This is a genomic window from Cognatundibacterium crateris, from assembly GCF_010078235.1.
GTDB classification, from domain to species: domain Bacteria; phylum Pseudomonadota; class Gammaproteobacteria; order Burkholderiales; family Burkholderiaceae_D; genus Undibacterium; species Undibacterium crateris.
Genome location: NZ_JAABOS010000009.1, coordinates 1 through 115,343 on the forward strand (window position 1 = coordinate 1; position 115,343 = coordinate 115,343).

Annotated in this window: 100 protein-coding genes, 1 other RNA gene, 1 pseudogene and 1 riboswitch; of the genes and pseudogenes, 43 read left to right on the top strand and 59 right to left on the bottom strand. The window is 52.0% G+C overall.

What is annotated here, in order from left to right; genetic code table 11:
- Positions 1-883: 883 nt before the first annotated feature.
- Positions 884-1,597: a DUF6445 family protein gene (locus EYB48_RS15510; RefSeq protein WP_202927806.1), complete on the top strand. Its 714-nt coding sequence runs from the start codon at positions 884-886 to the stop codon at positions 1,595-1,597.
- A gap of 95 nt (positions 1,598-1,692) precedes the next feature.
- On the opposite strand, the gene EYB48_RS15515 is transcribed toward EYB48_RS15510, so the two are convergent.
- Positions 1,693-4,320 carry a TonB-dependent receptor gene (locus EYB48_RS15515; RefSeq protein ID WP_162021293.1) on the bottom strand — a complete coding sequence of 876 codons (2,628 nt, stop codon included), beginning with the start codon at positions 4,318-4,320 and terminating at the stop codon, positions 1,693-1,695.
- Positions 4,321-5,348: 1,028 nt separating this feature from the next.
- On the opposite strand from EYB48_RS15515, the gene EYB48_RS15520 reads away from it, so the two are divergent.
- Positions 5,349-6,095, top strand: a complete 747-nt coding sequence (locus tag EYB48_RS15520; RefSeq protein WP_162021294.1) for a YoaK family protein — start codon at positions 5,349-5,351, stop codon at positions 6,093-6,095.
- Positions 6,096-6,140: 45 nt separating this feature from the next.
- Here the strand turns inward: EYB48_RS15520 and EYB48_RS15525 are convergent, their stop codons facing one another.
- Positions 6,141-7,805 (bottom strand): peptide chain release factor 3, encoded by a 1,665-nt coding sequence (locus tag EYB48_RS15525; RefSeq protein ID WP_162021295.1) that lies wholly within the window; start codon positions 7,803-7,805, stop codon positions 6,141-6,143.
- A gap of 423 nt (positions 7,806-8,228) precedes the next feature.
- On the opposite strand from EYB48_RS15525, the gene EYB48_RS15530 reads away from it, so the two are divergent.
- The 3 genes from EYB48_RS15530 (at position 8,229) to sppA (ending at position 11,971) form a co-directional block, all read left to right on the top strand.
- The gene (locus tag EYB48_RS15530) at positions 8,229-8,975 is read left to right on the top strand and encodes a hypothetical protein (RefSeq protein WP_162021296.1); all 747 of its coding nucleotides are present in this window, start codon (positions 8,229-8,231) and stop codon (positions 8,973-8,975) included.
- 111 nt (positions 8,976-9,086) lie between these two features.
- Positions 9,087-10,100, top strand: a complete 1,014-nt coding sequence (locus tag EYB48_RS15535; RefSeq protein ID WP_162021297.1) for a S1/P1 nuclease — start codon at positions 9,087-9,089, stop codon at positions 10,098-10,100.
- Between the two features lie 14 nt (positions 10,101-10,114).
- Complete coding sequence (sppA, locus tag EYB48_RS15540) at positions 10,115-11,971, top strand: signal peptide peptidase SppA (RefSeq protein WP_162021298.1); 1,857 nt, start codon at positions 10,115-10,117, stop codon at positions 11,969-11,971.
- Positions 11,972-12,037: 66 nt separating this feature from the next.
- Here the strand turns inward: sppA and EYB48_RS15545 are convergent, their stop codons facing one another.
- The 3 genes from EYB48_RS15545 to EYB48_RS15555 all read right to left on the bottom strand — a co-directional run bounded on the left by EYB48_RS15545 (position 12,038) and on the right by EYB48_RS15555 (position 15,612).
- Positions 12,038-13,174, bottom strand: coding sequence for an ATP-grasp domain-containing protein (locus EYB48_RS15545; RefSeq protein WP_162021299.1), 1,137 nt, complete (start codon positions 13,172-13,174; stop codon positions 12,038-12,040).
- A gap of 367 nt (positions 13,175-13,541) precedes the next feature.
- Positions 13,542-14,774: an acyl-CoA dehydrogenase gene (locus EYB48_RS15550; RefSeq protein ID WP_162021300.1), complete on the bottom strand. Its 1,233-nt coding sequence runs from the start codon at positions 14,772-14,774 to the stop codon at positions 13,542-13,544.
- 106 nt (positions 14,775-14,880) lie between these two features.
- Positions 14,881-15,612 (bottom strand): histidine phosphatase family protein, encoded by a 732-nt coding sequence (locus EYB48_RS15555; protein ID WP_162021301.1) that lies wholly within the window; start codon positions 15,610-15,612, stop codon positions 14,881-14,883.
- Positions 15,613-15,813: 201 nt separating this feature from the next.
- Between EYB48_RS15555 and EYB48_RS15560 the strand changes: the two genes are divergently transcribed.
- A complete protein-coding gene (locus EYB48_RS15560) occupies positions 15,814-16,749 on the top strand; it encodes a LysR family transcriptional regulator (protein WP_162021302.1) in 936 nt (311 codons plus the stop codon).
- 93 nt (positions 16,750-16,842) lie between these two features.
- Here the strand turns inward: EYB48_RS15560 and EYB48_RS15565 are convergent, their stop codons facing one another.
- From EYB48_RS15565 to rpsP, 7 genes are all read right to left on the bottom strand, one after another.
- Positions 16,843-17,181: a DUF3579 domain-containing protein gene (locus EYB48_RS15565; protein ID WP_162021303.1), complete on the bottom strand. Its 339-nt coding sequence runs from the start codon at positions 17,179-17,181 to the stop codon at positions 16,843-16,845.
- Positions 17,182-17,566: 385 nt separating this feature from the next.
- A complete protein-coding gene (locus EYB48_RS15570; RefSeq protein WP_162021304.1) occupies positions 17,567-18,517 on the bottom strand; it encodes a CobD/CbiB family protein in 951 nt (316 codons plus the stop codon).
- 261 nt (positions 18,518-18,778) lie between these two features.
- Positions 18,779-19,444, bottom strand: coding sequence for a CoA pyrophosphatase (locus EYB48_RS15575; RefSeq protein ID WP_328823451.1), 666 nt, complete (start codon positions 19,442-19,444; stop codon positions 18,779-18,781).
- Between the two features lie 154 nt (positions 19,445-19,598).
- Positions 19,599-19,982 (bottom strand): 50S ribosomal protein L19, encoded by a 384-nt coding sequence (rplS, locus tag EYB48_RS15580; RefSeq protein WP_162021305.1) that lies wholly within the window; start codon positions 19,980-19,982, stop codon positions 19,599-19,601.
- A 134-nt stretch (positions 19,983-20,116) separates the two neighbouring features.
- On the bottom strand, positions 20,117-20,863 hold the full coding sequence (gene trmD / locus EYB48_RS15585; RefSeq protein ID WP_162021461.1) for a tRNA (guanosine(37)-N1)-methyltransferase TrmD: 747 nt from the start codon (positions 20,861-20,863) through the stop codon (positions 20,117-20,119).
- Positions 20,864-20,888: 25 nt separating this feature from the next.
- Positions 20,889-21,431 carry a ribosome maturation factor RimM gene (gene rimM, locus EYB48_RS15590; RefSeq protein ID WP_162021306.1) on the bottom strand — a complete coding sequence of 181 codons (543 nt, stop codon included), beginning with the start codon at positions 21,429-21,431 and terminating at the stop codon, positions 20,889-20,891.
- Between the two features lie 13 nt (positions 21,432-21,444).
- Positions 21,445-21,696 carry a 30S ribosomal protein S16 gene (gene rpsP, locus EYB48_RS15595; protein WP_162021307.1) on the bottom strand — a complete coding sequence of 84 codons (252 nt, stop codon included), beginning with the start codon at positions 21,694-21,696 and terminating at the stop codon, positions 21,445-21,447.
- Positions 21,697-21,863: 167 nt separating this feature from the next.
- Between rpsP and EYB48_RS15600 the strand changes: the two genes are divergently transcribed.
- Entirely contained in the window at positions 21,864-22,280 is a 417-nt protein-coding gene (locus EYB48_RS15600; RefSeq protein ID WP_162021308.1) for an NINE protein, read from the top strand.
- Between the two features lie 108 nt (positions 22,281-22,388).
- Here EYB48_RS15600 and EYB48_RS15605 read toward each other — a convergent pair whose 3' ends face one another.
- The 9 genes from EYB48_RS15605 to ugpQ all read right to left on the bottom strand — a co-directional run bounded on the left by EYB48_RS15605 (position 22,389) and on the right by ugpQ (position 32,543).
- Positions 22,389-24,179, bottom strand: coding sequence for an acyl-CoA dehydrogenase (locus EYB48_RS15605; RefSeq protein WP_162021309.1), 1,791 nt, complete (start codon positions 24,177-24,179; stop codon positions 22,389-22,391).
- A 226-nt stretch (positions 24,180-24,405) separates the two neighbouring features.
- On the bottom strand, positions 24,406-25,338 hold the full coding sequence (locus tag EYB48_RS15610) for an electron transfer flavoprotein subunit alpha/FixB family protein (RefSeq protein WP_162021310.1): 933 nt from the start codon (positions 25,336-25,338) through the stop codon (positions 24,406-24,408).
- An 89-nt stretch (positions 25,339-25,427) separates the two neighbouring features.
- Positions 25,428-26,180 (bottom strand): electron transfer flavoprotein subunit beta/FixA family protein, encoded by a 753-nt coding sequence (locus EYB48_RS15615; RefSeq protein ID WP_162021311.1) that lies wholly within the window; start codon positions 26,178-26,180, stop codon positions 25,428-25,430.
- 618 nt (positions 26,181-26,798) lie between these two features.
- Entirely contained in the window at positions 26,799-27,026 is a 228-nt protein-coding gene (locus tag EYB48_RS15620) for a sulfurtransferase TusA family protein (RefSeq protein ID WP_162021312.1), read from the bottom strand.
- Between the two features lie 230 nt (positions 27,027-27,256).
- The gene (locus EYB48_RS15625; protein ID WP_408058324.1) at positions 27,257-27,766 is read right to left on the bottom strand and encodes an NUDIX domain-containing protein; all 510 of its coding nucleotides are present in this window, start codon (positions 27,764-27,766) and stop codon (positions 27,257-27,259) included.
- Positions 27,766-28,284, bottom strand: a complete 519-nt coding sequence (locus tag EYB48_RS15630; RefSeq protein ID WP_162021313.1) for a GNAT family N-acetyltransferase — start codon at positions 28,282-28,284, stop codon at positions 27,766-27,768. The genes EYB48_RS15625 and EYB48_RS15630 overlap by 1 nt, the downstream gene beginning before the upstream one ends.
- Positions 28,281-30,893, bottom strand: coding sequence for an alanine--tRNA ligase (gene alaS, locus EYB48_RS15635; RefSeq protein ID WP_162021314.1), 2,613 nt, complete (start codon positions 30,891-30,893; stop codon positions 28,281-28,283). Before alaS ends, EYB48_RS15630 begins: the two co-directional genes overlap by 4 nt.
- Positions 30,894-31,211: 318 nt before the next feature.
- Positions 31,212-31,538 (bottom strand): hypothetical protein, encoded by a 327-nt coding sequence (locus EYB48_RS15640; protein ID WP_202927807.1) that lies wholly within the window; start codon positions 31,536-31,538, stop codon positions 31,212-31,214.
- A gap of 258 nt (positions 31,539-31,796) precedes the next feature.
- Positions 31,797-32,543 (bottom strand): glycerophosphodiester phosphodiesterase, encoded by a 747-nt coding sequence (gene ugpQ / locus EYB48_RS15645; RefSeq protein WP_162021315.1) that lies wholly within the window; start codon positions 32,541-32,543, stop codon positions 31,797-31,799.
- A gap of 208 nt (positions 32,544-32,751) precedes the next feature.
- Here ugpQ and EYB48_RS15650 point away from each other — a divergent pair, with 208 nt between their 5' ends.
- The 5 genes from EYB48_RS15650 to EYB48_RS15670 all read left to right on the top strand — a co-directional run bounded on the left by EYB48_RS15650 (position 32,752) and on the right by EYB48_RS15670 (position 37,718).
- The gene (locus tag EYB48_RS15650) at positions 32,752-34,002 is read left to right on the top strand and encodes a CaiB/BaiF CoA transferase family protein (protein ID WP_162021316.1); all 1,251 of its coding nucleotides are present in this window, start codon (positions 32,752-32,754) and stop codon (positions 34,000-34,002) included.
- 79 nt (positions 34,003-34,081) lie between these two features.
- Entirely contained in the window at positions 34,082-35,299 is a 1,218-nt protein-coding gene (locus EYB48_RS15655) for a sensor histidine kinase (RefSeq protein WP_162021317.1), read from the top strand.
- A gap of 2 nt (positions 35,300-35,301) precedes the next feature.
- Entirely contained in the window at positions 35,302-36,174 is an 873-nt protein-coding gene (locus EYB48_RS15660; protein ID WP_162021318.1) for a LytR/AlgR family response regulator transcription factor, read from the top strand.
- 38 nt (positions 36,175-36,212) lie between these two features.
- Positions 36,213-36,701, top strand: a complete 489-nt coding sequence (locus EYB48_RS15665; RefSeq protein ID WP_162021319.1) for a GNAT family N-acetyltransferase — start codon at positions 36,213-36,215, stop codon at positions 36,699-36,701.
- A 132-nt stretch (positions 36,702-36,833) separates the two neighbouring features.
- Positions 36,834-37,718 carry a sulfurtransferase gene (locus tag EYB48_RS15670; protein ID WP_162021320.1) on the top strand — a complete coding sequence of 295 codons (885 nt, stop codon included), beginning with the start codon at positions 36,834-36,836 and terminating at the stop codon, positions 37,716-37,718.
- 95 nt (positions 37,719-37,813) lie between these two features.
- Here EYB48_RS15670 and EYB48_RS15675 read toward each other — a convergent pair whose 3' ends face one another.
- The gene (locus EYB48_RS15675; RefSeq protein WP_235935196.1) at positions 37,814-38,005 is read right to left on the bottom strand and encodes a hypothetical protein; all 192 of its coding nucleotides are present in this window, start codon (positions 38,003-38,005) and stop codon (positions 37,814-37,816) included.
- 22 nt (positions 38,006-38,027) lie between these two features.
- On the opposite strand from EYB48_RS15675, the gene EYB48_RS15680 reads away from it, so the two are divergent.
- The 3 genes from EYB48_RS15680 (at position 38,028) to EYB48_RS15690 (ending at position 41,620) form a co-directional block, all read left to right on the top strand.
- Positions 38,028-40,118, top strand: coding sequence for a M13 family metallopeptidase (locus tag EYB48_RS15680; RefSeq protein ID WP_162021321.1), 2,091 nt, complete (start codon positions 38,028-38,030; stop codon positions 40,116-40,118).
- A 184-nt stretch (positions 40,119-40,302) separates the two neighbouring features.
- The gene (locus EYB48_RS15685) at positions 40,303-40,758 is read left to right on the top strand and encodes a hypothetical protein (RefSeq protein ID WP_162021322.1); all 456 of its coding nucleotides are present in this window, start codon (positions 40,303-40,305) and stop codon (positions 40,756-40,758) included.
- Between the two features lie 13 nt (positions 40,759-40,771).
- Complete coding sequence (locus EYB48_RS15690; RefSeq protein WP_162021323.1) at positions 40,772-41,620, top strand: DUF2145 domain-containing protein; 849 nt, start codon at positions 40,772-40,774, stop codon at positions 41,618-41,620.
- Positions 41,621-41,666: 46 nt separating this feature from the next.
- Here EYB48_RS15690 and EYB48_RS15695 read toward each other — a convergent pair whose 3' ends face one another.
- Positions 41,667-42,239 (bottom strand): flavodoxin family protein, encoded by a 573-nt coding sequence (locus EYB48_RS15695; protein ID WP_162021324.1) that lies wholly within the window; start codon positions 42,237-42,239, stop codon positions 41,667-41,669.
- 50 nt (positions 42,240-42,289) lie between these two features.
- Positions 42,290-42,991 carry a pirin family protein gene (locus EYB48_RS15700; protein ID WP_162021325.1) on the bottom strand — a complete coding sequence of 234 codons (702 nt, stop codon included), beginning with the start codon at positions 42,989-42,991 and terminating at the stop codon, positions 42,290-42,292.
- Between the two features lie 108 nt (positions 42,992-43,099).
- Here EYB48_RS15700 and EYB48_RS15705 point away from each other — a divergent pair, with 108 nt between their 5' ends.
- Genes EYB48_RS15705 through EYB48_RS15715 form a run of 3 tightly spaced genes read left to right on the top strand, consistent with a single transcriptional unit; the run spans position 43,100 to position 45,463 of the window.
- Complete coding sequence (locus EYB48_RS15705; protein ID WP_162021326.1) at positions 43,100-44,026, top strand: LysR family transcriptional regulator; 927 nt, start codon at positions 43,100-43,102, stop codon at positions 44,024-44,026.
- Positions 44,027-44,039: 13 nt separating this feature from the next.
- Positions 44,040-45,023 (top strand): tRNA glutamyl-Q(34) synthetase GluQRS, encoded by a 984-nt coding sequence (gene gluQRS, locus EYB48_RS15710; protein WP_162021327.1) that lies wholly within the window; start codon positions 44,040-44,042, stop codon positions 45,021-45,023.
- A 5-nt stretch (positions 45,024-45,028) separates the two neighbouring features.
- Entirely contained in the window at positions 45,029-45,463 is a 435-nt protein-coding gene (locus tag EYB48_RS15715) for a hypothetical protein (protein ID WP_162021328.1), read from the top strand.
- A 59-nt stretch (positions 45,464-45,522) separates the two neighbouring features.
- Here EYB48_RS15715 and EYB48_RS15720 read toward each other — a convergent pair whose 3' ends face one another.
- The 5 genes from EYB48_RS15720 to EYB48_RS15740 all read right to left on the bottom strand — a co-directional run bounded on the left by EYB48_RS15720 (position 45,523) and on the right by EYB48_RS15740 (position 51,523).
- On the bottom strand, positions 45,523-46,956 hold the full coding sequence (locus EYB48_RS15720) for a multicopper oxidase family protein (protein ID WP_162021329.1): 1,434 nt from the start codon (positions 46,954-46,956) through the stop codon (positions 45,523-45,525).
- 149 nt (positions 46,957-47,105) lie between these two features.
- On the bottom strand, positions 47,106-48,536 hold the full coding sequence (locus EYB48_RS15725) for a TolC family protein (RefSeq protein ID WP_162021330.1): 1,431 nt from the start codon (positions 48,534-48,536) through the stop codon (positions 47,106-47,108).
- A 135-nt stretch (positions 48,537-48,671) separates the two neighbouring features.
- Complete coding sequence (locus EYB48_RS15730; protein ID WP_162021331.1) at positions 48,672-49,085, bottom strand: hypothetical protein; 414 nt, start codon at positions 49,083-49,085, stop codon at positions 48,672-48,674.
- 63 nt (positions 49,086-49,148) lie between these two features.
- Complete coding sequence (locus EYB48_RS15735; protein ID WP_162021332.1) at positions 49,149-50,402, bottom strand: GGDEF domain-containing protein; 1,254 nt, start codon at positions 50,400-50,402, stop codon at positions 49,149-49,151.
- Positions 50,399-51,523: an ABC transporter substrate-binding protein gene (locus tag EYB48_RS15740; protein WP_162021333.1), complete on the bottom strand. Its 1,125-nt coding sequence runs from the start codon at positions 51,521-51,523 to the stop codon at positions 50,399-50,401. Before EYB48_RS15740 ends, EYB48_RS15735 begins: the two co-directional genes overlap by 4 nt.
- Positions 51,524-52,324: 801 nt before the next feature.
- Between EYB48_RS15740 and katG the strand changes: the two genes are divergently transcribed.
- Positions 52,325-54,517, top strand: coding sequence for a catalase/peroxidase HPI (gene katG, locus EYB48_RS15745; protein ID WP_162021334.1), 2,193 nt, complete (start codon positions 52,325-52,327; stop codon positions 54,515-54,517).
- Between the two features lie 141 nt (positions 54,518-54,658).
- On the opposite strand, the gene EYB48_RS15750 is transcribed toward katG, so the two are convergent.
- The 8 genes from EYB48_RS15750 to EYB48_RS15785 form a co-directional block, all read right to left on the bottom strand.
- On the bottom strand, positions 54,659-55,021 hold the full coding sequence (locus EYB48_RS15750; protein ID WP_162021335.1) for a DUF6404 family protein: 363 nt from the start codon (positions 55,019-55,021) through the stop codon (positions 54,659-54,661).
- A 137-nt stretch (positions 55,022-55,158) separates the two neighbouring features.
- Entirely contained in the window at positions 55,159-55,563 is a 405-nt protein-coding gene (locus EYB48_RS15755; protein WP_162021336.1) for a cupin domain-containing protein, read from the bottom strand.
- A gap of 51 nt (positions 55,564-55,614) precedes the next feature.
- Positions 55,615-56,010: a GFA family protein gene (locus EYB48_RS15760; protein WP_162021337.1), complete on the bottom strand. Its 396-nt coding sequence runs from the start codon at positions 56,008-56,010 to the stop codon at positions 55,615-55,617.
- A gap of 193 nt (positions 56,011-56,203) precedes the next feature.
- Positions 56,204-56,542 (bottom strand): low molecular weight protein tyrosine phosphatase family protein, encoded by a 339-nt coding sequence (locus tag EYB48_RS15765; RefSeq protein WP_202927808.1) that lies wholly within the window; start codon positions 56,540-56,542, stop codon positions 56,204-56,206.
- Between the two features lie 173 nt (positions 56,543-56,715).
- Entirely contained in the window at positions 56,716-57,351 is a 636-nt protein-coding gene (locus EYB48_RS19460; protein WP_328823454.1) for a DUF4377 domain-containing protein, read from the bottom strand.
- A complete protein-coding gene (locus EYB48_RS15775; RefSeq protein WP_162021338.1) occupies positions 57,314-57,898 on the bottom strand; it encodes a class I SAM-dependent methyltransferase in 585 nt (194 codons plus the stop codon). Before EYB48_RS15775 ends, EYB48_RS19460 begins: the two co-directional genes overlap by 38 nt.
- A gap of 195 nt (positions 57,899-58,093) precedes the next feature.
- The gene (locus EYB48_RS15780) at positions 58,094-58,870 is read right to left on the bottom strand and encodes a PhzF family phenazine biosynthesis protein (RefSeq protein WP_162021339.1); all 777 of its coding nucleotides are present in this window, start codon (positions 58,868-58,870) and stop codon (positions 58,094-58,096) included.
- A gap of 159 nt (positions 58,871-59,029) precedes the next feature.
- The gene (locus EYB48_RS15785) at positions 59,030-59,608 is read right to left on the bottom strand and encodes a hypothetical protein (protein WP_162021340.1); all 579 of its coding nucleotides are present in this window, start codon (positions 59,606-59,608) and stop codon (positions 59,030-59,032) included.
- A 792-nt stretch (positions 59,609-60,400) separates the two neighbouring features.
- Here EYB48_RS15785 and groES point away from each other — a divergent pair.
- The 3 genes from groES to EYB48_RS15800 all read left to right on the top strand — a co-directional run bounded on the left by groES (position 60,401) and on the right by EYB48_RS15800 (position 64,787).
- Complete coding sequence (groES, locus tag EYB48_RS15790; protein ID WP_162021341.1) at positions 60,401-60,691, top strand: co-chaperone GroES; 291 nt, start codon at positions 60,401-60,403, stop codon at positions 60,689-60,691.
- A 48-nt stretch (positions 60,692-60,739) separates the two neighbouring features.
- Positions 60,740-62,389 (top strand): chaperonin GroEL, encoded by a 1,650-nt coding sequence (gene groL, locus EYB48_RS15795; RefSeq protein WP_162021342.1) that lies wholly within the window; start codon positions 60,740-60,742, stop codon positions 62,387-62,389.
- A gap of 415 nt (positions 62,390-62,804) precedes the next feature.
- Positions 62,805-64,787 (top strand): OPT family oligopeptide transporter, encoded by a 1,983-nt coding sequence (locus EYB48_RS15800; protein ID WP_162021343.1) that lies wholly within the window; start codon positions 62,805-62,807, stop codon positions 64,785-64,787.
- 82 nt (positions 64,788-64,869) lie between these two features.
- Here the strand turns inward: EYB48_RS15800 and EYB48_RS15805 are convergent, their stop codons facing one another.
- Positions 64,870-65,517, bottom strand: coding sequence for a tRNA-uridine aminocarboxypropyltransferase (locus EYB48_RS15805; protein WP_162021344.1), 648 nt, complete (start codon positions 65,515-65,517; stop codon positions 64,870-64,872).
- Between the two features lie 153 nt (positions 65,518-65,670).
- Between EYB48_RS15805 and EYB48_RS15810 the strand changes: the two genes are divergently transcribed.
- Positions 65,671-66,849 carry a hypothetical protein gene (locus EYB48_RS15810; protein ID WP_235935197.1) on the top strand — a complete coding sequence of 393 codons (1,179 nt, stop codon included), beginning with the start codon at positions 65,671-65,673 and terminating at the stop codon, positions 66,847-66,849.
- Positions 66,850-66,879: 30 nt separating this feature from the next.
- Here the strand turns inward: EYB48_RS15810 and EYB48_RS15815 are convergent, their stop codons facing one another.
- Positions 66,880-67,785 carry a TIGR01777 family oxidoreductase gene (locus tag EYB48_RS15815; protein ID WP_162021345.1) on the bottom strand — a complete coding sequence of 302 codons (906 nt, stop codon included), beginning with the start codon at positions 67,783-67,785 and terminating at the stop codon, positions 66,880-66,882.
- Between the two features lie 63 nt (positions 67,786-67,848).
- On the bottom strand, positions 67,849-69,804 hold the full coding sequence (locus EYB48_RS15820; protein ID WP_162021346.1) for a TonB family protein: 1,956 nt from the start codon (positions 69,802-69,804) through the stop codon (positions 67,849-67,851).
- Here EYB48_RS15820 and EYB48_RS15825 point away from each other — a divergent pair.
- Both EYB48_RS15825 and EYB48_RS15830 read left to right on the top strand, forming a co-directional pair.
- Positions 69,803-69,970, top strand: coding sequence for a hypothetical protein (locus tag EYB48_RS15825; RefSeq protein WP_162021347.1), 168 nt, complete (start codon positions 69,803-69,805; stop codon positions 69,968-69,970). The genes EYB48_RS15820 and EYB48_RS15825 overlap by 2 nt on opposite strands.
- Positions 69,971-70,072: 102 nt before the next feature.
- Entirely contained in the window at positions 70,073-71,017 is a 945-nt protein-coding gene (locus EYB48_RS15830; RefSeq protein WP_162021348.1) for a 4-hydroxyproline epimerase, read from the top strand.
- Between the two features lie 29 nt (positions 71,018-71,046).
- Here the strand turns inward: EYB48_RS15830 and EYB48_RS15835 are convergent, their stop codons facing one another.
- Complete coding sequence (locus EYB48_RS15835) at positions 71,047-71,823, bottom strand: AraC family transcriptional regulator (protein ID WP_162021349.1); 777 nt, start codon at positions 71,821-71,823, stop codon at positions 71,047-71,049.
- Between the two features lie 332 nt (positions 71,824-72,155).
- Here EYB48_RS15835 and EYB48_RS15840 point away from each other — a divergent pair, with 332 nt between their 5' ends.
- Entirely contained in the window at positions 72,156-72,830 is a 675-nt protein-coding gene (locus EYB48_RS15840) for a GntR family transcriptional regulator (RefSeq protein WP_162021350.1), read from the top strand.
- A gap of 74 nt (positions 72,831-72,904) precedes the next feature.
- Here EYB48_RS15840 and ylqF read toward each other — a convergent pair whose 3' ends face one another.
- A complete protein-coding gene (gene ylqF / locus EYB48_RS15845) occupies positions 72,905-73,837 on the bottom strand; it encodes a ribosome biogenesis GTPase YlqF (RefSeq protein WP_162021351.1) in 933 nt (310 codons plus the stop codon).
- A gap of 660 nt (positions 73,838-74,497) precedes the next feature.
- Between ylqF and EYB48_RS15850 the strand changes: the two genes are divergently transcribed.
- From EYB48_RS15850 to EYB48_RS15875, 7 genes and pseudogenes are all read left to right on the top strand, one after another.
- Positions 74,498-76,828, top strand: coding sequence for a DUF6531 domain-containing protein (locus tag EYB48_RS15850; protein WP_162021352.1), 2,331 nt, complete (start codon positions 74,498-74,500; stop codon positions 76,826-76,828).
- Positions 76,825-78,252, top strand: a complete 1,428-nt coding sequence (locus EYB48_RS15855) for an RHS repeat protein (protein WP_162021353.1) — start codon at positions 76,825-76,827, stop codon at positions 78,250-78,252. Before EYB48_RS15850 ends, EYB48_RS15855 begins: the two co-directional genes overlap by 4 nt.
- A gap of 69 nt (positions 78,253-78,321) precedes the next feature.
- Positions 78,322-80,709, top strand: coding sequence for an RHS repeat-associated core domain-containing protein (locus EYB48_RS15860; RefSeq protein WP_162021354.1), 2,388 nt, complete (start codon positions 78,322-78,324; stop codon positions 80,707-80,709).
- A gap of 6 nt (positions 80,710-80,715) precedes the next feature.
- On the top strand, positions 80,716-81,273 hold the full coding sequence (locus EYB48_RS15865) for a hypothetical protein (protein WP_162021355.1): 558 nt from the start codon (positions 80,716-80,718) through the stop codon (positions 81,271-81,273).
- Positions 81,274-81,460: 187 nt separating this feature from the next.
- Positions 81,461-81,556: pseudogene (locus EYB48_RS19545) on the top strand (RHS repeat-associated core domain-containing protein); the annotation flags it as partial.
- Positions 81,557-81,654: 98 nt separating this feature from the next.
- Positions 81,655-82,869, top strand: a complete 1,215-nt coding sequence (locus EYB48_RS15870; protein ID WP_162021356.1) for a pyridoxal phosphate-dependent decarboxylase family protein — start codon at positions 81,655-81,657, stop codon at positions 82,867-82,869.
- Between the two features lie 261 nt (positions 82,870-83,130).
- A complete protein-coding gene (locus tag EYB48_RS15875) occupies positions 83,131-83,463 on the top strand; it encodes a hypothetical protein (RefSeq protein ID WP_162021357.1) in 333 nt (110 codons plus the stop codon).
- 98 nt (positions 83,464-83,561) lie between these two features.
- On the opposite strand, the gene EYB48_RS15880 is transcribed toward EYB48_RS15875, so the two are convergent.
- The gene (locus EYB48_RS15880; RefSeq protein WP_162021358.1) at positions 83,562-86,210 is read right to left on the bottom strand and encodes a S53 family peptidase; all 2,649 of its coding nucleotides are present in this window, start codon (positions 86,208-86,210) and stop codon (positions 83,562-83,564) included.
- A 64-nt stretch (positions 86,211-86,274) separates the two neighbouring features.
- Positions 86,275-86,361, bottom strand: a riboswitch (cyclic di-GMP riboswitch).
- 273 nt (positions 86,362-86,634) lie between these two features.
- On the opposite strand from EYB48_RS15880, the gene EYB48_RS15885 reads away from it, so the two are divergent.
- Positions 86,635-87,159, top strand: a complete 525-nt coding sequence (locus EYB48_RS15885) for a GNAT family N-acetyltransferase (protein WP_162021359.1) — start codon at positions 86,635-86,637, stop codon at positions 87,157-87,159.
- A 23-nt stretch (positions 87,160-87,182) separates the two neighbouring features.
- Here EYB48_RS15885 and EYB48_RS15890 read toward each other — a convergent pair whose 3' ends face one another.
- Together EYB48_RS15890 and EYB48_RS15895 are read right to left on the bottom strand one after the other, a co-directional pair.
- Positions 87,183-87,746 carry a nuclear transport factor 2 family protein gene (locus EYB48_RS15890; protein WP_162021360.1) on the bottom strand — a complete coding sequence of 188 codons (564 nt, stop codon included), beginning with the start codon at positions 87,744-87,746 and terminating at the stop codon, positions 87,183-87,185.
- A 9-nt stretch (positions 87,747-87,755) separates the two neighbouring features.
- Entirely contained in the window at positions 87,756-88,694 is a 939-nt protein-coding gene (locus EYB48_RS15895; protein WP_162021361.1) for a histone deacetylase family protein, read from the bottom strand.
- A gap of 168 nt (positions 88,695-88,862) precedes the next feature.
- Between EYB48_RS15895 and EYB48_RS15900 the strand changes: the two genes are divergently transcribed.
- The 5 genes from EYB48_RS15900 to EYB48_RS15920 all read left to right on the top strand — a co-directional run bounded on the left by EYB48_RS15900 (position 88,863) and on the right by EYB48_RS15920 (position 94,678).
- Positions 88,863-89,783 carry an AAA family ATPase gene (locus tag EYB48_RS15900; protein ID WP_162021362.1) on the top strand — a complete coding sequence of 307 codons (921 nt, stop codon included), beginning with the start codon at positions 88,863-88,865 and terminating at the stop codon, positions 89,781-89,783.
- A gap of 17 nt (positions 89,784-89,800) precedes the next feature.
- A complete protein-coding gene (locus EYB48_RS15905; RefSeq protein ID WP_162021363.1) occupies positions 89,801-90,787 on the top strand; it encodes a DUF58 domain-containing protein in 987 nt (328 codons plus the stop codon).
- On the top strand, positions 90,784-92,778 hold the full coding sequence (locus EYB48_RS15910) for a transglutaminase TgpA family protein (protein WP_162021364.1): 1,995 nt from the start codon (positions 90,784-90,786) through the stop codon (positions 92,776-92,778). The genes EYB48_RS15905 and EYB48_RS15910 overlap by 4 nt, the downstream gene beginning before the upstream one ends.
- A gap of 10 nt (positions 92,779-92,788) precedes the next feature.
- Positions 92,789-93,895, top strand: a complete 1,107-nt coding sequence (mltB, locus tag EYB48_RS15915; protein ID WP_162021365.1) for a lytic murein transglycosylase B — start codon at positions 92,789-92,791, stop codon at positions 93,893-93,895.
- 483 nt (positions 93,896-94,378) lie between these two features.
- Complete coding sequence (locus EYB48_RS15920) at positions 94,379-94,678, top strand: hypothetical protein (protein ID WP_110257001.1); 300 nt, start codon at positions 94,379-94,381, stop codon at positions 94,676-94,678.
- 193 nt (positions 94,679-94,871) lie between these two features.
- Here EYB48_RS15920 and cysM read toward each other — a convergent pair whose 3' ends face one another.
- The 14 genes from cysM to gyrA form a co-directional block, all read right to left on the bottom strand.
- Positions 94,872-95,774 carry a cysteine synthase CysM gene (cysM, locus tag EYB48_RS15925; protein WP_162021366.1) on the bottom strand — a complete coding sequence of 301 codons (903 nt, stop codon included), beginning with the start codon at positions 95,772-95,774 and terminating at the stop codon, positions 94,872-94,874.
- A gap of 243 nt (positions 95,775-96,017) precedes the next feature.
- On the bottom strand, positions 96,018-96,542 hold the full coding sequence (locus tag EYB48_RS15930) for a ComEA family DNA-binding protein (RefSeq protein WP_162021367.1): 525 nt from the start codon (positions 96,540-96,542) through the stop codon (positions 96,018-96,020).
- Between the two features lie 143 nt (positions 96,543-96,685).
- Positions 96,686-97,603, bottom strand: coding sequence for a D-glycero-beta-D-manno-heptose-7-phosphate kinase (gene rfaE1, locus EYB48_RS15935; protein WP_162021368.1), 918 nt, complete (start codon positions 97,601-97,603; stop codon positions 96,686-96,688).
- 9 nt (positions 97,604-97,612) lie between these two features.
- Positions 97,613-98,986 carry a UDP-glucose dehydrogenase family protein gene (locus tag EYB48_RS15940; RefSeq protein ID WP_162021369.1) on the bottom strand — a complete coding sequence of 458 codons (1,374 nt, stop codon included), beginning with the start codon at positions 98,984-98,986 and terminating at the stop codon, positions 97,613-97,615.
- Between the two features lie 89 nt (positions 98,987-99,075).
- A complete protein-coding gene (lapB, locus tag EYB48_RS15945) occupies positions 99,076-100,251 on the bottom strand; it encodes a lipopolysaccharide assembly protein LapB (protein ID WP_162021370.1) in 1,176 nt (391 codons plus the stop codon).
- Between the two features lie 57 nt (positions 100,252-100,308).
- Positions 100,309-100,623 carry a LapA family protein gene (locus EYB48_RS15950; protein ID WP_162021371.1) on the bottom strand — a complete coding sequence of 105 codons (315 nt, stop codon included), beginning with the start codon at positions 100,621-100,623 and terminating at the stop codon, positions 100,309-100,311.
- A gap of 207 nt (positions 100,624-100,830) precedes the next feature.
- Positions 100,831-101,136, bottom strand: coding sequence for an integration host factor subunit beta (locus tag EYB48_RS15955; RefSeq protein WP_110256992.1), 306 nt, complete (start codon positions 101,134-101,136; stop codon positions 100,831-100,833).
- A 31-nt stretch (positions 101,137-101,167) separates the two neighbouring features.
- Positions 101,168-102,868 (bottom strand): 30S ribosomal protein S1, encoded by a 1,701-nt coding sequence (gene rpsA, locus EYB48_RS15960; protein ID WP_162021372.1) that lies wholly within the window; start codon positions 102,866-102,868, stop codon positions 101,168-101,170.
- 126 nt (positions 102,869-102,994) lie between these two features.
- A complete protein-coding gene (cmk, locus tag EYB48_RS15965) occupies positions 102,995-103,666 on the bottom strand; it encodes a (d)CMP kinase (RefSeq protein ID WP_162021373.1) in 672 nt (223 codons plus the stop codon).
- A gap of 45 nt (positions 103,667-103,711) precedes the next feature.
- Complete coding sequence (aroA, locus tag EYB48_RS15970; RefSeq protein ID WP_162021467.1) at positions 103,712-105,037, bottom strand: 3-phosphoshikimate 1-carboxyvinyltransferase; 1,326 nt, start codon at positions 105,035-105,037, stop codon at positions 103,712-103,714.
- 67 nt (positions 105,038-105,104) lie between these two features.
- Positions 105,105-106,022 carry a prephenate dehydrogenase gene (locus tag EYB48_RS15975; protein ID WP_162021374.1) on the bottom strand — a complete coding sequence of 306 codons (918 nt, stop codon included), beginning with the start codon at positions 106,020-106,022 and terminating at the stop codon, positions 105,105-105,107.
- Positions 106,023-106,029: 7 nt separating this feature from the next.
- Positions 106,030-107,103, bottom strand: a complete 1,074-nt coding sequence (gene pheA / locus EYB48_RS15980) for a prephenate dehydratase (RefSeq protein WP_162021375.1) — start codon at positions 107,101-107,103, stop codon at positions 106,030-106,032.
- Between the two features lie 365 nt (positions 107,104-107,468).
- Complete coding sequence (serC, locus tag EYB48_RS15985) at positions 107,469-108,569, bottom strand: 3-phosphoserine/phosphohydroxythreonine transaminase (RefSeq protein WP_162021376.1); 1,101 nt, start codon at positions 108,567-108,569, stop codon at positions 107,469-107,471.
- Between the two features lie 3 nt (positions 108,570-108,572).
- Positions 108,573-111,224: a DNA gyrase subunit A gene (gene gyrA, locus EYB48_RS15990; RefSeq protein WP_162021377.1), complete on the bottom strand. Its 2,652-nt coding sequence runs from the start codon at positions 111,222-111,224 to the stop codon at positions 108,573-108,575.
- 842 nt (positions 111,225-112,066) lie between these two features.
- Here gyrA and ompA point away from each other — a divergent pair.
- From ompA to ssrA, 4 genes are all read left to right on the top strand, one after another.
- The gene (gene ompA / locus EYB48_RS15995) at positions 112,067-112,729 is read left to right on the top strand and encodes an outer membrane protein OmpA (RefSeq protein ID WP_162021378.1); all 663 of its coding nucleotides are present in this window, start codon (positions 112,067-112,069) and stop codon (positions 112,727-112,729) included.
- A gap of 332 nt (positions 112,730-113,061) precedes the next feature.
- Positions 113,062-113,766 carry a bifunctional 2-polyprenyl-6-hydroxyphenol methylase/3-demethylubiquinol 3-O-methyltransferase UbiG gene (ubiG, locus tag EYB48_RS16000; RefSeq protein ID WP_162021379.1) on the top strand — a complete coding sequence of 235 codons (705 nt, stop codon included), beginning with the start codon at positions 113,062-113,064 and terminating at the stop codon, positions 113,764-113,766.
- A gap of 81 nt (positions 113,767-113,847) precedes the next feature.
- A complete protein-coding gene (locus EYB48_RS16005) occupies positions 113,848-114,525 on the top strand; it encodes an HAD family hydrolase (RefSeq protein WP_162021380.1) in 678 nt (225 codons plus the stop codon).
- 47 nt (positions 114,526-114,572) lie between these two features.
- Positions 114,573-114,932: a transfer-messenger RNA gene (gene ssrA, locus EYB48_RS16010) on the top strand.
- Positions 114,933-115,343: the final 411 nt, after the last annotated feature.

Genomic DNA, 115,343 nt, shown 5'->3' on the forward strand with positions numbered 1-115,343 from the left:
TTGCCTGGCTCTTGCTGGCGATCTGAAAAATCCATACCTCTCCTCTTAGACAAAATAACTGATCGATACCCGTGCCTTTGAACTCCTGCACTTAACCATCGAAAATTTGAGATGCTTCACATCTTTAAACATTTAAACCTTAAAACCTTTAAACACAGAGACACTGAGAAAGGCTTAAGAAAAGGGCGAAGTGCGTAAGCATCAGACTACTTTTCCTCGCTTCGCTTTCCTTTGATTTTCTTTGCTTTTCTCTGCTTTTCCTCTGTGTCTCTGTGTCAAACGATTTTCAGGTTTTAAACATTTAAACCTTAAAACCTTTAAACACAGAGACACAGAGACACGGAGAAAGGCTTAAGAAAAGGGCGAAGTACGTAAGCATCAGACTACTTTTCCTCGCTTCGCTTTTCTTTGATTTTCTCTGCTTTTCCTCTGCGTCTCTGTGTCAAACGATTTTCAGGTTTTAAACCTTTAAACCTTTAAACACAGAGACACAGAGACACGGAGAAAGGCTTAAGAAAAGGGCGAAGTGCGTAAGCATCAGACTACTTTTCCTCGCTTTGCTTTTCTCTGTGAACTCTGTGCCCCCTCCGTGTCTCTGTGTTAAACGATTCTTAGGTGTTAAACGATTCTTAGGTTTTAAGCGCTTTTCAGGTTTTAAGCGCTGGCAGACTAAGACCACTTTTCCAGGCAATCATTTATATGCCATCAAAATCGTGAGGAAAATCAACTAAATCATTGCACTGTAGTTTTGCTGAAACTGGATGTCAAGCGGTATCTATGTGGTATTACAAATTCACACGCACATACGACAAATCCATCCTGAAAATGCTATCCTTGAACAGACCTAAAAAACGCAAAACAGTTACGATTTCACATCTACATCATGTCCATAAAATCCCGCTTCACACTCCGTCAACCGGTCGATATTCAATGCGTAGATATCGCAGGTCATCAGGCTCTGATCATCGATGACTTTCTGGAGCAACCTGACGTCTTACTGCAAATCGCAGCACAAAGCCAATTTGAAGCTTACCCTGGCGTCGCTCAACAAAAAGGCTATCCAGGCATACGCGCACAAGCGCCCGATGATTACTCGCAGGTTCTGACTGAATTTCTGGAGCCCGTGATGAAGCAGTTTTTTGCAATTCCTGAAGACAGCGGTTTACGTAAAAGTATCTGCGCATTTTCACTCACCACCACGCCCGCTGCAGAACTGGGCCCACTACAAAGAACGCCGCACTTCGATGCGAGTACGCCGCATCACATGGCCGTATTGCTATATCTGTGCGACGAAAAACATGGTGGTACCGGCTTCTATCGGCACAATGCAACCGGGCTACAGCAAATCAATGCAGATAACCGTGAACATTATCTCGATGTGTATTACGCAGAAATCAATGCAAGACGTCCGGCCCAACGTTATTTTGATGACTCCAGCGCAGAATTCACTTTTCTCGGCATGATTCCTGCCAAATTCAACCGTCTGGTGATCTACCACGGCAGCCTGCTGCACTCGGCCTGCATTAATCCCGCGATCAGCTTAAGCAGCAATCCTTTGCAAGGCAGGTTAACTTTAAACAGTTTTTTTGATTTCTGAAGCCTTGCTCTGGCGTGCTGTCAGCAACTGAAACTCTGCCCTGACGAAAAAAATGCCCGGTCTGCACCGGGCATTTTCATTCAGAGTTACGCTGATCAGAACTTAGCGCTAACGCTGACACGATACGTAGTTTCACCCATGAAGGACCAGGCTGGGTAGCCGGCTTTCAGAGGATCTTTGACGGTCGTTTTCACGCCTGCTGCGCCGTACTGTACATCATCAGCTTTCAACAGATTCGTTGCTTCAAACGCGACACGTACTTTGTCAGTGATGTTCCAGCCCAGGCTCAGATCCAGCGTACCGTAAGCATCGTGCATACGGTTGCCGTACCAGCCAGTTTCGCGAACCATGTACTTAGAACGCCAGTTGTAAGCCAGACGTGCCGAGTAAGTTGGATTTTCCCAGTAGCCGACCAGATTCACATTGTGCTTGGAAGACAAAGTGAAGACGTTCAGCTGATCCTGATAGCTGGTGGCCGGTGCTGTTGCATTCGCCAGTGTGTAGTTAGCAACTGCGCCGAAGCCATTATCAAACGAATGGTTGATCTGTGCTTCGATACCATCGATCTTACCGCCGCCAGCATTAACATACTGATTCACAGTCCAGCTGTCTTTACCGCTGTCAGGGCTGACCACACCGATGCTTTGGTTGATCTTGGTGTTGGTGGTGATGAAGTTATTGATATCTTTGTGGAAGTACATCAAAGAAATCAGGTTACCTTTACCGTAGTAATACTCAACACCCAAATCCAGCTGTGTGGATTTCATCGGCTTCAGGGCTACGCTACCGTAAGTCACTGTTTCATTCCCTGCTACGGCATCCTGGAAGCCAGTCTGAGTCGCGATAAACATGTTATCGAAATTAGGACGGGTAATTGCCTGAGAAGCTGTAAAGCGCAGGATAGTGTTTTTATTGAGATCAAATGCAGCATTCAGGCTAGGCAGAATATCGTTGTAATCAGCAGACTGACTGATGATAGTTTTGCCCCAACCGGCATTCTGTGCGATATCGCCAGCAGCCACTGCCGAACCATCAAGCTTATAGCCTTCAGCAGTTGCCTTAGTGCGTACATAACGTGCGCCGAAGTTACCATGCCATTGGTCTTTTTCGAAATTGAACATACCGTAAGCCGCAGTATTGTCTTCTTTCAGTACACCGTAACCACCACGTTCACGCACCCAGCCTGTGATGTTCTGGGTTGTATTCGCCATCATTGCACTGATGTTAGGACGTGGAGAAGACCAGCCATTGGTGCCCATCGCGATGGTGCCATCGTACAAGCCAGCTGTTGGCACTTCGGTCGTTTTTGCTGCGAACTGTGCGCGGTCTGTACCTTTTTCAAAAGTATGCTGAGAAGCACGGAAGCCAGTTTTGAAAGAGGAAATCGCACCCATATCCAGATTCAGCAACAAATCTGCCTGAGCAAAGTTTTCTTTGTCAGAGTTAGGTCCACGAGAAGTCGCCCACGAACCTGCAGGGCCTGCGCTGGCTGGCAAGTTGCCCAGGCCTACGGATTGATTAGATCCCGGTGTGAGGATAATTTGCTTACCGGTCGCATCAACACCACCAGTCCATTTTGGCAAATTACCACCACCATAGGAATAGTTAGTCGTCATCGACGTACCACCATCCGCTTTAGTCGTGCCAGCTACCGCATCGAGTTTAAAGCCTTCACCTTTGTAAGTTCCGTTCAGCGTCAGGCTGTCAGAACTCATTTTTGCAGTACGTGCCCAGGTTTGCAGGAAAGCGTCTGTGGCTTTGGCTGCGCTTGTATTACTGCTTAAGCAAACGCCTTTAGGATTGAAATCCGAAGTCACAGCTGCATTACGTGTCGTGCAGTTAGGATCGTGGAAAATGTAATGGCTGGTGTTTGAGTTATCTGCATCCAGTTGCAATTTCAGGTAATTCAAACCGATATCGAGACCCTTGACCGGACGTGCCTGCACGCTCAGATTCAGCGCGGTACGTTTACGTTCCTGAACAAAAGTAGTCGGTGCCACGTCGGCAGACCAGCGTGAATCAGATTCGATACCACGGCGGATATAGTCGCCGTTTTCACCAGCGGCAGCAACCAGGATACCAAAAGAGTTAGCGTCATTTTTCCAGCTAAACAAACCCGACAGATCTTTACTCAGACCATCGCTGATTGTACCTTTGCCCAATTTTGCGCCGACAAAAGCAGAACCGGCAGCCATATCGAGAGGCTTGCGTGTTTTGACGATGACGGTACCACCGATACCACCTTCGGTCAGATCAGCCTGGGAGGATTTGTACACATCCATGCCGCCTATCAGTTCGGATGGCAGCAAAGAGTAATTGAAAGAGCGGTCTATAGTCTGCTGATCATACCAGCCGGTAGAAGCGACAGTCTGACCATTCAGTGTGGTGTAAGTCATTTGCGGATCAGAGCCACGCACAGAAACAGAGGCACCCTGACCAAATGCGCGACCAACCGACACACCAGGAATACGACCCAGCGATTCGCCCACGTCTGTATCCGGCAATTTACCCACATCTTCTGCAGAAACGGCATCAACCACAGAATTGGCGTTGCGTTTAATATTTGTCGCACTTTGCAAAGCTGAGCGAATACCAGTCACCACAACTTCTTGCGGCTTGGACTGATCTGCCTGTTGCGCCTGCGCGGACATGGATGCACTGAGTACCATCAGCGCAACTGCTGACGCGATTGGCGTCAAACCAGGTGTTGAATTACGTTTCATTTACTCCCCCAAGATTTTCTAAATAGATTTCCAGCTCGCAGTTTTTGTATCCGCAAACTGTTTTTTCACCTACCACAAAACACAGCCACACAAACAAGAAAAATCCACTTCAATGCCACTCAAAACAGAAGTGGGCTGACATTAAGACCCAGCACCTGACAAAATTAGCTGGATATCAATACAGAATTCACCGTATCAGCCTGAAAGGCGCTGCACACGTTTTCAGGCTCTGGCCCGAAGTCACCCGCACAAGACACTGGCAACTCCGGTCTGAAATCAGTATGAAATTCAAGGGTTAAGCCCTCTTATAATTTCACATTAAACTCAGACGGGTCTCACTTTAAGTAGCGCAAAAGTGGTTGTCAAGCGGTATCTACGTGGTATTACCTATCTGCGTATTGGTATTAATTATATGCGTGAAATAAATAAGCTAAGTTGATATTTTAAAAGAGTATTTTCAAATAAAATATTTTTTCGAAGTAAAAGTGGTCTGTTTATTTTTCCCAACATCCGCTACAAACCCAGACCACATCCAGCAAGAAAAGAAATAGCACGACTGTTCTCTCCCGCAATAATTACACATACTAAATACAGTCAGCATATAAGCTGACTCAGCATCGCCAGTTGTAGTAATTCATGCATTTAGCCATCAAACAGGCTTAAAAAAAACTTACCACCGGCCAACAGAACAAGTGCAAAAAACCATCAGAAGCATGGCAAATACCTCATTATTTTTGTAATTCTCAAAATCAGGATTTTTTAAAGTGGTATTAAGCAATTTGATGGATCATTCCTACTGCAATCCCGGGGCTCACATCGCAAACACAGCGCAAAATTAAAGCCCGCCGATAGACTTAGAACGAGCACCGGTAACAGGGCTCACTCATTTGCCCGATTTTTCTGATTTATCTGAACAAGGGATAGATCGTGACTCTTAAGGCGTGAGCTAAGTCACAGGATTTGAAGAGTCACTTGGATTTACGATATCGGTCGCGCATAATGAGAAACCACCTACCAGTCTCTTCATTATGCCGCTCCACTATCTGTCCGCACTGACCTCTCCAAAACGCACCGCCAGGACGAATCTGCATCTGGGTATCGCTTTGGCTGCAATAGCGGGGGCGATCAATGCAGGTGGTTTTCTGGCGGTGGGGAAATACACCTCGCACATGACAGGCATGCTGTCAGAAGCCGCGGATGATTTTGTACTGGGACACTGGCTGCCTGCGCTGGCAGCCTTATTCATGTTGCTGAGTTTCGCGGCTGGCGCCGCCACTACTGCCATGATGATCCACTTCGCGCGGGATCACCGCATGCGCTATATCTATACGCCAGTATTGTTACTGGAAGCCGCGCTGCTATTGGTGTTCGGCCTGACTGGCACAGAGTTGCAGACCCATGCGCTGGTCACGGTATCGCTGACCACCGTCTTGCTGTGCTATCTGATGGGATTGCAAAATGCGCTGATCACGAAAATTTCGAATGCAGAGATACGTACCACCCATGTGACCGGACTGGTCACTGACCTGGGCATAGAGCTAGGCAAATTGATGTACTGGCGCCGTGCCCGAAAGCAGTTGCCGGATCAGGAGCTGGCTGGTGTGAATATAGAAAAACTACGTCTGTGCAGCGTGCTGGTAGCCGCATTTTTCGGTGGCGCATTACTGGGCGCTGCAGGTTTCAAGCACCTGGGTTTTGTCGCAACAGTACCGATTGCACTTGGACTGATTACGCTGGCACTGGCACCGAATCTGAAACCACGCGGCCAAAAATAAAACCGGCTCAAGGCCGGTTTTATTGCTAACGCTGCAGAGTAAACATCAGCTCAGTTTCGCTGCATGCTCACGTGTAGCATGGAAGGTAACGCCAGGCCAGCGTTCCTGCGTCAGTTTCAGGTTGACGCCGGAAGTCGCCAGATAAGCCATATTACCGGCAGCATCATAAGCGATGTTAGCACCCGCCGATGAACGCTCGAAATCGGCCAGCATTTTCTTATCTTCGCAGGTAATCCAGCGTGCGCTGCTGATGCTGGTACCTTCAAACACGGCATCCACGCCATATTCATTTTTGAGACGGCTGGCCACCACTTCAAACTGCAGCACACCCACCGCACCCAGCACCAGATCGCTGCTGACCACAGGCTTAAACACCTGCACCGCACCCTCTTCACCCAACTGCTGCAAACCTTTTTGCAATTGCTTGATCTTGAGCGGATTCAGGATACGCGCGGTACGGAAGAAGTCAGGTGCGAAGTAAGGAATACCAGTAAATTGCAGCATTTCGCCTTCAGAAAAACTGTCGCCAATCTGCATGTTTCCATGATTTGGCAAACCGATGATATCGCCTGCATATGCCTCTTCCACCTGTTCACGGGAGGACGCCATAAAAGTCACCACGGAGGACACTTTGATGTCACGGTTCAGACGCAGATGCTTGAGTTTCATACCACGCTCGAAACGCCCGGAACAGACGCGCAAAAATGCGATACGGTCGCGGTGCGCCGGATCCATATTGGCCTGGATCTTGAACACAAAGCCTGAGAAAGGCTGTTCATTTGGCTCAACTGAGCGCACGGTAGCATCACGCTCGCGTGGTGGCGGTGCCCAGTCCAGCAAGGCATTCAGAATTTCACGTACACCGAAGTTATTGATCGCAGAACCAAAGAATACCGGAGTCTGCACACCGGCCAGGAAGTCTTCCAGACTGAAAGGATGGGAAGCGCCATGCACTAATTCCACTTCCATTTTCAACTGATCCATCTCCAGTGGGAACATCTCCTGCAAACGTGGATTGTCTATGCCTTTGATGACTTCAAATTCCTGATCAGCACGCTCACTACCCGGCGTAAACAACAGAATCTCATCGTTCAGGATGTGATACACACCGCGGAAGTTTTTACCCATGCCGATAGGCCAGGTCACCGGTGCGCATTGAATTTTCAATACCGATTCCAGCTCATCCAGCAATTCCAGCGGATCGCGCGTTTCACGATCCATCTTGTTGACGAAAGTGATGATAGGTGTGTTGCGCATGCGGCAGACATTGAGCAGCTTGATGGTTTGCTCTTCCACACCTTTAGCTGCATCAATCACCATCAGCGCCGAATCCACCGCCGTCAACACGCGATAGGTATCTTCAGAAAAGTCCTGGTGACCAGGCGTATCGAGCAAGTTCACTACGTGATCGCGGTATTCAAACTGCATGACCGAAGAAGCGACGGAAATACCGCGCTGCTTTTCGATTTCCATCCAGTCCGAGGTCGCATGACGGCCGCTCTTACGTGCTTTGACGGTACCGGCCAGTTGAATCGCGCCGGAAAACATCAGCAGCTTTTCTGTGAGTGTGGTTTTACCCGCATCCGGGTGAGAAATAATGCCGAAAGTACGGCGCCGGGCCACTTCACGGTTGATCAGATTTTTTGACGGCGCACTGCTAGTGGCCGTGCTCAGTATCGCGTCGTCCGGGGATTCGTTGATGGTAGTCATGACAGGTGCCGCAAATTGGAAGGAAAACCCATCATTTTAACGGGTATCGCCCATCAAGTCGACTCATGATGCAATGATAAGAAACGACACCAGTAGGACTTACGCAAAATTGTTCCGGCAAGGCATGGCGACGCGGGCAGTACACATAATTCGACAAAGAGCCATAACGCAGCTGGGGCGATTTTGGGTAAGCCCTAAGCAGATTGAACAGATGCCAATATCCAGCTCTGGTATTATTGCCGATGCGATATTTTGCGGCGAAAAACTTAGTCATACCAGCATTGGACAAACCGGATTTATTAACAATAGGACTTACGCAAAACTGTTACGATCAAGGGCACTGTGCATGATCCTGAGTTAAAGCTGCCTTTGCCGGGACAGGTTTGCATTTGTCATGAAAAATAAAATCAAAAGAGGCGTTAAATGAAAAGAATAGCGACGCTGTACGCACTGACACTTGCAGGTATCACACAGACTGCATCTGCATTGGCCGCTGAACCAGTCAAGGCAGATGCGCTGTGGCAGAATACCCAGCAATACCTGCGTGCCAGCACAGGTTGGGTAGCCGGCACAATCACTTCTGCCTACCAATCCAGTGGCAAGCGCTGGAAAGAGCAGGCTGATCTGGTACCAACTGCCAGATTAGAAAGCTGGAAGGATGGGGAGCCGGTACGCAAAATGGATGAAAGGGCTGACAGTCAGCAACTGCGTAGCATCCATCTCAGCAGCGCCATCGCCAATCATCCGGAACTGATATTGGCTGACTGCCCTCAGCCGAAACCGATCAAGCTTGCGGCAGCAGATCCTGCTACTTCAGTCTACGAATGTAAGATAGTGACCAAGGCAGTCAACTATGTATTGACGACGATAGTCGACAAAGCCAGCGGTCGTCCGCTGCGTGTGACAGCACAGGAGCAGGACTCGACGGCGCAGATCGAGTTTACGCAGAATGCCGAAGGAATTTCGCTGCCTGTCCAATACCGGCTGGACTATCGCCCTGCTAATACTGAAGAAGCCTGGACCATCACCATGCAAAACCTTGACTGGCTGCGCAAACCGGAAGCTCAGATCAAAGCAGCAATACAGCCAGCCTTTTTAAGGCTAACGGAATTTAAAATGCAAAGCACGGAACGATCAGGCGCTAATACTGGTCAAATTCCGCAACGCTGAACGACTGGCCGACAGACACTCCTAACCAGACCAATTCGCTTCAGCTCAACTCTCCCTGCTTAATACGCTAAGCGCCAGTGGCAGGAAATTTAATATAGCTTTTGATTACAAATGAAAAAAATATTCATCTCTGCGGTATTCATGGCCGCAACTGCCTTTCCACAACTGAGTTTTGCCTGGGGTGCGGATGGCCACCAAAGCATAGGCGCAGTAGCAGACAATCTGCTGGCGGGCACCAAGGCCGGCGCCCAGGTGAAAGCCATTTTGGGTAACAACACGCTGGAGAAAGTCGCGGTCTGGGGCGATTGCGTGAAAGGCATCGCACCGGAAAAAGACTTTGCTTACACCTCAACCGGACGCTATCCGGAATGTGCACCTTTCGAAACAGCTGCCGGTATTGCAGCGATGGCGGATTACGTCAAACGGAATAACACCGCCTGCAATCCTGCGTTTGATGAAGAGACCTGCCATAAGCAATACCACTATGCCGACGTCGCGATTCAGCACGATCAGTATAAGACCGGTTATGTCGGCACCAGCGATCACGATGTAGTACAAGCCATACGCGCTGCAGTACTGGTATTGCAAGGTAAAGCAGCGCCAAAACCATTTTCATTCAAAGACAAAGAAGAGGCCCTGGCGCTGTTAGTGCATTATGTAGGCGACATCCACCAGCCTTTACACGTAGGCTCAGTTTTTCTGAATGCAGAGGGTAAAGTCATCGATCCGGATAGCGGCGAGTATGACCGTGGCTCCAACACCGTGGGCGGCAATGCACTGCAATGCCCTTGCGGCAATTTGCATTCACTGTGGGATGACGTACCGTTCAATTACAAACGCGGCAAAATGAATGAGGCCTTGAGCAAAAAAGCCAAGGCCTATGCAGTGGCGAAAGCACCGCTCGATCAGTTGCCGGTATTGTGGGCCAATGACGCCATACGCGATGCCAGAAAGCTGTTTGACGGCACCCAGTTCAGTAAGAGTACGCCTAACCAGCGCGGCAATAGCTGGTCTATCGCACTGCCGCTGGAATATGAAAAAACCATGTCCAACCTGAAGGATGATGCACTGGTCCGTGCGGGCGCGCATCTGACTCAGATACTGCAAGCAATCTGGCCTGAATAACACAAGGAGCAACTATGCGTATTACCCCATTTCGCTGGATCGCAACCGGTTTCCGTTATCTTTGGAGTGCCCTTGATACCGGTCGCCGTATTATTCTGAATTTACTGTTGTTGCTGATATTAATCAGCATCGTAATCAGCATGTTTTCCGGTGGCCCCAGAAAGCTGGAAGAAAAAACCGCACTGATACTGGACTTCAAAGGTGCATTGGTAGAACAGCATACCGGCAATGCACGTGATGCTTTGCTGGCGGAAGCTCAGGGGGCAGGTGCAAAAAAATCGACCCAGCTGCGTGACATCCTGAGCGTGCTCGATAATGCGGCGAAAGATCCTAAGATCAGCAGCGCCGTGCTGCTGCTGGATGATATGGGCGGCTCTGGCCTGGCCATGCTGCGTGAAGTCGGCGCAGCACTGGACCGTTTCAAAGCCAGTGGCAAGACCGTGATTGCCTGGGGCTCGCATTTCGATCAACGCCAGTATTTCCTGGCTTCGCATGCCAATGAAATCTACTTGCATCCTATGGGGAATGTGATGATTACCGGCTTCGGTGGCTATCGCAATTACTACCGTGATGCACTCGATAAAGTAGGCGTGACCGTGAATTTACTGAAAGTCGGCACCTATAAAAGTTTTGCCGAACCGTATATCGCCAACGGTCCTTCACCAGCTGCCAGCGAAGCGGAGGCTTTCCTGTATAACGCCATGTGGAAAACTTATACCGACAACGTGGAGCAATCCCGTAAATTAGCGGCAGGCAGTATCAATGCCGGTATTGATCAGTTGCCGGAGCTGATGAAAGCTGCGGGCGATGATGCAGCCAAGATGGCAATCAATATGAAGCTGGTGGATGGTCTGAAAACGCGCGATGAACTGCGTGAACACATGTACAAATTTGCGCCGCGTGATGCGCACAACAAGAGCTTCCGTCAAATTGGCTTTGATGACTACCTGGCGCTGCAAAAACCTAAGCTGTTTGGTGATGCCGTCGGTGTGATCGTGGCTGAAGGTGAAATCAGCGAAGGCAAGGCGCCTGCTGGCTCTATCGGTGGTTTGTCGACTTCCTCGCTGATCCGTAAAGCACGTGAAGATGACTCTGTCAAAGCGCTGGTATTGCGCGTGAACTCACCAGGTGGCAGCGCGTTTGGCTCTGAGCTGATCCGCCGTGAACTGGAACTGACCCGTAAAGCCGGTAAGCCAGTCGTGATTTCTATGGGTAACGTGGCAGCATCGGGCGGCTACTGGGTTTCTATGTCTTCCGACGAAGTGATTGCGGATGAAGCGACGATTACCGGTTCTATCGGCGTGTTCGCGATTTTGCCGACTGCAGAAAAAGCAATCGACAAGTTAGGCGTACATACTGCGGGCACCACCACCACCTGGCTGGCTGAGCCTTACAATCCGCTGCGCCCGCTCAATCCTAAGTTTGCTGAGCTGGTACAAAGCAGTATCAATCATATCTACAGCGACTTTACCGGCAAGGCTGCGGCTGCACGTAAAACCACGCCTGAGAAAATCGATGAAGTAGCGCAAGGCCGGGTCTGGACCGGCACCCAGGCGAAAGAACGTGGCCTGATCGACCGTACCGGCAGCTATAACGATGCGCTGCTGACTGCAGCCAAACGTGCCAAGCTGAGCGACTATCGCATCAGTTATGTGGAACCGGAAATGTCACGTGTCGATAAGCTGTTTGAACTGCTGGGTGCGCAAACTGCGAAACTCCTGCACGATCAGTTTAAAGTCGCGCTGGTACCAACTGGTATCACACCGGCTGCGGCTCAGCAGATCGCAAATGATTTCAGCTGGCTCAATGAAGTCAACAAGGGTAGCAATGGGTACACCGCACTGACGCATTGTCTGTGCACAGCACCCTGAGTCAGAAACTCTGAAACTGAAATAACTCAGCAAAAAAGCTGGCCTCTGCAAAGAGGTCAGCTTTTTTTATGCAGCGTTAAACGGCAAGCGACGCCGGATACGTAGTCGCAGTTTCGCCACCACATGGCGCCAGTTACGCAAGGCAATGCGTGGCTCATGCCAGCGCAGATAAGGCCAGTAACGTGGGTCCCATAACCAGCGCAGCAAACCCGCCACATCACCACTATCCACAGCACGAAATACATCTTGCGGAAACAAGGGAATCACCGCTTTATGCTGAGTATTCTGTGCAGACTGGCGCCACTCTTCGCTGACCGGGTCATCTGCCAGCATGCGCTGAATAGCTGCGACCACATCCACCCCGGCCAACCGCCCCAGATCCAGCGTCAGCGTGGGACGAAAATTCTGTTCCAGCAAATACAATGCGCCGCTACTGTCTTGCTGTATCAGATCAAAGCCACACAATCCATGAAAACCGGACAGCCTGCCACTACGCTGGACGATGTCATCCAGCCCCGGAAAGGACTGAAACTGTATCGCAGCCGAAGGTCCCAGCTCACCCCAGGTGCGGCTACGGAAATAAGAAAACAGACTCAGTAGCTGGCCATGACGGAACACGGCAGATGCACTCAGCAAACGGCCAGTGATGAATTCCTGCGCAATCCAGGCATGGCTCAGATCGATCTGAGCGCACTGCTCCATAGTGTGAATGATGCGCACCGCCAGTCCCGCATAACCTTGCGCCTCTTTGAGTACCAGCGGAAACCCAAAGCGCTGTGCAGCCTGCTGCAAGTCCTGCATGGTATGGCAGATCTGAAATGCAGGAACCCGGATGTCAGCGGCCTGACAGGCTTGCAGAAACTGTATCTTAGAAGTCGCAAACCCCAGTTTATCCGGCGCGATGCAATGACGCAGCACATGCTGCACCCAGCTTTGATGCTGACGTTTTTCCAGTGCATACAATAAGGGATCGTCGCCTATCACGATCCAGTCTGCCTGATGCTGAGCTTGCGCCAGATACTGCTGCAAATTATCCAGCAACTGATCCATATCCCCGGCGACCGAAGTACGGCGCGTGACATAGCGCGACAAGGCAGGATAATTTGCAGGAGGCCCAAATACGCTGACTTCGCAGCCAGCCTGATGCAACACGGCGGGCAGTCGCGACAAACCCTCCCAATAGGCGAAAGTCAGGATCAACACACGGCAAACCGGCACTGTCGCACCCGCGCGCGCAGCGGGGGGAGTCTGCGTCTGAAGCTGAGTTTGGTACACGGGCAAACCTTATTGAGGGAAATAATTTGCCTGCATACTAGAACATAATGCAACATTTCTCCAGAAAAAGATAACTGGTATGCCGCCCTATCTTTAGCACATTGCATCAGCAGGACAACAGCGCGCAGCTTGCGCGCTGTTGCCCTGCACATACGACTAAAAAAGCCTGAAAACTGCGACCTGATTCCAGACCGGTGGCTGGCGCGACTCCAGCTGGTATTAGCAGCAGACGCACGGTATTACATGGCCCGCTAACACAGATCGCAGGCCACAGAGCCCGACAAGCGGTAAGGCATCAATGCGGACGGGCAGGCAGATACTTTTTCAATTCCATTTTGCCGATCTGATTGCGGTGCACTTCATCCGGGCCATCGGCCAGGCGTAAGGTTCTGGCCTGGGCATAGGCATAGGCCAGGCCAAAATCATCGGATACCCCGCCGCCGCCATGTACCTGTATCGCCCAATCAATCACCTGGCAAGCCATATTTGGTGCGGCCACTTTAATCATGGCAATTTCTTTCGCTGCTGCTTTATTGCCTACGGTATCCATCATCTGCGCCGCATTCAGTACCAGGAAGCGCGCCTGATCAATCAGGATGCGGGATTCAGCGATACGTTCCAGCGTCACGGTCTGCTCGGCCACCCGTTTGCCAAACGCGACCCGCGTGACCGCACGCTGACACATTTTCTCCAATGCGCGTTCTGCCAGTCCGATCAGGCGCATGCAATGATGGATGCGGCCCGGTCCCAGACGTCCCTGTGCGATTTCAAAACCACGTCCCTCACCCAACAGCATATTGGCAGCCGGTACGCGCACGTTCTCGAACAAGACTTCGCCATGACCATGCGGCGCATCGTCATAACCAAACACCGGCAAGGCGCGCAATATGCGTACGCCCGGCGTATCACGTGGCACGATGATCATGGATTGCTGCTGATGACGGTCAGCGTTATCCGGATCACTCTTACCCATGAAAATAAAGACCTGACAGCGCGGATCATTCGCGCCCGAGGACCACCATTTACGGCCATTGATAACGTAGCTGTCACCGTCTTTGCGGATCGATGCTTCAATATTGGTCGCATCTGAGGAAGCAACGGCAGGCTCTGTCATGGCAAAGCAAGAGCGTATCTCGCCGCGTAATAAAGGCTGCAGCCATTGCGCCTGCTGTTCCGGCGTGCCATAGCGCGCCAGCACTTCCATATTGCCGGTATCCGGTGCCGAACAATTGAATACTTCGGGTGCCCAGACTACCCGCCCCATGATTTCACACAACGGTGCGTATTCCAGATTCGTCAATCCTGCGCCATGACCTGATTCTGGCAAGAACAAATTCCACAAACCCGCTTCACGCGCTTTTTCTTTGAGCGACTCCACCACACGGGTCGGTATCCACGCATTACCCGCAGCCCGGTTGGCCGCCACCTCGTCAAAAAAAGCCTGCTCATTCGGATAAATATGCGCGTCCATGAACGCGATCAGACGCTGTTGCAGATCCTGTACTTTCTGGCTGTATTGAAAATCCATGCGGGCTCCGTTGATATGTGTGTGGTGGGGGTAGACTAACTGAACTTGATCCGAAATCCGAAAATGCGGATGCAAGTCAGTATTTGTTTTCTCTCAGAAATCAGCTTCAGACAAAGGTAATCAGCTTAGGCTGATTCAATACTTCTAAATGGGCATACTGGTTCAGACCGGTCAGGAAAGCTGAACCTGCACCGGGGCCAGCTTCCGGCACCAGCAGACGGGTCACACCAGTATTCACCAGCGACCAGTTAAACCCGGCGAAACGCGCATCTTCAAAGCCCAGCAGATGTTGACAAATCGCAGAAATGGTACCGCCTGAAGTGAAAATCACAATTTGCTTCGCGCCATCCTGCAACGCCAGTTGCGCCTGCAGACCCTGTACACAACGCAGCTGGAATGCGCGCCAGGTTTCCGAGTATTCACTGTCGTACTCACCTGAAATCCAGCGTGTAATGGCTGCCGCAAATATCTGTTGGAAAGCATGTTTGCCATCCGGGGTATCCATCAAAAAGCGTTTCACCACACGCGGATCATCAAACTCAGGCGTATGGCGCGCCAGCACCTCGTGATGGTTGTATTCATTCAGATGCGCGTCTTGCTGCCAACTACCCGCATCCAGTGCGGCCTCCGGCAAATCCAGCCAGCTGGCCAGGCAGGCGGCCGCCGTTTGATGATGGCGTTGCATCGCTCCGGTAACGACCCGCGCCACCGGCATATCGCGCTCTGCCCACCAGCGCCCCAGATGACGTGCCTGCTCAGCGCCCAAAGGCGACAACTGATCATAGTTTTCACTGCCGAATGAAGCTTGCCCGTGTCGCACTAAAAAAATCTGTGCCATATCTGCCTTTCACTGCCTATAAATACCTGTCACTGCTGAGTGTAGAAATGCTGTCTGAAGTTCCTTGCACGCAGCAGTGCCTGGCTGGGAAGAAGCAGGCACGCTGCTATGCGCAGCAACAAACGAAAAAGTATGTGCGCAGTGTAAGTCCAGCTCTATAATCAATCAAATGAATACTAGTAATCATTATTTATAAATACTATGCATTTATCCCGTGTTGATCTGAACTTGTTTGTGGTGTTTGTCGCGGTATATACCGAAGGCAGCGTGACGCGCGCCGCGCAACAACTGAACCTGACGCAACCCGCCATCAGTCATGCACTCAAACGTTTACGCGATTTATTTCAGGACCCTTTGTTTATCCGGCAAGGACAAAGCATGGTGTCTACGCCGCTGGCGCGTAACCTGATCGAGCCGGTCAGGCAGGCGCTGCGCGGGCTGGAGCTGAGTATGCAGGAACATGCGCGCTTTGACCCGGCAACCGCCAGTAAGCAATGTCATCTGGCTTTGCGCGACGTGCTGGAATCGACTATCTTGCCGCCGCTGCTGCATCAACTGACGCAACAGGCGCCGCAGATACAGCTACAGGCAATCCAGGTCGAGCGACGCGAACTGGTGGCTGAACTGGCGGCTGGTACGCTGGATCTGGCGATCGATATGCTGCTGCCGCTGTCAGGTGAAATCCGGCGTCAGCGCATTTTGCAGGATAAAACTGTGATACTGGTCAGACAGGGACATCCTGTAATCCAAGGGCAAATCTCGCTGGAGCAATATTTGCAGGCGGAGCACATACTGGCGAGCTCGAGAAGGCATGGACCGGGGCTGGAAGATGTGGAGCTGAGCCGTTTGGGATTACAGCGCAAGGTAAAGCTGCGTTGTCAGCATTATTACGCTGCCTGCCGGGTCGTCAGTCAGACCGACTTGCTACTGACCATGCCGGAAGCCTATGCGCGTATTGCGAACGAACAGTTCGGCCATCAGATGCTGCATCTGCCGCTGGCCATGCCTACCTGGGATGTGTATCTGTACTGGCATCAGAATGTGGATCAGGATCCGGCCAATCTGTGGTTACGTGAGTTGGTGATCAATGCGGTGACACCGGCCGCACTGCCGGCAACGCCAGTGGCGAAAGACTGATGCCGGCTGTCAGGCCATGAACGGGGTATCAGCTACTGTGAACTGCGCGTGACAAGACAATAGGGCAATAGAGCAGCCAGTCAGGCTGCGTCTTTATTTTTTTGTCTCGGCCTCATCTGGCAGCAGACAGGCATCAATAATCTGCAAATCATTGTCCTTGGCAAAACTCAGGACAAAGTGATAGGCCAGTGGCTCGATATCGCGAATCGCTTCATTCACAACCACAGAGCGTACGCCGTTGAGCAAAATCGGACGCACATAGGGCGAATACTGCAAATGGGCATGCCTGCCCCCGTCGGGACTGAAACACGACATGGCACCGCATAAGCGCTCGGCCCAATCGCTGGGACGGAACTGTTTTCCACTACTGGTCAGCCCCAGGATGAAAAACTCGCGGACTGGCTGAGAAGGTGTTTTATTGGATTCGGCCATGTGCTCGGCTCGCTGTGAAGCAAAATTGAAAAAAGCAAAACATCATTATGTGACACTAAGCTTTCAAGATACTTCCATATTATATCTTATAGAAGACTTGGTTCGAAACCTGTGCATCAGATAAATCTGTGGAGGCTGGACTCGAAGCCTGATTTCTGACGCAGCCCTCCCAAAAACACTTGCAAAATCAACAGGATAGCAGAAAAAACTCACTCTTTTGGTGCATATTACAGTTACAACTGCTTCGTGCTTGCACGTTCCACTATAGGCGATTTCCTGCATGATAAAAACCCGGCATCCGCTGTTTTCTACATGCCCATCCGCAGGCTATACAAATCAGCGGGCATAAAAAAACGCGATGCAGGCATCGCGTTTTTGAGTTTTGTCAGATCCAGACGGCAAATGATAACAGAGCCAGCAGCAGCATCCACAACAGTAAAGCTCGCCAGACCAGTCCCACTGCGCTCTGCAGCGCGCGCGGTGTAGCTTCCGTGCCAGGCTGGCTTTCCAGATCCAGGCTGTCGATATCGACCGCGCTGGCATCGGCCTGCAATATCATGGCTTTTTCTTCCGGCTCGCCCAGTCGTACGCCAAGCGCACCACCGCCTGCAGACAGAATAATGCCAACTACTTCGTCCTTCCAGCGATCAGCATAATTACGCCAGGAATAGACCGCGTCTTCAAAATTACCAACCACCGCAAACGCAACCGCCGTCAAACGCGCCGGCACCCAGTCTATCCAGTAAAACACTTTGGTCGCATACTGACCGAAGGCCTCATCCTGCATATGCTCAGGCTCGGTCCAGGCGCGCGCCAGGTACTCGGCAACCCGATACATCACCGCGCAGGCGGGACCAACCGGCATCAGGAACCAAAAAAACACGCCAAATACATTCCTGTGCGTCGCCATCAGCGCGCGTTCTACCGTCAAACGCGAAATTTCCGATACATCCATGTCGCTGGTATCCAGATGCGTCCACTCAGCCAGATAGCGCCGTGCAGCATCGTCGTCACCGGAACTGAGTGCCAGTTGAATAGAAGTAAAGTAATGGCTATAGCGTCTGAAACCCAGCGTCAGGTAGACAATCAGCACATTCCAGGCCAGCGCCGCAAATGGACTCAGGCGCAGACAAAGCCAGTAAATCAGCGCTGTAGGAACGGTCAGCAAACCCACCACCAGCCACCAGCCAAGGCGCCCGTGCTTGACGGTACCCGCATTAAAGGAAGCCTCGATTTTATTGGCCAGATTCTGAATCTGCGTGTAAATGGGATTATCCGCCCGCAAAGGCTTCAACTGCTCAATGAGTAAAGCTAACAATATCGAGATAAATGTCATAGTGGGCTGATCCGTACTGGCTGCACCAGATGCCTGCGCATAGTTTGCAAATGCGGCAAGTGTAAACCGATTTGATGGGATTATGAAGCTTTGCGTTCATTACTTTTGATAATCATGAGCAAGACCAAATCTGGTCTGCTGTATGCAGACCACAGCGCGCTCAATTTGCCTGCACTGATCACTTCATTTCATTGCATTGAGCTGACTGCCAGGCGCTGCTTACCTGGCACTGAGCACAGCCTGGTAGTTCGACAGTAGAAATCAGGCACGCAAAAAGTGATACAGATTGCGCAACATGCCAGCGGTGGCGCCCCAGATGAAGTGCTGCTCATAGGGCATGGCATAAAAATGTCTTTCCCTGCCGTCTGGCATGGCCACTAAGCGCCGCTCATGGTGTTTGCCATCCATCAAAAAAGCCAGAGGTACTTCAAATACAGCAGCGACTTCGCCTTCGTCGTAATGTATCTCAAACGGGGGCTCAATGATGGCGACCACTGGCGTGACCAGATACCCAGTGCCAGTCCTATAGTCGGGCAGCACGCCAAGCACTTCTATCTGCTGGCGCGATAAACCGACTTCCTCTTCGGTTTCACGCAATGCGGTATCAATCAGTGAGGCATCACTCTCTTCAAAACGACCACCGGGGAAACTGATTTGTCCGGCATGATGCTGTAAATTGGCAGCACGCTGCGTCAGCAACAAGCTGGGCTGAGCACGGTTCACGACGGGTATCAGCACCGAGGCCGGACGAAAAGCCACACCGCTATGCATAGACTGTTCATCGACATTGATTTCAGGTTGCCAATCCAGGGTCTGGTGAAAGCGCTGACGCAAACCTGCGACCGTCATGCGTTCAGCCGGAGGCATGCCTTGATCATCAATCGCAGTGATGGGAAATAATTGCGGGTTGTTCAGTGTTCGGCTCACTACAGGCTTTCCGGAAAAATCTTTACAAAATACGAAGGTCTGACTGCCCTTGCCTGCTAACCGTTTACTGCGTGCAGACTGGAGCGACAAAAGACTCAGGGATAAAAAAAGGGACGCCTGAGGCATCCCTTTTTTATTCAGGCAGAAACAGATATTACTCTGCTTTTGCTGCAACAACTTTACGTGCTGGCAATTTCTCTTTAATACGAGCAGATTTACCAGAGCGTTCACGCAGGTAGTACAGCTTAGCGCGACGTACGTCACCGCGACGTTTCACTTCGATAGAAGCGATCAGTGGAGAGTACAACTGGAATGTACGCTCAACGCCTTCACCGGAAGAGATTTTACGAACGATGAAGTTGGAATTCAAACCACGGTTACGACGGGAGATAACAACACCTTCGTAAGCCTGTGTACGTTTGCGGTTACCTTCAACAACGTTGACGCTAACAACAACTGTGTCACCAGGTGCAAATTCAGGAATGTTTTTGCCGAGGCGAGCAATTTCTTCTTGCTCTAATTTTTGGATCAGATCCATTTTTATACTCCGATAACCATCTTGCCGACGCTGCAGAAACTCTGACTGATGCCCGGTAGAGGATGGGGGTTAACATGTATGCCAACTGGCATACGCCTTACTTCCCTGCAAACAAAAAAACGTAAACAGGAAACTTATAAACTACTTAAAAACTTTTCGTCAGCGCGGCTCAGTAAGCCGGCCTCACGTGCGCTCTGAATCAGGTCTGGTCGTTTTTGTGCGCTCGCTTCCAGAGCACGCTGACGACGCCATTTTTCGATCTCGGCATGATTCCCGCCCAACAGCACGGCAGGTACCGCTTCACCCTCAAACACTTCAGGGCGCGTGTAATGTGGGCAATCGAGCAAACCGTTGACAAAACTATCCTCGACTGCAGATGCATCATCATGCAGCACACCGGGGATTTGACGAATGACTGCATCCATCAAGGCCATCGCCGGAATTTCTCCGCCAGACAGCACAAAATCACCCAGACTGATTTCTTCATCAACACAGCTATCCAGCAAACGCTGGTCAACTGCCTCGTAGCGACCACACAGCAGCACAACACCATTCAAATCAGCCAGTTGCATCACTTTCTGATGCGACAAACGCTGTCCCTGTGGCGACAGATAAATAACTTTTGGCGCTTGCGCACCAGCCGCGACTTGCCTGTCTTTGGCTGCCTGTATGGCATCCTGCAAGGGTTTAGCCATCATCACCATGCCTGGCCCGCCGCCGTACGGCCGGTCATCCACGGTGCGATGACGATCGGTCGTGAAATCACGCGGATTCCACAACTTCAAGCCACATTTATTTTGTTCAAATGCTCTGCGCGTGACTCCAGACTGCGTCAGCGCGGCAAACATTTCCGGAAACAGCGTGATGACATCAAACTGCAGACTTGTGCGTTCTGATTCCATCAGCTTAATAATCCGTACCCCAGTCGACCTGTATGCTGCGCGCAGCCTGATCTACTTGCTTGACAAAATGCTCAACAAATGGGATCAGCTTTTCGTGCTTGTGCAACTCAGCCTCAGGAACATCCGGCGCCGCCACCCGTAAAATCGGATGCGCACCGTTATCCATCAGATCGCGTACCACGCCCAGACTTTCGCCGGCAAGGTTACGTACTTCCAGCCCTACCAGATCTATCCAGTAGAACTCCCCTTCAGCCAGGGGCGGGAAATGCTTGCGTGAAATTTTAACTGTTGCACCTTTCAGTGCCTCAGCTGCACTCCGGTCAGCGACGCCCTTCAGTCTTGCAACGACATCCTCGCCATGGATTTTTGCTTCCAGGCGTGAGATTTCCTGCAATTCCGGCCGGTCTATCCACCAGTCTTTAGCGGATAACATCGCATCTGCGTCGGCAGAATAAGGACGTATCCTTACCCAACCCTGAATGCCAAATGCTCCCGAGACATAGCCCACCAGGACCAGATCTTCAGGAACATGAACTCCTGCGGACATAGAAAGCAAACTATTAAGCTGCTTTTTTGCCAACTTGAGCAACCAGACGTGCAACTGATGGGGACAGTTGTGCGCCTACGCCTTGCCAGTAAGCCAGACGGTCTGCAGCAACGCGAACTTCTTCAGCATTGCCAGTTGCTACTGGATTGTAAAAACCGATGCGTTCGATAAAACGACCATCGCGACGATTGCGAGAGTCAGCAGCAACGATATTGTAGAAAGGGCGCTTTTTTGCACCACCACGAGCTAAACGAATAACGACCATAATATTTCCAAAAAAAATGTACTAAACGCGGAAAAAGCTGTAGATTATAGCCCGCTTAAATCAAAAGAAGCAAGGATTATCCAAGATATCCTGTCACGCCGTATGCTTTTCGACACCAGCAGAGTGTTAGTCTACAATCAATCCCTCTGAGACTACCTGCTAAAGCCATGACTACATCCCCGAAAAACAAGACGCTGGCGAGCTTACTGGCGATTACCCTGGGCAGCCTGGGCGCACATCGCTTCTATTTGCACGGCTGGCGCGATAAGCTGGGCTGGTTGCATTTTAGCAGCTTACCGCTCTCCGCCCTGATCGCCAGCATTTTCTTTGGCTGGCCTGGGCTGCTCAGCTACGGCTTACTCATCCTGTCATTTTTGATTGCATTGCTGTGCGGACTGGTGTTCGGGCTGACTGCGGATGAAAAATGGGACGCACAATATAACCCGAGTATCCCAGAATACAGTGATTCCGGCTGGCCACTGGCCCTGCTGCTGGTGCTGGCTACCGGTGTCGGTGCAATAGCCCTGATAGGTGTGTTAGCCCGCAGCTTTGACCTGCTCTACACCGGTGGCGCCTACGGCTAATACCCCACCCGCGAGAACTGCATAAAAAAGCCCGGGCCAGTTTGCACTGCACCCGGGCTTTTTACATTTCTTCACCACCCAGAAATCAGGCGGTGAACGCCAGCTGAATCAGAACTGATCTTCACGCAATGCCAGCACACCAGCACTGCCATCCACGATAGCGGAACGCAGACCTTGCGCGGCAGAGAGGATGTGATCAGCAAAGAAGCGCGCAGTGGCGATCTTGGCTTGCAGGAAGTCTGCATCACCCTGAGCTGCCTGCAATTGCTGCTGCGCAATCACTGCGGCACGCGCCATTTGCCAGCCACCGAGCACGATGCCAGCCAGCTTCAGATACAGCACGCTGCCAGCGAATACACCCTTGATATCCTGCTTCACATTTGCCACCACAAAGCTGACTACATCTTCCAGTGCGGCAGAACCCGCCGCCAGTTGATGTTGAATCGCGATACTGTCCGGCGTTGCCAGCAAAGCCAGCGCCTCTTCTGTCTCACGTACGCGTGCAATAAGTGCCTTGGCAACGGCACCGCCATCACGTGCAGTCTTACGACCCACCAGATCATTCGCCTGAATTGCGGTCGTACCCTCGTAAATCGTGAGGATTTTGGCGTCACGGTAATGCTGAGCTGCGCCGGTTTCTTCAATAAAGCCCATACCGCCATGCACTTGCACGCCAGTCGAAGTCACGTCCAGCGACATCTCTGTCGACCAGCCTTTCACGATAGGTACCAGGTATTCATAGACCGCCTGGTTTTCTTTGCGAATTGCCGCGTCGTTATGGTGATGGGCAATATCGCTGAAACCCGCAGCCACGTAAGCCAATGCACGCGCGCCTTCGGTCTGTGCGCGCATCGACATCAGCATGCGACGCACGTCAGGATGATGAATAATCGCAACCGGACCAGCTGAACCCGCCAGATCACGCGACTGCACGCGGTCACGCGCATATTGGACTGCCTTTTGGTAGGCACGCTCAGCCACACCTATGCCCTGCAAACCAACACCGAAGCGGGCTGCATTCATCATGATGAACATGTATTCCAGGCCACGGTTTTCTTCGCCGACCAGCGTGCCTATTGCACCACCGTGATCGCCGAACTGCAATACTGCAGTCGGGCTGGCTTTGATACCCAGCTTATGTTCTATCGATACGCAATGCGCATCGTTACGCTCGCCCAGGCTGCCATCAGCATTGACCAGATATTTAGGCACGATAAACAGGGAAATACCTTTCACGCCTTCAGGCGCGTCCGGCGTACGTGCCAGCACCAGATGGACGATATTTTCTGCCATATCGTGTTCACCATAGGTGATGAAGATTTTAGTGCCGAAAATTTTATAGGTACCATCGCCTTGCGGCACTGCACGGCTGCGCACCATGGCCAGATCGGAACCAGCCTGAGGCTCGGTCAGATTCATCGTACCAGTCCATTTACCGGAAATCAGATTTTCCAGATAAATCGCTTTTTGCTCATCACTACCGGCTGTCAGCAAAGCCTCAATCGCCCCATCAGTCAACAAAGGACACAAAGCAAAGGAAATACTGGCGGAATTCAACATTTCGATACACGGTGTCGCAACCAGCTTAGGCAAGCCCTGACCACCGAATTCCTGAGGATGTTGCACGCCTTGCCAACCCGCCTCACCGAACATTTTGAATGCTTCTTTGAAGCCCTTGGTGGTGAAAACCTGACCGTCTTGCCAGTAACTTGGCGCCTTATCGCCTTCCCAGTTCAAAGGTGCAACGACTTCACCGGCAAATTTGGCATTTTCTTCCAACACAGCTTCAACCGTTTCCGCAGTAGCGTCTTCGCAACCCGGCAATACGTTCACATCTGACAAACCGGCGAGTTCATTGATCGCAAACAGCATGTCTTTTACAGGAGCAACATAACTCATAGCTTTTCCCAAAATAGTGAGGACCTACAATTATTCAAACCTTGCTAATCGTGCTTAGAGCAACGCGCACAAACGCTGGTCGTAAAAAAAGGACAGAATCAGCAATGTGTCACAACAACAATTTTTATGCTGTCAATCGCGCGACAAACCACTCACTCTGTCCTCAGTGGATAGCAGACTGGCTGACTATCCACGGGTATTTCATGCCAACTCAAGCCAACTGCAATCAGCCCAGCTCAGCAACCAGTTGCGGAACGATCTCAAACAGATCGCCAACGATACCGTAGTCAGCCACAGAGAAAATCGGCGCTTCCGGATCTTTGTTGATGGCAACGATAGTTTTCGAGTCTTTCATCCCGGCCAAATGCTGGATCGCACCGGAAATACCAACTGCGATGTACAGCTGAGGCGCAACGATCTTACCGGTCTGACCAACCTGCCAGTCATTTGGTACATAGCCCGCGTCAACCGCAGCACGGGATGCACCCATCGCAGCACCCAGCTTATCTGCCAGCGGCTCCAGTACTTTGAACGCGTCAGCAGAACCCATGCCACGACCACCGGAAACGATGATTTTGGCGGCGGTCAGTTCTGGACGATCCGATTTCGCCACTTCACGCGAAACGAAAGCAGACTTGCCGGAATCAGCAACTGCAGCGATTGTTTCTACAGCAGCAGAACCACCGCTGGCAGCAGCGGCATCAAAACCTGTACTACGTACGGTGATGACTTTGACTGCGTCAGAAGATTGCACGGTAGCGATAGCATTACCGGCATAGATAGGACGCTCAAACGTATCTGGCGCGTCAACTTTAGTAATTTCAGAAATCTGCGCTACGTCCAGCTTCGCTGCAACGCGTGGCAGTATGTTTTTACCGTAGGCGGTTGCCGGTGCCAGGATATGACTGTAAGCAGCAGCAACTGCCAGTACTTGCTCAGCAATGTTTTCTGCCAGTCCATCTGCAAAATGTGCCGCGTCAGCGTGTAATACCTTGCTCACGCCAGTGATTTGGGCAGCTGCAGCAGCCGCGGCGCCAGCATTAGAGCCAGCAACCAGTACGTGCACATCACCACCGCATTGGATAGCGGCAGTAACGGTATTCAAAGTGCTGCCCTTCAGGCCAGCATTGTCGTGTTCAGCGATGACGAGTGTAGTCATGATGTTTTCCACTTAATAAAGCACCAGCATCAGATCTGGTGCAAAGATTCGTAAAAGATGTGTCTGTATCAGCAAGCAAGCCGGGCAAATCAGCCCAGTACCTTGGCTTCGTTTTTCAGTTTGGACACCAGTGTCGCTACGTCAGGCACAGTAATACCGGCGCTGCGTTTTGCTGGCTCGGTGACTTTCAGTGTCTTGACACGGGAAGTCACATCCACACCCAGATCGGCAGGTTTCACGTTGTCCAGTTGCTTTTTCTTTGCTTTCATGATGTTAGGCAAAGTCACATAGCGTGGCTCGTTCAGACGCAAATCGGTCGTTACGATGGCTGGCAGCGTCAGGGCGACTGTTTCCAGGCCGCCGTCAACTTCACGGGTCACTGTTGCTTTACCGTCAGCGACTGTGACTTTCGATGCGAAAGTCGCCTGTGGCCAGCCCAGCAATGCGGCCAGCATCTGACCAGTCTGATTGCAGTCATCATCGATCGCTTGCTTGCCCAGGATGATCAGTTGTGGCTGTTCTTTGTCTGCCAATGCCTTGAGCAGTTTTGCCACTGCCAGCGGCTGCAGCTCAGCATCGGTTTCCACCAGAATGCCGCGATCTGCGCCAATTGCCATCGCGGTACGCAAAGTTTCCTGGCATTGTGTAACGCCGCAGGAAACCGCAACGATTTCAGTGACTGCACCAGCTTCTTTGAGACGGGTAGCTTCTTCCACCGCGATTTCATCGAATGGGTTCATCGACATTTTGACGTTGGCAATATCAACGCCAGTGCCATCGGATTTAACACGTACTTTGACGTTGTAATCGACTACTCGTTTGACTGGTACCAGGACTTTCATAGTTCTGCCTTTATGAGCTAATGAGGGATACAGAAAAGTTAAAATTTAAATACTTAAAATACTTAATGGGACTTACGCAAAATTGTCCCAGCAAGGCATGGCGACGCAGGCAGTACACAGTGTACGACAAGGAGCCATAACGCCGCTGGGGCGGTTTTGCGTAAGTCCTACTTAACTAACAGGATGCATTTACAGGAAATCTACGCGAGGCGTATTTAAACTTTGTAGCAACATCGTTGATGCACAAATAAAGCATCTTAAGCGTTTTGAGCCAATTGCGCACTCAAATTGACGTATACGTAAATCTTAAGAATTATAAATCGAAACTAACAACATTTCCGCAAATTTAGCACGATCGTTCCTTTTTTGCGCAAACTGAAGCTAGAGCAGTAGGTCTAATCCTCAGAAATACCTGCAAAATTGCGACATCCTGTGTGTGTTTAGCCCAAACAGCCCACCACAGCAGTTACAAGGACTAGCTAGCTGAAAGTAAAAAACCCGCTCGTGAGCGGGTTTTTTAGCTGCTTTGACTGCGACGCAAGCAATGAATGCCTGCATCTGTGCCTGTGAATTGCAAGTGTGCTCCGGTCTGGCGCACACGCAAACTGCCGGCAGAGCTTATTTGCGTTTGATGAAATACTCAAACTCACTGCTCTTTTCCTCATGCGCCAGCAATTCATTGCCGGTCTGTTTGGAAAATGCCTTGAAGTCACGCACTGAGCCTGGATCGGTCGCCAGCACATGCAGCACTTCGCCGGTAATCATCTCGGCCAGCGCCTTTTTAGTCTTCAGAATAGGCAGTGGACAGTTCAATCCACGGGCATCCAGTTCTTTATTGAATTGCATGATTTTTCCTGTAGCAGCAAATGGAATACAGCCATTCGCAAAACAATTGATGCACCAATTCTACCGGAATTTTCATTGGTATGGTGCAATGCAACACACTAACAACATTTTCTGAATTTTCTACCAATACTTTCGCACCAAAATGCAGCAAAGAAATAAAAAAACTGCTAAAGCATTGCTTTTTATTATGCCGCAAACAACATGAAAATCTGGATTTTTCAGATGCAGATTTAGAAATCTGTAAAAACCGGTTCCAAGCCTTGCGTGCGCATCCAATCCGCCATGGCCAGACCAGTTCCCGCACGCCAGGGTCGCAGTTTTTCCGGCGCAATCAGGCGATACTCCAGCAATTCTTCTGATAAGAGGATTTCGCCGGATGCGCGCACATGGTAGGCAATAATCAACTCATTCTTGCGCATGAATTCATACACACCAATCAGACTGATTTGATCCGCCTGCAAATTGGTTTCTTCTTTCAGTTCACGTGCGACGCCCTGCTCCGGCGTTTCATCACGCTCCATGAAACCTGTAATCAGTGCAAAGGTTTTTTCAGGCCAGGCTGCATTGCGCGCCAATAGTATCTGGCCTTCATATTCAACCAGCGCTGCCAGAACTGGTAAAGGATTATCCCAATGCGTCCAGTGCCCATCGGGGCAGGCCAGCCGGAGTTTGCCACCCTCACCGGGATCAGCACGTTCGGTCAGGGTCTGTGCACAGACCGGGCAATAACGGAATGTCATCAGGGTTTCAGTCCGGGAAGTAAGGGCTGGCGCGGATGCAACCTGGCCATGGAATACACATCGGCATAACTACCATGACGCAAGGCATGCGCACGGTGCGTGCCTTCTATCTCAAAACCGAATTTCTGATACAGATGTACGGCTGCAGCATTATCACAAAATACGTGCAACTCTATACGCAGTACCGGCAGCCAGTTATCGGCGAACTGAAGCAGCTCTGTGAGTAATGCAGTACCGACACCACGGCCAGTAAAAGAATCGGCAACACCGATACCCAGTGTTGCCGCGTGTGCCCGTCGCTGTTTTTTCTCGGTGTGCAATCCTGCCGTTCCCACGATCACACCATCATAAATTGCGACCAGCAAGACATCTTCGGCAGGAAAATGCCGTAATTTTTCCTGCCACATATCGAGTGAGGGATGTGGCAGTTGCAAAGTCCCGGCGTAGGCGCCGGAACTTGCATAGACCCGTTGGATCTGGGCCGCATCAGAGAGTTCTGCGCGACGGATGTGGATCATACGCGTGAATTAACCCAATCAGCCACACCAGCCAATGCTGCCGGCAAGCCGGACGGATCGGTACCACCGGCCTGCGCCATGTCAGGACGACCGCCGCCTTTACCGCCAACTTGCTGGGCCACGAAATTGACCAGCTCACCCGCTTTCAGACGTGAGGTCGTATCAGCAGTCACGCCCGCAATCAGACTGACCTTGCCATCACTGACCGATGCCAGCACAATAGCCGCTGTTTTGAGCTTGTCCTTGAGCTTATCCATGGTTTCACGCAAGGCAGTCACATCCGCACCTTCCAGAGTGGCCGCCAGTACGCGGATGCCCTTCACGTCAACCGCCTGATTCACCAGCTCATCGCCCTGACTGGATGCCATTTTCGACTTCAGCGTAGCAAGTTCTTTTTCCAGTGCTTTGACATGATCCTGTACCTGTGCGATACGCTGAGTCAGCTCTTCAGGCTGGGCTTTCAATGCGGCCGCTGCTTCCAGCACGCGGTTGTTCAGGTTCTGCACCAGCGCCAGCGCTACTTCACCTGTCACAGCTTCAACGCGGCGGATACCGGCAGCGACACCTCCCTCTGCCACGATCTTGAACAGACCAATGTCACCGGTGCGGCTGACGTGGGTACCACCGCACAGCTCACGTGAGGAGCCGATGTCCAGCACGCGCACTTCGTCACCGTATTTTTCACCGAACAAGGCCATTGCACCGTGTTTGACAGCATCGTCAAAGCCCATCAACTGCGCCTGGGTCGCGACGTTCGCCAGGATTTCGCGGTTCACGATCTGTTCAACCTGACGGATTTGCTCAGCCGTCATCGCTGCGTTGTGGCTAAAGTCAAAGCGGGTCTTATCTGCATCCACCAGCGAACCCTTCTGTGCCACATGACTGCCCAACACTTCACGCAGCGCTTTGTGCATCAGATGAGTGGCCGAGTGATTACGCATAGTTTGTGCGCGCACCTCAGCGGCGACTTCTGCTTTCACGGTCTGTACGATAGTCAGCTTGCCAGACTTCAGGACACCATGATGACCGAATACTTCAGCCTGGATTTTCTGTGTATCTGCAACTTCGAATACCGCGCCGTCGCTGCCGACCAGCACGCCGGAATCGCCACACTGGCCGCCGGACTCAGCATAGAAAGGCGTGGTATCGAGTACCACGATAGCCTGTTGGCCAGCCTGCACTTCATTGACCGCGCTGCCATCGACATACAGAGCGATGATTTTAGCTTCGTGTTGCAGTTGTTCGTAACCGACAAAGCGGGTTTTCTCGCCGCTATATTCAATCGCAGCCGCCATCTTGAACTTGCCGCCTTCACGCGCTTTTTTACGCTGCAATTCCATCGCGGTATTGAAGCCAGCTTCGTCCAGCGTCACACTGCGTTCACGACAGATATCGGCCGTCAGATCAAGCGGGAAGCCATAGGTATCATACAAAGTGAAAGCGGTTTCACCATCGAGGTTTTTGCCGTCTTTCGCCAGCGCCGCCTCCAGGATTTTCATGCCGTTTTCCAGCGTTTCACCAAAGCGTTCTTCTTCCTGACGAATCACCTGTGCCACACGCTCCGCTGCTTCTGCCAGCTCAGGATAGGCACCGCCCATTTCCTGCACCAGATCATTCACCAGTTTAAAGAAGAAAGGCTGACTCTGACCCAGCTTGTGTCCATGGCGCAGCGCACGGCGGGTAATACGGCGCAGCACATAGCCACGACCTTCATTGCCCGGTATCACGCCATCCACAATCAGGAAACCGGCGCAGCGGATATGATCGGCAATCACGCGCAGGGAATTATTTTCCAGATCGGTGCAGCCGGTTTCACGTGCTGCGGCTTTGATCAGCGCCTGGAAGGTATCGATTTCATAGTTGGAATGCACATGCTGCAGCACTGCAGACAAACGCTCCAGACCCATGCCGGTATCCACGCATGGTTTAGGCAAAGGATGCAGTACGCCGTGTTCATCTTTATTGAACTGCATGAACACCAGGTTCCAGATTTCAATGAAACGGTCGCCGTCTTCTTCCGCAGAGCCCGGAGGACCACCCCAGATATCGGCACCGTGGTCATAGAAAATTTCAGTACATGGACCACAAGGTCCGGTATCAGCCATTTGCCAGAAGTTATCGGATGCGTAGCGTGCGCCTTTGTTGTCACCGATACGGATGATGCGCTCGACTGGCACACCGATTTCATTTTTCCAGATATCGTAAGCTTCGTCGTCTTCCTGATACACGGTGACGGTCAGCTTTTCTTTAGGCAGCAGATACACTGTCGTCAGCAATTCCCAGGCATAGTGAATCGCGTCTTTTTTGAAGTAATCGCCGAAAGAGAAGTTACCCAGCATTTCAAAGAAAGTGTGGTGACGTGCGGTATAGCCCACGTTTTCCAGATCGTTATGCTTACCACCGGCGCGTACGCTGCGCTGTGCTGTGGTGGCGCGGGTATAGGCGCGTTTGTCCTGACCGAGGAACACGTCTTTAAACTGCACCATACCGGAGTTGGTGAACAGCAGCGTAGGATCATTACCGGGAATCAGGCTGGAAGAACGCACACGCGTATGGCCTTTAGATTCGAAAAAGCTGAGGAATTTATCGCGGATTTCGGACGAGTTCATAGATAGTGAGAATTTTGCTGAAAATGAAGTTAACGTCTGATTATACGGTATAAATTCTGGACTCCGGCACCCCAAACCTGCCCGAATCCAAAAGCTGCTCAAATTAGCAACATCATCCCCGCCCGCTTCACTGTCCCGTTTATAGTCCGCTGCGCAGCCCACCCACAGACGGACTGCATTTCAGTCTCAAGTGACTAGGGCCTGTTAAGCTTTAAATTACGTGCAATTTAAAGATTAACAGGCCCTAAAGCAGAAAGTAAAAACAGAAAAACCAGCGCTAAGCCGGTTTTTCTTTGAGCTTTCTGGCGGAGCAGCGTATCAGGGCGTCACCTTGCGTGCATTATGCTTTTTCTGTTCTATTCGACGGCTGGCAACATCTTCTTCATGTCTGAGTTTGGCGCGTTCCTGCTTAGTCACGACACCATCGGCTTTTGCTGCTTGCTTGTCGGCTTCGATTTTCGCTTCACGTTTTTCCAAGTGCGCACTTTCTTTAGCCGTCAGCTCACCGCTGCTGACGCCTTGTGCAATGCGCTTTTCCTGACGCACCTGACGCTGATCGATGTTCGGGGTATTGGTGTTTTGTGCAAAAGCCGGTGCGGCAAACAGGCTGATTAGGGCCAGCATGGCAAATGGATGTGCGTTCATTGTGACTCCTGTCTTGGTCGTTTGAGATAAAGCTCAATAAAGTATTGAGCTGCGATCTGGGAATGCAGCGTGATGACTGTGTCGCTGATATTCTTAGCTGTATAACGGGCAGCCTGATTCGCCGCTGACATGGCTTTGTATGTGCGTGTAACAAGGCGTAGCAGACTTCGCACACTGTATCCGGATGAAAAATGCCAGCCGCGGACAGTGCACATCATGTTATGGAAAATCGCCCGGCCAGCCTGGCGCAGGTTGCGGTTAGAAGTCCGCAGGAATCCGGTCCGGATAATCAGTGCAAAATGCATCCACACCCCAGCGCAGCAGTTCGTGTGCGCGTTCTGGTTCATTGACCGTATAGCAGAACAAGCCGTAGCCCGCATTTTTCACCTGTGCCGCCCATTCCTTGCTCAGGTGTTTGTGGTTCACATGCAGAGCAACTGCGCTCAGCTCTTGCAGCATGGACTTCCAGTCAGGATGCGGGCCATCCAGCAGCAAGGCGCGCGGGATTTGTGGTGCCGCGCGTTTGGCAGCACGCAATGCAGTCATCGAAAAAGATGAGAGCAAGGGCAGGCGCGCAGGATCGCTGCTCACTACGTCCGCAAAGCAAGCGGCGCTCAGCGCGGCAACGATGCATCCGGTCGCTTCTTCATGGCCGGGGCTGGGTTTGATCTCGGTATTCATCCAGATCTGCTGCTCGCGGCAAAAACGGATGACTTGCTCATAACTCGGAACCGGCTCGCCGCCGAAGCGGGCATCAAACCAGCTGCCAGCGTCCATTTTCTGTAAATCTGCTGCATTCGTCCCGGCAACCAGTCCACTTCCCGCCACAGTGCGCCCAAATTCGGGATCATGCATCAGCACAGGAACGCTATCCTTTGATAACATCACGTCAAACTCAACCGCATGAAAACCCAGTGCCAGACCGCAACGCAAGGCGGCCAGGGTATTTTCCGGCGCCAGCTTACCTGCACCGCGATGCGCTAACACTTTAGGATAAGGCCACATGGTATTTTCTTTCCTTCATCTGCAGCAATATGGGGGATAAGCGCGTTTGCGTGAAACAAAGCAGGCCACGCTGATCACAGTATATAAACGGGTCTGAACTGTGAGAACCGTCAATCCAGCGCAGCCATCGCAGCCATCGCGTCGCAGCGACAGTTTTACAGCAGTCCCAATACAATAACGAAAATAATTCATAACAGGATAAACCAGGATGAGTACGGAGACAGCAACAACATCAACAAAAACAGCATTAGGACATTTACGTGTACTTGATCTGACCCGTGTTTTGGCGGGCCCGTGGTGCGCCCAGAATCTGGCCGATTTAGGGGCGGAAGTGATTAAAGTCGAACGACCCGGCGTAGGCGATGATACGCGTAGCTGGGGCCCGCCTTATCTGCGTGATGAAGATGGAACAAACACCTCCGAAGCTGCTTACTATCTGACCGCCAATCGCGGCAAGCTCGCCATCACAGTCGATATCGCAACGGTGGAAGGTCAGCAAATTATCCGTGAGCTGGCAGCACAATCTGACGTGGTGCTGGAAAATTACAAAGTCGGTCAGCTCGCCAAATACGGATTGGATTACGCCTCACTGAAACAGATCAAACCGGATCTGATCTATTGTTCCATCACAGGTTTTGGTCAGGAAGGCCCGTACGCAGCGCGTGCTGGCTATGACTTCATTGTGCAGGGCATGGGCGGTTTCATGTCGCTGACCGGTGAGCGCGATGATCTGCCCGGTGGCGGACCACAAAAAGCCGGTGTTGCGATTGCCGATCTGATGACCGGCATGTATGCCACCATCGCGGTGATGGCAGCACTCAGTCACCGTGACCGGACTGGCGAAGGCCAGTATATCGACATGGCCTTACTCGATGTACAGGTGGCGATGCTGGCCAATATGAATATGAATTACCTGACCACCGGCGTCGCGCCTCAGCGCTGGGGTAATGCGCATGCGAATATTGTGCCCTACCAAACCTTCGCCACCTCAGATGGACACATCATCGTCGCGGCAGGCAATGACAGTCAGTATAAAAAATTTGTGCAAATTGGTGGCCGTCCCGAACTCGCTGACGATGCGCGCTTCAGCAGCAATCCGGCGCGGGTACAACATCGTGAGCAACTGATACCGCTGCTGGCGGAGATGGTCAGGCTGAAAACCAAACAGGAATGGATCACGTTGCTGGAACAGGCTGGCGTCCCTTGTGGTCCGATCAACCGCCTCAATGAAGTGTTTGAGGATCCTCAGGTGAAGGCGCGCCAGATGCAGATCAGCCTGCCCCACCCCAGTGCTGGCAGCGCGCCACTGGTCGCCAGTCCGATGAAGCTGTCCGCCACACCGGTCAGCTATCGCAACGCGCCGCCGCTGCTGGGGCAGCATACTGAGCAAATACTGAGCGATCTCCTGAACTATGACGCAGAGCGCATCGCTGAGCTGCGTGCACAGAAAGTGATTTAACCAGCTTGCAATCAGGCTCCGCATTTTGCGCCGCTATCTGATAGCTTCGCGAACGCCTGCTGCCTTTGGTCGCAAGTCCATGGCACAGGCAGCAGCGGGCACCTACACTACGCTGCTATCCATCGCAGCTCACTTTGAACCGGCGCAGACTATGACTACCCCCGACCAACCAAACACCACTTACTGGCAGCAGGTACGCACTGCCGTCTCAGGTGCATCGGCAATAAAAATCCTGCGCGAACTGCCTTTCATCCTGATCATCAATGTCATCTGTACCGTGCTGGTGACGTATGTGATGCGACATAACAGCAGCTTGTTGGAAAACTGGGTGTTCTCTAACTGCATAGGATTTTGCTGCTATGTGCTGATACGCGCCGCCAGAATTCTGATCTGGCCGAATCAAAATCCGCAAACTCTGGCGTTTTATCTGACCTGCATCCTGCTTGCCCCGATAGGTTTTTTTTGCGGCACCCTGCTGGCGGCTTTCCTGTACGGCTATCCGGTGCAAAATGTACTCGCCATGCAGTGGCGCTATGTGCAGGGTTTTGTGATACTGAGTGGCATCGTAAGCACCGTGGCCGCCTGGTCGCTGTGGAACCGGATCAGGATTACCGAACTGACCGCCGCCGCCGAAGCTGAGAAAGCACGTTCTGCCGCGATAGAACGACAAGCGGTGCAAGCGCAATTGCAGGTGCTGCAAGCCCAGATTGAACCGCATATGCTGTTCAACACCCTGGCCAATCTGCAGGGACTGATCGCCATCGATCCTGAACGTGCCCAGCACATGCTGGCCCAGCTGATTACCTATCTGCGTGCCACGCTGAGAGCCTCACGCGCAGAAAGCACCACTTTGCAAAACGAATTCAGCCTGTTGCGCGCCTATCTGGATTTGCTCGCTATACGCATGGGGAAACGCTTACAGTACCAGCTGGATTTACCTGCAGAACTGGCGCAGTTGTCTATCCCGCCTATGCTGCTGCAACCGCTGGCCGAAAATGCGATCAAACATGGACTGGAACCCAAGCTCGAAGGCGGCTACCTGCACATCAGCGCAGCGCGGCACGCAGACAAACTGGAATTGCGGGTTGCCGATACGGGTTTGGGGCTGGCGTTTGACTATGCAGAACGCAACGCCAGTGCGGCCGATGGTCACGGACTGGGCAACATCAATATCCGTGAACGCTTGCAGGCCATTTTCGGCCCGGAAGCCGCATTCCGCTTAGGTCCGAATACACCGGAAGGTACCTTAGCTGTCATCACTCTCCCCTTACCCACTCAAGCACAAACACAAGCATAACTATGAGCCAGCCAACACGCGCCATCATCGCCGAAGATGAACCGATACTCGCACTGACACTGCAGCGTATGCTGAATAAACTGTGGCCAGAACTTGAGATTTGCGGGCTCGCAGAAAACGGAGTGCAAGCGGTACAACTGGCCTTGGAAGCGCAGCCGGATATCCTGTTCCTCGATATCAAAATGCCGGGTAAAACCGGGCTGGATGTGGCACAGGAGCTGGCTGAAGAATGGCCGGAGCAGCACGCCTTTCCGCTGATCGTGTATGTGACCGCCTATGATGAATACGCGGTGCAGGCATTTGAGCATTCCGCTTCAGACTATGTGTTGAAGCCGGTCAGCGAAGAACGTCTGCAAAAAACCATACAAAGGCTGCAGGCGCGCTTACAAAGCAAAACAGCGAACAATGCCGGTGATGAATTGGAACGGGTATTGGGCCAGTTACGCAATCTGCTGCCTGCGCAGCAAAGCGCCGGGCGGACTACGCCCGCGCTTCCCGCAAACAACGCTGCCAGCAGCGCAGAGACCGGTAGCAACGCGGGCAGCGCTGACAAACTGCACGTGATACGGGCTGCGGTCGGAAATAATGTACGCATGATAGCGATAGAAGATGTGCTGTATTTCGAAGCGACCGACAAATACATCAATGTCGTCACGCGCGAGCATTCCTCGCTGATACGCAGCAGTCTGCGCGAATTGCTGCCGCAACTGGACAGCAGCCTGTTCTGGCAAATCCATCGCAGTACCGTGGTCAATATCCGTCAGGTCAGCCTGGCGCAGCGCGACGAATCTGGCAAAGTCACGCTAAAACTGCGCGACAGCGATGATAAACTCAGCGTCAGCCGCGTCTATGCGCATCTGTTCCGACAGATGTAAGCCAGTACGCCCCTACTACCCAGGACACCGAATATCGTATGAATCAGCCATCCGCATCCAGCCAACAGCCTGCTACTTTACACTGGCAATGCCTGCCATTTGATCAACTCAGCGTACATCAGTTGCGTCAGATTTACGCAGCGCGGAATGCAGTATTCGTGGTGGAACAGAATTGTGTGTATCAGGACATCGATCATAAAGACCCGTTGTCGCACCATCTGGTGGCCTGGGATGCAGAACAACAGCTGGCCGCTTACCTGCGCATCGTGCCGCCCGGGATTAGCTTTGCAGAAGCATCGCTGGGCCGCGTGCTTAGCAGCACCAGCTGGCGCGGCAGTGGCATAGGCCGGGAACTGCTCACGCGCGGCATCACCTCCCTGCGCGAGATCTATCCACAAGCTGCCATCCGCATCGGCGCACAGGCATATCTGGAAAAATTTTATGGCAGTTTTGGCTTCATCCAGGTGTCGGAACTGTATCTGGAAGATGACATACCGCATATCGACATGCTGCTCAGCAGCGAGTAAGCCTGAGGCATCAGCCTGCGCAGCCCGGATAGCCCTGCCAGCAACAGGGATTTCAACTATAATGCTGCTAAATCAAAGACTTAGTCAGTATGACTGAGTCATCCTTCATTTAGTCTCCGATATCACCTAATTATGCCTGTTGCCACCCTGTCCCCAGAGACGCCTTACGTCAATATCTCTGCTTACAAATTTATCACTTTCGATGACACTGCCGAAAAGCGTCAGGAATTTATCGATAAATGCAATGAACTGAACCTGAAAGGCACTGTCTTGCTGACGCCGGAAGGGATCAATATGTTCCTGGCTGGTTTGCGTCATGAAATCGATGCCTACATGGACTGGCTGCACGCAGACCCGCGTTTCGCCGATGTGGTCGCTAAAGAGAGTTTTTCCGATCGTCAGCCTTTCACTAAATTGCTGGTCAAGCTGAAAGCAGAAATCATCACCATGCGTATGCCGCTGATCAAGCCGGAAGAAGGCCGAGCACCATCGGTCGATGCCAAAACCCTCAAACGCTGGCTGGATCAGGGCCATGACGATAACGGCAAACCGGTTGTGATGGTTGATACCCGCAATGATTTTGAAGTCGATGTAGGCAGCTTCGATAACACCATCGACTACCGCATCACCAAGTTCACAGAATTCCCGCAAGTCATAGAAGAACACCGCGATGAACTGAACGACAAAACTGTCGTGACCTTCTGCACCGGCGGTATCCGCTGCGAGAAGGCGGCAATCCATATGCAGAATGTGGGCTACAACAGCGTGTACCAGCTCGAGGGCGGCATCCTGAAATACTTTGAAGAAGTCGGCGGTGATCATTATCACGGCGACTGCTTCGTATTCGATTACCGCACAGCGCTCAATCCTAAGCTGGAAGCGACCGACACCAAACAATGCTTTGCCTGCCGCGCCGTGGTCACACCCCGTGAGCAATTATCCCCCTGGTATATCGCTGGCGTGTCTTGCCCGCATTGCCAAAAAGCGCGCCACGAAAATGCCCCGGCTCAGGCCTGAACCCAGTTCAGTGCACTGCCGGAATCCACTGCCGTCTTAGTGCTGATTTGACGTAAAAAAAACTCATACCTGTAAGCGCAGGTATGAATTTTTTTTCATGCTGATGGCCATAGCCACCAAACATAAAACAACGCCAGATCCCGCTCTGGATTTGCTGCAAAAAAAGTAAGTAAATCGGGAACTTTATGCAGACACAAGGTGTCTGCTGATGGTGATTGATAGTCCACCGTTTTTTCTGGCCACTTTCCTGCTGAATTTCTGTTGCCTTTTTTTATCGCAGCAGACAAGCGCTTAACTCTATTCCTTGCTATGAAACCTTTGTTACTCACTACCCTGGCACTCAGTCTGATGTGCCTGTCAACCGGCGTCAGTCAAGCGCATGAGCACGCAGTGGCAAGCACGACCCAGACTAAAGCCGGAACGGCAACTGGCGCCGGCGTAGACCGCAGCCAGTCCGATCCGGCCGTCAGACCGCAGGATGACTTTTTCCGCCATGCGCAAGGCAGCTGGCTCAAGAATACTGCGATCCCGTCCGACCGTTCTGACTGGGGCGCATTTACCCAGGCGCGTGAAGAGGTGCAAACCCAATTGCGCGGCCTGATCCAGCAAGCGGCACTGAGCGCTGCGAGTAAAAGCGGTGCCGCTGCTACCGACGCCAATCTGCAAAAAATCGGCGACTTGTATAACAGCGTGGTGAATCAGGATAAACTCAACCAGTCAGGCTGGCGTCCTTTAGCCGCGGATTTGAAAAAAATCGATGCGGTAAAGAACCTGCGCGAACTCACTAAACTGATCGCTCATCTGCAGCAAATCGGCGTGACCACGCCTTTCCATGCCAGCGTAGAGCAAGACAGCCGTTTATCAACACAATATATTTTGACGCTGGGCCAATCCGGACTCGGTTTGCCTAATCGCGATTATTATCTGAAGCAGGATGAGGCACGCAATCAGGAAATCAGCAGCCGTTACCTGAGCCATGTCAGCAAAATCCTGCAACTGTCTGGCGACACTGAGGCAGACGCACATGCGCAGGCAATCCTGGCGCTGGAAACCGATCTGGCCGCGATCCAGTGGAGTAATGTAGAAAACCGTGATCCTGTGCGCACCTACAATAAGCTGAGCCTGGCTGAACTGCGCGCACTGACGCCATCCTTAGACTGGAGCAGCTATCTGAAAGCCAGTCATGCAGGCGCTGGCCTGCAGCAAGTGCTGGTACAACAACCCAGCTATCTGCGTGGTCTGCAAACCGTATTGAACAAACACAGCCTCGCGAGCTGGAAGGCTTACTTCCGCTGGCAATTACTGAACACCTACAGCCCGCATCTGTCGCAAGCCTTTATCGATGAAAACTTTGCCTTCCGCGGCACCTTCCTGAGCGGTATCAAAGAAAACCGTTCGGCAGAAAAACGTGCAGTGGCACTGACCGATCAGATGCTGGGCGAGGCCGTAGGCAAATTGTATGTGCAGCGTTATTTCGCACCAGAGACCAAGGCCCGAACAGAAAAAATGGTGGCGAACTTCCTCGCTGCATTCAAAGCCAGCATAGAGGAACTGGATTGGATGAGCCCGGAAACCAAGAAGCAGGCGCAGATCAAACTCAGCAAAATCAGCGTTAAGGTGGGCTATCCTGAGCAATGGCGCGACTACAGCGCAATACGCATACTGCCGGATGATCTGACCGGTAATCTCAAGCGCATACGTCAGGCCGATCATGCACGTGAATTTGCGCGTCTGGGCAAACCGGTAGACCGCAGCGTGTGGCATATGACACCGCAAACTGTGAATGCCTACTACAGCCCGGAAATGAATGAAATCGTATTCCCGGCAGCGCGTCTGCAAGCGCCGCTATTCAATGTTGATGCCGAAGACGCCTTCAATTACGGCGCACTCGGCATTTCTATCGGCCATGAAATCAGCCATGCGTTTGATGACTCCGGCTCGCAATACGATGGTGATGGCAATCTGCGCGACTGGTGGACTAAAGAAGACCGTGAAAAATTCAATGCACGCACCAAGATTCTGGTCGAACAATACAATGGCTATGCACCGGTCCCCGGCAATTTCCTCAATGGTCAGCTGACTCTGGGTGAAAACATCGCTGACAATGCCGGTCTGATCATGGCGGTCAAAGCCTATCATTTATCGCTGGGTGGCAAACCGGCACCGGTGATCGATGGATGGACTGCTGAGCAGCGCCTGTTCTTCGGTCTGGCGCAGGCACGCCGCTTCAAGGCACGTGAATCACGGGCACTGGTGCTGATCAAGACCGATCCGCATTCACCAGGCGAATTCCGCGTCAACGGCAGCCTGCGTAACCATCCGGATTTCTATACTTCATTCGACGTCAAACCCGGCGACAAGATGTACCTGCCACCAGAACAGCGCGTCAAACTCTGGTAAGCACTGCCCTGTGCTTAGCCTAAAAAATGGCTGCACCTGCGACTCAGCGGTGCAGCCATTTTTTTGGAGCAAGGTCGCACAAGCTGCTACTTCTGTACACAGGCCATGCGACTCTGGATTCAGCGCTGGAACGCAAGCACGCACCGGGTATGCTGTCCCTACCCCAAACAACAGGAGACAGATCATGCAAACGACTTCAATTTCCTCATCTGCAGCTAAGCTGCGCCTATTCATGCGGAACAGCTTGCTGGCCGCCTTACTGAGCAGCAGTGCGATGGCTTACGCGGCAGATCCCTGTTTGTCCTGCGGCTCAACCAAAGGATCAGAAGCAATTTCGCTGGGTATGGGTGTCGTGGTGTTGGGCAGCGCATCAGCACTCGCAGGTTCTGGCAAGTTAGTCGTCACTGCAGTGGAAGGCACAGCAAACGGCATATCTGTGGTGGTTAAAGCTTCCGGTCAGGCCAGCACAACGGTCATCGAATTGTCGGGCAAGGCGCTGGAAAAAACCTCGCTGGTGGCGGGCAGCGTGCTGGAACTGAGTGCAGTCAGCACCGGATACTTACTGATCGCCTCCGGCAAGGCGATCGCCTTCATCCCGAATGAAATCGGCAAAGCTCTGTTACACCATCAACGCGCCTGAGGCGGAGGCTGACATGAAGCACGTAACTGCACCGCAGCCGCCGGTCAGCTTTGCAGGACCGCGTCGTTTCAGCGCATGGAATTTGCTGAGCTTACTGACTTTGCTGAGCTGTTTAATGTTACTGAGCCAGCCTGCCCATGCGGGCCGCCCTTGCGAGCCACCTGCCTACGATCCTGCCAAAACCATGCAGGCGCTGGAGTTTGCCGAAAAAGTCAGGCAAACGCTGGAGGCCAGCGGCGCACAAGTGGCGCTGATTGCACGCGCGGGTCAGGATTTGTCAGCGTATCAGCTGCGTTTTTCCCATCTGGGCATCATCCGCAAACTGCCCGATGGCCGCTGGTCAGTGATGCATGAGCTGAATGACTGTGGCACGGCAAACTCCGCCTTGTACCACGAAGGACTGGGCAATTTTTTTCTGGATGATATGCACCGCTTCGAAAGCCTGTTACTGATACCGTCAGCGGCACTGCAAAACGCCTTGGCGGAACAGATCACATCCGGTCATGCCCGGCAGTTGCACGAGGCATCCTACAATATGCTGGCCTTCGCTTATGCAACGCGCTATCAGAATTCGAATCAGTGGGGACTGGAAGTGCTCGCTGCAGCCAGCGATCCGGCTATCCAAACCCGGCAGCAGGCGCAGGACTGGCTCAAAGCCCAGCGCTATCAGCCGCAGAACTTGCGGCTATCCAGCATGACACGGCTGGGCGCGCGTATGTTCCGTGCCAATGTGAGTTTCGACGACCATCCGTTTGAACGCCGTATGGCGGGACAGATCGACACTGTGAGTGTGGAGTCGGTAGAAAAATTCATGCAGCAATTACCAGTACCACCTCAGGTGCTACTGGTACGCGCAAACTAAAAGCCGCCACTGACAACATGCCAGCGGTGGTGCTCATCAGGTCAGCTTATTGATTGAAACGCTGAGCCACTTGAGCGATACGCTGACCAAACAGTTTCGCCGTTTCCAGATCGCCCGGCAGCGGGCCTTCTTCCGGGCTCGCGTCGGATGGAGACTGGGTCATCAGACCGGCAAAGCTGCCGACAAAATTGATGTCATTGCGCTGTGCTGCCTTGCTGTTAGCAGGCATCAGGCCAGTACCAACCCAGATCATGGAATGCTGTTGCGCCAGTGTAAACAAGGTATGCAAGGTCGACAGTTTGTCGCCATTCATGGTCGCGGAATTGGTGAAACCAGCTGCGATTTTGTCTTTCCATTGCTGGGTAAACCATGGTTTGGAACTGGCATCGGCAAATTTTTTAAACTGCCAGGATACCGTGCCCATATAGGTCGGTGAACCGAACACGATCGCGTCGGCAGCCGCCAGGCTGGCCCACTGTGCATCGCTGATCGTGCCCTCAGCGCTGATCTGTATCAGCTCAGTCTGTGCACCTGCTGCTGCCGCACCCGCTTCTACGGCTTGTGCTGCTTTGGTGGTGTGGCCATAACCGGAATGAAAAACGATAGCTACTTTACTCATGTGTATCTCCTTCGACGAGAAAATAAAACAGGCGGCGCTGCCGCCTGAACTTAACGTGGCAAATCAAATACCAGCACTTCGGCATCCTGACCTTCAGACAAACTCAGTATAGCTTCATCCTGCAACATCAGCGCGTCGCCTTCCTGCATGCTGACACCATTCACAGTCTGGCTGCCGCGTGCCAGATGGACATACACCAGGCGACCTGCTGTGATGGCCTGCTCCAGGCTGTGACCGGCTTCAAACAAGCCTATCGACAGGCTCGCGTTCTGCCGTATCGCAATCGAGCCATCGGCGCCATCCGGCGACGCGACCACGCGCAGACGGCCTAGCTTTTCTTCACGGCTGAATTGCTGTTCCTGATAGCGCGGTGGCTGACGCAGCGCATCGGGCTGTATCCAGATTTGCAGCAAGCGCGTGTGGTGTGCTGTATCCGGATTAAATTCGGAATGCCGCACGCCGGTACCCGCACTCATGTACTGCACATTACCGGGACGGATAGTGCTGCCATTGCCTATGCTGTCTTTGTGCGCAATCGCGCCTTCCAGCACATAGGTAATAATTTCCATATCCTGATGCGGATGGGTACCAAAGCCCATGCCGGGAGCGATCCAGTCATCATTAATCACGCGCAGCGGACCAAAGCCCATGTGCTGAGGATCGTAATATTCGGCAAAGGAAAAGCTGTGGTAAGACTTCAGCCAGCCATGTTCTGCATAGCCACGTTCTTTTGATGTTCTGCGAATAAGCATACTGCCCCCGTTCAAATATTTTGATGTCAGAAACCACACTATACATATTGATATCAACGGATATAAGGTGTAAATTTCAACGACTTTATTCAAATTTTTTGAACAAGCATGAATCTGACGCTGGAAGCACTGCAAATACTGGATGCGATTGCGCGTAAAGGCAGCTTTGCCGCAGCTGCGGCGGCGCTCGACAAGGTGCCGTCTGCGATCACTTACAGCATACGCAAGCTGGAAGAAGATCTGGATGTACTGCTGTTTGACCGGCGCGGCCATAAGGCGCAACTGACCGAGGCCGGTGCCGAATTGCTGCAGCAGGGCCGCCACTTGCTGAACGCGGCGCAGGAACTGGAAAACCGGGTCAAGCGCACCGCCTCAGGATGGGAAGCCGAATTCCGCATCGTACTCGATGGCGTGATCCGCTTTGAAGACCTGATCCCCTTACTGCAGGAATTTGAACAGCAGGGTTGCGGCACCCGCCTGCGTATCAGTCAGGAAGTATTGTCCGGCGTATGGGAAACCATGGTCACCGGACGTGCCGATCTGGCCATCGGCGCCGCCTACGAGGGGCCGGATGCCTTCCGTACCCAGGCTGAGTTTCAAAGCCGTCTGTTGGGGAATCTGGACTGGGTGTTTGCCGTCGCACCTTCCCATCCGCTGGCCAGCTTGCCAGAACCGCTGACACCAGAAACCCTGCAGACATTTCGCGCGGTCGTAGTCGGTGATACCGGTCTGACCTTACCCAGTATGTCAGCCGGTGTGCTGCGCGGTCAGGATACGCTGACGGTACCATCGATGCAGGCTAAACTGGCTGCGCAACTGGCCGGACTGGGCTGCGGCCATCTGCCGCGACGGCTGGCTCAGCCTTATCTGGATCAGGGCAGTCTGGTCGAAAAACAGACCAGCACCCACCGTCCAGCTGGCAATAACCGCATCGTCTGGCGCAGCGCGAATAAGGGCAAGGCCTTGCAATGGTTTTTACAAAAACTGAGTGATCCACAGGTACAGCGCAGCCTGATGGATAACCATCATGAATGAGGCATAGCTGAACATGTCTGTTTTCAGTAGCATTCCGGCAGCATCGGTCACCCCGCTCACCTCTGCCACCTCCGCCACTGGCTATACCGGACGCTTCGCGCCCTCGCCTACCGGTCCGCTGCACCTGGGTTCACTGGTCGCAGCGATGGCCAGCTATCTGGATGCCAGAGCACATCAGGGACGCTGGCTGTTACGCATAGAAGACCTGGATTTCGACCGCAATGTTGCGGATGCAGATCGCCATATCCTGAATTCATTACAACGCTGTGGCATGCACTGGGATGGCGAAGTCAGCTGGCAAAGTAAGCGCCAGCCACTGTATGAACAGGCGCTAAAACAACTGGCGGAGCAAGTCTATCCCTGTGCCTGCTCCCGCAAAGAAATCGCCGATTCGCGATTGCGTGCCGGTAGCGCAGGCAGCCAGATCTATCCGGGCACTTGCCGTACTGGTCTGGCACCAGGTAAAGCGCCACGTGCCTGGCGTTTGCGGGTGCCAGATGGCGACGCTGCGGTCTTTCAGTTTGAGGACCGCTTGCTCGGTGCGCAGACTCAGGATCTGGCCAGCGAGGTCGGTGATTTTGTATTGAAACGCGCCGATGGTTTCTGGGCGTATCAACTGGCGGTGGTGGTCGACGATGCGGCGCAAGGCATCAGCCATGTGGTGCGTGGCGCCGATCTGCTGGATTCGACTGCGCGTCAGTGTTATCTGCAGCAGTTACTCGGGCTGCCACGGCCATCCTATCTGCATGTGCCAGTCGTGAATAACGCGGACGGCGAAAAATTATCCAAACAAACCGGTGCACTCGCCTTCGATCGTGGGGACAATGATTTGCTGCAGGAGGCATTACTGCCTGCAGCGCGCTTTCTCGGTTTAACCATTGCCCCCTCTGTTAGCAATCTCAACGCCTTCTGGGACAGTGCCACTGTCGCCTGGGCGCAATATCTGGCGCTGCGTCAAACATCTCAACCACATCAGCTGCTTCAAGCACTGAAATAACAGCCATGAAATCTCACTTTTTTAGAAGCGTCCTGCTCTCCATCACCGTGTTCTGCGCAGTCATCGGTCTGGCGCTGCCCTGGGGTTTGTATTATTACGGTTTGCGCGAACTGTCTGCCATGCCACAACCCAGCAGTACGCTGCTGAGTCTGGAACAACAGGCAGCGCAATGGGCACAGGCTGGCTTTCAGATGCCGGCCGAAGAAGTGCAGCTGAATCCGGTCGGCTATCTGTTTTCCGCCTCCAGCCAGGATGCGCCGCCAGCCGTGACCAGCTTTGCCTGGCGCATCGCTTCTGCACATTTATCACAGCAATTACCCAAGGCTGGTGTATGGCAAAAAACCTTGAGCGGCAGTGCGCTGACGATCTGGATTACACGCCACTGGACGCAGGCCCAGATCGTCTCCACCGCAGCACAGCTGGATACGAAGCGGCCCTGAAAATGCAGCTGCATTTTCAGGGGCTTCAGGGGCGCGACACATCAATGTACTTAATGTTTTTAATGCCCTTGATGGCCACCATGTCCGCTGTGACCTTGCGGTTTCACCACCTGCACTTCGACTTCCTTGCCGTGCATGCTGTGCGCAGATCCGCTGGCTGGCGGCGGTGCACGTAAAGCCTCAGGCAACTCGCCGGTATATTCCCAGGCCTGGGTACCGGCAGGATGCGCAAACCAGCCGGGGTCAGTATAGTCGCCCGGCTTTTGCTGCTTGCGCACCTTCATCACGCTGAACATACCGCCCATCTCCAGCCCGCCAAATGGGCCCTCCCCCGTCATCATCGGTAAAGTATTGTCCGGCAAAGGCATTTCCATCATGCCCATATCGGCCATGCCCTTGTCCCCCATGGTCATGTAAGCCGGAATCAGGCGCTGAATTTTTTCCGCCACACCGCTTTGATCGACGCCTATCATCGATGGCAGATTGTGGCCCATCGCATTCATGGTGTGATGGCTTTTATGGCAGTGAAAAGCCCAGTCCCCTTCTTCATCAGCGATCAGCTCGATCTGACGCATCTGGCCGACGGCGATATCGGTAGTGACTTCCGGCCAGCGCGCGGTTTTCGGTATAGGGCCGCCATCGGTACCGGTCACGGTAAATTCATGGCCATGTATGTGTATCGGATGATTGGTCATGGTGAGATTGCCGACGCGTATGCGCACCCTGTCATTTTGACGTACCGCCAGACTGTCTATGCCCGGGAATACCCGGCTGTTCCAGCACCACAAATTAAAGTCCGTCATGGTCGAGATACTGGGCCGGGATGCGCCCGGCTCAATATCAAAGGCATTGAGTAAGAACACGAAGTCGCGGTCCGCTTCGGCGATCAGCGGATGCGGCTGCTTCGGATGCGTGATCCAGGCGCCCATCATGCCCATCGCCATCTGCGTCATTTCATCGGCATGTGGGTGATACATGAAGCTGCCGGGACGGCGCGCCACAAATTCATAGACCATGGTTTTGCCGGGCTGAATAGCAGGCTGAGTCAGTCCGGACACACCATCCATACCATTCGGTAAGCGCTGTCCATGCCAGTGCACACTGGTGTGTTCGGGCAGGCGGTTAGTCACAAAAATTCTGACCCGGTCGCCCTCCACCACCTCTATGGTCGGCCCCGGACTTTGTCCGTTATAGCCCCACAGATGCGCTTTCATACCGGGTGCCATTTCACGTACCACCGGTTCGGCGATCAGGTGAAATTCCTTCACCCCCTGATTCATACGCCAGGGCAGCGTCCAGCCATTCAGCGTCATGACTGGACGGTAAGAACGCCCATTCGGTGGTAACAGCGGCGGCATGGAGGCAGCGCTGTTCTGGCTGACTACTTCCGGCAATCCAGCCAGTGCAACCCGGCTGACGGCGCTGGCGGCCAAGGCGCCACCGGCGATACCCGCCATACTGGCTGCTTTAAAAAAAGATCTTCTTGAGTTCATCGTATTTCTTCCAGACTGAGGCATCAGCATGGCTGTCATCGGTGAGCAGCTCACTGCAATACGCCACCAGGTTCTTAGTCGTGCAAATTTTTTCTGATCGCGACTGGCAACTACCGCCGGTCGCAGCTAAGTGCTTAGCGTAGTAGTTTTTAATGCGCCACATCGGACGACGTCGCAGCACGGCTGGCAGGACGCAGCGCTGTCGGGCTGCCTGCACCCAGCAAACTGGCCTGTAATTCCGCATCAGCGATCCAGAATTGCTGATTCGCCTGTATCGCCGCCAGCACTCCTTCTATCTGTTCGCGACTGCTGCCCAGCAATTCAAACACGCTGATCAGCATGCCGTTGTAACGCAGCATATTTTGCTCAGCAATCTGACGTTTTAAAGGCAGCATCACATCACGATGGTGGCGTGCGATCTCGTAACTGCTGTAGTAAGCCGCATAGCGTTCACGTAGTTGTGAAGCGCCCTGGCGCAGGCTGTTTTCCAGCTGGTAGCTGGCAGCCAGCGTATCGGCGCGCATCGCATCACGCTGCAACTGCCCCTGATCAAAAAAAGGCAGACTGATGCTCAGGCCCAGCCCGCGCTTTACCCGTGCCCCCGCCGCAGTGCCGCTTTCTGCTGCAGCGGCAAACACGGTATCACGCTTCACACTGAGTTCAATATCGGTCCAGCCTTGCAGCAATTGCAGGCCCTGACGCTGTGCGGCCGTGTGCAGCGCGGCGGCAGCGATGCGCACATCCAGCCGGTTCTGCAGCAGCTGGCTGGCGATCTGTTCGGGTGCTAAAGGCTGGGCGGGCAAATCCGGCAGATGCGCAGGCAATTGCAAGACCTGCGCCTGATCTGCATCCAGGCCCAGTAAGCGCACCAGCGCTTCACGACTGGCCGTTTGCGCCTGTCTGGCTTCTGTCAGTCTGGCTGTCGCATCGGCAGAAAAACTTTGCTGACGCGCTGCCTGCAAAGCGCTGAAGTTACCGGCAGTACGCATTCTGCGTGCGAGTTCTGCTCCGGCTTCCGCGGCTTCATTGACTTGCTGGGCGTACTCCAGACTTTGCTGCGCAGCGACTGCGCGTACCCAGGCCAGCCGCAGCTGGGTGATATGTTGCAGCACTTGCTGACTGAACTGTAATTGTGCCTGCTGCAATTGCGCCGCACTGACTTGCTGACGGCGCGGCAGACTTAGCAAGTCCAGCAAACCCACGCTCAGACTGCGCGCAATTTCCAGTTCACCGGCGAGCTGGCTGCGCTCCAGATTCAGCAATGGATTGGCAATCCGGCCCTGTTGCGCCAGACGGGAACCATCGCCCCAATGCTGCGCCAGCCAGGACTGGATAGCGGGGCTGTTCCACAAGGCGAGCCGGACTGCATCATGCTGACTCAGCGGCGTACTCAGCAAAGTATCGGCCTGCTGGCGCAAGGCCTGCGCCTGGCTGCTGTCGCGTGCCAGTTGCAGCTCGCCCTGTGTCTGCTGCGGAAACTGACGGTTCAGTTCGGCCGTCGACTGATCAATAGAGAATCCCGCGCATCCGGCCGTCAACAGCGGCAGCGCGAGGAGAGAAAAACGGTAAGGAGAAAACATACATTCCCAGTGCAATAAGATAATATCGCGCGCCCGCAGCCCTCAGGCTCAGGACGCAAACCAACACACGATCTGGCTACGGCAGGTATTGCCCGAAACCAGGATGCGCATGCTTCAGCGTGTATACGCCGACGTTTAGCTGAGGAACCGGGGAGGACGTTCAGGCAGCGATAACTCGGCTGAATGATAGGCAGGCAAAGGCGCTGCCGCCGCCATGCGTGTTATGGCCAGGCCAGGCGTACTGAGGCCCGCAACGGGCATCAACACAGCGATGCAACACAGGGATTTACCCTGGCAGTGATCTGCCTGAGCTTGCTTTAGGGGATGCGGATCAGAGGATGACGTCGTGCCGGCAACGGCTTGTTCAGGCTGCTCAGACTGATGCATTTGCTCACAATGGGACTCGCTGGCAGGCGACTGTGGCTGAGCGGTTTGCGGCAGTTTGTTATTCTGGACACAGTGCCACATGCTGACCGCAGCAAACCCTTGCAAGGGAAGCAGCAGCATCAGCCAGACTAAGATCACGGTGCGCCAGGTAACAGTTTTCATGGACGAGAAGTTACCATACTTCAAGGTAAATAGCAGAGAAAATGCAGTGAAAATTCCATGCAATCAGTTTTCATCCATGCGCGGCTGCACCTGATTGCGGCCATTGGTCTTGGAAAAATACAGCCACTGATCCGCTCTTTGCACCAGGCTTTCCACACTATCCTTTTCCTGTTTCTGGGCGACCCCGAAACTGGCGGTAATGCGCAACTGTTTACCATCCAGGAGCAATACGGACAGCTCATTCTGTACCGCCAGCCGCATGCGTTCAGCGACCTCCAGTGCTGCATGCAAATCTGTCTCGGGCAGTATCACCAAAAACTCTTCGCCGCCATAGCGTACCAGCCAGTCAATCTCTGCACGTAATTCCCGCTTCAGGGTCTGTGCAAACGCGATCAACACTGCATCACCGACCGAATGCCCATATTGATCATTCACAGATTTAAAAAAATCGATGTCGCAGAACAGCACCGATAATGCGCGCTCATAACGGGTCGCACGCTGCATCTCACGCGGCATGCGCTCGTTGAAAAACAGACGGTTATAACAAGAAGTCAAACCATCGGTCACGGATAACTCTTTGAGTGCGCCCATGGCTTTTTCCAGTTGCAATGTACGCTCAAGAACCAATTCATCCTGATGATGTATGTGTTTTTGTATACTGTTTTGCATAGTACGAAAACCATCCAGCACCAGTCCGATTTCACTATAGCGATGCCTCGGTTCGAAATCTAATTCCAGTTGAGCGGACAATTGGTTGGCTTGCAAATTCTGCACATACTCTGCCAGCTGATGCATGGGTTTTTCCAGATCACGCCGCAAAATGGTGGACACTGCCATCAGGATAAATATGCCGAGTACGCTTACCTCGATAGCAACCATCAGTAAGCTGCGTATCAACTCCTGCCGCAATACCGATTTATCGATCACCAGTTCCAGTACACCGACATTACCGTTCTGTTCTAATGGTGCAGGGATGTTGCGGATGATACGTTCTGCATTGAAAATTTTTCCTACATCGCCGCCAACGAATTGCTGACCTGTACTGGTCTGGATAATCACATAAGTAATATGTGAATTGTCGAGCAAGAGATTAATCTGCTTCTGTATCGCCTGCGGTTCGATATCCCAGATCGCAACCGATAGTAAAGGCAGATGTGTGGCAGCCACGTCACTGACCATCATATTAAAACTACGCTCTATCGTGCGGTAATTCAGCCATGCCTGCAAACTGCTAAACAGCAGGATGCAGAGGATCAGCCATTTGAATAAACGACGTAACAATGAGCTTGAAATCGGTTCTAAAACTCTGTCGCTCATTTTTTTTCCTCAGTCTGGTTCATCAATTGCGTAAAACTAAAGTGATAGCTTTTGATGGACGGATTCAACACTTTACTGAATTTCCTGAAGTTCGTTTGCGCGAAGTTAACGTCCCCGAATAAAAAACGGAATCGGCTCAGATCTTCTTTTGAGAATAAAATGAACATAGACTTGCTCAACTCCATGCCTTCATCCGCAAAATCTTTTCCATTATGGTAGTCATACAACATCACCAGACTGAAAGCCCCAGTGATGAAATGTCCGCCCGCCAGCGCACTCAGGCTGCCAGATTCCAGTGCAGTGAAGGCTTCCGCGGATGTATTGATGGCACTGAACAGGGCATCTCTGCCGGGCTTTCCACCCTTAGTACGCCAGCCCTCCATCGCACCAAAGGCCATCAGGTCATTGCCGGACCAAATCAGGCGCGCATGCGAATGGCGCAAATACAGCCACTGACTCTGCTCCTGCGCCTTGGCGCGGTTCCACTCGGCATACACCTCCTGATCAATAACGACGTCACCAGCCTCGCTCACTGCGCGATGCATACCGGCATTCCGCTTCATTGAAGAGGTGGTAGAGCGGTCGCCAGCGATCACCAGCATATGCAGTTTGCCATCCGGTGCGTTAAGTCTGAAAGCACGCGCTTTGGCAATCAGGCTTTGGGCAGTCAGATAACCCGCTTCTTCTGATTGCGGCTCCAGGCTCCCGAGCCAGCCCCGGTACAAGCTGCGCGGTAAACCCATACGGCTACGTTCTTTGGGATCTGAGATGCCGCTGAAGGATAAAAAAGTTTTGATATGGGCGGCGTCCAGTATCCGTATCAACTCCGGTCCCATTGCATAGTCATTGGACAGAACCACATAGTCAGGCCGGGCGAATCGAGGTCTGGCAGCCAGCTGGCGTGCAAAAATCAAGGCCTGCAGATGATTACGTTCGGCATACAGCACTTCCAGCTGTATACCCAGGCTGCGTGCTGCAGCCTCCATACTTTGTGTGGCATTCACCCAGTAAATCTCATCGGATTTACCCGGATTCAAAAAGGTAACTGTCATCGCCCAGGCCGGGAATACACAACAAGCGCAGCAAATCGACAACAAGCCAGCAATAACATGCTTCCACATACTACATCTCCAAAGTGCTCAAATTGCCACATATTCATCTCAAAATATGGTCAGAACTAATGCAAACAAATATGCGGAACTGGACACCGTTCCCGTACCTGGCAGCACTGAGCGGTACAGCCACAGAAACAGGTGATACCCCGGATTTGCATTACTCCTGATCGTGCAGTACATGGTGGACTACACAAATGAGGCACTTTTACCGAATAAAACCAGTTGTCAGTACATAACGGGCCTGACAACTGCTCATCCGGCGGCGTGCCCGACCAGAAAACTGAGCGGCATGACACACCATTTTTGCTGCAAAAAAATCCCTTACAAGGGCGCTATTTTCGCAATTCCCCGGCAAAAAAAAGCATACTTGACAAAAACTCACAAATTTATTGCTTTATATAAATACTGCTGCCCTGCGAGTTAAAGCGCTGCCATACTATCTGTGAGCTTACTGCAACGTCGCTACATACCAGTTAAGAATTATTTTTCTACTGGAGCGATGTAAAACCGTCTCAATAAGCTGATGGCCTGTCACTTTCCAGTGCGCGCCAGCTTCGCCCTCAGCTCTCAAGAGCGCTGCTACCAGTGCTGATAATGCGGTTCTGGCATTCAGCATGACAAGCTGCGCCAGCTATTCGCCCTCAGTTACACCCGCAAGTAACACCTGACTGCTACACTTAATGCGCGCCCTCAGCGCACGCGATAGCAAAAATTAATAGGATTGATATTTTTAATCAAATAGACCTAAAACCAGCCGGTATCTAGAATGACTTCTGCTGCACACAACAACTCACCAAAGGATACAAAATGTCGAACGAAGCTAAGTGCCCCTTTTCAGGTAGTGCCCGCCAACAAACGGTAGCCGGAGCCCCTTCTAATGCTGACTGGTGGCCAAATCAACTCAACCTCAGCATCCTGCATCAACACTCTGCGCGCGCCAATCCTATGGGTGAGGACTTTAACTACGCAGAAGCTTTCAAACAACTCGATCTGGACGCAGTGGTGCAAGACTTGCACGCACTGATGACCGACTCGCAAGACTGGTGGCCTGCCGATTACGGTCACTACGGTCCTTTCTTCATCCGCATGGCCTGGCATAGCGCCGGTACCTATCGCGTGACCGATGGCCGTGGTGGTGCCGGTGCCGGTGCCCAGCGCTTTGCGCCGCTCAACAGCTGGCCGGATAACGGCAATCTGGATAAAGCGCGCCGCCTGCTGTGGCCGATCAAACAGAAATACGGCAAGAACCTGTCCTGGGCCGATCTGATGATCCTGGCCGGCAACGTGGCACTCGATTCCATGGGCTTTAAAACTTTTGGTTTTGCCGGTGGCCGCCCTGATATCTGGGAGCCGGAAGCGGATATCTATTGGGGTTCAGAAGGAAAATGGCTGGGAGACCAGCGTTATAGCGGAGATCGCGAATTAGAAAAACCACTGGCAGCAGTACAGATGGGTCTGATCTATGTGAATCCGGAAGGCCCGAACGGTAATCCTGACCCACTCGCCTCGGCCCGTGACGTACGCGAAACCTTTGCCCGTATGGCGATGAATGATGAAGAAACCGTGGCGCTGATCGCTGGTGGTCACACCTTCGGTAAAGCCCATGGTGCAGGCGATGCAGCGCAAGTGGGAGCTGAACCGGAAGGCGCTGGCATCGAAGAACAAGGCCTGGGCTGGAAGAACAGTTTCGGCAGCGGCAAAGGTGTACACACCATCACCAGCGGCATTGAAGGCGCATGGACACCGAATCCTATCCAATGGGATAACGGCTATTTTGAAACCCTGTTCGGCTATGAATGGGAACTGACTAAGAGCCCGGCTGGTGCCCATCAATGGACGCCAAAAGACCCGGCCGCCCGCACTACCGTGCCGGATGCGCATGACCCAGCCCTGCGCCATGCACCGATGATGACGACTGCTGATCTGGCCTTGCGTGCAGACCCAGCCTATGAAGCAATCTCCCGCCGCTTCCTGCAACATCCTGAGCAGCTGGCCGATGCATTTGCACGGGCCTGGTTCAAACTGACCCACCGCGATATGGGACCGGTCAGCCGCTACCTCGGTCATCTGGTACCGCAAGAAACCCTGATCTGGCAAGATCCGATTCCAGCCCGTCAGCATGCACTGATCGATGCACAGGATATCGCCGCGCTGAAAGCACAGATACTGGCGACCGGCTTGTCGGTCAGCGAACTGGTCAGCACCGCCTGGGCATCTGCATCCACTTTCCGTGGCAGCGATAAACGCGGTGGTGCCAACGGTGCACGCATCCGTCTGCTGCCTCAGAAAAACTGGGAAGCCAATCAACCTGCGCAATTGCAAAAGGTATTGGGCAAGCTGGAAGCGATACAGCAAGCCTACAACGCAGCGCAGACTGGTGGCAAACAAGTGTCCTTAGCCGATCTGATCGTACTGGCTGGTGCCGCAGGCATAGAATCCGCAGCACAGCAGGCAGGTGAAACAGTGCAGGTGCCATTCACACCAGGCCGCATGGATGCCAGCCAGGAGCAGACCGATGTCGATTCGTTCGCAGTGCTGGAGCCGGCCGCTGATGGTTTCCGTAATTACGCCAAGGCTGGACTGGCGGGTCACGCGGCAGAACTCTTGCTCGACAAAGCCCAGTTACTGAACTTGTCCGCACCGGAAATGACAGCACTGATCGGTGGCTTGCGTGTGTTAGGCACCAATACCGGCAGCAGCCTGCACGGCGTATTGACTTCACGTCCTGGCGTACTGAGCAATGACTTCTTCGTCAATCTGCTCGATATGCGTACCAGCTGGAAGCAATCTGCGAATGCAGGCGTACTGGAAGGTCGCGATCGTCAAAGCGGTGATCTGAAATGGACCGCCACCGTGGTCGATCTGGTGTTCGGCTCCAACTCGCAATTACGTGCGCTGGCAGAAGTGTATGGCAGCAGCGATGGACAAGCCCGCTTCATCCGTGACTTCATCGCCGCCTGGAACAAAGTGATGCAACTTGATCGCTTCGACCTCGCATAAAGCAAGGCTGTAAAACAAAGGCGGATGTCCGTATTCATGGACATCCGCCTTTTGTCATTGTGGCCGAGGCCAGGCAAGCAAACAGGTATCAAGACCAGCCAGCGTTTTATCCCATTGATTCCAATATAGGTCAGCTGCGACTCAACTCAGTTCGTTCCAAAGTGGTAGCTGATATTTTTTGCGGCCATATGCGTAATAGGTCGCCATCCCCAGACCAAAAAAGCCGCCTGCAAAGCAGGCTGCGAGCGGTAAGGAGCCAAATAGCAGCGACTTGCTTGTAGCACTAGACAGCCACATAAACAACCACATCAGCAGCCCCCAAAAAATCCCGAAATACACGCCGGACAACACCAACACAGACCAGAACCTGGCGAAATGGGGTAGCGGACAATCGATACCCAGACGCCAGAGTAAGTGCACGCCGGGTGGCGCGTAACTGGATTTACGCATGCCTGTCGTTTCCAGCAGCCGCAGCGCTGCTTCACGCCGGGTCGATGTCATCATATCGGTTCACCTTTCAAAGTTATCTATTCATGCCCGCGACTTCCGCGTGGATGGCATTGGAATGTCAGCTAAAAATGTTACCTGAAAAACAAATAAATGGCATGTAAAATATAGACTGAAGATAACAAACAAACTTCCTAGCCGCTCTGGGTACGCGGGTCCGGCCCGTTAAGTGTGCCCTCGCCTGGTGTGATGAACAGTATCGTGCAAGCTGCTTCAACTTTCGCGGTATGCCAGACACCTTTAGGAATCACCAGCACGCTGCCAGTTTGCCGGAATTCCACGCACTGCTCTGCGCCGTTCACATACAGGTACAAAGTCGCCGCCCCGGCCAGCAAATACAGCACTTCATCACCATGCGGATGCATTTCCCAGCAGACCCAATCTTCGGTAAACCTATGCTGGGAAAGCAGCACACATCCCTGGAATTGCGCAAAGCGCGCATCAAGCTCTTGATACATCGTTGGCGTGTGAGCCACGGGTGTGGCAGTCAGTTTCGCATCCAGAACGATGCAGTGTTCATCCAAAGTCATCGCGCACATACGGCCTCCCTCAACAAAAACCTAGTCAATTTGAAGATACTGAAAAACCAGTCAGGGTATATGCTCCGCCGCAGCCGGAGGAATCACCCAGCTATGCATGCGTTCTTCATACACGGAAAATTGGGGTGCCGGAAAAGCCGGATCAGCAAATGCACCGACCGGTATTGCCAGATATTCTTCCAGCCCTTGCGGTTCATAATAGACGGTAGCCCCGCAAGTGGGACAAAAATGAAAGCGTATAAGCGCGCCCTCATCCGCCACCCGCACATACACCGTCGAAGCCCCGGACAGGACAACTTGCGTACGCAAAAATCTGGCTTGCTGACCAAACACGCTACCGGTACGTCGCTGACAAGCCAGGCAATGACAAATCGAGACACGCACCGGCTCACCTGTGACTGTCGCAGTGAGCTGACCACAACTGCATGAAGCAAAACCTTGAGTCATAAGTATCCTTCCGGATCTGACAATACATCGGCTTTACGCCAGATGCTTAGGAGAGTAAGTCTGCACCAACCGAACTACGTAGATTGCAGACAAGCCGAAAAGCAATTAAATAAAAAATCCAAATCGCCTGGGTGGCAAAAAGCGTGGACTCCGTATCATGCATTATCTTAGGTGGTAAGTTCAAGTAGGCCATTCATTCCAGCGCCAACAGGCCAGCGACTGCTTGCTCAAGTATTTCGACCAACTCAGAATCCATAAATTTATATTCGTCCGGTATGTCTAAAACATGAATGGGCTTGCTATCGAGCAGCCGGGTGAACTCGGCAGCGAGTCTGGATTTATGCTTTTCTTCCATCACCAGGATCACGTCCGCCCAACGTATATCTTCAACTGAGACTTTGTGACGTGCGTTCGGACTAGTCCCTGCCGAACGCACGGATAACTTAGGGTGTTTACGCCAGATTTTTTCCGCGGTAGGACTCCGCCATTGATTTCTGCTACAGATAAAAAGCACATTTTGTTTTTCGTTCAAAACTAAGGTTTCCTCGTCTTGTATTATTTGCTTGTCCGTTGTTCGCGGATAATCGATTCCAGGGTATTGAGCGCAAGTTTAAGCAAACGCATAGTTAGGTTCTTCCATTGCTTTTCTCACGGGAGATCATCTTTTCTGGACGTGCTAACTACCTCACCTGAAAAATGAAGTACCTAATTAGGAGCAGACTGCTTGCTCACGACGCGCTGCTCTACTATTTTTTCCAGCGTCCAACGTACTGAACTGCCATCGGCTGGTGGGTTGTTGAGCACAGTTTCTATAATCTGCAGCTGATACTCTGTACCGGGCTGAAAATCAAATCCTTCGATACCAGAATAATGATACTGCCACGGCTGATCAGCTTGCTCCCTCACTTGCAGACACTCCATGGGAGCGACACCTGTGCAAGGAACTTTTTGTGCGGCGACATAAACCGTTTTGCGAACACTTTGCGCATTCGCGGTTTTTGCTAAATCTAATTTTTCCGGCACAAGCTCGTTACGCTGCTTAGTCACACCGGCAGCAATAACAATCAGTAAAACAAACAATAAAACGATAGCAATGAGCTTGTGGTTTGACATGATTATCCCGTTTTGCAGTTGGCGTAAGCTGAGACCAGCACTTGATTGTACATGCCGACGCGTGATTTCCATGTTTTGCTTTAGCCACACCGAAACCAGTGTTAGTGCAACCTGAGCTGCGCAATGGCGAAATAAAATTATTCCGGCACCAGTAAGACGCTCAAATTCCTGCTCAAGCTGAAGGTGATAGTCAACTACGGCGCTGCGCATCAAAGTAGTGGTTTTCACCTTCATCAATCAACGTGGCGATAACATGAAAGCCAGCATCATTCAGGGCGCTCTGATAGCGTGCGCTGCCCAGCGATTGACACATAATGCCGCTGTTTAGATCGGCCCAGCATCCAGTTTCTATTGGCGCAGTGAACAAGAAACGTCCACCCGGAACAAGGATGCTCGCAATGCGATTTATCAATGTGATTTGCTCGCTCTCAGGCAGCAAAAATAACAATCCGACCGCAACCACCGCATCGTAGCTGCGGCCAAAAAAATCGCTGTCCTGAACTTTTTCACAGACAATTGGCACAGAAGGAAAGCGCCGGTGAAATGCATCGACCAGCGTAGGCGAGCTGTCGATAGCCCACAGTTTGAGATTTGGATGTTGAAGTGCGCTGGTGATGGGATAACCGCCACCACAAGCAAGCTCAATCACTTCCGCGTCTTTTTTCAAGCTACACGCCCACAGCGCTACAAGCTGCGCACCTATCATTGATCGATCGCGCGCATTTAAAAAAGCATGGGCACTGCGTTCATAAGCAATGGCGGCGTCTGTCAACATATGGCGTGCCTAAGGTGCAACCCGGCCAATTGCAGAGAAAACTCTACTTTTAACAGCGGGATAAAATTGAGAATTTTTTGTTTCATACAGAAACTTTGTTTTCATTTTTGGATTCTTGCTGAGCGATGTGAGCACTGTCCCTATCCGCATGGCTGAACAAGGCCTCAAAAGCCGAAGCCGTATCCTTCCCTATCTTCACGCTAAATTGATATCTGCCGTGGAATACAAGACAGCCTTACCGCTGAGCATGACGCGTTCGCCCTTGTGCTCACAATATAGCGTCCCACCCCGTTGCGATGCCTGATAAGCGACTAAGTTGTTTTTTTTGAGGCGATTTGCCCAATAAGGGATGATGTGGCAGTGCCCGGAACCGCAAACCGGATCTTCCGCTATCTTTACCTTGGGTGCAAATGAGCGGGATACGCAGTCAAAGTCTGCGCCCGGTGCCGTGACATGCAGTATCAAGCCATCCAGCTCTTTAACCTTGTCTTCATTGACGGACATATTACGGACATCGTTCTCAGACTCAAAAACGCAGAGTAAATCTCTGCCCAGATAAGCCGCTACGGGTTTTACTCCCATTGCTGCCACCATAGACTCCGTCACATCAACACGGTGCAAGGTATACGCGGGGAAATTCATCTCCAGAAGCTCCCCTTTTCTTTCCACCATCAGGTGCCCGCTGAGGGTAGTAAAGTCAATGACTGAGATGCCAGGTTCGATAAACCGCGTGATCACATAGGCGGTAGCGAGTGTCGCGTGCCCACACAAATCGATTTCCCCGCCTGGTGTAAACCATCTCAAATGGTAGGCATCACCTTCTTTGACGGCGAAGGCAGTTTCAGAGAGATTATTCTCCCTGGTGATGTTTAACATCAGCCCATCCGGAATCCAGCGCTCCATCACACAAACGGCTGCCGGATTGCCGCCGAAAATCTGATCGGTAAACGCATCAACCACATACTGTTTCATCGTACCAGCCTCCATGTTAGTGAGTGCCACACCCTGTCATTGTTGACAGTGCAAATTCGTGCCAGTCAGGGTTTGAGTCACGCGTACAAAAATCGGCAAAACCGCCAAGGGACTGCCTTCATCTAAGCTGAACAACTTGTATGGCATGTTCAGCTTAAATCACTTCGTAACAAGTCTGGTTCCGGTATATGGATTGAACAAGAAGTTACCGGGGAATTGGTCTCGGGTCACGGGGTCAAATGTTGGTGGTAGCAGTGCCCCAAGTGGCAGGCGCCAAACAAAAGACTCTCCTGCAACCGTCAATCTGACCTTTCCTTCACCCGTCGCACGCAACTTCGACTTTCCATCCACACCAGCATCTCGGAACACTATGGCCTCGACAGCCTCCCCATAGTTCCCGACAAGACTCGTGAACAAGGGCTTCATTACAGCCAGAAGAGCCTTTATGTCTCCTTTGATTTTTTCGTCCGGGACTGGAATCAATCGCGAGGTTTCGTCAATTTGCAAGAACGTACTTGATAATATCTCGCTCCGGGATGACGGCGTCAGTGCTCCCATTGCCCCCACTCGCGCGTTTGCAACGAGAAAAATGGCGTATCCATTCAGCATTGCTGCAAGTTGCCTCTTCTCCGAATCCGATGCGCTCGGATTGGCAGCAAGGAAAAACTCAGGAGGCATCCAATGCGCAAGCTTCAACTCAGTGGGTGAACTCTTCGTCTGAAAAAGCTCTGCAGCCAAGCTATCGATTTCAGCCGATATCGCTGAGCTTGAAAAAGCTAAGCATATGATCGCTATAAAAAAGGTTCTAAGCATATGAATACGATAGTAAAGAGGAGGTTTAAAGGATCTAACTTGTTTTAAAGTATAAATCCGAAGTAAACATGTTTATGAAAAATTAACGACAATACTTCAATCACCCTTAAGCCCAATACTTAATGCTAAATGTTTCCCAAAATGCATGAGTATTCAACAAAAAGAGTAGCTCGACATTTCTACATAAACTCCCTGCCACCAGATCAGGTTCGGGAAAGTGTCCGCGATCGTAATGACCTGCTTACAATTGGAACCAAGGAAATATACACACCGTTAACTGTTGTGCTCCTTAGCATGTGTTAAAAAAAATCAAACTGCCTATCAAGAATCAGTTCAAAGTTAAATGAATTTCGACAACAGACATCTCGTACACGAACCCAACTCTTGAAAAAGCCCGACCTCGCCCCTACAATTAGCACTCAACACAAGAGAGTGCTAACAATGTTAAAATCTCAGGGTTTCAGCATTGCGGGCAATCTGGCCGTGGATGGGGTGTGCGCTCTGGCGCAGCATGGGTTTGCAGCGAAAGCGTATGCAAATTTGCATGCTCAGGGCTTGAAAGTGGTAACACGGCACCCATCTAAGGCGCACATTTTTGTTTGTTTGCTGATAGGCCTTACGCAACACCGCGCAATGCTTTCAGTCTTGCAACTGGTTGTGCTGTAAGCCTCGTTTTACTTCGGTAGTTTTACTTTTGTAATTATTTTAGGAGTTAGTATGAATCTTCGTCCCCTGCACGATCGCATTATCGTCAAACGTTTGGATCAAGAAACTAAGACCGCTTCCGGTATCGTTTTGCCTGACGCAGCAGCAGAGAAACCAGACCAAGGTGAAGTACTGGCCGTTGGTGCAGGTAAGCAATTGGATAACGGTACAGTGCGCGCACTGGAAGTCAAAGTTGGCGACCGCGTTCTGTTTGGCAAATACTCCGGCCAGTCCGTCAAAGTAGACGGCAACGAAGTATTGGTAATGCGTGAAGAAGACATCTTCGCGATCGTACAGAAGTAATCCCTTTCTATAGCACGATAGATATCCTCAAGATTCTGGAGAATTAACATGGCAGCAAAACAAGTCGTATTCGGCGATGACGCACGCGCTAAGGTCGTGAACGGTGTTAACGTTCTGGCAAACGCAGTAAAAGTTACTCTGGGCCCTAAAGGCCGTAACGTAGTTCTGGAACGCTCTTTCGGCGCGCCTACAGTGACTAAAGACGGTGTTTCCGTTGCTAAAGAAATCGAACTGAAAGACAAACTGGAAAACATGGGCGCGCAGCTCGTGAAAGAAGTTGCTTCCAAAACGTCTGACAATGCTGGTGACGGCACAACAACAGCTACCGTACTGGCACAAGCTATCGTACGTGAAGGCTTCAAATACGTAGCAGCGGGCTTCAACCCGACTGACCTGAAACGTGGTATCGACAAAGCAGTTTCCGCACTGGTTGCTGAAATCAAAACGCTGTCCAAGCCAACCACCACTTCTAAAGAAATCGCTCAGGTAGGCTCTATCTCCGCGAACTCTGACGCAGACATCGGCGACATCATTGCTAACGCGATGGACAAAGTCGGCAAAGAAGGCGTGATCACAGTTGAAGACGGCAAATCCCTGAACAACGAACTCGACATCGTTGAAGGTATGCAGTTTGACCGTGGCTATCTGTCCCCATACTTCATCAACAATCAGGAAAAACAAGCGGTTATTCTGGAAAACCCGTTCATCCTGTTGTTCGACAAAAAAATCTCCAACATCCGTGATCTGCTGCCAGTTCTGGAGCAAGTTGCTAAGTCCGGCCGCCCACTGCTGATCATCGCTGAAGACGTTGATGGCGAAGCGCTGGCAACTCTGGTTGTTAACAACATCCGTGGCATCCTGAAAACAGCGGCTGTTAAAGCACCTGGCTTCGGCGATCGTCGTAAAGCAATGTTGGAAGACATCGCTATCCTGACTGGTGGTCAGGTTATCGCTGAAGAAGTCGGTCTGACACTGGAAAAAGCAACTCTGCAAGATCTGGGTCAGGCAAAACGCATCGAAATCGGTAAAGAAAACACTACCGTGATCGACGGCGCTGGCCAGGCTATCGGTATCGAAGCACGTGTAAAACAAATCCGCGCTCAAATCGAAGAAGCAACTTCTGACTACGACCGTGAAAAACTGCAAGAACGCGTTGCCAAACTGGCAGGCGGCGTTGCTGTGATCAAGGTTGGTGCTGCAACTGAAGTTGAAATGAAAGAGAAAAAAGCACGCGTTGAAGATGCTCTGCACGCAACCCGCGCAGCTGTTGAAGAAGGCGTGGTTCCTGGTGGTGGCGTTGCTCTGTTGCGCGCACGTGCTGCTGCTGGCGAAATCAAAGGCGACAATGCGGATCAGGACGCAGGTATCAAGCTGGTTCTGAAAGCGATCGAAGCACCGCTGCGCGAAATCGTAGCGAATGCCGGTGGCGAACCTAGCGTTGTTGTGAACGCAATCGTGAATGGCTCTGGCAACTACGGTTTCAATGCTGCTAACGACACCTACGGCGACATGATCGAAATGGGTATTCTGGACCCGGCAAAAGTAACCCGTTCTGCTCTGCAAAACGCGGCTTCTGTTGCTGCTCTGATCCTGACAACTGACGCACTGGTTGCTGAACTGGCTGAAGACAAACCAGCTGGCGGCATGGGCGACATGGGTGGTATGGGCGGTATGGGTGGCATGGGCGGCATGATGTAATAACCGTCGCAAGCGACACTCGCCTGCACACTGAAAAACCCCGCAGCAATGCGGGGTTTTTTGCTTTTTTGTCTTGACCTAACCCACGGCTGCAGCCCGTCAGCAATACGATGCAACAGCTAACTCGCCTCATGATCACAGGCACTGAATGCGTGCTTGACACAGTGAGCGCAGACTAAGATACTGCCGCCTTTGAAAGAAAATTTTCATAATCGGCAGCAAGTCGCTACAACGACGGGCACCGCTTACTCGTTTTTATAACAACGCCACACGATTAGTACGCAGTTCATACGCAAAGCTGTAAAGTCTGAGCGGGCACGGCATGACCGTGTCAGCCGTTAACTTCACCGCGTTGCCAACAGACTGCATTGTTATCCGTGCTGGCCCAGTCTGACTTCCTGATCCTGGAGACACAATGGCCCTGCAACAACTGAATGAAGAGCAGATCCGGACCTGGACTCGCGCCCAAAAGGACGAGTGGTGGTTCAAAAACATTTACCGTGGCGATATGCCACAACTCACCTTCCGTTCCGCCCTGACCGGTTTTTTACTGGGTGGCATCTTGTCCGCTACGGCGCTGTATATCGCGGCCAAATCGGGCGTGAATATCGGTGTTGGTCTGACTTCGGTCATTCTGGCCTTTGCGCTATTCAGAATTCTGTCAAAAACCGGCATCGCCAAAGACTTTACGATACTGGAAAATAACTGCGCCCAATCCATCGCCACAGCAGCCGGTTATATGACCATGCCTATGGTGGCACCGATTACCGCCTACATGCTGGTGACCGGACAAATCATCCCGTGGTGGCATATGCTGATCTGGATGGTGGTCTGCTCTATTCTGGGCGTACTGGTCGCGTTTCCGCTCAAGCGCCGCTTCATCAATGAAGATCAGTTACCGTTCCCGGAAGGCCGTGCCTGCGGCGTCGTACTCGACACCCTGTATTCCGGTGATGGCAAAGAAGGCATGCGTCAGGCCAGACTGCTGGGCCTGACCACCTTGTGGGCCGGTGCCTATCAATTCCTGATCAGCGATGGCTGGATGAAGCTGCTGCAATTCAAAGTGCTGCAAATGGATAAATGGGCAGGCATGACTGAGGCCTGGCATTTACAGGAACGCATCGATACCTATTATTACCAGCTGGCCGTGAAGTACGACCTGTGGATACCAAAAATCCTGGGAGTGGATTTCCGTGCACTGGGTCTGCGCCTGACTGTTGATGCCGCGATGTTCGGCGTCGGCGGCCTGATGGGCATACGCGTCGCGAGCAGCCTGTTGCTGGGTAGCTTGCTGAACTTCGCGCTGCTCGGACCGCTGATGATACAAAGAGGTGATATCGTCGAACGTATCGCACCGAATGGTAAGCTGGTTCCTATCTCCCGCGTAGAGATTCTGAACCAATGGGGTCTGTGGTGGGCAGTCTCCATCATGGTGGTTGGCTCTATCGTTACGCTGGCCGCCAAGCCTGAAATTTTTACCAGCCTGTTCAAATCCATGGGTAAGCAAAAGTCCGTCACTAAAGGCCCGGACATACTGGCGCATATAGAACTGCCGCTGATGGTTTCTTACATCGGTATTCCAGCCTTCAGTCTGCTGGGTGCATGGCTGAACCTGAGCTTTTTCGGTGTTCCTATGGTACTGACTTTCGCCGCCTTACCGCTGGTCTTCCTGCTGGCTGTGATCTGCGCTAACTCGATGGCGCTGACTTCCTGGTCGCCAACTGGTGCACTGTCCAAAATCACGCAGATCACCATGGGCGTGATAGACCGTACTAATCCGGCATCGAACATGATCCCGGCCGGTATGACTGCCGAAGTGGCATCGAATGCATCCAATCTGCTGTCTGATATCACACCGGGCTATATGCTGGGCGCGAAACCACGTCAGCAGGCAATCGGCCATGTGATCGGCATTATCTCTGGCGCCCTGGCTTGTATCCCGATTTACTACCTGCTGTTCCTGCCTGCCGATGCACAAGGCATACGTGATACTGCGACCATCGTCAGCGACCGTTTCTCGCATCCATCTGCAATGCAATGGAAAGGTATGGCGGAACTGATCGCCAAAGGCGTGAGCAGTTTGCCTACTTCGGCGATTATCGCCATGGTGGTAGCGGCACTGGCAGCGCTGGTGATAGAAGGTGGAAAAATGATCACTAAGGGCAAAATCCCGCTGTCCGCAGTGGCGATCGGTCTCGGTGTGGTGTTACCACCGGAAGCCTGTCTGGCCATGTGGCTGGGTGCTGCCGCATTCTGGTGGATGGGTCGCAAACATCCTGAACCAGGCACTGCCGGTCACCAGTTCTGGGTTGAAGGTTGTGAACCTATCTGTGCCGGTCTGATTTCCGGTGCGGCGTTGATGGGTATCGGTAACGCCCTGCTGAACGTCATGCTGTAATTCTGTTCTGCTCATAGCAAAAAGCCCCGCCAGACGCAAGACTGGCGGGGCTTTTTTTCGTCTGGCTGAGCTTAGCTGAAACTCAGCGGCTCTGCTGCATCCAGCCTAACTGCTGCTCCACCATCTGATCGAAGGCTTGCAGCACAGGGCTGAAATCGGCTTCGGGTTGCAGCGCCATCAGCGCATAGGTGCTGGCTTCCAGCGTCGATAACTGGTCAGGCTGATGGGCTTTACGGATGCGGTAATGCGAGGCTGGCATCTGACGCAGACTCCAGCGTGGCAGCGATTGTAATAGCGGATTCTGGTACAGCATCTTACGACTCTTACGCCAGGTCGCATCCAGCACCACCAGTCTGAGCGGCGGCGCACTGGCAGACGGCTCCCAGGCGCTGCCATGGCTGTGCAAGTCCTGCGCCTCAGATTCCGCCGTATCGGGATACAGTAAGACTGTTAATCTGGCTGACTGCTGAGCTGCCCCCGCTACGCCGCTGTGCCAGTCCCCGCGTAAAGCCTGCGCCAAAGCCACCTGCTCAAACTGTTCACCCGTCATTATCGCGGACGATCCTGGCAGGCACAGATGCAACAAGCGTCCGCTGCCTTTGACATGACTGACCTCCAGCGGATGCTGCAATATCAGCAATTCATGGCGGGTATGGACGGGGCTGACGCAATGGCAGATGCAATTTCTGGCAGCACGCAAACAGTGCTGACAAGTTTCACGTGAACTCATGCAAACCTTACAAACTAGGGGAGAAGTACAGTAGTACGGACTAACAGGTCCAACCACCGGGCACTGCGAATTTTACTTAATCCAAGGCACCTTTGGCAGGCTTAGACTATCATGTCAATAATTTCGTCCCAGCATCACATCGGAAAACCCGCCATGAAAATGTCCTATCTGTTATCCCTGTTGACTATACTGATCGCCTCCGCTTGCGGTGGTGGTGGCAGTAGCGCCTCCGGCGGTGAGACAGTAACACCGCCGGTTTTGCCACCGGTCACACCGCCGGCTACGCTGGAAAAGAAAGCCGCAGCGCTGGCCGCCAAGCTGGGTAAGCCAACTCGCATGCTGGTCGGACTGGGATCAGCTGACCTGGCCGATGTCCAGAAACAAAGTCTGAAAATTGATATTTATGATCAGTATCTGAATGGCGTAGGTGCAGGCTCCTGGACCACCTGGAACAGTCCTAGCGGCGCCTACGTGCAAGTCGTTGCGAAAAATGCCGATACTCTGGGTGCAGTACCTATGTTCACGCTGTACCAGATGGCCAGCAATGGTGATGGTAATCTGTCCGGTCTGTCTAACCAAACCTTCATGACAGGCTACTGGAACAATGTGCGTCTGCTGTTCCAGCAAATTAAAACCTATGGCAAACCGGTACTGGTGAATTTTGAACCGGATTTTTGGGGCTATACCCAGCGCTTGTCCACCAATGCCGACCCGGCTACGGTGTTCGCACTGGTGAACAGTGATGCCGATTGCAGCACGCTGGGTAATCATGTCGCCGGGCTGGCGCAATGTCTGGTACAAATTGCACGTAAATATGCCCCCAATGCCTATATCGGCTTTCCGCCTGCGCTGTTTGGTGATCTGTATTCAACTGCACTCGGCTACATGCAAAAACTGGGCGCAGACAAAGCCGATTTCATCGTGATGCAGACGCTGGACCGAGATGCCGGTTGCTTTGAAGCGATTCCCCAGCCCAGCTATTGCCAGCGTGCCGGTACTAATTGGTACTGGGATGAAGCGAATATCAAATCCCCTAATTTCACCGAACATTTTGCGCTTGCCAAATCGTATAACACTGGTCTGCAATTACCCGTGCTGTGGTGGCAAACGCCACTCGGTGTACCGTCTGCAGTTGCCGGTGGCAGAGCGGGGAAATGGCGTGATAACCGTGCGCGCTACTTCCTGACCCATGCGTCAGAGATGGTGGCAGCAGGCGGATTAGGCGTGGTATTCAGCACCGGTGAGGTGAATCAGACCAGCATCAATACCGATGGCGGACAATTCAAAACGCTGACGACGAATTACCTGGCAAACCCGGCGGCTCTGCCGTAGACCTCAGTAAGCCGCAGTAAGCAAGCGGCTTCAGGCATGCTGGCGGTTCAGATGCTGTAATGCAGGCAGCAGGCTGGGATAGGTAAACTGGTATCCCAGCTTATTCAGACGGGCAGGCAGCACATGCTGGCCACCGGTCAACAATTCAGACAATTCCCCCAGCGCCAGTTGCAGCACCCAGGCCGGGGTGAACAGCCAGGCCGGACGCTGCAGACTGCGCGCCAGTAACTGCGTGAATTCACGGTTCGTCACAGCTTGTGGCGCGACCATATTGACGCAGCCGCTGGCACGCTCATCTGTGAGCAATCTGAGTACGATGGCCACATAATCATCGACATGTATCCAGCTCATCCACTGACGGCCATCGCCTATGCGCGCACCCAGACCCAGTTGAAATGGCAGGCGCATTTTTTTCAAAATACCGCCTGCGCTATCGAGCACTAAGCCCGTACGCAGCACACAGACCCGGGTTCCAAAGCGCGCTGCCGGGATCGCAGCGGCTTCCCAGTCTACGCATAACTGCGCACCAAAATCGCCACCGGCACTGGCGGTTTCATCGATCATTTCGTCACGACGATTGCCATACACGCCAATAGCAGAACCGCTGAGCAGCACAGCAGGCTTCTTCCTGGCCTGCGCCATTTTATGCATCAGTTGCTCAGTCAAAGTAATACGGCTGTGACGCAGTAATTGCTTACGCGCCGCAGTCCAGCGCGCATCGACTATCGATTCACCGGCCAGATTGATGATGGCATCGAACTCCAGTTCGGGCGTGTATTGTTCCAGGTCCTGCATCGCCTGCACCCCGGCACCACACAATGCGGCCAGCTGTTGCGGGCGACGCGTGAGAACAGTGAGCTGATGCCCCTGCGCCAGCAAGGCTGTGCATAAACGCCGGCCAATCAGCCCGGTTCCGCCTGTGATTAAGATATGCATAAAATGCCCTGCCCCAATTCGTGAATTGCCCTCAGTGTAGGGTAATTCATGTAATTTTGCTTATCAGCGCAATTCTTCCAGTATGCGCAGGCTGTCATCAAAACTCCAGATACGCCGGATTTCAATCACATCGTATTGCGCCGCTACCGCAGGCGGAAAGGCCGCATAACGCGCATTGAGGCGCACGATATTGCGCACCGCCTGGTCCAGATCCATACGGCCACTGGAGCGATGTATGGTCACCTCCTCCACCGTACCATCGCTGCGTATCGCTACCGTAACAATAGGGTCGCCACGTGCTTTATCTCTGGCTGTACTGGAATAATTCAGATTGCCATTGCGTTCGATTTTCTGTTTCCAGCTATCGGCGTAGGCCCGTAACTGCACATCGCGCTCGCTATTGCTGAAGACACTGCGCCGACGTGATTTTTCAGCAGATTCACGTGGTACTGGCGGAGCACCACGCAACAAATCCAGCCCGCGTGCCTGTTCGCGCAAACGGTTAGCGAGATCACTTTGCAAACTGGCCTGACTGGCGCTTGCGAGTGCGCTGCCATTGCCAGCGGTACTGCCGTTACCACTGCCGGCACCGGGCATTGCAGCATGACCATTGCTGCTGGCGCTTCCATTGCCTGACTGGCTGGTCTGCGCTTGGACTGACACACCTGCTCCTGCGCCAGCAGCGTTCGCCATTCCCTGTGCGGGTGCTGCATGTTGACTGACACTGCTATTGCCAGCGATGACCTGTGCAGCCCGGGCCTGACTTTGCGCCTTATCTGCCATACTGGCCTGGGCCGCAGCGATCTGAGCAGCCTGAGCGACCTGAGCGGCTTTAGCAGCCGCCTGCAGCTCAGCCTCACGCTGTTGTTGCGCTGCCAGTTGCTGACGTTCCTGCTCCTGCTCGCGTTCCAACTCCCGCTTCTGCAGTGCTGCGTTACGTTGATTTTTCTGTAGCTCGCGCATCTGCTTATCCTGCGCAAGCTGCTGCAAACCTGCATCAACAACAGCCGCTGGCTGACTGCGTTGCTGCAGCATTTCGGTCAGACGATTTTCAGCAGCTGTGTGCGCTTGCTGCAGTTGCTGTTCCTGGCGCAGTTGTTCTTGTTTTTCCTGTTCTTGTTTTTTCAATTCCCGCAGTTCCGCTGCACGCTTTTCCTGCTCAGCTTTTTCCTGTTCCTGACGGTCGGTCTCGGCCTGTGCAAGGCGGAACTGCTCTATGTCGCTTTTCTGGGTTTGCTGAATCTGGCTGACTAAAGTTTGCTGACTGCGCATATCCGAGGTCTCGCTCAATTGAGCCGCTAACTGGCGCTCACGCTCGGCCTGTTTACGCTGGCGTTTTTCGGCATCAGCCTGATAACGCTCCGGTGCAACAGCGACAGGATCATCCTCTTTTTCTTCACCACTCTGACTGACAGGATCAGGAAAACGACGCCGCTCGGTTTCTTCCTCAGGCACTTTCTTGATATCTTCAGGCGCCTGCGCAGCCACTACAAAACTATCCAGCCTGAACTGATCCTGGGCGATGACTGCCTTCACTTCAGACAGCGCAATCTTACGCTTGGGCGCAACCGGCGCCTGAGAGGCATGAGCGCGCTTGGTCTTCGTCGTTTTCGCGGATGTTGGTGGCGGCGCAAGTACTGCAGCAGGCAGACGCGGTGCGATCAGCTGTATGCCATTCACGGCAACGCCTGATGCCCTGCTTTGCGGTGCGATGGAAGACAAGGCCGGTGTCGATGCAGGCTGGGCTTTTTCAGCCGGGGCTGAGGCTGGGCTTGTGGCTGAACTCTGCACTGGCGGCGCAGGCATAGTGATACGCAAGGCCAGTTGCGGCACTTCGGCGCGTTGCTCAGATGCAGACGGCGCTGAGGATAGCGGTGCAGCCGGACCACTACCCGGTATGCCAAAGCGCAGCGATAACACCAGCACATGCAAGAGCACAGAGACCAGCAGCCCAAGCGACAGCCGCCGTTTAACCTCATCATGGAGTTGTGCTGCAGAGTGGTGCGCAATCAGAGTCATGCAATCAGAAAATCCGGGAGTTCATCAGGTCAATATCCGGCGCTACTTTACCATTGCACAGCGCCAACGCACACTGGAATTGCTTGGTTCGCCAGCAATTGTGACCAGACACCGACAATTGCCTGAGCAGCCTTGTTGTGCCGATTTCCACAAGCTGGCCAGGTGATCGCATCAAGACAGCATGCCTACGTGGGTGATAAGCTCAACATCAATCCGTCATCCGTCAGCAATCAGCACTCCGCTCCCGGAAAAAAATCTAAGGCTTAGCATGACTTACATAGACATTATCGACTCCCATACCGGCGGCGAACCTACCCGCGTCATCATGGCGGGCGGCCCGCCACTTGGCGAGGGCAGCCTGGCTCAGCAACTGGACATCTTCCGCACTCAGTTTGACCATTACCGTACGGCGACGGTGTGTGAACCACGCGGTTCAGACGTGCTGGTCGGCGCACTGGCCTGTCACTCACCGCATCCGGATTGCGTGGCCGGCGTGATCTTCTTTAACAACGTCGGTTATCTGGGCATGTGTGGTCACGGCATGATAGGTTTTCTGGTCACACTGGCCCATGCGGGCCGCATTACACCTGGCCTGCATCGCATCGATACACCGGTTGGTATCGTGCAGGCTGAGTTACATGAAGATCTGAGCGTGACGGTGCACAATGTACCGGCCTACCGCTACCGCCATGCCGTCAACGTCGAGGTGCCGGGCATAGGCACAGTCAGCGGCGATATCGCCTGGGGTGGCAACTGGTTTTTCCTGATTAACCAGCATGGAATACAGCTGCAACTGACACAGCTTGAGCAATTAACGGATTTTGCCTGGCGGGTACGGCAGGCGTTGGAAGCAGCTGGCATCAGCGGTGAGCATGGTGCAGTGATCGACCACATAGAATTATTTGGCACCGCCGACTCTGCCAGCAATCATAGTAAGAATTTCGTGCTTTGCCCCGGCAAAGCCTACGACCGCTCGCCCTGTGGCACCGGCACCAGCGCAAAACTGGCGTGCCTGGCGGCAGATGGCAAACTGCAAGAGCAACAAGTCTGGCGTCAGGAAAGCATTATCGGCAGCGTGTTTGAAGCCAGCTATCGTTTTGCCGATGCTGAGCGGACACGAGTCCTACCCAGCCTGCGCGGCTCAGCCTTTGTGAATGCCGAAGCCAGACTGCTACTCAACGGGCACGACCCCTTCATCTGGGGCATACGTTAAGTCTGCATAGTGACAGCGGCCTGCGCGCATCAGTTCGCAGGCTGACTGTCACGCATCACTTCACGGTAATCGCTGGGCGTCATTCCTACGGTGGCGCGAAATACGCGTGAAAATGCACTGTGATCCTGATAGCCACAGGCCAGCGCGACTTCGGTGATGCTGCAATCGGATACAGACAACATAGCGGATGCCGCATCGAGCCGGATTTTGACCATCATCTGGCGCGGCGTCAGCGAAAATATCTTATGAAAATTGCGCTCCAGCTGGGCCACCGATAAGCCGGTCAGTTCAACCAATTCTGCCATGCTCACGGTCTGCGCATAATGCTGATGTAAGTGGCTGACTGCCGCAGCCACCTTGGCATACACCGGATGGCGTTGATCGGGCGCAGCCAGATCACGTGAAACGCCACACAAACCGATGATGGAACCAGCCTGATCACGCAGAGGCTTCTTTTGGGTCAGACACCAGCCCGGACTGCGGTTCGGATACAAGTGCAATTCCAGCTGATCGCGTAATTCCTTTGCGCCTTTCAATACCATCGCATCCTGCGTTGCATAACTGACGGCTAAAGAACTGGGGAACAAATCCGCGGCACTGCGGCCCAGCAAAGCGGATTTTTCGCGCAAACCACAGCGTCTGACCAAAGTCTGATTGACCACGATGTAGCGCCCAGCCGTATCTTTTACAAAAAATACGATATCGCCCATGGAGTCGAACAGACTCTCGGCGAAAAACACATCCGCTACATGCTGAGCCAGCCATGCGCGCTGATCCTGTACGGAATACTGCCTGCCCTCTTCCATTCCCATCCTTTCTGTGTGCCTGACCGCATTTCGTTAATATATTAATGCTATCGGGCATCAGCATACCTGATAGTCTTGCTAAATAGCCAGAACAGCATAACTGCCTGCCAGCCTTACCAACATAATCAGACCTAAGGCCCCACAAATCGGGCTACAACTGCGCTCCCGCAACAAGAATGCCGGGAAATGTGCATCTCTACGACATCTCATCCTTTTCTATGAGCATGAAATGCAAATAATTGAAATTGTATTTTTTTACAAGGTAAAATCCCCGTTAAAACCAAGGTGCAGCTCCTGAGCCGCTAAAAATTGGTACATATGAGGGAATGAACATGCTCGTAAAACAAGAATTTGTACCTGCTAACGCACCAAAAATGCGGGCAGCCGACATTGCATACAATGCAATTGAAAGCATGATAGTGAAACTCGAATTGCGCCCAGGCGCACCTGTAGTGGAAGCCGAGTTAGTAGAGAAAACCGGCCTCGGCCGCACCCCATTGCGCGAAGCGCTGATGCGCATGTCTTCCAACGGCCTGATCGTGCAGATGCCACGCCGTGGCCTGGTGATCAGCGATATTCATGCCAGTGAGTATATGAATGTGATAGCGACCCGGCGCGTGTTAGATGGTCTGATCGCGCAGCAGGCAGCCCAACTCGCCAGTGCGGAACAAAGAAAAGATATGCTGCTCTGGGCTGATAAAATGCTCATCGCAGCCAAATGCCATGATCTGGGTGCTTACATGGCGGCCGATCAGGCTTTTGACATCATTGTGCATGAAGCTTGCGGTAATCCCTCAGCCGTCCAGGCGGTGGTACCGCTGGTCATACAATGCCGCCGCTTCTGGTATGCCTATCAGCATGCAGGCGATGTCGAGGAAGGTGCGCGTTGCCACATGCTGGCTGCCAAAGCCATTGCCAAGGGCAATGCTGAACTGGCGGTCAAAGCCAGTCATGGTCTGATGGATTATCTGGTCAGCTTTGCCAGCGAAGTCATGGGTAAAAAATAACACGGGCCGCAAGCAATGCCGGAGCGTCGGAAGTCTCCCACGCTCAGCGTGGCGCCGGCGAGCATTGCGCAAACTTACTCGCTTTCTGGCTCCTGCTCTTCCATCCCTGTTTGCACGCTCTTGCCCTGCCCCAGCAACACTGGTGGCACATAGGTCGCGAGCAAATGCGCACGGCTGGCCGGCGTTTCCAGGCTGATACGACCCAGCGCGCCGCTGCGGTAATCGAGCAGCAAAGTATGCGACGCTTTTTCAAAATCGAGGTCGCCGCCTTTCAGTTTAAAGCCGCGCTTTTTAGCAATGCCTTCCACCACGGCGACACCATCCATGCCTTCGAGCTGAAAGCCATAGCGGCTAACCAGTGATTGCGGATAGTGCTGCAATAACAGCTCAGCCAGGAAAGTCGCAATCTCTTCCTCGATCAGCGCATTAATGCCGATTGCATGGCTGGCAGCCAGCATCAGACCATCGGTCGGATGCTCAATTTTCGGCCACAGCATACCCGGTGTATCAGTCAGTATCATGTTCTTACCAAGATACAGTCTTTGCTGGGTCTTGGTCACCGCAGGTTCATCACCCACATTCGCCACCCGCTTTTTGAGTAAGGCATTCATCAGCGTGGATTTACCCACGTTCGGAATACCCATGATCATCATGCGTAAAGGCTTGGTTGGCACGCCGCGATGTGGTGCCAGCTTGAGCGCAAAGCCAGGCACTTTAGCCACATCAGCCGGTTTCTTACAGCTCATCGCCACCGCAAACACATTTTTCTGGGCATTGAAATAATCCAGCCAGGCCTTGGTCGCCTGCGGATCTGCCAGATCGGCCTTATTCAAAATCTTGAGGCAGGGACGCTGGCGAAAGGTGCGCAACTGCTCAACCATAGGATTGCAACTGGCCTGAGGGATACGTGCATCCAGCACTTCTATCACCAGATCGGTACTTTCCATGGTTTCCGCTGCCTTCTTGCGCGCAGCGTTCATGTGACCGGGGAACCATTGTATGGACATGCTTATTCTTCTTTTTGCTAAATCAAAGCGATATTGTACGGAAGTATGCACAGCTTATGCCTAAAAATTCCGTACAGCATGGTAAATCAGGCGGATTGCGGGGTGTAGCTGCCATGCCCATGCGTTTCACTCATCGCAGACGGAGTAAAAAAGCAGCAACCCACTCACATTTATCCAGCAAATATCAGCTTAAGAGCAAATCTTGCAAATTATCAATATTACATCAATATTGAAATAAAGTTAAATGAACTATTTTACAACAGAGCACAAAACATTCAGGAGTAATTTATCGAAAAAGCAATTTCCTTGAAATGACTTACTTTGAGTTTTACACATCGTATTGACAAGACTTTGGAAGAGATGGTTGATCTGCATCGGTTCAAAAATGTTCATACCGGTCAGACGTTGGTGTTCTAGAAGAGCATTACTGCATTGCCAGCAAGACCAGTGTCTGTACAAAGTCGACTTGTTTGCTGATCGCCATTATTAAAAAGGAATTGCAATTGAAATCCTTGCTCTTCACTTTATTACAGATTTTATCGGTGTCCGTTTTTGAGAAAACTGAGATTTCATGCGCCTTTCAAACCAACAATTACATTTCTGACACAGCATCCGCTGCTAACCAATTGAATTTATTCGATTTTTAACCGGGAACTAGTGATGTTGAATATCTCCAAACTAGCAACAATCCTTTTATTATTTTTTTCGGCTAACAGTTGTTTTTCCGATGAAGTAATCCTGCCTGATACTACGCCTAGAATTCCTCAGACGCCGGGCTATCCCCCGGGAGTTTGGCTGATTTCGCCTTACCGCGCTCACGGTTTGCCAAATGTAGGTACCGATGGGTTTTATTCGGCGCAATGTGAGGCGATGCAGATTGCCCATTGTGGGGATTCTCCTACTTGCAAAGTCTTTCCTCCAAGTAGAAATGATGGAGATGGCGGTATGAGTGCCGGGTGTCCAATGGACACTTATCGTGATGGACGAGAGGGGTCTGCAGGATTTAGTTGGAGTATAAATTATTCCTGCCAGAAAAATTATTCTTGGGATGAAACGTTAAAAACGTGTGTAAGAGCACCTGAGCTGTCCAAAGATTCTGGCTCCCCACCATGCGGGAACAAAAAAGCAAACCCGGTGAATGCCGCTGGAGGAAATAAATTCCAGGAGGAAGTTTTGTATGAGGGGGCCGGAAATTTTCCTCTTCGATTTTCAATGTTTTATAACAGTGCTCAGTTTAGGGCAAATATCACCGGTTTCACTGTATATCCGCTTTGGAGAGATTCTTATGAGGGGACGCTGGAAGAATATGTGGAGGTAGTGGCAAGAGGAAATATGGGGCTGTTTTTTGTTGAAAAGGTGCTCATGATTCGACCAGATGGCACAAGAATTGTTTTTGGAAAAAAAAATGGGATGTGGGTTGCGAATGGCAATGTCAATGGGAAATTGACACATGAAAATTCAAAAGAGAATGTATGGAAATATGTTAATGATAAAGGTGATGTAGAGACTTACTCCGGAGGGTGGTATAGCGTTGCACTTGATGCCGGATCAAAGGAATTGAAGCCGTGGATGCATACCTATCATTATTTAACTTCAATTGAGACAAAGAATCATTACCGTATCAATATTGAACGTTCTTCAGAAGGGCAGTTGGCAAGTGTTAGCGATTCATTTGGAAAACAGTTAACGTTTCAGTCTAAAAATGATGGCAGAGGTGTAATTTATTTGATGAAAGATCCTGCCGGTGATGTAACGGAAATAATGTTTGATATACCGAGCAGATTGACAAACGTGTTATTTCCTAACGGCAAAAAGCGACGCTACATTTATCAAGATCAAGAGCGAAGTTTTGGTGCACCTTTGCTGACTGGTATCGAAGATGAGAATTCGGCAAGGTTTGCAACGTGGTCGTATACTTACTACGGTGATGTCTGGAACGGTGGTTTATATGCGAGAGTTTCATCAAGTCGCCATGGACTTGATGCTGATGTTTTTGAGTTTGGCTATCTGGATGATGGTTCGACTTGGGTAACTGACCCTCTTAAGAGCAGCAGTCAACTAAACTTCCAGAGATATTCAGGTCGCAACTATCTTACTACGCAAAGTCAGCCTGCAGGGAGTGGATGCGCTGCTTCTACGAGTACATTAGCTTACGATTTCAACGCAAATATTGTATCTAAATCGAATTTCAATGGAACAAAAACCTTATATGCGTATGAGTCGAGAAATTTAGAAGTTGAGCGAACAGAGGCTTCAGGTACACCACAAGCAAAAACCACCAGTACCTCATGGCATCCCACATATCGGATTCCGGTTCAAATTAATGAGCCATTACTGCGTACGACTTTTGTCTACGACGACAGTGGTAATTTGCTTTCAAAAACCGAGCAAGCGACTTCTGATGCCAATGGTAGTAAGGGCGCGGCAGCTGAGGTTGTTGGCATTCCTCGTGTTTGGAACTATACCTACAATTCCTTTGGGCAGATGTTGACGGAGACTGGCCCACGAACAGATGTTGTTGATAAAGTTACTTATACTTATGATGAAAAAGCTAATCTGACCAGCATCACCAATGCGGCTGGACACGTCACCTCGTATTCGAATTATGACCCACATGGCCATGTCGGTACTATCACTGATCCGAATGGCTTAGTCACTACGCTCACTTATGCGCCGCGTGGATGGCTGACTAGCCGAACTACCACGGGTGACGGAGTTCTTGAGACAAGCTCATACACTTATGATGGCGTAGGTCAAATGACGCAGGTCACACTTCCTGACGGCAATAGCGTGAGTTACTCCTATGATGACGCCCATCGTCTAATCAAGATTACAGACAAGCTTGGTAACAGCATCAACTACACGTTAGATGGTATGGGAAATCGAGTTAATGAGACAGTTACGGATGTCAGTGGTAACTTGAAACGTCGCGTCACACGCATTTACGATGCACTGAATCGCCTTCAGCAAGTGACAGGAGGTGTGCAATGAAATCCTCAACCTCAACAATGTACCTGACTGGGCTTGCCGTGGCTGCACTCAGCCTGACAGTACAAGCCCAGACACCTGTTCAGAACACGACAATTCTGTATGAGTACGATGCCTCGGGTAATCTCACCAAAACCACCAACTCACTGAATGCGTCAACACGGCAAATATATGATCCGCTGGGTCGCCTACAATCCCAAATCAATGCAAATCAGCAAACCACCAATTATGTGTACGATGGACAAAACCGCCTGATTCAGGTTACTGATGCGCGCAATTTGACGACAACCTATTCGATTGATGGGCTTGGCAATCAGCGACAACTTAACAGCCCCGATACAGGCACAACCATCAACACAGTAGATGCTGCCGGGAATGTGATCAGTAGTACGGATGCCAAAGGACAGACTACCCGATACACTTATGATGTACTCAACCGTATCACAACAATTACTTATCACGATGGAAAAATCTGCAGTTACAGCTATGACCAGGGAGCGAATGCCAAAGGACGTCTGACCCAGATCAGCGATTCTGCCGGAACCATTCAATACATCTATGACGCCCGTGGTCGCCTGTTAACAGAAACCCGCACCATTGCAGCCGCTCGGATCAACAGCGTGACGCGCTATCAATATGATGCTGGTGGACAACTGCAAAAACTGACTTATCCCAACGGGCGAATACTGACTTACACACGTGACAGCATGGGACGTATCACCCAGGTTGATACGCTGAAGGATGGGATGAATCTGACCCTGTTAAGTCAGGTGACCTATCAGCCATTTGGCGGGGTAAAGGGCTACATCAATAGCGCCGGACAAAGTTACCAACGAGGATTTGATCTGGATGGACGCGTCAGCAGTTACACCCTGAATAACGCCCGACAGCTTGTCAATTATGATCCGGCCAACCGCATTGTCGCCATCAATGATGCGATGGATAATCAACGGCAGACCAGCTACGACTATGACAAAACAGACCAGCTGACCACCTATCTCACCCCACAGGCCAATCAGAATTTCACTTACGACCCGGTTGGTAACCGCAGCAGCAAAACATCAGGCACAAGCACCACTAACTATAACTATAGCTCCACCAGTAATCGTTTGATTCAGATAAATGGCGGCCAGACGAGCAATATCAGCATAGATGCAAATGGCAGCATAACCAATAATGGGAATGCCCAGCTCACCTATGATGTGCGCGGTCGCCTGAGTAGCGTGACAAGCTCCGCCGGGGTAACCACCTACCTCGTTAATGCACTTGGTCAGCGAGTACAAAAGATATCGTCCGCTGGTACGGGTAACAGTATTTCTACCGTGTATCACTATGATCAGAGCGGCAAACTCATCAGTGAAAGTACAGGGCTGGACAGTATCGACTATGTTTATCTTGATGACATACCGGTAGCCATCCTTAAGTGACGTACCAATGATGCGTATCTCTGATACGACATCCGTTTATCGCACAATACGACTACAGATAGGTAAGGTATGAAACCATCCAACTTCCTTTGCACCCGTTTAAGAATCGACACAATCATCAGTGTAAGCGCGTGTGCCTTGCTGGCTAGCACCCTGTTCTTCATGCATCTGCCAGCGCTTGCACAAACAAGTCCATCACCTGTCGGTTCAATATTCAACGTGTTTTCTGGTGGCAGTATCGTATTGGGCGACCGCGTAAACACGCAGGCATATTGCAACTTCAGCTTTTACGACAGCCCTACACTGAACGTCAGCAAAAGCACTATGTTTGGCAGCACTGTATGCAAAAGCAAGCCTGCCAGTGGTGAGGCGGCTAACACAGTGACTGCGAGTGGAAACAACGTTCAAAAGCTAAGCTTGCCACCATTCCAGGCAAGCAGCAGCCCTCTGGATGTGAACTACGCAAACAGCGCCCAAGTCCTTGTCAATGACGGTAGCCGCACACAACAAATCAACGGTAACGGTCAACTGAACGTCATCAGTGCCGGACAAAGGCTGCGTATCAGCAAAGCCGGTAATGTAGTCACACTCCCTGCCGGTGAATATGCCCGGGTCAACCTGCAGGTGAACGGCATTCTGCACTTTCAGTCAGGCAGCAGTGCTACCCGTATCAAACAACTCAATCTTGCCAACTGCAATGGCATGAGTATGGAATTTGAACCGGGCGACTATTACATCGACAAGTTGACGATACAAACCGGGTGCCATCTGACTGTCATGCCGCCAAGTGCTGGCAGCGGTAGTCGCGCTGACGTCAATTTTTATCTGAATCAAGCATTCACGCTGAATGCCGGACCCACCTGCTGGAATATGAGCCCGGGCACTTGCAACAGCAATATCGGCATTCCCGAAATTCAGGCACAACATCCAGAACGGCTCAAACTTTTTGTATATCAGGGAGACTTCACAACCTACCAAGGCGCCAAACTCGCTGCCGGTCTTTATGTTGCGCAGGGCGCAGCTAACTTCGTTGGTGCCGGAAATTCTGCCTTCATCGGTGAGATTTATGCAAACACCATCAGCACCGCCAACGGTGGCCCTACTGCGTATGCCTATCGCCCTGTATTTACCGCTCCGCCCCCACCTACACCGCCTGTTGTCAGTCTTCAACCCACACCGCCCGGTATCACCTATATCGCTCCTGCGACGATCACACTCGCCGCCAATGCGAACGCAAACGGGGCAAATAATGCGATTACCCAGGTCCAGTTCTTTCAGGGAGGCAGCCTGATCGGCAGCACAACGGCACCCACCAGCCCGAATGGAAGCACCTACAGCATCGTCTGGGACAAGGTTCCAGCCAACACTTACAGCATCACCGCCAAAGCCACTGACAGCGCAGGCAATACCAGCACCAGCTCGCCCCTGATCATTAACGTCATCAATAACAACCCACCTGTCATCAGCCTGACGGCCAGCCCGCTCAATAGCGCGGCCCCTGCCAGCATTACCCTGACTGCCAATACCAGTGACAGTGATGGCACCATCAGTAAAGTGGATTTCTTTAACGGCACAATTAACATCGCCAGCCTGACCCAGCCGCCTTTCACCACACAATGGAATAATGTCCCTGCAGGCAGTTACACTCTGACGGCGACAGCCACGGATAACCTGGGTGCCAGTACCATCTCATCACCTGTGACCATCACCGTCACCAGCCACGTAGCAAAAGTGTTTGATATCCACACCGATCATCTCAACACCCCCAGAGTCATCACGGACAGTAACGGCAACCCAGTCTGGCGCTGGGACGGTGCTCCCTTCGGAGAAACCCTGCCAGACGAGAATCCACAAAAGACAGGCAACACCAGTAACTTTGTTTTTAACCTGCGCTTTCCGGGGCAATACTTCGACCGCGAAACGAATTTGCACTACAACTATTTCAGGGATTATGATCCGCAGACGGGGCGGTATATTCAGAGCGATCCGATTGGCTTGGATGGAGGGATGAATACTTATGGGTATGTGGGAGGAAATCCTGTCGAAAATACTGATACGTTTGGGCTCGCTAGCCAATGTTATACAGGGCTGGGGGCGTTAGGTAATTTGGACTTGGGACCAATCTTTCATAGCTACTCTAAATACACTGACTCAAAAGGCGTTGTTCAGAGAGTGGGCTTTGGCCGTGATACAACAAATGACTCTATTGCAAAAAAAATAGCGGGGGTCGCACTTTTAGTTAAAGGTTCCATCATAAAAGGGGAAGAAAATATAAATGAAGAAGGCGCAAAATGTACGCCAGATGACGGGAATAAGTGTATGGATAAATGTCTTGAGAGGATCTGGACGGAAACTGAAAATAATTTACCCAAATATGGCTGGATATTCGGCTCAACTTGCCAAAGTGTGCAAGCTAATATTTGGGCAACTTGTCAACGTCAATGCAGTAAGAGGTAATTCAATATGTCCACATTTTCGATATATAGACTAACTCGGTTTGCAGTAATTCTTGGACTTGCGTTTTCAATATTTAGCGTAGCAACAAAAGCAAATTATTTTTTTTCCGCATACCTGTTTTTTTATGGCTTTTTAATGTGGTTTTTGTGGGTCATATGCGTGTTTTTTTCAGAGGAGCGTCACTCGTTAAGAAAAATTGTGAGCCTTTGGATGATAGCGAATATATCGAATTTATTATTATTTTTTTCTTTCGCAGGACGAGTAAAAAATTGGGCTCATTCTCAAGGAGTTGAGATCATTGTTGTTGTTTCGTATTTTCCGGTAGTTTTTCCCACTGCATTACTAATTAATTTTTTGCCAGAGGAGCTTGATAAAACTTTCAATTTATTTTTTGAATCGACTATCAGAGAATTTGGTGATGGTGCTGGCGATGCCTTAGGGATTTGGCTAATTGTTTTTATTATTGCAATAATTCAATCTATCGGAATTATCCTACTGTCAAGGCTTTTTACCTACTTGCTCCGCGCGGTTAAATCACATATTCGTTCGCATGATCTGCAGTAATAACATTGATTTGTGCGATTGATCTTTACCTGCGATGCATGGAGTAGGGTGTGTCAGTTTAGGCTTAGTTCTCGTGTAAAGCGACGCGATTATTATATGAGTAATTTTAATTGCATAATACTAGCTTACTCAGCTTTGACAGTCGCACCTCACGTACCAAAAAGGGTTTGATATCCACACCGATCATCTCAACACCCCCAGGGTGATCACGGACAGTAACGGCAACCCGGTCTGGCGCTGGGACGGTGCTCCCTTCGGAGAAACCCTGCCAGACGAGAATCCACAAAAGGCCAAGATCAGCAGTCACTTCATTGCTAAGCTGTATCCTGATTTCAGTATTTGCGCTTAAACTGAGATTCGCATGGCAAATAAGGTAAAGATATGGACATAGAGTTCGCCGTCAATCCGGAAGGATTGCATAAGGCCATAGACTTGATGAGTCATCATTTCGACAAGCCGGAAGTGTTCAATCTACCGGTACAACTACCGGAGCTGGGAATGGGTTCCGACGCTGTGCTGAACGCGTTAGCGCCTTGCATCCTTGGCGGAGCAGCGCGTTTAGGTGAGGCCGGTTCTTTTGCCCACATGGACCCACCTACCCCATGGATAAGCTGGGCAATGACGCTGTGGAACGCATCGCTGAATCAGAATCTGCTTCATCCTGCGACGGCACCTGTCGCTCGTCAAATGGAGCAGCAGGTTTTGGCATGGCTCGCTCCATTTTTCGGCATGAACGGTGGGCATATGACGCCAGGTTCGACTGTCGCTAATTTGACTGCTTTGTGGTCCGCGCGCGAATGCGCAAGCGTTACGCAGGTGATTGCATCAGACGGGGCCCATCTCTCCATCGCGAAAGCAGCGCATATCCTGGGCCTCAACTATCTGAGCGTGCCTACAGACGCCAATGGAGCTATGGACCAGACGCTATTGCCGGCCGATCTGAGCAAATCCGCTTTGGTGCTCACCGCCGGTTCAACCAGTACCGGTGCCATCGACCCGTTTGTGTTGGCGGGACGGGCAGCCTGGACCCATGTCGATGCCGCCTGGGCAGGTCCGTTAAGACTCAGTAAGCATGCGCATTTACTGGGTGGTATTGAGTCGGCAGACTCTGTTGCCATCTCGGCGCACAAGTGGCTGTTCCAACCCAAAGAATCTGCGCTCGTTTTGTTCAGGGACACCGGGAAGGCCCACGCTGCGCTTAGCTTCGGCGGCGCGTATCTGGCGACTCCCAATATTGGTGTGCTTGGCTCGCATGGCGCAACTGCTACAGCCCTTTTAGCCACACTGCTTGCATGGGGGCGTGAAGGCGTTGCCCAGCGCATTGAGCACTGCATGGAGCTTGCGTGTTGTCTGAGAAATTTTATTGCGACTGACGAGCGGCTTGAACTGTATGCTGAACCGCAAACAGGTATTGTTGTCTGGCGGCCCAAAAACGAAAACGCGTTTGACTATGTCATGCAGCGCTTACCCGTTGGATCAACATCAACGACCTCGATTTCAGGTAAGCGATGGTTTCGCAATGTAGCGGCCAACCCAAGTGCGGATATTCATGCCCTGATTGCCAATATTGATCGCGCTTTAGCTGAGCCTGCTTAGGCAGAGCGCAATGTCCTTCATCGCAAAGCAAGGTCAACTTTCGCAATGATCTTGGATAGGCGAGCGCAGAACTTGACGTAAAGCGGTTTACTCTCTTGGTGTTATGTGGATAGTATTCCACAACACAGATTTGTTTTTTTTCTTACTTTAATTCTTACTTTAATTCCTTACCTAGCCCAATTGACAGGAGCCACAATGCGATTCAGTCAGCTATTCGGTCACACCCTTGCTATTTCCCTTTGTACTTGCTGGAGCCTCGCGATGGCGCATGCTGAAACGACCTTGAAAGAACCGGCGACTGCCGCTGATCAGCAGTTAGTGAGTGAGATCCAGCGCCAGCTTGGCGCTTGCTTTACGACGGTCGGGGTGCAGGATACTTTTCCTGTTATCGCTCAGTTCCCAACTGATAAAGAACTCGCGATTATTACGCTGATGCCGCAAACCGGGCCCAGAATTTCTGACAGCTATCACTACACACTGGCGATAGACAAGGCACGTAAGCAGCTGTACATCAAGCAAATCGGGGGTATCGGCGGTCTGCAAAAAGTCTTCGGGCCGATCAAAGTCGGTACCACTTGTCAGCCTAAGTCCTGAGAAAAACTAGCCACGCCACAAACAAAAAAAGACGGGATCAGTGAACCGATCCCGTTGGCTGAAACTATTGAACGATCAAGCAACTATCAGGTAATTATTTACTTCGCCGTAATCGTGATCGGCATCGTGGTGCTGGTGGTGCGGCCGGTCGAATCAGTCACCGTGATTTTCAAGGTGTAGCTGCCTGTGACCGCTGCTGGCCAGATCGCGGTGATATTCAGTCCACTCATAGAAAAGCCCATACCGAGTGGTGCACCGGAGATAGAAACCGAGACCCAGCTGGCGCCCGGTGCCGAGATCGCAATCACACCACTGACAGCTTTACCTGCCACACCAGTGATCGCTGGCGCACTGACCGTCAGACCGGATGGCGGCGCTGCGGTAATCGTAACGGTGTACACTGCCTGACCCGACAAACCGGTTTTGCTGTCTTTTGCAATCACTGTCACCTGATAAGTTCCGACAACAGGTGCCGCCCAGCTCACCACACCGGCGCTGCTGATGCTCATACCTGCCGGTGCACCTGTGAGGCTGTAGCTCAGTGGATTTACCGATGAGGCAGAAACTGTGAAGCTGAGTGCAGTACCCACTTTGCCTGAGATGGACGCAGCGGTCACTACCGGTGGTGTTTGCGCGGTAATGCTGACTGACATGACGCCTTTACCAACCAGACCTGTTTTGCTATCGGTTGCTATCACTGTGACTGAGTAATTACCCAGTACCGGACTGGCCCAGCTGATCACACCGGCAGCGCTGATACTCAAACCAACTGGTGCGCCAGTCAGACTGTAAGTCACAGGATAATCCGAGCTGGTGGTGACGGTATAACTGAGTGCCGTGCCCGCTTTACCTGCAATCGTGGCGGCAGTTACGACAGGAGCAACTGCTGGGGCGATGGTCACGGTGTAGACAGCTTTTCCGACCAATGCTGTTTTAGTGTCTGTTGCGTTCACAGTCACGGCATAGGTACCCGCCAGCGGCGTCGCCCAGTTGACCACACCCGCCGCGCTGAACGTCATACCGGCAGGCGCACCACTCAAGGTGTAAGTAACCGGATTAGCAGCCGTCGCCGATACGGTAAAGCTCAATGCGGTGCCAACTTTGCCGCTGATCGCAGCGCCAGTCACCACCGGTGCAGTGGCTACCGTGCTGCCACCCATCAGTGTCACGAAATCAGACACATTCGGCGTTCCAAGGCCAGTCAACTGATCATAGCCAGACTTCGCTGTACAACTGCCACAACTGCCATGTGAGCCGCTGGTCACATCAGCAAAGGCTTTTGCATAATTGCCCGGTACTGCAGCCTGCTGATACAGCGAGGCATGCACCGCACCCAAAGGGGCTTTCGCTGTCAGCGCGCGGCTGGCGTTGGTCACCGCCACGATACCTGCCCACTGTGGTGTCGACAGACTGGTACCACCGGCACTGATCCAGTTGACCGTAGCACTGCCAGGATTAATCACGGCGACATACTGACCGGAATTGGGGTCTGCATTCATGGACACATCAGCCACAGTACGGCGTACTGGCGTACCCATCCCCGGGACTGCTGCTGTCTGGTAGGACGGTGTCGCAGTATAGGCACTGACGCCACCACCAGTACCGGACCAGGCCAATTCAGAGCGCCGGCCAGTGCCGGAATAATTGAGCGTAGTGCCACCTACCGCCACGACTTTGGATGAGACGGAAGGCCAGTTCACTTGCGTTCCATAATCGCCGGTCGCCGCCAGATAAGTCATATTGGCAGTGCCAAAGACAGCATCGACTGAAGCAGTCCAGCTGCCTTCGACCGCACCAAAGCTCATGGACACAGCACCGGGGCCCATTTTATTGGCCAGTGCAATTGCGCCTGTCAGGCTATTGATGGAGGCATCCGGCGCTTCAATCAAAACAATTCTGGCAAGCGGGGCAATCGCATGCGACCACTGCACATCCAGCGCGATTTCAGTGGCCCAGCCTGAGTTATAGGCCGGTGCCGCCGCGTTCATGCCTCCCGCCGCGTTGGCATACACCACAGAAAATTCGCAACCAGTGGTCGGTGCAGTGGGTAAAGGCAGGCTGGCAGTAGTCGCGATAGTTTTCACGGTACAGGCGGGCAAGCCAAATTTCTGATTGAAGTTATTCAGCTCAGACACGATGTTAGGGTCGTGATAGGCATTCACGATGTAGATCGTCTGCCCGGCACCCAGTTGGGCCGCTTGCGCCGCTGTTAAGCCGGTCAGGCTGGCTGGGATAGCTGCCAGGTTGTAGGCAGCACGCACCTGTGCCGGGGTATAGGTGCTGACCGCGCCAGTCGCCATCGGTTTCAGTTCTGCGCTGGCAGAACTGTTGGCGTTAGTGCTGGCATTGAGTTCAAAACTGCGCTGCGCACTGCGGATCTGATCTACGGTCAGACCTTTGGGTGACAAATACTCGGTTGATACTGGAATCGCCTGCTGGTGCGCTGGCATCAAGGCAGTGCGCTGACTGGCATCAGCATCCAGATCGCCTGGTGCTTCCAGCAAGACCGGCGCAACATGGAAGGTCGGTGTGGCGAGTTGATTGGCAGCTTCAGCCGGAACAACCGCCAGTTCAGCCTGCAAAGTGGTGGTGCCGGTCGCAATCGCTGCAGGTGCTGCGCTGACGGCGGTGTTTTGAGCAATTGGCTGACTGCTGTCACCACAAGCTGACAACATCAGCATGACACCGGAAAAAATCACTGTCCGCGAAAAAACCGGGGAGTGGCTGGCTGTTTTAAGAATATGCATCGTGACTACGCTCCGTAAGTGGGGCGAGGACCACGCAATGTCAACGGGTAAGGATAACGACCACGTTGGCAACCCCGCTACCATGGCGCAGATGCGCTGTAGGCCGGTGGCTTTGCGTCTCCGTCTTTCAACGGGTTTGCCCTCAAGAGAAAAATACTACACGGCAAGTTTAGGACTGAATTTGTCGCAAAGAAAGTAAAATCCGTAACAAGTTGTATATTTAGCGCGCTAAATAACAATCTTTTTCTTTTTTAAAATCAATGACTTGTCATTTTAAAATGCGTTTAAACTCACCTCTTAATAAAGCAGGTGTGACGGCAATTGCCTCTGTAAGGCTGAGTAAGCCTATTCTGCCTGAGTATTCTTATTTGCCAGCAGCAAACCAAAACGGATCGAAAAGACTTTTAAGGAAAATTTGAGCAAGATGAGTTTCAATCTGCGGATATTGAATAACAGCGACAGCGCCGCCCTGCGCGCATTGCGTTTACAGGCGCTAGCCGACTCCCCAGCCAATTTTGGTGCTGATTTTGGACGCGAATCCCTGCAAGCAGCGAGCTACTTCGCAGACAAAATAAACCATCCGGACAATATCGGAATTTTCGGTGCATTTGATGGAACTCAGTTAATCGCCATGATGGGATTACAGCGTGACAGCGGTCTTAAACGGCGTCATTGCGCCAAGCTATGGGGTGTATTTACGTCACCTGCCTATCGTGGTCAGGGAATATCAGCAAGTCTGTTGCAGATGCTAATCCGCATAGCGCGCCAGCAGCCCGGCTTGCTGCATATACGACTGAGCGTCAATGCCCGCAATACAGACGCCCAACATCTGTATCTGCGTGCCGGCTGGACAGCGTATGGACGGGAACCGGATGCGCTGTCTGTGGATGGAGAGATGCAAGAAGAAATTCTGATGACGCTGAAGCTAGTTGAGGATCTCAGTCTGTAAAGAGTGCGGCGCAGGTAAGGGCCTCATTTCACATCGCCAGCCGGTAATTTGCCACTGCTTTCCCACTGACGCACAGCTTTACCCAGATAATCAACCAATTCATTCGGCACGGCCAGCGATAACTGGTAGTGAGCGATTTTTAATCCCTGGGGCGTATTACGGATTACGCCACTGGCCTGACACAGGCCCATTGCCGTGGTGAGCTGCTCATCAAACCAAATCACGCTTTGGTCCTCAGTCATTTGCAGATGGCGTCCATTAACTTTAAAAGCCCAGGCAGATGGCCGCGCAAAATGCGGCTTAGCCCAGGTTTTAAATGCATCCAGCGTCCAGCGCTCCGTTTTATCGGTGCCGATATACACCGCATCGGGCGTCATCTTATCGAAATAGCTGAGTCGTGAATGCGCCGCATCGTCATGCCATTCGTTCAGAAAACGATGGACCTCTTCCTGTAATTGTGCAACAGCTTGTGGCTTCAAAGCGATCACCGTGGTATTCGCAAATTGCGGCGCAGCCTGAGCCGGTATTACAGCAGCAGATATGCAGCCTTGAAATACAAGACAGATGGCTACTTTACTTATGTTCATAGATGACTCCTAATCCAGACCCGCCAGCACTTTGATATGCGCAGCGACACTGCGTCCCAATGCAGACAGGTTATACCCACCTTCTAGACAGCTGACGACGCGACCCTGGGCAAATTCATCAGCAATCTGCATCACTGCGCGCGTGATCCACACATAATCTGCTTCGACCAGACCAAGCTGGCCCATATCATCTTCACGATGTGCATCAAATCCGGCAGAAAAAAATATCATCTCCGGCCGGTATGCACGTAATGCCGGCAGCCAGTGCTGCTCAACCAGGCTGCGGATTTCCTGCCCCTGACTATGCGCAGGAACCGGAATATTGAGCATATTGCCGGCCGGCTGCTCAGTGCCGCTGTAGGGATAATACGGATGCTGAAAAAAACCTACCATGAGCACTGATGCATCATTTCTGAAAATATCCTCGGTACCATTACCGTGATGGACATCGAAATCCACGATGGCAATCCGTTTCAAGCCACGTACGTCCAGCGCATGGCGTGCTGCCACCGCGACGTTATTAAACATGCAGAAGCCCATAGACTCTTTGGCCGTGGCATGGTGGCCAGGCGGACGCACCGCGCAAAAGGCATTATCGATTTCCGCGTTGAGTACCGCATCGGTCGCTGCAATCGCGGCACCGGCTGCGCGCAAAGAGGCTTTCCAGCTATAGGCATTCAGCGCTGTGTCGGCATCCAGCGGGAAGTGATCATATTCAGAGCGCTCCGAGGGACAGTTTTCACGGATACGGTAAATCGCATCGGCACTATGCACCCGCGCCAGACTGGCTTCGCTCGCAAGCGGTGCGTCACGGCAGTCGAGCAGGTCTTTGATACGGCTGGCGATCAGCTGATCCTCTATCGCTTGCAAACGCTGCGGGCATTCCGGATGCCAGGACCCCATTTCGTGGCGTTTGCAATCATCGTGAGTATAGTAAGCAGTGGTCATGGGCAGGCCTGAGTTCAATTACCGGCAGTTTCCCGCGAATTACATAAATTTGCAAACCTGACACAACAGGTTCTGCGCGTGATCAGATATCTGCCAGCTCGCCGTTACAACCGCGATAGCGGAATCAGATTACACTGCGAGTTTCGTTCAGGACAGAGGCAGGCAGCTATGTTTTCAAAAGTGCATCGCGTGGCGGATCAGGTCAATCAAGTCATCATGGGCAAATCACCGCAAATACGTCTGGCTATGGTCTGCCTGCTGGCCGGCGGCCATCTGCTGATCGAGGATGTACCGGGTGTAGGCAAAACCACGCTGGCACACGCGCTGGCTACGTCACTGGGTTTGCGTTTCAACCGCCTGCAATTCACCAGCGACCTGCTACCGGCAGATATCATCGGCGTCTCCGTCTTTGAGCGCGAAAAAAATCAATTTGTGTTTCATCCCGGCCCGGTGTTTACTCAGGTTTTACTGGCCGATGAAATCAACCGTGCCACACCCAAGACCCAGTCCTCACTGCTGGAAGCGATGGAAGAACAGCAGGTCTCAGCCGAAGGTCAGACCCGTCGTCTGCCCGCGCCTTTCTTTGTGATTGCGACGCAAAATCCCTCACATCAGATCGGCACCTTTCCACTACCGGAATCTCAGCTGGATCGCTTTCTGATGTGCCTGTCACTGGGCTATCCCGATGCCGCTTCAGAAAAGGCTTTGCTGGCAGGCGCAGACCGCCGCCAGTTGTTGAGCCAGTTGCGTGCGCAGATGGCGCCGGAAGAATTTATGCAGGCACAACAGCAAGTGCGCGGCATCCATGTCTCAGCCAAACTGATCGACTATGTGTATGCACTGGCTCAGGCAACGCGCCAGGGTGATGTGTTTGCCGAAGGCATGAGCCCACGTGCCTCGCTGGCCTTGCTGCAGGCGGCACGTGCCTGGGCCGCGTTGGAAGGACGCGATCATGTGTTGCCGGAAGATGTGCAGGCGGTACTGGTGGCAGTGATCGCTCACAGGCTGCGTCCGCTCCGTGCCTCGCACACGCAAACCAGTGGCAGCGCTGATTTGCTGCTGCAAATGATGCGCAGCGTTCCAGTCTAAGAAAGACGCTTGCAAACATGGCTAACGATGCGATCCGCAGCTATCTGCGCAGAGTGATTTTCCTGGAAAAGCAACCTGAGCCCGGCATAGTGATCCTCAAACAGCGCCGGGTCTACACCTTACCCAGCCGGCCTGGCTGGATGATGTTGCTGGTGCTGCTGCTGTTATTTGTAACTGCGACTAATTACAGCCTCAGTCTGGGATTTGCACTGACCTTTATGCTGGCCGCCGTGATGGTGGTGAATGCCTTGCTGGGATTTCGCAATCTCGCTTATCTGGAATTGCAGGCTGGCAGCCCCGATCCTGTGTTTGCGGGCGAAGAAATCCGTTTTCCGCTCTACCTGAACAATCCACGCCGCAACCCGCGCTATGCGATCTGGGTCGGCTGGCAAGCTAAGGATCAGATCAGCAAAGCCTGTGACATCGCACCACAAACTCAGCTCAGTGTATTTTTGCATGCCCCGTCTGTGCAACGCGGCTGGCAGCCGGCGGCCAGAATTGCACTCCAGACCTGGTTTCCCTTAGGTCTGCTGCGCGCCTGGAGCACCTGGCTGCCGGATGTGCAGGCGCTGGTGTATCCAGCACCGGAATTACAGCCACCGCCGCTGCCTGTGGACGGCGCAGAATCAAGCGCCAATGCGGGTCAGCACGGTGATGAAGACTTTGCCGGTGTGCGCACTTATCAGCCCGGTGATCCGCTGCGCCAACTGGCATGGAAGCAAATCGCACGCGTCGACACAGCCGCTGGCGGGCAATTAGTCAGCAAGTTGTTTACGGGGCAAAGTGGTGCCGACGTGGTAATCGACTTTGCCCGTCTGCCACGCCGGCTGGACACTGAACTCAAGCTGGCGCGCATGTGCAGCTGGGTGCTGCAGGCCGAACGTCAAAGCCTGCCATATGCATTCCGGCTAGGCACGCTGAACTTAGCGCCAGCATTGGGGACCCAGCACAGGGATGCCTGTCTGCGTGCGCTTGCACTTTATCCGACTGAGGCGACATCATGACGGACAAGGCTCACCACAAAAATCATATCAGCGCCGACAAGAGCAATACACTGTTGCTGATAGCAGCCTGTATCAGCGTGCTGCTACCGCATTTCTGGCATGTGAATCTGTGGGTCAGCATCGCTTGCACGCTGACTCTGGGTTGGCGTATCTGGCTCACACTGACTGGCCGCCGCCTGCCGCCGATGTGGTTATTGTTGCCGGTATGTCTGCTGATGATGGCGGGCATCTTCCTTAGCTTCCGTACTTTCTTTGGTAAAGAGGCTGGGGTCACCATGTTAGTGCTTTTGCTGGCCTGCAAACTGCTGGAAATGCATGCCAAGCGCGACTTATTCGTGGTGCTGTTTCTGGCTTTTTTCCTGCTGCTGACCAGTTATTTTTACCAACAGACGATAGGCGTTGCCCTGTTAAGCCTGTGCGCAGTCGGTCTGCTCTTGAGTGCCCAGATTTCATTTCAGTACACGGGCATACTGCCTCCGCTCAGACATCGCTTACGGGCTGGTTTTTCTATGCTGGGCCTCGCATTGCCCCTGATGTTGTGTGCTTTTTTTCTGTTCCCGCGCATACAGGGGCCGCTCTGGGGTTTGCCCGGGGATGCAGGTCAGGGTCGCTCTGGTTTATCCAATAGCATGACACCGGGCGGTATCAGTAATCTGGTCTTGTCAGAAGAAATCGCATTCCGGGTCAAATTCGATCAGGCGCCGCCCATAAAAAACCTGCAGTACTGGCGCGGTATCGTGATGACAGACTACGATGGCAAAACCTGGACACCGGGTCGTCGCTATCAGCATGATGCAAGCCAACTGGTCGTCACCGGCCAGCCGCTGCGGCAGCTCATTATTCTGGAACCACATAGCCAGCATTGGTTGTTCGCGCTTGAGTTAAGCCAGCACAATCCCCGCTTTACGGATGGTACTGACAGCCTGATGAACAATGTGTCCGAGCTGCGTTCACGCACAGCGCTGCAACAAAGAATACGTTATGAAGTCGAGTCTTATCCTGACTTCAGGCTGGATGCCCACGCCGACTTGCAAGACCTGGCTAGTGAGCTCAGTCTGCCAGTCGGCTTCAATCCGCGCACGCAGGCCTATGCACGTGAATTACGGCAGCAACAAGGCAGTCATCAGGCATACATTCAGGCTGTATTGCAACACTTCAGACAACAGAATTTTATTTACACGCTGGAGCCTGCGCGGCTGGGCAGAGATGCGATCGATGATTTCTTGTTTTCTACCCGCGCCGGTTTTTGTGAGCACTATGCGAGCGCTTTCGTGGTCTTAATGCGGGCAGCCGGGATACCGGCCCGTATCGTCACTGGCTATCAGGGCGGTAACCTGAATACGGTAGATGGCTATTTTGAAGTACGTCAGTCAGATGCACATGCCTGGGCCGAGGTCTGGTTAAGCGGCCAGGGTTGGACCAGGGTAGATCCGACAGCCGCGGTAGCGCCTGAGCGTGTGATGCAAAACCTGAGCCGGGCTTTGCCAGCCAGCGGCCTGGCCGGTCTGGTTAACCTGGCACTGCAGGGAAATTCATTCAGCCAGGCCTTGCGCATGCAATGGGATGCGATGAACAATAACTGGAATCAGTGGGTACTCAATTACAATCAACAAGGGCAACAATCTCTGCTCAACAAGCTGGGATGGAAGGACGTCGACTGGGTGCAAATGACATGGATACTATTCCTGGCTGGCAGCCTTATCCTGGGTGTGATCAGCCTGCCTTTGTTGCTTAACAAACCAGCTATACCGGCGCTTGATAGAGTATACTTTTCATTTTGCCGCCGTATGGCGAGGAAAGCTCTGCCACGCAAACCACATGAAGGCCCGCAAGCCTATCTGGTGCGGCTGCAAACCAGGCTGGCCCCCGAAGAATGGCATAGGGCGAAAGCATTTATTGATTATTACAGCCTGTGCTGCTATGGCAAACAGGCTGGCTCCGATGCCGCCACTCTGAAACAATTAAAGCAGTTACTGTCTGCCTGTAAATAAACTGGATGTCATGTTGATCGCTCGCCCTTCCCTTCTCCTCTCTGGCCTGACGCTGTTACTGGCTTGCTCCTTACATCCCAACGCCCTGGCCGCAGATAAAAAAGTCTCCAAAAAACCAGCTAAACCCACGATTAGCACGCCGGGCCAACAACAGGAAAATGTACACTTCGAGCAGTGGAAGGAAGTGGAAGTTTTCATCAGCCAAATGGTGAATTTACATGGCTTTGATGAAGAAAAATTAAGGCAGTTATTTTCTCAGGTCAGGCATGTGGAATCCGCCAAACAATTGATGAAACCAGCGCCTCCCGGCAAGCCTAAAAACTGGAAAGTCTATCGCAGTCGCTTTGTTGAGCCTTATCGTATCGAAGCCGGTGTCCGGTTTTGGAATCAGTACACTGAGGCATTGGAAAGGGCAGAACGGCAATATGGCGTGCCAGCGGAAATCATCGTCGGACTGATAGGCGTAGAAACGATATTCGGGAGGCACACAGGCAGCTTCCGCGTACTGGACGCCCTGACCACGCTGGCGTTTGATTACCCGGAAACGCCAACAAGAGCGACACGGATGCAGTATTTCCGCGATGAACTCATGCATATGCTACTGATTGCGCGAGAATCTCAAGTCGATCCGTTTGCCTTCAAAGGCTCTTATGCAGGTGCGATAGGCTGGCCGCAATTTATGCCCGGCAGCATACGGAAATATGCGGTGGATTTTGATGGCGACGGGCGCATCAATCTGACCAATTCTCCCATCGATGCCATCGGGAGTGTTGCCCATTACCTCGCAGAACACGGTTGGAAGCCGGGCATGCCCGTCACCTTCCCTGCCACCCTGATCAGCGACGACAAAGAAGCACTGCGCACTGTGCTGTCGCAAGGCCTGCGTGCAAGTTACGCTTATCAGGAATTAAGCAAGTTAGCGAGCAGTGCCAGCGCAGATCTTGCGCCGCAATTAAAGGTAGGATTAATCGACTTGCAAAACGGGGAAGAAGCGACAGAATACTGGATTGCCACAGATAACTTCTATGCGATTACCCAATACAACCGCAGTTACTTCTATGCAATGTCTGTGATCGATCTGGGTCGTGTCATCCGTCAGGCGCGGGAACAAATGTAATTGCCCGTCATTGTTACTTTATTACATTGTTACCTGTTTAGACGGCTCGCTACTGCTAAAAATCCTGGTCCAAATGCGCAATTGTGCAGAGCATTGCCAGTGGCACATAAATTTCCATTCGGAAACAATAAATGCAATTCTACGAAACTTTTTTAACAATATCTTTCGTTTTCACCAATTGATCTCAAGCATATTTTGCCCAATACTTCAGGTACAGGCAATTGTTAGCTTGTAAAAAAAAGCGAATGAAATCAATTGGTAATCTATTAAAAAAGTAAATTGCTTTTCAGCTTGTATTGATCTACAGTACTATTGCCTTATTGACACAATGGCGTAAATAGCATTCCCCGTGTCAAGGGATTTAACAATGTTTTGCTATTTTTCTGATAAGCAATTTCTGTTTTAAAGATACAATATTACCGTTTGATTAATTTCATTGAAGCAATTAAATCAGGCATCAATAGACTAGATAGCGAGGTAATTATGGCAAATCTGACCCAGCTTGAATCAGATGAAATCGACTACGATCCAAACAATTTGTTGGACACTCTGATCAAGCAATTGCACTTAAAAAACGATGCGGCACTCTCCAGAGCTTTGGAAGTTGCGCCTCCAGTAATCAGTAAAATCAGACATCGCCGTCTGCCGGTTGGCGCATCCCTGCTGATCCGTATGCACGAAATCAGCGATGTCAGCATCAAAGAACTGCGCGAATTGATGGGTGACCGTCGTGCGAAGTTCCGTATCAGCGACAAGCAGTTTAAACCAAAAGACGCTGCATAAATAAGCCTTGCCATCCGCACCTAGCGGATTGTCCAGGTAAAATACCGAAACTGCTAATTCAGCACTTTCGGTATTTTTTTCTTTGATGCCATAAAAAAAAAGCGTACAAGTGTTTGGCTTGTACGCTTTTTTCAGTTAAATAGCTAATTTAGCTAATTTGGCTGATTTAACATTCCACTTAGCTGGCAACTACTCAGGCTGGAAACACGCCGGTCGATAAATAACGATCACCACGATCACAGACAATAAACACGATCGTTGCATTTTCCACAGTTTCAGCAAGACGTAAAGCCACTTCACAGGCGCCAGCCGCCGAAATGCCACAAAATATCCCTTCTTCAATCGCCATCCTGCGTGCCATATGCTCGGCATCAGCCTGACTAACCGAGATCACTTGATCAACCCTGGCTTTGTCATAAATCTTAGGCAAATACGCTTCTGGCCATTTACGGATACCAGGAATAGAGGAGCCCTCTTCAGGCTGGGCACCAACGATCTGTATCTCCTGGTTCTGATTCTTCAAATAGGCAGAAACGCCCATAATCGTGCCGGTGGTACCCATAGCACTCACAAAATGGGTGACGCGTCCACCTGTGTCACGCCAGATTTCCGGCCCCGTCGCTTCAAAGTGAGCAAGTGGATTATCCTGATTCGCAAATTGATCCAGAATCACACCCTGGCCTTCTTTTTGCATTTGCTCAGCCAGGTCACGCGCATACTCCATACCACCGGTTTTAGGTGTCAGGATAATCTGTGCACCATACGCAGCCATACTCTGGCGACGCTCTATACTCAGATTTTCAGGCATCAGCAATACCATTTTGTAACCGCGCATGGCAGCTGCCATCGCCAGCGCAATGCCAGTGTTACCGCTGGTCGCTTCGATCAGCGTATCGCCAGGTTTGATTTCGCCGCGCTCTTCAGCGCGTTTAATCATGGACAGCGCCGGCCGGTCTTTGACTGAGCCAGCAGGATTATTGCCTTCCAGCTTACCGAGAATGACATTATTGCGCAGCGCATTTTTTTCACCCGGCAATCTTTGCAAACGAACCAAAGGCGTGTTGCCGATAGTATCTTCAATAGTCAGATAGGACATAGTCTCATTCTCAGATAGGTAAGTGCTTATTTTAATGCTTGTCGCCCAGACTTGCAGTCAGCAAACGTCTAAGCTCAGACAAAAAACGACTAAAGCCCGTACCAGTTATCACTGATACGAAAAATTCATCCGAAAAATCATTGACTTAGGAAACTCGAATAAGGCTTATATCAATTTCGAATAAGCTAATAAAAAAGCCCCTGATATCATCAGAGGCTTAGGCAATTTTCAGGTCCAGACAAATTACTTGGTTTTTCCTTCTTTGGCAGAAGCAGAGGCTTCATTTTTTTCAGCTTTTGCAGCTTTTGCGGATTTATCCGACTTATCTGCAGTATCAGCTTTGACCTTATCAGCCATCTTTTCTGCTTTTTCCGCCTTTTCCGCTTTTGGTGCTTTCGCTGCTTTTTCTACTTTCTCTGTTTTTTCAGCTTTATCAGCCTTCTCAGCTTTTGCCGCTTTATCAGCTTTCGCTGGTGCAGCTTTTGCCGGTGCGCCTGATTTAGCCTGGCCATTTACAGTCAAGCCTGCTTCAGACAATTTGCTACCAGTTTTATCGCCAATTCCTTTTACGCGCGATTCAAAATCAGCCCAGTCTTTGAAGCTGCCATTTTTTGTACGCTCATCAATAATCGCTTTGGACTTAGCAGGCCCCAGACCTTTGATGCCATCTAAAGCAGCCTGATCTCCCTTATTTACATCCACATCAGCAAATGCAAAACCCATACTGAACATCAAAGCAGCAACTGCGAAGAATAATTTCTTTAACATGGAATCACTCCCTAAATAGTCATCATTGTCATCAAGCAAGGAACCCGGTTTCTCAACCGGGAGAACGATAAAAACGCTCTGCCCCTATTAACGCAGAAATTTCGACAAGGTTGACTAAATTTTACTATTTTTAATACAAATCACTACTGGGGAAACAGTTCAGCTTCAGTCACTGTGGCAGTTCCGAGCTTACCAACCACAATACCACCCGCGCGATTAGCGATATGCACTGCATCCTCGAGCGTCATGCCATTGGCTAACATCACAGCCATCGTTGCGATCACGGTGTCACCGGCACCGGAAACATCAAAAACTTCGCGCGCAACAGCAGGGACGTGCGTGACCGTGTTTTCGGTGAACAGGGTCATCCCCTCTTCAGAACGGGTTAACAATAAGGCACGCAAGTTCAGGGAACGGCGCAAATTCTGCGCTTTTTCCTGCAAGTCTGCCTCGGATGTCCAGTCGCCGATAATCTGCTTAAGTTCTGACTTGTTAGGCGTGAGTAAATCTGCACCCGCATATTTAGAAAAGTCGCTGCCTTTCGGGTCTACCAGGACAATTTTCCCCTGTTGCTTAGCCAGTTGTAGCATAGCCGGAACATTGACCAGGCTGCCTTTGGCGTAATCCGAAAACACCACGACATCAAAGCCAGACACCAGCGCATTAAAACGATTCAGCTTGTCGCGTAATACACTGTCTGTCGGCTTTTCTTCAAAATCGATCCGTATCAGTTGCTGCTGGCGACCGATCACCCGGAGTTTGATAATGGTGGAAATCTGCGAGTCTCGGCTGAGATAACTTGAAATATGATGCTTTTCCAGCAGGGACTCGATTGAGTTGCCCGCCTCATCATCACCAATCACACCCATCAGTGCTGCGCCAGCGCCCAGCGCGAGCGCATTCAATGCCACATTCGCCGCTCCACCCAGACGTTCTTCACGCCGCTCTACACGTACAATCGGCACCGGGGCTTCCGGTGAGATACGATTGACCTCTCCAAACCAGTAACGGTCCAACATCACATCACCGGCAACCAGGATGCGCTTATCTTTTTGCAACATCACTTAACCTCAAACACGCGTGAGTACGGAACGGCCAATACCGTGATATTCGATTTGCAGTTCGTTCATCACAGCAGGCTCGAATAAATTGCGTCCGTCAAAAATAACAGGCTGCTTCAAACGTGCTTTGACCTGATCAAAGTCAGGACTACGGAAAGCCTTCCATTCAGTGACTATCGCGAGTGCATCAGCATCATTCAATGCCTCCATAGGATTGCTCGCGTAACGTATGTTTTCGAGCAATTCCGGCGCATCGTAGAAATCGAGTTCAAATACGCGTTTAGCCTCTTCCATAGAAACCGGGTCGTACACGGCCACTGTGGCACCGCTGCGTAACAACTCACCGATCAGCACACGGGACGAAGCTGCGCGCATATCATCAGTATTCGGCTTGAACGCCAGTCCCCAGATCGCAAAATGCTTGCCGACCAGTTGATTATCGAAACGCGCCTGTATCTTGCTGCCCAACACCTGTTTTTGTCTCGCATTCACTGCTTCGACTGCTTGCAGTATCAGCAGATTCAGACCGTATTCCTGCGCCGTGCGCTCCAAGGCCTGTACGTCTTTAGGGAAGCAGGAGCCGCCATAGCCGCAACCCGCATACAGGAAGCTGTGACCAATCCGCGGATCAGATCCTATGCCATGGCGTACCGCTTCAATATCGGCACCAACATGGTCTGCCAGATTCGCGAGTTCATTCATGAATGAGATACGGGTGGCCAGCATCGCATTGGCAGCGTACTTGGTGAATTCAGCCGAACGCACATCCATCCAGTAAGTACGTTCATGATTGCGGTTAAACGGTGCATACAGTTTCTTCATCAGGCTGCGTGCTTTTTCGCCCTGAGCAGAAGAGTCACAACCGATGACGATACGGTCCGGACGCATGAAGTCTTCAACCGCCGCACCTTCTTTCAGGAATTCAGGGTTAGAAACGACAGAAAATTCCGCCTGCGTAGCACGCTGATTTAACTCTTCCTTCAATGCAGCAGCAACGCGGTCTGCGGTACCGACCGGTACCGTGGACTTGTCGACCACCACTTTGAAACCGTTCATATACTTACCGATGTTGCGCGCAGCGGCGAGTACATACTGCAGATCTGCTGAGCCATCTTCATCTGGCGGCGTTCCTACCGCAATAAACTGTACATCACCATGCGCAACACTGGCGGCTACATCGGTAGAAAACTGGATGCGACCGGCAGCGCGGTTGCGTGCCACGATTTCTTCCAGGCCAGGCTCATGAATAGGGATACCGCCACTGTTGAGTATATCGATCTTGCGCTGATCCACATCCAGGCAAAAGACATCGTTACCTAATTCTGCCAGGCAAGCGCCTGTCACAAGGCCCACATAGCCGGTGCCAATAATGGTAATTTTCATATTGTGATCACAGTCTAAAAAAATATTGATCTCGTCTCTGGTCTGGTGATATCAGTCTTTTCTGACTACATCACAGCACCACAGCCGCTTCAGTTCATCACGTTCAATTCTTCAGTACGTCTGGGTGGATAAGTCTCCCAGCGACTGCAGCCAGGGCAATGCCAATAAAATTGACGCGCCTTGAAGCCACAATGCGAGCATTGATAGCGCGCCAGCTTCTGCGCATAGCCATGTACCAGATTCTTTACTATGGTCAGCTCAGGCCGCATCTCCATCGGTGCGTCCAGCAGACGCGCATCCAGCAATTTATCAAGGCCCAGCAGTGTCGGGGTCCGGCGCAATTCATCTTTCACGATTTGATTCGCAGCGTCTATCCCTTCCAGTTCCAGGCTGGCCTTAAACACGACCTCCAGCAAATCGATAGATTGTGCTTCTGACAGATAATTTCTGAGCAGGCTCAGACCTTCTTCCGGACGCTCAAGTTTGCGGTAGCCATCCATCAGGCGCTGCGCAACCAGTGCCACATGCGGCACACTCTGCTGCTCAACCCGACGCCAGGTCAATACCGCTTTTTCGGTATCGCCATTTTTCTGATACACATCGCCCAGCAGGATGGTAGCGCGCACATTGTTTCTGTCTATCGCCAGCGCTTTATCCAGCATCGCAATCGCTGCATCTGCGTTCGTGTGCACCAGTTCATCCTGGGCCATTTCACAATAGAATTGCGCGATTTCTTTTTGACGACCACCAGCACCGGCCTCCTGCAATGCAAAAGCTGCATCCACGGCGCGCGCCCATTCTTTCTCGCGTTGATAAATTTCCAGCAAGGCTCTTCTGGCCTGCGCTTCGAACGAGCTTGCGACCAATTGATTAAAAGTTTCTTCGGCGCGATCCAGCAGTCCCGCCTTCAGGTAATCCTGCCCAAGTTCAAACATCGCCTGGGTTTTTTGCTCAGTCGGCAAATCAGGTCGTGCTAACAAATTCTGATGCACGCGGATCGCACGTTCAGTTTCACCACGGCGGCGAAACAGATTACCAAGTGCAAAGTGCAATTCAACCGCTTCAGGATCGAGCCGCACAATATCGATGAAGGCATCGATGGCTTTATCCGGCTGTTCATTCAGCAGGAAATTGAGCCCTTTAAAATAGCCACTAGGCAGGCTGCGGGATTCCGACATCAACTGACGGATATCTACGCGTGCGGCAATCCAGCCCAAAGCAAAAAACAAGGGGATGCCGAGCAACCACCAAATTTCAAATTCCATTTTTTCTTATTTCTCTAGGGAGTTGCGACCTGGACGTATGTCCTCTGTCCATCTGTTTCAGGTATTCCGAATGCTATCAGGTTGTGGCGCTTGCGTGCTTGCCAATGCGGCAGCCTCGCGCTCTTTCTCAATTTCTGCCAGGGTCTTCTTATGGCGTGACAGATCACGACGGTGACGGTAAATCATAGGCACCATCGCCAGCGCACCCAACACTGCACCACCAATGAAAAACAGCAGCAGCATGATAACAAGAGGCGCAGATTGTTGATACCCAAAAAAATACTGCAAGGTTACTATCTGATCATTCTTCAGTGCGAATCCGAAGAAGAGGACGAATAAGATGATTGCGACGAATCGGGAAACATACTTCATGAGCGCATCCTTCAATTATGGTGTGGCTAAAGCAAATTAGCTTTGCATTGATCCTGAGTGTGACATAGTCCGGTCAGCACTGAGCCTTCCGTCATGGTGATGATAACCGTGTCATGGACAAGAATGCATTGTACTGAAAAAAAACGGCATATCGGAAACCGATACACCGTTTTTTACCTACCTCAATCGCGTTGCTGTCAAACTCATCTAATCATCATGGATGGGTTGCCCCACCATGGCATCCACACGTTCACGTAATTCCTTGCCCGGCTTGAAGTGAGGGACGCGCTTTTCAGGCACCATCACTTTGTCGCCAGACTTAGGGTTACGCCCTATTCTCGGTGGACGGCTGTTCAGAGCAAAGCTGCCAAAACCACGGATCTCTATCCTCTGCCCTGTTGCCAGCGCATCAGACATTGCATCCAGTATCGTTTTAACAGCGATATCCACATCCTTTGCAACCAGTTGCGGATACCGCTCTGCCAGACGAGCAATCAGCTCCGACTTCGTCATATTTTATAAAACCTGATGACTGAGATTGAGCTTAGTTTTTGTTGTCGAGCTTAGCTTTCAACAATGCGCCCAGGCTGGTTGTGCCGGATGCTGCGTTAGCGTCAGTAGACATTTTTTGCATTGCTTCCTGAGTTTCAGCGCTGTCTTTTGCTTTGATAGACAACTGAATACCACGTGCTTTGCGGTCGATGTTCAGGATCAGCGCTTCAACTGCGTCGCCGACTTTCAGGTGTGTACCAGCATCTTCCACGCGGTCGCGGGAGATTTCGGATGCACGCAGATAGCCTTCTACGTCGTCAGCCAACTGAACAACTGCGCCTTTTGCTTCAACAGACTTCACAGTACCAGTTACAACAGCACCTTTGTCATTCATTGCGCAGTAGTTGTTGAATGGGTCGCCTTCCAGTTGCTTAACGCCCAGGGAAACGCGCTCACGCTCAACGTCGATTGCCAGAACAACGGCTTCCAGTTCGTCACCTTTCTTGAACTTGCGAACTGCTTCTTCGCCAGTTTCGTTCCAGGACAGGTCAGACAAGTGAACCAGACCGTCGATGTTGCCGGACAAGCCAATGAATACGCCGAAGTCAGTGATCGATTTGATCGCGCCACGTACTTTGTCGCCTTTCTTGTGATTGATCGCGAAATCATCCCAAGGATTAGCTTTACATTGTTTCATGCCCAGGCTGATACGACGACGTTCTTCGTCGATTTCCAGAACCATAACTTCAACTTCGTCGCCCAATTGAACAACTTTGTTTGGAGCAACGTTTTTGTTTGTCCAGTCCATTTCGGAAACGTGAACCAGACCTTCGATACCTTGTTCTACTTCAACGAACGCACCGTAGTCGGTCAGGTTAGTTACTTTACCGAACAGACGTGTGTTCGCTGGGTAACGACGGGACAGGCCTGTCCATGGATCGTCGCCCAATTGTTTTACGCCCAGGGAAACACGGTTTTTCTCTTGGTCGAACTTCAATACTTTTGCAGTGATTTCCTGACCAACTGTCAACACCTCGGAAGGGTGACGTACACGGCGCCATGCCAGGTCGGTGATGTGCAACAGACCATCGATGCCACCCAGATCAACGAACGCACCGTAGTCGGTGATGTTTTTAACAACACCAGTAACCACTGTACCTTCTTTCAGGGTTTCCATCAGTTTCTGACGCTCTTCGCCCATGGATGCTTCAACCACAGCACGGCGGGACAGAACAACGTTGTTACGCTTACGATCCAGCTTGATAACCTTGAATTCCATGGTTTTGCCTTCGTAAGGAGTTGTATCCTTAACTGGGCGTGTGTCAACCAAAGAACCTGGCAGGAAAGCGCGGATGCCGTTGGTCAGAACAGTCAGACCACCTTTAACTTTGCCATTTACTGTACCGGTAACGATCTCGCCAGACTCCAGCGCTTTTTCGAGCGCGAGCCAGGATGCCAGACGTTTTGCTTTGTCACGGGACAGGATAGTGTCGCCGAAACCGTTTTCCAGAGAGTCAATCGCTACGGAAACGAAATCGCCAACGTTAACTTCCAGGTCGCCCTGGTCGTTTTTGAATTCTTCAACAGGGATGAAGGCTTCAGATTTCAAGCCTGCGTTCACGATCACGAAGTTGTGGTCGATACGAACGACTTCAGCAGAAATCACTTCACCGGAACGCATATCCTGACGTGACAGGGACTCTTCGAACAAAGCTGCGAAGCTGTCTGCACCGGTTGCGAAATCTTGGGACATGTATACTGTAGACATAATATTTACGGGTTAGCCGGAATAGTACAAAGCGCCTATTTACCGGGTTAGGTTGAACAACCCATTGCCAAGCTTGCCTTTACAATGGGGACTTACACGCACAAACCAGCACTACATTGCTCGCTGTGCTTCCGCGTACCATTCCAACACCTGCTGCACTGCCTGTTCGGCATTCATCTCAGAGGTATCGAGGATGATGGCGTCTGGCGCGGGTTTGAGGGGCGCTGTTGCGCGGGAACTATCCCTTGCATCGCGTTCTGTCAAATCTTTTACCAAGTCTTCCATATTAGCAGCAATTCCCTTTTCAATCAATTGCTTATATCGGCGACTGGCCCTGGCCTCGGCGCTGGCGGTCAAAAAGACTTTTAATCTTGCATCAGGGAAAATAACTGTTCCCATATCCCGGCCATCCGCCACCAGGCCTACGCCATCACGGAAAGAAACTTGCAACTCTACCAATGCTTGTCGCACCTGGGGTAACACGGCAATCTGCGATGCAGCAACGCCGATCTGTTCAGCACGTACCGCATCCGTCACATCCTGCCCATCCAGCAATACGTGACCATGCTGAAACTGACAAGGCAGCGTACGCGCCAACGCCGCGATGCCTGCCTCATCCTGCAAGGAAACGCCTTTACTGATAGCCATCAAGGCAGTCAGGCGGTACAGGGCACCGGAATCCAGGTATTGAAAACCCAGATGTTTGGCGACCCTGTGTGCGACCGTGCCTTTGCCGGAGGCGGTCGGGCCGTCGATAGTGATGACGATGCAAGCTGGGTTCATACGCATTCCTTTAAATCTGTTCCCTGAAAAGGGCTGGATTGTACTTCAGAACAATTCCTCATGATGAATCTGAGCGAATACCTGAAAATAGTCCGGGAAAGTCTTAGCCACGCAATGCGGTTCCAGGATACGCATGGCAGCGCCGCGCCGCGCCTTACCGTCCAGGCTGGCGAGCGAGAAGCACATCGCCATACGGTGATCATCATAGGTTGCGATACTGGCTGGCTGTATCTGTGCCGGTGGCGTCACGGTCATATAGTCAGCGCCTTCCTCCACTTGTGCACCGAGCTTACGCAATTCCGTCGCCATGGCCGACAAGCGATCGGTTTCCTTCACACGCCAGCTCGCGATATTGCGCAAAGTAGTACTGCCATTCGCGTACAGCGCAGCAATCGCTATGGTCATCGCGGCATCAGGAATATGATTGAAATCCATATCTATCGCCTGCAGTACGCCACCCGAACGCGCTTCTATCCAATTCTCGCCACGGGTAATCACCGCCCCCATTTTTTCCAGTGCTTCGGCAAAACGGATATCGCCCTGAATACTGTCCCGACCTACGCCTTCCACCCTGACCGGCCCGCCTGCAATCGCACCAGCTGCCAGAAAATACGAGGCTGAGGAAGCATCTCCCTCGACATGAATCACGCCCGGCGACACATAACGCTGGCCCTTGCGGATAACGAACGCCTGCCAGCCTTCACGCTCTACCGTGACACCGAAACGCTGCATCAGATTCAGTGTGATTTCTATGTAAGGCTTGGAAATCAATTCACCCAGCACCTCAATACGCACATCATAAGTCTTCGCCATCAGCGGTGCCGCCATCAGCAAGGCTGTCAGGAATTGCGAAGAGACATTACCCTTTACTTGCAAGTGCTGTGCATGAATGTGGCCACGCTGGATATGCAGCGGCGGATAGCCAGCCTGCCCGGTGTAAGCGATTTGCGCTCCGGCATGGTTAAGCGCATCGACCAGATCACCGATAGGCCGTTCATGCATGCGCGGCACGCCATGTATCGTATAGTCGCCGCCCAGCACAGCCAGCGCCGCCACCAGCGGACGAATTGCCGTACCGGCATTGCCCATAAACAGATCAGCATGATGCTGAGGGAAGGCAGCGGCGCAGCCTTTAACCAGATAATCCTGCGAACTGCCTTGCTGCTCCCAATGCACACCCAGCTTTTGCAAGGCATTCAGCATCACCAGGGTGTCATCTGAGGCCAGCAAATCTTTAATCAGCGTGTCGCCTTCTGCCAATGCAGCCAGCAGCAAAGTACGGTTAGAAATACTTTTCGATCCCGGCAGGCGCACTGTGCCCTGTACCGACATCACAGGTGATAAATCGAGGTAAGGAGGATACTGTTTGATGGCTTGGTTCATAATCTGGTCTGTAAATTTCGTCGTGTTACGGCTGGAGTGAGAGGCGCAGTAGCGCTCAGTCACCGCCCTCCACTTTTTGTTTCTCTGCCGTTTCTATGGAATTAATCCAGTTATGACGTGCACGCTGCGCGTTGGCATACATGGCCTCAATTGCAGCACCGTCAGCCTGGAGCAAATGGCCTCGCAACCGTTCCAGCGTCTGCGTATAAGAATCCAGCTCCCGCAATAAAGCGCTGCGATTGGCGAGCGTGATATCGCGCCACATTTCCGGCGACGAACCGGCAATGCGCGTGAAGTCGCGAAAACCACTGGCGGCATACTGAAACAAACGCTCTGCATGCGGCTTGTTGGCCACATCATCCACCAGCGCATAGGCCAGCATATGTGGCAAATGGCTTACCGCGGCAAACACCGCATCATGTTCAGCTGGCTGCAAATGATGAATCACTGCACCACAATAACGCCAGGCTTGCTCAACCAGACCGACAGACTGCGCACTGTTTTCCGGCAAAGCCGTAATCACCAGTTTTTTACCGGCATACAAATCGGCCAGCGCTGCCTGCGGCCCATTCTGTTCGCGACCGGCGATAGGATGAGCGGGCACAAACTGGCTGATTTTATCGCCCAGCGCCTGTCGTGCGGCACTCACTACATCAGCCTTGGTACTGCCAGCATCGGTCACTACTGTATGCGCTTCCAGATAAGGCAGGATGGACACAAGGATGTCGTAAGTCTGTGCGACTGGCGCGGCGATCAGTATCAGGTCAGCATCACGGCAGGCATCCTGTACCGAGGCGGCAATCACATCGATGATGCCAGCCTCAAGAGCTACTTCAAGTGAAGCCTGGCTACGCCCAACACCAGCGATTTGTGCGTGCACGCCAGCTTTTTTTAAGCCCAATGCAAACGAACCGCCGATCAGGCCAACACCGAATATGGCAATTTTCTTAAAGACTTTGCTTTGTTCAGTCATCCGCAGCTCACAGAGTACAAGGGTAAGAACCCAACACCTTAAAGAAGGCTGCTTTGTCGTTCAGTTCCGCCATCGCTGCGGCGACTTTTTCATCCTGCACATGACCTTCGACATCGACATAGAAATAATATTCCCAGTTGCCGGTGCGGGCCGGACGGGATTCAAAACGGGTCATGGAAACACCATGCTTGGACAGCGGTGCCAGCAAGTGATACACCGCACCGGCTTTATTCGGTGTCGCCAGCACGATAGAGGTCTGGTCTTTGCCGCTAGGCGTGGTATGCAGGCGACCGATCACCGCGAAACGGGTGCGGTTATGCGGATCATCCTGAATATGTGCACTGACGATCCCCAACTGGTATTGAGTACCTGCGATTTCACTCGCAATCGCCGCTACCGTCGCATCACCGCTGGCCATGCGTGCCGCCTCGGCATTCGATGCCACTGCCTGCCGCTCTACATGCGGATAATGCTGATTCAGCCAGGCCTGACACTGTGCCAGCGCCTGAGAATGCGCACAGATACGGCTGACGCCATCCATATTACCGGTGCGTGTCATCAGGCTATGCTGCACCGGTATCGCCAGCTCACCGCTGATCGCAAGACTGGTTTGCAACAGCAAATCCAGGGTGCGGTTAATCGCGCCTTCCGAAGAATTTTCTATCGGTACCACACCAAAATCGGCGGTACCGGCCTCAGTGGCACGGAATACTTCATCAATCGATACGCAAGGTAACGCCAGTATGGCATGCCCAAACTGCTTGTACACCGCCTGCTCACTGAAGGTACCAACCGGCCCCAGAAAAGCCACCACCACACGGCGTTCCAGCGCGCGGCAAGCCGACATAATTTCACGGAAGATCAGTTGTATATCGGCGCTGGCGAGCGGGCCGGGATTGCGCTCTGCCACACCACGCAATACCTGAGCTTCACGCTCAGGACGGAATACCGGCGCATTGGTTTCTGCCTTCACATGACCAACTTCTTCCGCCACGCGGGCACGCTGATTCAGCAAGTCCAGAATCTGGGCATCGATAGCGTCAATTTTCAGACGCAAAGGGAGTAATTTATTATCGCTCATACATGACCTAAAAACCGTTACAGGACTTACCCCAAACAGCCCCGGCAGCGTTATGGCGCTTTATCGTACATGTGTACTGCCTGCGTCGCCAAGCCTTGCCGGAACAGTTTTTCGTCAGTCCTGCTTTTTATGAATAATGCAGAGCAGGCATGGCCTGCTCCTTCAAGTTTCGATTGCCTCGCCAGTCTTTTGGTCTGGTTCAGCAGCGCCACGGTTTCCAGGTGATGGGTATGCCATGCTCAGAAAGGGCTGCCGGTTGAGGACAGAAATCCGGGACTCAGTTCGCACCACAGCACAATGCAGGTTAGCGGCGTGAATATAAGCTGCTCTCAGGTTAATTGAGATACAGCGTAAGTCCCACAACATCAGGAATGCGTTTGCGCAAATTCCTGCATGAATGCCACCAGCGCCTGTACGCCTTCCAGTGGCATTGCGTTATAGATAGAAGCACGCATACCGCCTACTGATTTATGTCCCTTCAATTGCAGTAAGCCCTGTGCTTTGGCAGCGTTCAGGAATTCTGTATTCAGCGACTCATCGCGCAGATAGAAAGGGATATTCATGCGGGAGCGGCAATCATGCACCACGCGGTTTGCGTAAAAATCGGTGGAATCCAGATAATCATACAACAGCTTAGCTTTGGCGATATTACGCTGCTCCATCGCAGCTACACCACCCTGGCGCTTCAGCCATTGGAACACCAGGCCTGCGATGTAGATCGCATAGGTCGGCGGGGTGTTATACATAGAGCCATTGTCAGCAATGGTCTTCCAGTCAAAAGCAGATGGGCAGTAAGGCAGCGCACGTCCCAACAAATCATCACGCACAATGGCGATGGTCAGACCGGCCGGGCCGATGTTTTTCTGCGCACCGCCAAAAATCACACCATAGCGTGACACATCAATTTCACGCGACAAAATATGGGAAGACATATCGGCGACCAGCGGCGCGCCATTGGTCTCCAGACTCACATCTGGCGTGGTGTGAAATTCTATGCCGTCTATAGTTTCATTGGTACAGACATGCACATAGGCGGCGTCTTTACTTAAGCGCCAGCTGTCACGCGCAGGTATGGCAGTAAAACCATTGTCTGCGGCTGACGCAACGACATTGACCTTGCCATACTTTTGCGCTTCCTTGAGTGACTTGCCACTCCAGGAACCGGTATGCAAAACGTCTATTGTCGCATCAGGTGATGCGCCCATCAGGTTCATGGGCACAATCGCATTTTCGCCGAGTCCGCCACCCTGCAGGAACAGGATTTGGTAATTCGCCGGCACCGCCAGCAAATCACGTAAGTCCTGTTGGGCAGCGTCCATGATGGACATGAACTCGGCACCACGATGACTCATCTCCATGACCGACATGCCACTGCCATGCCAGTCCAGCATTTCTGCAGCAGCCTGCTGCAACACTTCTTTAGGTAACACCGCAGGGCCAGCTGAGAAATTGTAGATGGTCGTCATGATTTACTCCGCCGTATCGGCCTCGTCAGACGCGCCACCATCGGCCGCAGCTGGCGCATCCAGTACGTCCTGATCCGCATCAGTTTCAACGATACGCTGCAGGCCGGACAAGCTGGTGCCATCTTCCACCGCAATCAGAGTCACGCCTTGGGTAGCACGGCCCATTTCACGAATTTCCGAGACACGGGTACGGATCAGCACACCGCCGGTAGTGATGAGCATGATTTCATCGCTGGTATCCACCAGTGTCGCTGCCACCACTTTGCCGTTGCGTTCAGAAGTCTGAATCGCGATCATGCCTTTGGTACCGCGTCCATGACGGGTGTATTCGGTAATCGGAGTACGTTTACCAAAGCCATTCTCGGTGGCAGTCAGCACCGATTGCTGTTCATTTTCAGCGACCAGCAATGCGATGACCTGCTGACCTTCATCCAGGTTCATACCCCGCACGCCGCGTGCAGTACGGCCCATAGGACGCACATCGTTTTCATCGAAGCGCACCGCTTTACCGGCGTCAGAGAACAGCATGACATCGTGCTTACCATCGGTCAGCGCAGCACCGATCAGGAAGTCGCCATCATCCAGATCGACTGCAATAATGCCGGCCTTACGTGGATTACTGAAGTCAGTCAACGGTGTTTTCTTCACGGTACCAAGGCTGGTAGACATGAACACGTAATGGTCTTCAGGGAAGCTGCGGTTGTCGCCCGACAAAGGCAGAATCACGGTAATTTTTTCACCATCCTGCAGCGGGAACATATTCACGATAGGCTTGCCGCGCGAAGTGCGCGAACCTTGTGGTACTTCCCACACCTTAAGCCAGTACAGACGGCCACGGTTACTGAAGCACAGGATGTAATCATGGGTATTGGCGACGAACAGCTGTTCGATCCAGTCATCATCCTTAGTTGCCGTCGCCTGCTTGCCACGGCCACCGCGCTTCTGCGCACGGTACTCAGACAAAGGCTGAGACTTCATATAACCGGTGTGCGACAAGGTCACCACCATGTCTTGCGGCGTGATCAGATCTTCGGTTTCGAGATCGGTCGCATTGTGTGTAATTTCAGAGCGGCGCACATCTTTATTGCCTTCGCCGTATTCATTACGCGCCACGGTCAGTTCATCGGTGATGATGACTGTGACACGTTCAGGCTTAGACAGGATATCCAGCAAATCGGCGATTTCAGCCATCACGTCTTTGTATTCATTGACGATCTTATCCTGCTCCAGACCGGTCAGGCGTTGCAGACGCATCTGCAGGATTTCCTGCGCCTGGTCGTCAGACAGTTTGTACAGACCATCAGGCTGAATGCCATAATGCTTAGGCAGGTTTTCAGGACGGAATGCCTCAATGCCACCCGGATTATCAGCCGCGGTGCGAGTCAGCATTTCACGTACCATGGAGCTGTCCCAGGCACGTGTCATCAATTCCTGTTTCGCAATCGGCGGTGTCGGCGCTGCTTTGATAATCGCGATGAAGTCATCGATATTCGCCAACGCAACTGCCAGGCCTTCCAGCACATGACCGCGTTCGCGTGCTTTGCGTAATTCGAACACAGTGCGGCGCGTCACTACTTCACGACGATGCGACAGGAAGCAGGACAGCATTTCCTTCAGGTTCAGCAACTTAGGCTGGCCATTGACCAGCGCCACCATATTCATACCGAATGTGTCTTGCAACTGGGTCTGCTTGTACAGATTATTCAGTACGACATCCGGTACTTCGCCGCGCTTGAGTTCGATCACAACGCGCATACCGGATTTATCGGATTCGTCGCGGATATCGGAAATACCATCGAGCTTTTTGTCACGTACCAGTTCAGCGATACGTTCCAGCAGCGATTTCTTATTGACCTGGAAAGGCAACTCATCAACGATCAGCGCCGTGCGATTGTCTTTGCCAAACTCTTCAAAGTGAGTCTTGGCGCGCATAACCACGCGACCACGGCCAGTGCGGTAACCATCGCGCACACCGGATACACCATAGATAATGCCGCCGGTAGGAAAGTCTGGCGCAGGGATGATCTCGATCAATTCATCGATCGTACATTCCGGATTGCGCAGGACATGCAGGGCACCATTGATGGTCTCGGTAATATTATGTGGTGGAATATTCGTCGCCATACCCACAGCAATACCGGAAGCACCATTGATCAGCAGATTTGGAATGCGGGTAGGCAGTACAGAAGGCTCTTTTTCTTTGCCATCATAGTTAGGAACGAAATCGACTGTTTCCTTTTCTATGTCCGCCAGAATTTCATTAGCGATCTTATCCAGACGGCACTCGGTATAACGCATCGCCGCCGCATTATCGCCGTCGATAGAACCGAAGTTACCCTGACCATCGACCAGGGTGTAACGCAGCGAGAAGTCCTGCGCCATACGAACCAGTGTGTCGTAAATGGAAGCATCACCGTGCGGGTGATACTTACCCATGACTTCACCCACCACGCGCGCGCATTTTACAAACGGGCGGTTGTAGACGTTATTCATTTCATGCATCGCGAACAGCACGCGGCGATGCACTGGCTTTAAGCCATCACGCACGTCCGGCAAAGCCCGCCCGACAATCACGCTCATCGCGTAATCGAGGTAGCTTTTGCGCATTTCTTCTTCAAGGGAAATCGGGAGTGTTTCTTTTGCGAATTGATCCATTGGCAGGCCGGCAAATTAGAGCTTGGTTAATTGGCAACATCCATATACAGGGTAATGCAGGTAAATATCAGCCAGTCTGCCAGTTCGCACGCCTGTTCAGGCGGGAGCCACCAAATCGCTGAGACTGCATTATTAAAGCCCCTAACTATATTGACGTTTAACTCTTGATTCTAACATGGCTCAGGCGTCTCAAGCGGCATAAATGACAAAAGCAGACTTCACTTATTCTGCCGCCAGTGGCGCGACCGAGAATCGCAGCGACAGATGAATGCCGCCAATCAGAAAACTCCAGACCTGTGCAGACGCACAGCAAAACAACGGATTTTTGCCGCGACATCTGTATCTGATTGGCAAATTACAGAATTGAACTAATATAAAAGCCAAATCACTTTATTTTGCAATCAGACACACTCAGGACGCACTGGTAATACAAATACACCTTGAGATCATAGCAAGAGCGGTCGGCAAGCCACGTTCCAATGCATTTAGAAAGCAGATTGAAATTGATAAAAATGCCGCATCGCAGCATTTTTAATCACATGAGATAGACTTACTTACCGTAAAAAACAGTTAATTAATTAACAAAAATGTATCAATTGTAGATTACTACGCTTAAATCACTTAGAATACGTTGTGAATACACGACATATTTAACTAAGTGTTACTTTATGGTTTTATTCATATGGCATTCGACAGCGCTCTCTATGGCAGAATGCTTCTTGATTGATAGAAAGCTTGTTTGACGAAATAGTAATGTCATCAAGCACGTGGTATCATCTGGTTTTATGCAGTATTTTGCGCAGTTTATCTGCGGTAATTAAATCTCACCCGAGAGGAGAAATATGAAAATTTTAGTTAAGCTCGTTATCGCAGCGTCCGCAGTTGCATCCTTTTCTGCTGCCGCGCAACAAGACATCAAAGCAGCTACACCTAACAGCGCATACGTTCAGGATGCACGCGGTGTAATCGCTCGTGACGCATTCGGTCTGTGCTGGCGCACTGGCTACTGGACACCTGCTGACGCAGTGCCAGGTTGCGACGCACCACTGGTTGTTGAAGCGCCAAAAGCAGCTCCAGCTCCAGCTCCAGCTCCAGTAGCTGCTCCGGTTGCAGCACCAACACCAGTAGCTAAACCAGCACCGACATCTGAAAAAGTCACGTTCGCAGCTAGCGCACTGTTCGACTTCGACAAGTCTGTTCTGAAACCAGAAGGTAAAGCTCAGCTGGACGACATGGCATCCAAATTGAAAGCAATCAATCTGGAAGTTGTGATCGCAGTTGGTCACACTGACTCTGTTGGTAAAGATGCATACAACCAAAAACTGTCCATCCGTCGTGCTGAAGCTGTAAAAGCATACCTGGTCAGCAAAGGTATCGAAGCTAACCGTGTTTACACTGAAGGCAAAGGTAAAACACAACCTGTAGCTGACAACAAAACAGCTGAAGGCCGCTCTAAAAACCGTCGCGTTGAGATCGAAGTTGTTGGTACACGCAACGTAAAATAATCAGTCTCTGATTGTTTGAAAAGCCCCGCTTCGTGCGGGGTTTTTTATTTTCCCCGCCAAAGAAAACCAGCATATCAGCATAGCTGCTGCGCTGCGCCGCATTCGGCTTATCGCTACGCCAGAATTCCCACACTTTCTGCTGAATCATTTTCATCGGTACAGGATTTTTTTTCATGCGCAACTGGCAGGTCGCCGATAAAAAATATGGCTGATTTCTGCGCCAGCGCAGAAGCCACTACTTTCATTTCAGGCAAAGTAAGCGGCTGCCGCGTGAATCGCCTACAATACGCTTTTTGCCTCTCGCGCTTTTAAACTGCGCCAGTCAAACTACCATGTCTACCTTGAACGCCGATCCAGCAGAAATTCAAAAATTCAGTGAACTCGCTCACCGCTGGTGGGACCCGAGTTCAGAATTCCGCCCTCTTCATGAAATCAATCCTTTGCGCCTCGAATGGATTAACCAACGCATACCACTGGCCGGTAAAAATGTGATCGACGTCGGCTGTGGTGGAGGCATCCTGGCTGAATCCATGGCTAAAAAAGGTGCGACCGTAACGGGCATAGATTTATCGGAAAAAGCCTTGAAAGTCGCTGATTTGCACAGCCTGGAATCGGGCGTGCAGGTACGCTACAAATTGATCGCCGCAGAAGAAATGGCCGAAGCAGAAGCTGGGCAGTTCGATGTCGTGACCTGCATGGAAATGCTGGAACATGTACCCGATCCAGCTTCTATCATCCGTGCCTGTACCAAGCTGGTCAAACCAGGTGGCCATGTATTTTTCTCCACCCTGAACCGCAATCCCAAGTCCTATCTGTTTGCCATTATCGGCGCTGAATATGTACTGCAAATGCTGCCTAAGGGCACGCATGATTATGCGAAATTCATCACACCGGCCGAACTGTCGCAGGATATCCGCAATGCAGGTCTGGAACTCAAAATGATGAAGGGCCTGGGTTACAACCCCTTCACCAAAATGTACTCACTCAATAACGATACCAGCGTCAACTACATGGTTGCCTGCGTACGTCCAGCCTGAGTCCCTACTGCTGAGCGACCGGCTAAGTTCGCTGCTCGCTCAGCTATCGTCTGATCACCGATTTTTCCTCCACCATCACCTATGCGTATTCCATCAGCCATATTGTTTGACCTCGACGGCACCCTGGCCGACACCGCACCCGATCTGGCTGCTGCCGTCAACACCATGCGCAGCCGCCGCAATCTGGCACCTGTGCATTACCTCACTTTGCGTCCGCAAGCTTCTGCCGGTGCACGCGGCTTACTGCAGGCTGGCTTTCAGATCACACCGGAACATCCGGATTTTGAAGCGATGCGCACTGAATTTCTTGAGCAGTACGCATCCACGATTGCGGTCAACAGCAAATTGTTTGAAAACGTGCCAAGCCTGTTGCGTGGCCTGGACATGCTGGCACTGCCTTGGGGTATCGTGACCAACAAGGCAAAACGCCTGACTAATCCATTGATACCGCAAATCGACTTACAGGAAGCGCGCTGCGTGATTTCTGGCGACACCACGCCGCATGCCAAACCGCATCCGGCACCTTTGCTGGAAGCAGCAAGACAATTAGGAATACGCTCGGAAGACTGCTGGTACGTCGGTGATGATTTGCGTGATATTCAGGCAGCTGAGGCCGCTGGCATGACCAGTATCGCCGCCGCCTGGGGATATTGCGGCGCCACCGAACCTGCGCACTGGAAAGCAGATGCCATCGTCGATAGTCCACTGGAATTACTCGAACTGATACGTGCCAAACTGCAGCAGAAAAAACCTGCCTGACAAGCTTGGACGCGAAGTCCCGTAATAGGTTATACTAGCAGGGCTTTGGGGTCGACCAGGTTTCGACAGGGGTTGCAAAGCAGCGCAGGGCATACCGAGGCCAGACTACCTCGTAAATACAATCTGAACTATATAACTGCAAACGATAACTCGTACGCATTAGCCGCTTAATACCGGCTAACCTTACACCACCTCTTCCCTAGGGTGGGCTGGCAACAGCAGTAAGGACATTCATAGGGAATCGTCTTGAACCGGGTTACTTGGCGCAAGATTAAACTTAAGGTAACTCGCTACATTGCAGCGTGTGCGTCCGCGTCAATGTGGTTAAATTAAATGGCAGCACTAAGTATGTAGAACTGTCTGTAGAGTGCTTCTGGACGCGGGTTCGATTCCCGCCGACTCCACCAGAATACAAGAAAACCAAGCCGTGGCGCTTGGTTTTTTTTCGTCCGTTACCGGCTAGTCCTATTAATATTTTGCCGACTTCATCCGCAGCACAAACTACTCCAAGCTTGCCTTACGCTGCTCAAGCGATAGCACGACGATATTCATCTCTTACCTCAAAACATTCCCGACTCTAAAAATCTATATTGTTTTTTGTATTCTGAAACTAGGTAAGCTTGTTTTCAAGCTAGCGCTTGAAAAACCGCCATTTGATGTTCATACGCTACCGGATTCCACTCTGAATGAAGTGACAATTTTTTTAAACTTTCATTTCACCATGGAGCATTTCCTATTCATGCGAATCTGCTTCAAATACTTGCAATCAGGCAGTCAGACTTACCTTTGATTACCCTGCTTACACATCCTTACACAAT

What these genes read in the sequence shown, in the direction of transcription:
- ubiG (WP_162021379.1), top strand. Translation starts at nt 113,062, where the DNA reads ATGTCTACCTTGAACGCCGATCCAGCAGAAATTCAAAAATTCAGTGAA.
- EYB48_RS15530 (WP_162021296.1), top strand. Translation starts at nt 8,229, where the DNA reads ATGAAAAGAATAGCGACGCTGTACGCACTGACACTTGCAGGTATCACA.
- EYB48_RS15905 (WP_162021363.1), top strand. Translation starts at nt 89,801, where the DNA reads ATGGCTAACGATGCGATCCGCAGCTATCTGCGCAGAGTGATTTTCCTG.
- EYB48_RS15870 (WP_162021356.1), top strand. Translation starts at nt 81,655, where the DNA reads ATGGACATAGAGTTCGCCGTCAATCCGGAAGGATTGCATAAGGCCATA.
- EYB48_RS15640 (WP_202927807.1), bottom strand. Translation starts at nt 31,538, where the DNA reads ATGAACGCACATCCATTTGCCATGCTGGCCCTAATCAGCCTGTTTGCC.
- groES (WP_162021341.1), top strand. Translation starts at nt 60,401, where the DNA reads ATGAATCTTCGTCCCCTGCACGATCGCATTATCGTCAAACGTTTGGAT.
- serC (WP_162021376.1), bottom strand. Translation starts at nt 108,569, where the DNA reads ATGACGACCATCTACAATTTCTCAGCTGGCCCTGCGGTGTTACCTAAA.
- EYB48_RS15725 (WP_162021330.1), bottom strand. Translation starts at nt 48,536, where the DNA reads ATGTTTTCTCCTTACCGTTTTTCTCTCCTCGCGCTGCCGCTGTTGACG.
- EYB48_RS15850 (WP_162021352.1), top strand. Translation starts at nt 74,498, where the DNA reads ATGTTGAATATCTCCAAACTAGCAACAATCCTTTTATTATTTTTTTCG.
- ylqF (WP_162021351.1), bottom strand. Translation starts at nt 73,837, where the DNA reads ATGTCCATACAATGGTTCCCCGGTCACATGAACGCTGCGCGCAAGAAG.
- EYB48_RS15655 (WP_162021317.1), top strand. Translation starts at nt 34,082, where the DNA reads ATGGCACAGGCAGCAGCGGGCACCTACACTACGCTGCTATCCATCGCA.
- EYB48_RS15775 (WP_162021338.1), bottom strand. Translation starts at nt 57,898, where the DNA reads ATGTTGACAGACGCCGCCATTGCTTATGAACGCAGTGCCCATGCTTTT.
- EYB48_RS15825 (WP_162021347.1), top strand. Translation starts at nt 69,803, where the DNA reads ATGCAATCAGAAAATCCGGGAGTTCATCAGGTCAATATCCGGCGCTAC.
- EYB48_RS15880 (WP_162021358.1), bottom strand. Translation starts at nt 86,210, where the DNA reads ATGCATATTCTTAAAACAGCCAGCCACTCCCCGGTTTTTTCGCGGACA.
- EYB48_RS15535 (WP_162021297.1), top strand. Translation starts at nt 9,087, where the DNA reads ATGAAAAAAATATTCATCTCTGCGGTATTCATGGCCGCAACTGCCTTT.
- EYB48_RS15525 (WP_162021295.1), bottom strand. Translation starts at nt 7,805, where the DNA reads ATGACTACCATCAACGAATCCCCGGACGACGCGATACTGAGCACGGCC.
- EYB48_RS15730 (WP_162021331.1), bottom strand. Translation starts at nt 49,085, where the DNA reads ATGAAAACTGTTACCTGGCGCACCGTGATCTTAGTCTGGCTGATGCTG.
- EYB48_RS15780 (WP_162021339.1), bottom strand. Translation starts at nt 58,870, where the DNA reads ATGAAACAGTATGTGGTTGATGCGTTTACCGATCAGATTTTCGGCGGC.
- EYB48_RS15755 (WP_162021336.1), bottom strand. Translation starts at nt 55,563, where the DNA reads ATGTGCGCGATGACTTTGGATGAACACTGCATCGTTCTGGATGCGAAA.
- EYB48_RS15830 (WP_162021348.1), top strand. Translation starts at nt 70,073, where the DNA reads ATGACTTACATAGACATTATCGACTCCCATACCGGCGGCGAACCTACC.
- EYB48_RS15515 (WP_162021293.1), bottom strand. Translation starts at nt 4,320, where the DNA reads ATGAAACGTAATTCAACACCTGGTTTGACGCCAATCGCGTCAGCAGTT.
- EYB48_RS15695 (WP_162021324.1), bottom strand. Translation starts at nt 42,239, where the DNA reads ATGAGTAAAGTAGCTATCGTTTTTCATTCCGGTTATGGCCACACCACC.
- rpsA (WP_162021372.1), bottom strand. Translation starts at nt 102,868, where the DNA reads ATGTCCCAAGATTTCGCAACCGGTGCAGACAGCTTCGCAGCTTTGTTC.
- EYB48_RS15975 (WP_162021374.1), bottom strand. Translation starts at nt 106,022, where the DNA reads ATGACTGAACAAAGCAAAGTCTTTAAGAAAATTGCCATATTCGGTGTT.
- EYB48_RS15705 (WP_162021326.1), top strand. Translation starts at nt 43,100, where the DNA reads ATGAATCTGACGCTGGAAGCACTGCAAATACTGGATGCGATTGCGCGT.
- EYB48_RS15860 (WP_162021354.1), top strand. Translation starts at nt 78,322, where the DNA reads ATGAAACCATCCAACTTCCTTTGCACCCGTTTAAGAATCGACACAATC.
- EYB48_RS15620 (WP_162021312.1), bottom strand. Translation starts at nt 27,026, where the DNA reads ATGCAATTCAATAAAGAACTGGATGCCCGTGGATTGAACTGTCCACTG.
- EYB48_RS15750 (WP_162021335.1), bottom strand. Translation starts at nt 55,021, where the DNA reads ATGATGACATCGACCCGGCGTGAAGCAGCGCTGCGGCTGCTGGAAACG.
- EYB48_RS15555 (WP_162021301.1), bottom strand. Translation starts at nt 15,612, where the DNA reads ATGGCACAGATTTTTTTAGTGCGACACGGGCAAGCTTCATTCGGCAGT.
- EYB48_RS15625 (WP_408058324.1), bottom strand. Translation starts at nt 27,766, where the DNA reads ATGACATTCCGTTATTGCCCGGTCTGTGCACAGACCCTGACCGAACGT.
- EYB48_RS15565 (WP_162021303.1), bottom strand. Translation starts at nt 17,181, where the DNA reads ATGGCCGAATCCAATAAAACACCTTCTCAGCCAGTCCGCGAGTTTTTC.
- EYB48_RS15615 (WP_162021311.1), bottom strand. Translation starts at nt 26,180, where the DNA reads ATGAAAGTCCTGGTACCAGTCAAACGAGTAGTCGATTACAACGTCAAA.
- gyrA (WP_162021377.1), bottom strand. Translation starts at nt 111,224, where the DNA reads ATGGATCAATTCGCAAAAGAAACACTCCCGATTTCCCTTGAAGAAGAA.
- EYB48_RS15735 (WP_162021332.1), bottom strand. Translation starts at nt 50,402, where the DNA reads ATGAGCGACAGAGTTTTAGAACCGATTTCAAGCTCATTGTTACGTCGT.
- EYB48_RS15520 (WP_162021294.1), top strand. Translation starts at nt 5,349, where the DNA reads ATGCCGCTCCACTATCTGTCCGCACTGACCTCTCCAAAACGCACCGCC.
- rplS (WP_162021305.1), bottom strand. Translation starts at nt 19,982, where the DNA reads ATGGATCTGATCCAAAAATTAGAGCAAGAAGAAATTGCTCGCCTCGGC.
- ugpQ (WP_162021315.1), bottom strand. Translation starts at nt 32,543, where the DNA reads ATGTGGCCTTATCCTAAAGTGTTAGCGCATCGCGGTGCAGGTAAGCTG.
- cysM (WP_162021366.1), bottom strand. Translation starts at nt 95,774, where the DNA reads ATGTCCTATCTGACTATTGAAGATACTATCGGCAACACGCCTTTGGTT.
- EYB48_RS15550 (WP_162021300.1), bottom strand. Translation starts at nt 14,774, where the DNA reads ATGGATTTTCAATACAGCCAGAAAGTACAGGATCTGCAACAGCGTCTG.
- rfaE1 (WP_162021368.1), bottom strand. Translation starts at nt 97,603, where the DNA reads ATGTTGCAAAAAGATAAGCGCATCCTGGTTGCCGGTGATGTGATGTTG.
- EYB48_RS15720 (WP_162021329.1), bottom strand. Translation starts at nt 46,956, where the DNA reads ATGAACTCAAGAAGATCTTTTTTTAAAGCAGCCAGTATGGCGGGTATC.
- EYB48_RS15835 (WP_162021349.1), bottom strand. Translation starts at nt 71,823, where the DNA reads ATGGAAGAGGGCAGGCAGTATTCCGTACAGGATCAGCGCGCATGGCTG.
- EYB48_RS15810 (WP_235935197.1), top strand. Translation starts at nt 65,671, where the DNA reads ATGAAAATGTCCTATCTGTTATCCCTGTTGACTATACTGATCGCCTCC.
- EYB48_RS15605 (WP_162021309.1), bottom strand. Translation starts at nt 24,179, where the DNA reads ATGAGTTATGTTGCTCCTGTAAAAGACATGCTGTTTGCGATCAATGAA.
- EYB48_RS15610 (WP_162021310.1), bottom strand. Translation starts at nt 25,338, where the DNA reads ATGACTACACTCGTCATCGCTGAACACGACAATGCTGGCCTGAAGGGC.
- EYB48_RS15665 (WP_162021319.1), top strand. Translation starts at nt 36,213, where the DNA reads ATGAATCAGCCATCCGCATCCAGCCAACAGCCTGCTACTTTACACTGG.
- EYB48_RS15560 (WP_162021302.1), top strand. Translation starts at nt 15,814, where the DNA reads ATGCATTTATCCCGTGTTGATCTGAACTTGTTTGTGGTGTTTGTCGCG.
- katG (WP_162021334.1), top strand. Translation starts at nt 52,325, where the DNA reads ATGTCGAACGAAGCTAAGTGCCCCTTTTCAGGTAGTGCCCGCCAACAA.
- EYB48_RS15955 (WP_110256992.1), bottom strand. Translation starts at nt 101,136, where the DNA reads ATGACGAAGTCGGAGCTGATTGCTCGTCTGGCAGAGCGGTATCCGCAA.
- EYB48_RS15600 (WP_162021308.1), top strand. Translation starts at nt 21,864, where the DNA reads ATGACTACATCCCCGAAAAACAAGACGCTGGCGAGCTTACTGGCGATT.
- EYB48_RS15680 (WP_162021321.1), top strand. Translation starts at nt 38,028, where the DNA reads ATGAAACCTTTGTTACTCACTACCCTGGCACTCAGTCTGATGTGCCTG.
- EYB48_RS15510 (WP_202927806.1), top strand. Translation starts at nt 884, where the DNA reads ATGTCCATAAAATCCCGCTTCACACTCCGTCAACCGGTCGATATTCAA.
- lapB (WP_162021370.1), bottom strand. Translation starts at nt 100,251, where the DNA reads ATGGAATTTGAAATTTGGTGGTTGCTCGGCATCCCCTTGTTTTTTGCT.
- EYB48_RS15740 (WP_162021333.1), bottom strand. Translation starts at nt 51,523, where the DNA reads ATGTGGAAGCATGTTATTGCTGGCTTGTTGTCGATTTGCTGCGCTTGT.
- EYB48_RS15760 (WP_162021337.1), bottom strand. Translation starts at nt 56,010, where the DNA reads ATGACTCAAGGTTTTGCTTCATGCAGTTGTGGTCAGCTCACTGCGACA.
- EYB48_RS15800 (WP_162021343.1), top strand. Translation starts at nt 62,805, where the DNA reads ATGGCCCTGCAACAACTGAATGAAGAGCAGATCCGGACCTGGACTCGC.
- EYB48_RS15895 (WP_162021361.1), bottom strand. Translation starts at nt 88,694, where the DNA reads ATGACCACTGCTTACTATACTCACGATGATTGCAAACGCCACGAAATG.
- EYB48_RS15690 (WP_162021323.1), top strand. Translation starts at nt 40,772, where the DNA reads ATGAAGCACGTAACTGCACCGCAGCCGCCGGTCAGCTTTGCAGGACCG.
- EYB48_RS15715 (WP_162021328.1), top strand. Translation starts at nt 45,029, where the DNA reads ATGAAATCTCACTTTTTTAGAAGCGTCCTGCTCTCCATCACCGTGTTC.
- EYB48_RS15630 (WP_162021313.1), bottom strand. Translation starts at nt 28,284, where the DNA reads ATGATCCACATCCGTCGCGCAGAACTCTCTGATGCGGCCCAGATCCAA.
- cmk (WP_162021373.1), bottom strand. Translation starts at nt 103,666, where the DNA reads ATGAACCCAGCTTGCATCGTCATCACTATCGACGGCCCGACCGCCTCC.
- EYB48_RS15570 (WP_162021304.1), bottom strand. Translation starts at nt 18,517, where the DNA reads ATGACATTTATCTCGATATTGTTAGCTTTACTCATTGAGCAGTTGAAG.
- EYB48_RS15950 (WP_162021371.1), bottom strand. Translation starts at nt 100,623, where the DNA reads ATGAAGTATGTTTCCCGATTCGTCGCAATCATCTTATTCGTCCTCTTC.
- EYB48_RS15910 (WP_162021364.1), top strand. Translation starts at nt 90,784, where the DNA reads ATGACGGACAAGGCTCACCACAAAAATCATATCAGCGCCGACAAGAGC.
- EYB48_RS15660 (WP_162021318.1), top strand. Translation starts at nt 35,302, where the DNA reads ATGAGCCAGCCAACACGCGCCATCATCGCCGAAGATGAACCGATACTC.
- EYB48_RS15685 (WP_162021322.1), top strand. Translation starts at nt 40,303, where the DNA reads ATGCAAACGACTTCAATTTCCTCATCTGCAGCTAAGCTGCGCCTATTC.
- mltB (WP_162021365.1), top strand. Translation starts at nt 92,789, where the DNA reads ATGTTGATCGCTCGCCCTTCCCTTCTCCTCTCTGGCCTGACGCTGTTA.
- EYB48_RS15940 (WP_162021369.1), bottom strand. Translation starts at nt 98,986, where the DNA reads ATGAAAATTACCATTATTGGCACCGGCTATGTGGGCCTTGTGACAGGC.
- ompA (WP_162021378.1), top strand. Translation starts at nt 112,067, where the DNA reads ATGAAAATTTTAGTTAAGCTCGTTATCGCAGCGTCCGCAGTTGCATCC.
- EYB48_RS15670 (WP_162021320.1), top strand. Translation starts at nt 36,834, where the DNA reads ATGCCTGTTGCCACCCTGTCCCCAGAGACGCCTTACGTCAATATCTCT.
- EYB48_RS16005 (WP_162021380.1), top strand. Translation starts at nt 113,848, where the DNA reads ATGCGTATTCCATCAGCCATATTGTTTGACCTCGACGGCACCCTGGCC.
- EYB48_RS15920 (WP_110257001.1), top strand. Translation starts at nt 94,379, where the DNA reads ATGGCAAATCTGACCCAGCTTGAATCAGATGAAATCGACTACGATCCA.
- EYB48_RS15840 (WP_162021350.1), top strand. Translation starts at nt 72,156, where the DNA reads ATGCTCGTAAAACAAGAATTTGTACCTGCTAACGCACCAAAAATGCGG.
- EYB48_RS15900 (WP_162021362.1), top strand. Translation starts at nt 88,863, where the DNA reads ATGTTTTCAAAAGTGCATCGCGTGGCGGATCAGGTCAATCAAGTCATC.
- sppA (WP_162021298.1), top strand. Translation starts at nt 10,115, where the DNA reads ATGCGTATTACCCCATTTCGCTGGATCGCAACCGGTTTCCGTTATCTT.
- rpsP (WP_162021307.1), bottom strand. Translation starts at nt 21,696, where the DNA reads ATGGTCGTTATTCGTTTAGCTCGTGGTGGTGCAAAAAAGCGCCCTTTC.
- EYB48_RS15820 (WP_162021346.1), bottom strand. Translation starts at nt 69,804, where the DNA reads ATGACTCTGATTGCGCACCACTCTGCAGCACAACTCCATGATGAGGTT.
- EYB48_RS15890 (WP_162021360.1), bottom strand. Translation starts at nt 87,746, where the DNA reads ATGAACATAAGTAAAGTAGCCATCTGTCTTGTATTTCAAGGCTGCATA.
- gluQRS (WP_162021327.1), top strand. Translation starts at nt 44,040, where the DNA reads ATGTCTGTTTTCAGTAGCATTCCGGCAGCATCGGTCACCCCGCTCACC.
- EYB48_RS15855 (WP_162021353.1), top strand. Translation starts at nt 76,825, where the DNA reads ATGAAATCCTCAACCTCAACAATGTACCTGACTGGGCTTGCCGTGGCT.
- EYB48_RS15650 (WP_162021316.1), top strand. Translation starts at nt 32,752, where the DNA reads ATGAGTACGGAGACAGCAACAACATCAACAAAAACAGCATTAGGACAT.
- EYB48_RS15865 (WP_162021355.1), top strand. Translation starts at nt 80,716, where the DNA reads ATGTCCACATTTTCGATATATAGACTAACTCGGTTTGCAGTAATTCTT.
- EYB48_RS15885 (WP_162021359.1), top strand. Translation starts at nt 86,635, where the DNA reads ATGAGTTTCAATCTGCGGATATTGAATAACAGCGACAGCGCCGCCCTG.
- rimM (WP_162021306.1), bottom strand. Translation starts at nt 21,431, where the DNA reads ATGTCCGCAGGAGTTCATGTTCCTGAAGATCTGGTCCTGGTGGGCTAT.
- EYB48_RS15700 (WP_162021325.1), bottom strand. Translation starts at nt 42,991, where the DNA reads ATGCTTATTCGCAGAACATCAAAAGAACGTGGCTATGCAGAACATGGC.
- alaS (WP_162021314.1), bottom strand. Translation starts at nt 30,893, where the DNA reads ATGAACTCGTCCGAAATCCGCGATAAATTCCTCAGCTTTTTCGAATCT.
- EYB48_RS15875 (WP_162021357.1), top strand. Translation starts at nt 83,131, where the DNA reads ATGGCGCATGCTGAAACGACCTTGAAAGAACCGGCGACTGCCGCTGAT.
- EYB48_RS15930 (WP_162021367.1), bottom strand. Translation starts at nt 96,542, where the DNA reads ATGTTAAAGAAATTATTCTTCGCAGTTGCTGCTTTGATGTTCAGTATG.
- EYB48_RS15805 (WP_162021344.1), bottom strand. Translation starts at nt 65,517, where the DNA reads ATGAGTTCACGTGAAACTTGTCAGCACTGTTTGCGTGCTGCCAGAAAT.
- EYB48_RS15815 (WP_162021345.1), bottom strand. Translation starts at nt 67,785, where the DNA reads ATGCATATCTTAATCACAGGCGGAACCGGGCTGATTGGCCGGCGTTTA.
- groL (WP_162021342.1), top strand. Translation starts at nt 60,740, where the DNA reads ATGGCAGCAAAACAAGTCGTATTCGGCGATGACGCACGCGCTAAGGTC.
- pheA (WP_162021375.1), bottom strand. Translation starts at nt 107,103, where the DNA reads ATGAGCGATAATAAATTACTCCCTTTGCGTCTGAAAATTGACGCTATC.